112 protein-coding genes and 1 tRNA gene (1 of these 113 cut by a window edge) are annotated in these 112,358 nt (G+C 70.3%); 74 read left to right on the forward strand and 39 right to left on the reverse strand.

The features are described 5' to 3' along the window. The 3 genes from ACIRPT_RS18805 to ACIRPT_RS18815 all read left to right on the forward strand — a co-directional run. Window positions 1-193 (forward strand): hypothetical protein (locus ACIRPT_RS18805; protein ID WP_403828305.1); only part of this gene is annotated, 193 nt, incomplete at its 5' end. Window positions 194-199: 6 nt separating this feature from the next. Continuing rightward, on the forward strand, window positions 200-961 hold the full coding sequence (locus ACIRPT_RS18810) for a DUF5819 family protein (protein ID WP_403828307.1): 762 nt from the start codon (window positions 200-202) through the stop codon (window positions 959-961). Further along, entirely contained in the window at window positions 958-2,187 is a 1,230-nt protein-coding gene (locus tag ACIRPT_RS18815) for an HTTM domain-containing protein (protein WP_403828309.1), read from the forward strand. Before ACIRPT_RS18810 ends, ACIRPT_RS18815 begins: the two co-directional genes overlap by 4 nt. 25 nt (window positions 2,188-2,212) lie before the next feature. On the opposite strand, the gene ACIRPT_RS18820 is transcribed toward ACIRPT_RS18815, so the two are convergent. Then, a complete protein-coding gene (locus ACIRPT_RS18820; protein ID WP_403828310.1) occupies window positions 2,213-2,719 on the reverse strand; it encodes a hypothetical protein in 507 nt (168 codons plus the stop codon). A gap of 227 nt (window positions 2,720-2,946) precedes the next feature. Between ACIRPT_RS18820 and ACIRPT_RS18825 the strand changes: the two genes are divergently transcribed. From ACIRPT_RS18825 to ACIRPT_RS18840, 4 genes are all read left to right on the forward strand, one after another. Continuing rightward, the gene (locus ACIRPT_RS18825; RefSeq protein WP_403828311.1) at window positions 2,947-3,324 is read left to right on the forward strand and encodes a hypothetical protein; all 378 of its coding nucleotides are present in this window, start codon (window positions 2,947-2,949) and stop codon (window positions 3,322-3,324) included. Between the two features lie 979 nt (window positions 3,325-4,303). Next, complete coding sequence (locus tag ACIRPT_RS18830; protein ID WP_403828313.1) at window positions 4,304-4,750, forward strand: GntR family transcriptional regulator; 447 nt, start codon at window positions 4,304-4,306, stop codon at window positions 4,748-4,750. Between the two features lie 11 nt (window positions 4,751-4,761). Continuing rightward, window positions 4,762-5,313: an HD domain-containing protein gene (locus tag ACIRPT_RS18835; RefSeq protein ID WP_403828315.1), complete on the forward strand. Its 552-nt coding sequence runs from the start codon at window positions 4,762-4,764 to the stop codon at window positions 5,311-5,313. Window positions 5,314-5,810: 497 nt separating this feature from the next. Beyond that, window positions 5,811-6,224, forward strand: coding sequence for a DUF3052 domain-containing protein (locus tag ACIRPT_RS18840; RefSeq protein WP_403828317.1), 414 nt, complete (start codon window positions 5,811-5,813; stop codon window positions 6,222-6,224). A 61-nt stretch (window positions 6,225-6,285) separates the two neighbouring features. Here ACIRPT_RS18840 and ACIRPT_RS18845 read toward each other — a convergent pair whose 3' ends face one another. Beyond that, window positions 6,286-6,759, reverse strand: coding sequence for an NUDIX domain-containing protein (locus ACIRPT_RS18845; protein ID WP_403828319.1), 474 nt, complete (start codon window positions 6,757-6,759; stop codon window positions 6,286-6,288). Window positions 6,760-6,769: 10 nt separating this feature from the next. After that, entirely contained in the window at window positions 6,770-7,525 is a 756-nt protein-coding gene (locus ACIRPT_RS18850) for a helix-turn-helix domain-containing protein (protein WP_403828321.1), read from the reverse strand. Window positions 7,526-8,183: 658 nt separating this feature from the next. On the opposite strand from ACIRPT_RS18850, the gene ACIRPT_RS18855 reads away from it, so the two are divergent. The 15 genes from ACIRPT_RS18855 to ACIRPT_RS18925 all read left to right on the forward strand — a co-directional run bounded on the left by ACIRPT_RS18855 (window position 8,184) and on the right by ACIRPT_RS18925 (window position 18,665). Then, window positions 8,184-8,501, forward strand: a complete 318-nt coding sequence (locus tag ACIRPT_RS18855) for a hypothetical protein (RefSeq protein WP_403828323.1) — start codon at window positions 8,184-8,186, stop codon at window positions 8,499-8,501. After that, entirely contained in the window at window positions 8,498-8,824 is a 327-nt protein-coding gene (locus ACIRPT_RS18860; protein WP_403828325.1) for a hypothetical protein, read from the forward strand. Before ACIRPT_RS18855 ends, ACIRPT_RS18860 begins: the two co-directional genes overlap by 4 nt. Then, complete coding sequence (locus ACIRPT_RS18865; RefSeq protein ID WP_403828327.1) at window positions 8,821-9,468, forward strand: GGDEF domain-containing protein; 648 nt, start codon at window positions 8,821-8,823, stop codon at window positions 9,466-9,468. Before ACIRPT_RS18860 ends, ACIRPT_RS18865 begins: the two co-directional genes overlap by 4 nt. Then, window positions 9,468-10,574: a conjugal transfer protein gene (locus ACIRPT_RS18870; protein WP_403828329.1), complete on the forward strand. Its 1,107-nt coding sequence runs from the start codon at window positions 9,468-9,470 to the stop codon at window positions 10,572-10,574. The genes ACIRPT_RS18865 and ACIRPT_RS18870 overlap by 1 nt, the downstream gene beginning before the upstream one ends. Next, window positions 10,574-10,909 carry an RRQRL motif-containing zinc-binding protein gene (locus tag ACIRPT_RS18875; protein WP_403828331.1) on the forward strand — a complete coding sequence of 112 codons (336 nt, stop codon included), beginning with the start codon at window positions 10,574-10,576 and terminating at the stop codon, window positions 10,907-10,909. The genes ACIRPT_RS18870 and ACIRPT_RS18875 overlap by 1 nt, the downstream gene beginning before the upstream one ends. Window positions 10,910-10,943: 34 nt before the next feature. Next, on the forward strand, window positions 10,944-11,162 hold the full coding sequence (locus ACIRPT_RS18880) for a hypothetical protein (RefSeq protein ID WP_403828333.1): 219 nt from the start codon (window positions 10,944-10,946) through the stop codon (window positions 11,160-11,162). A gap of 93 nt (window positions 11,163-11,255) precedes the next feature. Next, a complete protein-coding gene (locus ACIRPT_RS18885) occupies window positions 11,256-13,457 on the forward strand; it encodes a cell division protein FtsK (protein ID WP_403828335.1) in 2,202 nt (733 codons plus the stop codon). Window positions 13,458-13,597: 140 nt separating this feature from the next. Beyond that, a complete protein-coding gene (locus ACIRPT_RS18890; protein WP_403828337.1) occupies window positions 13,598-13,849 on the forward strand; it encodes a hypothetical protein in 252 nt (83 codons plus the stop codon). A gap of 115 nt (window positions 13,850-13,964) precedes the next feature. Further along, window positions 13,965-14,153, forward strand: a complete 189-nt coding sequence (locus tag ACIRPT_RS18895) for a hypothetical protein (RefSeq protein WP_403828339.1) — start codon at window positions 13,965-13,967, stop codon at window positions 14,151-14,153. A gap of 10 nt (window positions 14,154-14,163) precedes the next feature. Further along, a complete protein-coding gene (locus ACIRPT_RS18900; protein ID WP_403828341.1) occupies window positions 14,164-14,634 on the forward strand; it encodes a hypothetical protein in 471 nt (156 codons plus the stop codon). Between the two features lie 14 nt (window positions 14,635-14,648). Next, a complete protein-coding gene (locus tag ACIRPT_RS18905) occupies window positions 14,649-14,816 on the forward strand; it encodes a hypothetical protein (RefSeq protein WP_403828343.1) in 168 nt (55 codons plus the stop codon). 87 nt (window positions 14,817-14,903) lie between these two features. Continuing rightward, window positions 14,904-15,848: a bifunctional DNA primase/polymerase gene (locus ACIRPT_RS18910; RefSeq protein ID WP_403828345.1), complete on the forward strand. Its 945-nt coding sequence runs from the start codon at window positions 14,904-14,906 to the stop codon at window positions 15,846-15,848. Beyond that, window positions 15,845-17,008 (forward strand): AAA family ATPase, encoded by a 1,164-nt coding sequence (locus ACIRPT_RS18915; protein WP_403828347.1) that lies wholly within the window; start codon window positions 15,845-15,847, stop codon window positions 17,006-17,008. The genes ACIRPT_RS18910 and ACIRPT_RS18915 overlap by 4 nt, the downstream gene beginning before the upstream one ends. 2 nt (window positions 17,009-17,010) lie before the next feature. After that, entirely contained in the window at window positions 17,011-17,199 is a 189-nt protein-coding gene (locus tag ACIRPT_RS18920; RefSeq protein ID WP_403828349.1) for a helix-turn-helix transcriptional regulator, read from the forward strand. Window positions 17,200-17,219: 20 nt separating this feature from the next. Next, entirely contained in the window at window positions 17,220-18,665 is a 1,446-nt protein-coding gene (locus tag ACIRPT_RS18925) for a tyrosine-type recombinase/integrase (RefSeq protein WP_403828351.1), read from the forward strand. A gap of 142 nt (window positions 18,666-18,807) precedes the next feature. Here the strand turns inward: ACIRPT_RS18925 and ACIRPT_RS18930 are convergent. Beyond that, window positions 18,808-18,879: transfer RNA gene (locus ACIRPT_RS18930), tRNA-Arg, on the reverse strand. A gap of 238 nt (window positions 18,880-19,117) precedes the next feature. On the opposite strand from ACIRPT_RS18930, the gene ACIRPT_RS18935 reads away from it, so the two are divergent. The 25 genes from ACIRPT_RS18935 (at window position 19,118) to ACIRPT_RS19055 (ending at window position 46,016) form a co-directional block, all read left to right on the forward strand. Next, window positions 19,118-19,705 (forward strand): response regulator, encoded by a 588-nt coding sequence (locus ACIRPT_RS18935; protein ID WP_403828353.1) that lies wholly within the window; start codon window positions 19,118-19,120, stop codon window positions 19,703-19,705. A gap of 108 nt (window positions 19,706-19,813) precedes the next feature. Then, window positions 19,814-20,818, forward strand: a complete 1,005-nt coding sequence (nrtL, locus tag ACIRPT_RS18940) for an ArgS-related anticodon-binding protein NrtL (protein ID WP_403828355.1) — start codon at window positions 19,814-19,816, stop codon at window positions 20,816-20,818. Window positions 20,819-20,852: 34 nt separating this feature from the next. Continuing rightward, entirely contained in the window at window positions 20,853-22,244 is a 1,392-nt protein-coding gene (lysA, locus tag ACIRPT_RS18945; RefSeq protein WP_403828357.1) for a diaminopimelate decarboxylase, read from the forward strand. A gap of 155 nt (window positions 22,245-22,399) precedes the next feature. After that, the gene (locus tag ACIRPT_RS18950; RefSeq protein WP_403501566.1) at window positions 22,400-23,692 is read left to right on the forward strand and encodes a homoserine dehydrogenase; all 1,293 of its coding nucleotides are present in this window, start codon (window positions 22,400-22,402) and stop codon (window positions 23,690-23,692) included. Between the two features lie 8 nt (window positions 23,693-23,700). Further along, entirely contained in the window at window positions 23,701-24,786 is a 1,086-nt protein-coding gene (gene thrC, locus ACIRPT_RS18955) for a threonine synthase (protein WP_403501568.1), read from the forward strand. Window positions 24,787-25,134: 348 nt separating this feature from the next. Next, window positions 25,135-26,052 carry a homoserine kinase gene (thrB, locus tag ACIRPT_RS18960; protein WP_403828359.1) on the forward strand — a complete coding sequence of 306 codons (918 nt, stop codon included), beginning with the start codon at window positions 25,135-25,137 and terminating at the stop codon, window positions 26,050-26,052. A gap of 377 nt (window positions 26,053-26,429) precedes the next feature. Beyond that, window positions 26,430-28,499 carry a transcription termination factor Rho gene (gene rho / locus ACIRPT_RS18965; RefSeq protein WP_403828361.1) on the forward strand — a complete coding sequence of 690 codons (2,070 nt, stop codon included), beginning with the start codon at window positions 26,430-26,432 and terminating at the stop codon, window positions 28,497-28,499. A 369-nt stretch (window positions 28,500-28,868) separates the two neighbouring features. Continuing rightward, on the forward strand, window positions 28,869-29,993 hold the full coding sequence (locus ACIRPT_RS18970) for an LCP family protein (protein ID WP_403828363.1): 1,125 nt from the start codon (window positions 28,869-28,871) through the stop codon (window positions 29,991-29,993). A 198-nt stretch (window positions 29,994-30,191) separates the two neighbouring features. Beyond that, window positions 30,192-30,413 (forward strand): 50S ribosomal protein L31, encoded by a 222-nt coding sequence (gene rpmE / locus ACIRPT_RS18975; RefSeq protein WP_403501578.1) that lies wholly within the window; start codon window positions 30,192-30,194, stop codon window positions 30,411-30,413. Between the two features lie 153 nt (window positions 30,414-30,566). After that, window positions 30,567-31,646: a peptide chain release factor 1 gene (gene prfA / locus ACIRPT_RS18980; protein WP_403501580.1), complete on the forward strand. Its 1,080-nt coding sequence runs from the start codon at window positions 30,567-30,569 to the stop codon at window positions 31,644-31,646. Between the two features lie 108 nt (window positions 31,647-31,754). Further along, window positions 31,755-32,594 carry a peptide chain release factor N(5)-glutamine methyltransferase gene (gene prmC / locus ACIRPT_RS18985; RefSeq protein WP_403502275.1) on the forward strand — a complete coding sequence of 280 codons (840 nt, stop codon included), beginning with the start codon at window positions 31,755-31,757 and terminating at the stop codon, window positions 32,592-32,594. Window positions 32,595-32,792: 198 nt separating this feature from the next. Then, window positions 32,793-33,440: an L-threonylcarbamoyladenylate synthase gene (locus ACIRPT_RS18990; protein ID WP_403501583.1), complete on the forward strand. Its 648-nt coding sequence runs from the start codon at window positions 32,793-32,795 to the stop codon at window positions 33,438-33,440. Then, window positions 33,437-34,114, forward strand: coding sequence for a protein-tyrosine-phosphatase (locus tag ACIRPT_RS18995; RefSeq protein ID WP_403501586.1), 678 nt, complete (start codon window positions 33,437-33,439; stop codon window positions 34,112-34,114). The genes ACIRPT_RS18990 and ACIRPT_RS18995 overlap by 4 nt, the downstream gene beginning before the upstream one ends. 342 nt (window positions 34,115-34,456) lie before the next feature. After that, a complete protein-coding gene (glyA, locus tag ACIRPT_RS19000; RefSeq protein ID WP_403828366.1) occupies window positions 34,457-35,797 on the forward strand; it encodes a serine hydroxymethyltransferase in 1,341 nt (446 codons plus the stop codon). Window positions 35,798-35,906: 109 nt separating this feature from the next. After that, a complete protein-coding gene (locus ACIRPT_RS19005; RefSeq protein ID WP_403828368.1) occupies window positions 35,907-37,244 on the forward strand; it encodes an MraY family glycosyltransferase in 1,338 nt (445 codons plus the stop codon). A 290-nt stretch (window positions 37,245-37,534) separates the two neighbouring features. Further along, window positions 37,535-37,972, forward strand: a complete 438-nt coding sequence (locus tag ACIRPT_RS19010; RefSeq protein WP_403501594.1) for a hypothetical protein — start codon at window positions 37,535-37,537, stop codon at window positions 37,970-37,972. A gap of 279 nt (window positions 37,973-38,251) precedes the next feature. Beyond that, on the forward strand, window positions 38,252-39,049 hold the full coding sequence (atpB, locus tag ACIRPT_RS19015; protein WP_403502278.1) for a F0F1 ATP synthase subunit A: 798 nt from the start codon (window positions 38,252-38,254) through the stop codon (window positions 39,047-39,049). Between the two features lie 78 nt (window positions 39,050-39,127). Further along, complete coding sequence (atpE, locus tag ACIRPT_RS19020) at window positions 39,128-39,373, forward strand: ATP synthase F0 subunit C (protein ID WP_030065540.1); 246 nt, start codon at window positions 39,128-39,130, stop codon at window positions 39,371-39,373. Between the two features lie 57 nt (window positions 39,374-39,430). After that, window positions 39,431-39,979, forward strand: a complete 549-nt coding sequence (locus ACIRPT_RS19025; protein WP_403502281.1) for a F0F1 ATP synthase subunit B — start codon at window positions 39,431-39,433, stop codon at window positions 39,977-39,979. Continuing rightward, window positions 39,976-40,791 carry a F0F1 ATP synthase subunit delta gene (locus ACIRPT_RS19030; protein WP_403501596.1) on the forward strand — a complete coding sequence of 272 codons (816 nt, stop codon included), beginning with the start codon at window positions 39,976-39,978 and terminating at the stop codon, window positions 40,789-40,791. The genes ACIRPT_RS19025 and ACIRPT_RS19030 overlap by 4 nt, the downstream gene beginning before the upstream one ends. A gap of 144 nt (window positions 40,792-40,935) precedes the next feature. Then, the gene (gene atpA / locus ACIRPT_RS19035) at window positions 40,936-42,528 is read left to right on the forward strand and encodes a F0F1 ATP synthase subunit alpha (RefSeq protein ID WP_403828371.1); all 1,593 of its coding nucleotides are present in this window, start codon (window positions 40,936-40,938) and stop codon (window positions 42,526-42,528) included. Between the two features lie 20 nt (window positions 42,529-42,548). Continuing rightward, on the forward strand, window positions 42,549-43,472 hold the full coding sequence (locus ACIRPT_RS19040) for a F0F1 ATP synthase subunit gamma (RefSeq protein ID WP_403828373.1): 924 nt from the start codon (window positions 42,549-42,551) through the stop codon (window positions 43,470-43,472). Between the two features lie 5 nt (window positions 43,473-43,477). Further along, on the forward strand, window positions 43,478-44,920 hold the full coding sequence (gene atpD, locus ACIRPT_RS19045) for a F0F1 ATP synthase subunit beta (protein WP_403501604.1): 1,443 nt from the start codon (window positions 43,478-43,480) through the stop codon (window positions 44,918-44,920). A 108-nt stretch (window positions 44,921-45,028) separates the two neighbouring features. Next, on the forward strand, window positions 45,029-45,412 hold the full coding sequence (locus ACIRPT_RS19050; protein ID WP_403501607.1) for a F0F1 ATP synthase subunit epsilon: 384 nt from the start codon (window positions 45,029-45,031) through the stop codon (window positions 45,410-45,412). 145 nt (window positions 45,413-45,557) lie between these two features. Then, on the forward strand, window positions 45,558-46,016 hold the full coding sequence (locus ACIRPT_RS19055) for a DUF2550 domain-containing protein (RefSeq protein WP_403501609.1): 459 nt from the start codon (window positions 45,558-45,560) through the stop codon (window positions 46,014-46,016). Between the two features lie 261 nt (window positions 46,017-46,277). On the opposite strand, the gene ACIRPT_RS19060 is transcribed toward ACIRPT_RS19055, so the two are convergent. Further along, entirely contained in the window at window positions 46,278-46,967 is a 690-nt protein-coding gene (locus tag ACIRPT_RS19060) for a response regulator (protein WP_403828376.1), read from the reverse strand. Then, complete coding sequence (locus tag ACIRPT_RS19065) at window positions 46,964-48,229, reverse strand: sensor histidine kinase (RefSeq protein WP_403828641.1); 1,266 nt, start codon at window positions 48,227-48,229, stop codon at window positions 46,964-46,966. Before ACIRPT_RS19065 ends, ACIRPT_RS19060 begins: the two co-directional genes overlap by 4 nt. Window positions 48,230-48,354: 125 nt before the next feature. Between ACIRPT_RS19065 and ACIRPT_RS19070 the strand changes: the two genes are divergently transcribed. Continuing rightward, on the forward strand, window positions 48,355-48,945 hold the full coding sequence (locus tag ACIRPT_RS19070; protein ID WP_403828378.1) for a hypothetical protein: 591 nt from the start codon (window positions 48,355-48,357) through the stop codon (window positions 48,943-48,945). Here the strand turns inward: ACIRPT_RS19070 and ACIRPT_RS19075 are convergent. From ACIRPT_RS19075 to ACIRPT_RS19085, 3 genes are read right to left on the reverse strand one after another with little or no spacing between them, the layout of a single operon-like run. Continuing rightward, complete coding sequence (locus ACIRPT_RS19075; protein ID WP_403828380.1) at window positions 48,942-49,514, reverse strand: cob(I)yrinic acid a,c-diamide adenosyltransferase; 573 nt, start codon at window positions 49,512-49,514, stop codon at window positions 48,942-48,944. The two genes, ACIRPT_RS19070 and ACIRPT_RS19075, sit on opposite strands and share 4 nt — an antisense overlap. 10 nt (window positions 49,515-49,524) lie before the next feature. Further along, window positions 49,525-50,289, reverse strand: coding sequence for an ABC transporter permease (locus ACIRPT_RS19080; protein WP_403828382.1), 765 nt, complete (start codon window positions 50,287-50,289; stop codon window positions 49,525-49,527). Window positions 50,290-50,319: 30 nt separating this feature from the next. Then, the gene (locus tag ACIRPT_RS19085) at window positions 50,320-51,105 is read right to left on the reverse strand and encodes an ABC transporter ATP-binding protein (RefSeq protein ID WP_403828384.1); all 786 of its coding nucleotides are present in this window, start codon (window positions 51,103-51,105) and stop codon (window positions 50,320-50,322) included. An 81-nt stretch (window positions 51,106-51,186) separates the two neighbouring features. On the opposite strand from ACIRPT_RS19085, the gene ACIRPT_RS19090 reads away from it, so the two are divergent. The 4 genes from ACIRPT_RS19090 (at window position 51,187) to ACIRPT_RS19105 (ending at window position 56,360) form a co-directional block, all read left to right on the forward strand. Beyond that, window positions 51,187-51,828 (forward strand): TetR/AcrR family transcriptional regulator, encoded by a 642-nt coding sequence (locus ACIRPT_RS19090; RefSeq protein WP_403501625.1) that lies wholly within the window; start codon window positions 51,187-51,189, stop codon window positions 51,826-51,828. Window positions 51,829-52,039: 211 nt separating this feature from the next. Further along, window positions 52,040-52,888 (forward strand): 3-hydroxyacyl-CoA dehydrogenase family protein, encoded by an 849-nt coding sequence (locus ACIRPT_RS19095; RefSeq protein WP_403501628.1) that lies wholly within the window; start codon window positions 52,040-52,042, stop codon window positions 52,886-52,888. A 172-nt stretch (window positions 52,889-53,060) separates the two neighbouring features. Then, window positions 53,061-53,384: an STAS domain-containing protein gene (locus tag ACIRPT_RS19100; protein WP_030065555.1), complete on the forward strand. Its 324-nt coding sequence runs from the start codon at window positions 53,061-53,063 to the stop codon at window positions 53,382-53,384. Window positions 53,385-53,738: 354 nt separating this feature from the next. Then, window positions 53,739-56,360, forward strand: a complete 2,622-nt coding sequence (locus tag ACIRPT_RS19105) for an ATP-binding protein (RefSeq protein WP_403828387.1) — start codon at window positions 53,739-53,741, stop codon at window positions 56,358-56,360. A 60-nt stretch (window positions 56,361-56,420) separates the two neighbouring features. Here ACIRPT_RS19105 and nucS read toward each other — a convergent pair whose 3' ends face one another. After that, on the reverse strand, window positions 56,421-57,083 hold the full coding sequence (gene nucS, locus ACIRPT_RS19110; protein ID WP_403501633.1) for an endonuclease NucS: 663 nt from the start codon (window positions 57,081-57,083) through the stop codon (window positions 56,421-56,423). A gap of 250 nt (window positions 57,084-57,333) precedes the next feature. Between nucS and ACIRPT_RS19115 the strand changes: the two genes are divergently transcribed. Then, on the forward strand, window positions 57,334-57,726 hold the full coding sequence (locus ACIRPT_RS19115; RefSeq protein ID WP_400068344.1) for an SCO5389 family protein: 393 nt from the start codon (window positions 57,334-57,336) through the stop codon (window positions 57,724-57,726). A 169-nt stretch (window positions 57,727-57,895) separates the two neighbouring features. On the opposite strand, the gene ACIRPT_RS19120 is transcribed toward ACIRPT_RS19115, so the two are convergent. After that, window positions 57,896-58,936: an LLM class flavin-dependent oxidoreductase gene (locus ACIRPT_RS19120; RefSeq protein WP_403501636.1), complete on the reverse strand. Its 1,041-nt coding sequence runs from the start codon at window positions 58,934-58,936 to the stop codon at window positions 57,896-57,898. A gap of 224 nt (window positions 58,937-59,160) precedes the next feature. Between ACIRPT_RS19120 and ACIRPT_RS19125 the strand changes: the two genes are divergently transcribed. Then, entirely contained in the window at window positions 59,161-59,478 is a 318-nt protein-coding gene (locus ACIRPT_RS19125) for an ATP/GTP-binding protein (RefSeq protein WP_403501638.1), read from the forward strand. A 12-nt stretch (window positions 59,479-59,490) separates the two neighbouring features. On the opposite strand, the gene ACIRPT_RS19130 is transcribed toward ACIRPT_RS19125, so the two are convergent. The 7 genes from ACIRPT_RS19130 to mce all read right to left on the reverse strand — a co-directional run bounded on the left by ACIRPT_RS19130 (window position 59,491) and on the right by mce (window position 69,975). Beyond that, entirely contained in the window at window positions 59,491-60,783 is a 1,293-nt protein-coding gene (locus ACIRPT_RS19130) for an ABC transporter permease subunit (RefSeq protein ID WP_403828390.1), read from the reverse strand. Further along, the gene (locus ACIRPT_RS19135; RefSeq protein ID WP_403828392.1) at window positions 60,780-61,979 is read right to left on the reverse strand and encodes an ABC transporter ATP-binding protein; all 1,200 of its coding nucleotides are present in this window, start codon (window positions 61,977-61,979) and stop codon (window positions 60,780-60,782) included. Before ACIRPT_RS19135 ends, ACIRPT_RS19130 begins: the two co-directional genes overlap by 4 nt. A 139-nt stretch (window positions 61,980-62,118) precedes the next feature. Next, window positions 62,119-62,892, reverse strand: a complete 774-nt coding sequence (locus ACIRPT_RS19140; protein WP_403828394.1) for an ABC transporter permease — start codon at window positions 62,890-62,892, stop codon at window positions 62,119-62,121. Beyond that, window positions 62,892-63,899 carry an ABC transporter ATP-binding protein gene (locus ACIRPT_RS19145; protein WP_403828396.1) on the reverse strand — a complete coding sequence of 336 codons (1,008 nt, stop codon included), beginning with the start codon at window positions 63,897-63,899 and terminating at the stop codon, window positions 62,892-62,894. Before ACIRPT_RS19145 ends, ACIRPT_RS19140 begins: the two co-directional genes overlap by 1 nt. A 127-nt stretch (window positions 63,900-64,026) precedes the next feature. Beyond that, on the reverse strand, window positions 64,027-64,965 hold the full coding sequence (locus ACIRPT_RS19150) for a cellulose-binding protein (RefSeq protein WP_403501652.1): 939 nt from the start codon (window positions 64,963-64,965) through the stop codon (window positions 64,027-64,029). A gap of 113 nt (window positions 64,966-65,078) precedes the next feature. Further along, entirely contained in the window at window positions 65,079-69,326 is a 4,248-nt protein-coding gene (gene scy / locus ACIRPT_RS19155) for a polarized growth protein Scy (RefSeq protein WP_403828398.1), read from the reverse strand. Window positions 69,327-69,534: 208 nt separating this feature from the next. After that, window positions 69,535-69,975: a methylmalonyl-CoA epimerase gene (mce, locus tag ACIRPT_RS19160; protein WP_403501657.1), complete on the reverse strand. Its 441-nt coding sequence runs from the start codon at window positions 69,973-69,975 to the stop codon at window positions 69,535-69,537. 173 nt (window positions 69,976-70,148) lie between these two features. Here mce and ACIRPT_RS19165 point away from each other — a divergent pair, with 173 nt between their 5' ends. Both ACIRPT_RS19165 and meaB read left to right on the forward strand, forming a co-directional pair. Beyond that, a complete protein-coding gene (locus ACIRPT_RS19165) occupies window positions 70,149-71,324 on the forward strand; it encodes an acetyl-CoA C-acetyltransferase (protein WP_403502286.1) in 1,176 nt (391 codons plus the stop codon). 36 nt (window positions 71,325-71,360) lie between these two features. Next, window positions 71,361-72,320, forward strand: a complete 960-nt coding sequence (gene meaB, locus ACIRPT_RS19170; RefSeq protein ID WP_403501660.1) for a methylmalonyl Co-A mutase-associated GTPase MeaB — start codon at window positions 71,361-71,363, stop codon at window positions 72,318-72,320. Between the two features lie 669 nt (window positions 72,321-72,989). On the opposite strand, the gene ACIRPT_RS19175 is transcribed toward meaB, so the two are convergent. Continuing rightward, a complete protein-coding gene (locus ACIRPT_RS19175) occupies window positions 72,990-73,643 on the reverse strand; it encodes a PepSY domain-containing protein (protein WP_403828401.1) in 654 nt (217 codons plus the stop codon). Window positions 73,644-73,750: 107 nt separating this feature from the next. Between ACIRPT_RS19175 and ACIRPT_RS19180 the strand changes: the two genes are divergently transcribed. Next, window positions 73,751-74,413: a response regulator transcription factor gene (locus ACIRPT_RS19180; protein WP_403828403.1), complete on the forward strand. Its 663-nt coding sequence runs from the start codon at window positions 73,751-73,753 to the stop codon at window positions 74,411-74,413. After that, window positions 74,406-75,818 carry an ATP-binding protein gene (locus ACIRPT_RS19185; RefSeq protein ID WP_403828405.1) on the forward strand — a complete coding sequence of 471 codons (1,413 nt, stop codon included), beginning with the start codon at window positions 74,406-74,408 and terminating at the stop codon, window positions 75,816-75,818. The genes ACIRPT_RS19180 and ACIRPT_RS19185 overlap by 8 nt, the downstream gene beginning before the upstream one ends. Window positions 75,819-75,855: 37 nt before the next feature. Here the strand turns inward: ACIRPT_RS19185 and ACIRPT_RS19190 are convergent, their stop codons facing one another. From ACIRPT_RS19190 to ACIRPT_RS19205, 4 genes are all read right to left on the reverse strand, one after another. Next, window positions 75,856-76,332: a MarR family winged helix-turn-helix transcriptional regulator gene (locus ACIRPT_RS19190; protein WP_403828407.1), complete on the reverse strand. Its 477-nt coding sequence runs from the start codon at window positions 76,330-76,332 to the stop codon at window positions 75,856-75,858. Between the two features lie 146 nt (window positions 76,333-76,478). Then, window positions 76,479-77,252 (reverse strand): AIM24 family protein, encoded by a 774-nt coding sequence (locus tag ACIRPT_RS19195; RefSeq protein WP_403501671.1) that lies wholly within the window; start codon window positions 77,250-77,252, stop codon window positions 76,479-76,481. After that, a complete protein-coding gene (locus tag ACIRPT_RS19200) occupies window positions 77,249-77,899 on the reverse strand; it encodes an AIM24 family protein (protein ID WP_403828409.1) in 651 nt (216 codons plus the stop codon). The genes ACIRPT_RS19195 and ACIRPT_RS19200 overlap by 4 nt, the downstream gene beginning before the upstream one ends. Further along, window positions 77,899-78,537 carry an AIM24 family protein gene (locus ACIRPT_RS19205; protein WP_403501677.1) on the reverse strand — a complete coding sequence of 213 codons (639 nt, stop codon included), beginning with the start codon at window positions 78,535-78,537 and terminating at the stop codon, window positions 77,899-77,901. The genes ACIRPT_RS19200 and ACIRPT_RS19205 overlap by 1 nt, the downstream gene beginning before the upstream one ends. A gap of 192 nt (window positions 78,538-78,729) precedes the next feature. Between ACIRPT_RS19205 and ACIRPT_RS19210 the strand changes: the two genes are divergently transcribed. Both ACIRPT_RS19210 and ACIRPT_RS19215 read left to right on the forward strand, forming a co-directional pair. Further along, window positions 78,730-79,080 (forward strand): DUF3817 domain-containing protein, encoded by a 351-nt coding sequence (locus ACIRPT_RS19210; protein ID WP_403828411.1) that lies wholly within the window; start codon window positions 78,730-78,732, stop codon window positions 79,078-79,080. Continuing rightward, entirely contained in the window at window positions 79,077-79,376 is a 300-nt protein-coding gene (locus ACIRPT_RS19215) for an MTH1187 family thiamine-binding protein (protein ID WP_403501683.1), read from the forward strand. The genes ACIRPT_RS19210 and ACIRPT_RS19215 overlap by 4 nt, the downstream gene beginning before the upstream one ends. 3 nt (window positions 79,377-79,379) lie before the next feature. Here the strand turns inward: ACIRPT_RS19215 and ACIRPT_RS19220 are convergent, their stop codons facing one another. Next, entirely contained in the window at window positions 79,380-80,360 is a 981-nt protein-coding gene (locus ACIRPT_RS19220; RefSeq protein ID WP_403501685.1) for a DUF5937 family protein, read from the reverse strand. An 80-nt stretch (window positions 80,361-80,440) separates the two neighbouring features. Between ACIRPT_RS19220 and ACIRPT_RS19225 the strand changes: the two genes are divergently transcribed. From ACIRPT_RS19225 to ACIRPT_RS19240, 4 genes are all read left to right on the forward strand, one after another. Then, window positions 80,441-81,787 (forward strand): MFS transporter, encoded by a 1,347-nt coding sequence (locus ACIRPT_RS19225; RefSeq protein ID WP_403828414.1) that lies wholly within the window; start codon window positions 80,441-80,443, stop codon window positions 81,785-81,787. Between the two features lie 43 nt (window positions 81,788-81,830). Beyond that, window positions 81,831-82,340: a MarR family winged helix-turn-helix transcriptional regulator gene (locus ACIRPT_RS19230; RefSeq protein WP_403828416.1), complete on the forward strand. Its 510-nt coding sequence runs from the start codon at window positions 81,831-81,833 to the stop codon at window positions 82,338-82,340. A 109-nt stretch (window positions 82,341-82,449) separates the two neighbouring features. After that, window positions 82,450-82,782, forward strand: coding sequence for a DUF3817 domain-containing protein (locus tag ACIRPT_RS19235; protein WP_403501694.1), 333 nt, complete (start codon window positions 82,450-82,452; stop codon window positions 82,780-82,782). Between the two features lie 148 nt (window positions 82,783-82,930). Then, complete coding sequence (locus tag ACIRPT_RS19240) at window positions 82,931-84,631, forward strand: methylmalonyl-CoA mutase (RefSeq protein ID WP_403828418.1); 1,701 nt, start codon at window positions 82,931-82,933, stop codon at window positions 84,629-84,631. Between the two features lie 61 nt (window positions 84,632-84,692). Here the strand turns inward: ACIRPT_RS19240 and ACIRPT_RS19245 are convergent, their stop codons facing one another. Next, window positions 84,693-85,295 carry a hypothetical protein gene (locus tag ACIRPT_RS19245; RefSeq protein ID WP_403828420.1) on the reverse strand — a complete coding sequence of 201 codons (603 nt, stop codon included), beginning with the start codon at window positions 85,293-85,295 and terminating at the stop codon, window positions 84,693-84,695. Between the two features lie 131 nt (window positions 85,296-85,426). On the opposite strand from ACIRPT_RS19245, the gene ACIRPT_RS19250 reads away from it, so the two are divergent. The 3 genes from ACIRPT_RS19250 (at window position 85,427) to ACIRPT_RS19260 (ending at window position 87,386) form a co-directional block, all read left to right on the forward strand. Then, window positions 85,427-85,765 (forward strand): hypothetical protein, encoded by a 339-nt coding sequence (locus ACIRPT_RS19250; protein ID WP_403828422.1) that lies wholly within the window; start codon window positions 85,427-85,429, stop codon window positions 85,763-85,765. An 80-nt stretch (window positions 85,766-85,845) separates the two neighbouring features. Further along, complete coding sequence (locus ACIRPT_RS19255) at window positions 85,846-87,003, forward strand: hypothetical protein (RefSeq protein WP_403828424.1); 1,158 nt, start codon at window positions 85,846-85,848, stop codon at window positions 87,001-87,003. 35 nt (window positions 87,004-87,038) lie between these two features. Beyond that, on the forward strand, window positions 87,039-87,386 hold the full coding sequence (locus ACIRPT_RS19260; protein ID WP_403828426.1) for a hypothetical protein: 348 nt from the start codon (window positions 87,039-87,041) through the stop codon (window positions 87,384-87,386). Between the two features lie 6 nt (window positions 87,387-87,392). Here ACIRPT_RS19260 and ACIRPT_RS19265 read toward each other — a convergent pair whose 3' ends face one another. Both ACIRPT_RS19265 and ACIRPT_RS19270 read right to left on the reverse strand, forming a co-directional pair. Further along, complete coding sequence (locus ACIRPT_RS19265) at window positions 87,393-88,796, reverse strand: sensor histidine kinase (protein ID WP_403828428.1); 1,404 nt, start codon at window positions 88,794-88,796, stop codon at window positions 87,393-87,395. Between the two features lie 150 nt (window positions 88,797-88,946). Further along, window positions 88,947-89,669 carry a response regulator transcription factor gene (locus ACIRPT_RS19270; RefSeq protein WP_403828430.1) on the reverse strand — a complete coding sequence of 241 codons (723 nt, stop codon included), beginning with the start codon at window positions 89,667-89,669 and terminating at the stop codon, window positions 88,947-88,949. A gap of 63 nt (window positions 89,670-89,732) precedes the next feature. Between ACIRPT_RS19270 and ACIRPT_RS19275 the strand changes: the two genes are divergently transcribed. Further along, the gene (locus ACIRPT_RS19275) at window positions 89,733-90,887 is read left to right on the forward strand and encodes a UDP-N-acetylglucosamine--N-acetylmuramyl-(pentapeptide) pyrophosphoryl-undecaprenol N-acetylglucosamine transferase (RefSeq protein WP_403828432.1); all 1,155 of its coding nucleotides are present in this window, start codon (window positions 89,733-89,735) and stop codon (window positions 90,885-90,887) included. Further along, window positions 90,884-91,909 (forward strand): GDP-mannose 4,6-dehydratase, encoded by a 1,026-nt coding sequence (locus tag ACIRPT_RS19280; protein ID WP_403828434.1) that lies wholly within the window; start codon window positions 90,884-90,886, stop codon window positions 91,907-91,909. The genes ACIRPT_RS19275 and ACIRPT_RS19280 overlap by 4 nt, the downstream gene beginning before the upstream one ends. An 18-nt stretch (window positions 91,910-91,927) precedes the next feature. Here the strand turns inward: ACIRPT_RS19280 and ACIRPT_RS19285 are convergent, their stop codons facing one another. Next, the gene (locus ACIRPT_RS19285; RefSeq protein WP_403501721.1) at window positions 91,928-92,575 is read right to left on the reverse strand and encodes a TetR/AcrR family transcriptional regulator; all 648 of its coding nucleotides are present in this window, start codon (window positions 92,573-92,575) and stop codon (window positions 91,928-91,930) included. A 409-nt stretch (window positions 92,576-92,984) separates the two neighbouring features. Here ACIRPT_RS19285 and ACIRPT_RS19290 point away from each other — a divergent pair, with 409 nt between their 5' ends. From ACIRPT_RS19290 to ACIRPT_RS19305, 4 genes are all read left to right on the forward strand, one after another. Continuing rightward, window positions 92,985-93,956: a tetratricopeptide repeat protein gene (locus ACIRPT_RS19290; RefSeq protein WP_403501723.1), complete on the forward strand. Its 972-nt coding sequence runs from the start codon at window positions 92,985-92,987 to the stop codon at window positions 93,954-93,956. A gap of 619 nt (window positions 93,957-94,575) precedes the next feature. Further along, entirely contained in the window at window positions 94,576-95,193 is a 618-nt protein-coding gene (locus tag ACIRPT_RS19295) for a DUF6230 family protein (RefSeq protein ID WP_403501726.1), read from the forward strand. Window positions 95,194-95,325: 132 nt separating this feature from the next. After that, window positions 95,326-95,895, forward strand: coding sequence for a DUF6114 domain-containing protein (locus ACIRPT_RS19300; RefSeq protein WP_403501729.1), 570 nt, complete (start codon window positions 95,326-95,328; stop codon window positions 95,893-95,895). An 85-nt stretch (window positions 95,896-95,980) separates the two neighbouring features. Then, window positions 95,981-97,183 (forward strand): hypothetical protein, encoded by a 1,203-nt coding sequence (locus ACIRPT_RS19305; protein ID WP_403828436.1) that lies wholly within the window; start codon window positions 95,981-95,983, stop codon window positions 97,181-97,183. Between the two features lie 100 nt (window positions 97,184-97,283). Here ACIRPT_RS19305 and pyk read toward each other — a convergent pair whose 3' ends face one another. The 3 genes from pyk to pta are packed head-to-tail and all read right to left on the reverse strand — an operon-like array spanning window position 97,284 to window position 102,118. Next, window positions 97,284-98,711 (reverse strand): pyruvate kinase, encoded by a 1,428-nt coding sequence (pyk, locus tag ACIRPT_RS19310; RefSeq protein ID WP_403828438.1) that lies wholly within the window; start codon window positions 98,709-98,711, stop codon window positions 97,284-97,286. A 60-nt stretch (window positions 98,712-98,771) separates the two neighbouring features. Further along, window positions 98,772-99,983: an acetate kinase gene (locus tag ACIRPT_RS19315; protein ID WP_403828440.1), complete on the reverse strand. Its 1,212-nt coding sequence runs from the start codon at window positions 99,981-99,983 to the stop codon at window positions 98,772-98,774. Window positions 99,984-100,021: 38 nt separating this feature from the next. Further along, complete coding sequence (pta, locus tag ACIRPT_RS19320; RefSeq protein WP_403828442.1) at window positions 100,022-102,118, reverse strand: phosphate acetyltransferase; 2,097 nt, start codon at window positions 102,116-102,118, stop codon at window positions 100,022-100,024. A gap of 251 nt (window positions 102,119-102,369) precedes the next feature. Between pta and ACIRPT_RS19325 the strand changes: the two genes are divergently transcribed. After that, on the forward strand, window positions 102,370-103,395 hold the full coding sequence (locus ACIRPT_RS19325; protein ID WP_403501743.1) for an ATP-dependent 6-phosphofructokinase: 1,026 nt from the start codon (window positions 102,370-102,372) through the stop codon (window positions 103,393-103,395). 93 nt (window positions 103,396-103,488) lie between these two features. Here ACIRPT_RS19325 and ACIRPT_RS19330 read toward each other — a convergent pair whose 3' ends face one another. The 8 genes from ACIRPT_RS19330 to ACIRPT_RS19365 all read right to left on the reverse strand — a co-directional run. Then, on the reverse strand, window positions 103,489-106,056 hold the full coding sequence (locus ACIRPT_RS19330) for an ABC transporter permease (protein WP_403828444.1): 2,568 nt from the start codon (window positions 106,054-106,056) through the stop codon (window positions 103,489-103,491). A gap of 98 nt (window positions 106,057-106,154) precedes the next feature. After that, window positions 106,155-106,937 (reverse strand): ABC transporter ATP-binding protein, encoded by a 783-nt coding sequence (locus ACIRPT_RS19335; protein ID WP_403828446.1) that lies wholly within the window; start codon window positions 106,935-106,937, stop codon window positions 106,155-106,157. 198 nt (window positions 106,938-107,135) lie between these two features. Continuing rightward, entirely contained in the window at window positions 107,136-107,831 is a 696-nt protein-coding gene (locus ACIRPT_RS19340; RefSeq protein WP_403828448.1) for a helix-turn-helix domain-containing protein, read from the reverse strand. A gap of 126 nt (window positions 107,832-107,957) precedes the next feature. Further along, entirely contained in the window at window positions 107,958-108,800 is an 843-nt protein-coding gene (locus ACIRPT_RS19345) for a carbohydrate ABC transporter permease (protein ID WP_403828450.1), read from the reverse strand. Further along, entirely contained in the window at window positions 108,797-109,720 is a 924-nt protein-coding gene (locus ACIRPT_RS19350; protein ID WP_403828452.1) for a carbohydrate ABC transporter permease, read from the reverse strand. The genes ACIRPT_RS19345 and ACIRPT_RS19350 overlap by 4 nt, the downstream gene beginning before the upstream one ends. Then, complete coding sequence (locus ACIRPT_RS19355) at window positions 109,717-111,081, reverse strand: extracellular solute-binding protein (protein WP_403828454.1); 1,365 nt, start codon at window positions 111,079-111,081, stop codon at window positions 109,717-109,719. The genes ACIRPT_RS19350 and ACIRPT_RS19355 overlap by 4 nt, the downstream gene beginning before the upstream one ends. A 61-nt stretch (window positions 111,082-111,142) precedes the next feature. After that, window positions 111,143-111,823: a response regulator gene (locus ACIRPT_RS19360; protein WP_403501763.1), complete on the reverse strand. Its 681-nt coding sequence runs from the start codon at window positions 111,821-111,823 to the stop codon at window positions 111,143-111,145. A 16-nt stretch (window positions 111,824-111,839) separates the two neighbouring features. Continuing rightward, window positions 111,840-112,358: the 3' end of an ATP-binding protein gene (locus tag ACIRPT_RS19365; protein ID WP_403828456.1), read on the reverse strand. 1,212 nt of this gene lie beyond the right edge of the window; 519 of the gene's 1,731 nt are visible here — the last part of the coding sequence; its start codon lies beyond the right edge, outside the window; its stop codon occupies window positions 111,840-111,842.

The following is a 112,358-nucleotide window of genomic DNA, read 5'->3' on the forward strand; positions in this document are numbered from 1 at the left end:
CAATGCTCAGAACAATGCTGGTGGAGCCGGTGCCGGTGGTCTCGGCAACGCGATCGGCAATGCTCAGAACAATGCTGGTGGAGCCGGTGCCGGTGGTCTCGGCAACGCGATCGGCAATGCTCAGAACAATGCTGGTGGAGCCGGTGCCGGTGGCCTCGGCAACGCCATTGGCAACGCCCAGAACAACCGCTAGTCAGCCATGGGGACCGAGAATGCCAAGAAGCCGCCTCATATAGGGGCGGCGGACGAGGCGCTTTCGGACGGGCCCGCGCCGACCGGAAAAGCTCCGGGCGGCGCGGGCCGCCGCGGATTCCCGCCGGATCCCGCCGGCGGGCCGAGGCGGATATCCGGCCTCTCGCCCGCATCGGTGACCATCGTCGTGCTCGCGGTGGTGGGCGTCGTGGTCGCGGCCGTCGTGCACCTGGCGATGGTCTTCCTCCACGCCGCTCCCACGAACTCCTTCTCCCAGCAGCACGTCACAGGCATCACCAACTACGTAACGCCCGACTTTGCGCAGGGTTGGAAGCTCTTCGCCCCCAACCCACAGGACGAGAATTCTCATGTGCAGGCACGCGCGCAGGTCCTGATGCCCGACGGAAGCCTCACCACCACCAGTTGGGTGGACTTGGGTGCGATGGACGAGGCGCGGATCGTGCACAACGCCTTTCCCAGCCAAACGCAGCAGAGCGAGCTTTTCACCGCCTGGAGCAACTTCGCCAATTCGCAAGATGGCCAGGGCCGCCCGCTCGGCGCGCTGGGAAATCTGACGCAGCAGTATCTGTTGCGCATCGTCGCCCAGCGATTTGGACCGCATCTCAACGGCGGCACCGTGGTCCGTATTCAGCTGCGCTCCGCTGTCACACCGGTGCAGACGCCGCCGTGGGTCCACAAGAAAATCGACGCCAGTACCAGCTATCAGCTTCTGCCGTGGTGGCCCGTCAAAACCGAGGACTTCAAGTGACCGCATACTCTCCGGCCACCTCCGGCCGCGAATCCGTGCCGTCTCCTTTCGCAGGACTTCGGCGCGGCACAGGTGCCGCGATCAGACGGGGCGTCGACCGCATTACCAGCGGCGCCATCGCGCCGTACCAGTCGGCCGCCATCCGGATCGGGCTCTCGCTCACCTGGCTCGCCTTTCTGCTCCGGGAGTGGGTGCACCGCAACGAGCTCTACGGAGTGGGCAGCCCATGGAGCTGGAGCATGGCCCATGAACTGATCTCCACGAACCATGCCTTCACCGTCCTCATGTGGTCCGACAGCCGGCTGTGGTTCGAGATCGTCTACGCGGCGGCGATGGCCGCGTCCGTGATGCTGCTCCTCGGGTGGCGAACCCGTACCACCTCCTTGCTTTTCATGATCGGTGTGCTGGCGCTACTGAACCGCAACCCCTACGTGGGGAACGCCGGCAACGACGTCATCCATGTTCTTGCGATCTACCTCGTGTTCACACGCTGCGGCCGGGTCTGGTCGCTGGACGCGCGGCGTGCCGCGAACGGCCGCGACGCCGGGGGCGGCGGCCGGGACGTCGTCGGGATCGTCATGTGGGTGTTCTGCACCGCCGTACTCGCCCTGGTCTCCGCGCTGGGCAAGGTGGACACGGGCTGGGCCTTGCTGCTCTGGGGCTTCGCCGTCGCGCATGCGGTGTGGTGGCTGGTGCGCCGCTATGCGCCCGGCGAGCCCCGCACCGTGATGGAGATGGTCGGCAACGTGGTGCACGCGGGCGCATTGCTCGTGATCGCGGTCCAGGTGTGCCTGATCTACTCGGCCTCCGGCTGGTACAAGATCCAGGGTTCCCTCTGGCAGGACGGCACGGCGCTCTACTATCCGTTGCACGTGGGCGTCTACACCCCGTGGCCCGCTCTGTCCCACGCCATCGCGAGCAGCAGCCTGATCATCCTGCTGCTGACCTACGGCACGGTGATGGTCGAAGTCGCCTTCCCCTTCACGCTTTTCAACAGGCGCTTGAGGACCGTGATGGTCGCGATCATGATGAGCCTGCACGCGGGCATCGGCATTCTGCTCGGCCTGCCCTTCTTCTCGATGGCGATGATCGCGGCGGATGCGCTCTTCCTCCCGACGTCCGTCCTGCGGTGGGTGGGCGACCGCCTGGTGCGCGCGGTGACGCGGACGCGGGCGGTGGTGCCCACACCACGGCCGGCCCAGAAAGAGACCGAGCCCGTCAACTAGGGCCTACGTCCATTCCTCTGTTCCTCTATTCCTCCATACGTTCCGCATCACCGGGGACCCAGGGGAAGGGGACCTCGGGCCAGCGAGCAGCGCCCCAAGCGGCCAGATCGACGGAGAGGACGGAGTCGAGGAAAACCCTGGGCGGCTGATATCCGTGCTCGGTGATGTAGTGGGTGATGAGGAAGGGGGCGGCGTAAGCGATCCCGGGTGGGCCCGGAATCCTGACTTCGCCATTCCCTTCCGGGGCCGCCGCCGGGGCACACAGGTCGCACACATGGAACCCCAGGCATTGGTTCATCCACTGGATTCTCTGGACGGCGCTCAGTTTCTCGGTGAACGCCGGAGGCACCGGGCCCGTCCGATAAGGCCTGCCGGCCTCCAGCCACCCGACGTTCAGGCGGGTATACGCGGGGCGATACCAGAGCGCATGGAAACCCGACTCCCTGTCCGTGAATGCGTCCTCGGCCAGGTACTCGTATGCGGTGAGATCTTCGTAGAACACCCGCGCATCATCACTGACCTGTTCTTTCACAGGCCACTCGATGCTCCGCCACGCCCCATCGGACACGGCCCGGTGACCGGCTGACGCCCGGCGGTCATCCGAATTACGGGTCAACTGATAAGCGTTGTGACGCCAGTTCGAGGCGGGCGTGCGATCCGGCGCGCCACAGAGTGGGTACTGGCATTTCGTATTAACCTCCATTAACTGTATGAAGCCGATCAATTACTGATCGCATCCATCCGATCTATGGAGATGACATGCGCAAGATTCGCGAGGCCGCCGTCGTGGTAGCCGTTCTCGGCAGCGTCGGCCTCCTCGGTGCCGGTGCCGGCACCGCCTACGCCGGCGGCGGGACGGACGTCAGAAGCTACAGCCGCGTCCAGCCGAACTACGAAAGCACCTACCGGCAGCAGTCGAGCGGCGGCCACCACCACCACGGCAGGTCGCACGGCCACAAGACCATCATCCGGCAGAACACCTCATGCCGGGCGTACGACAAGAACGTCGATGTATTCGGCGAGGTCGCGATCGGGAACGGCCTGCTGGGCCACGGGTACGGGCACAAGCACAGGCCTGGCGTGCAGTCCACCAGGATGGGCCTGTCCCTGGGATGCGACAACATCATCCGCCTGTAAAGCACCGAAAAGATCGAAAAGGCCGACCCGGCGGGGCAAGCCGGCCGACCCAAGGACGGCACTGCGCCCACCGGGCTGTCCAGCGTCGGCCCCGGCCCCTTCGCGCAGGACCGGGGGCCGCCGCTGGGGCAACGCCGGCCTCCGCCGTCCCCGGCGAACAAGGCCATTCGCCCCGGAGCGCAGCGCGGGGAACTCGAAGAGCCGGAACCGGCCCGAGAGTTGACCCATCCGCTCACGCCCGCAAGCTCGTGGACCCACGGCCGCGGCGAACACGTGCCGCTGCCGGCGGCGCCGCCGCGTCGTCGGTACGACCCTGGAACAAGCGGCGCACGCCGAGGATCTGACCGTGCCCCCGCGCACGCCCACCACCGGTACTGGCACGCGCAGGAGGGGCGGCGAAGGGGTGGGTTGAGGCGTGGCAGGAACCGCAAAGGCCCGGACTCAGCTGGGCTGAGTCCGGGCCTTCACCTTTGGCACTTGTGCAGATCGGCGGTGTGATCACGCTGTTCTCTGCGAAGTGCCCCCGGCAGGATTCGAACCTGCGCACACGGCTCCGGAGGGCATGATCAGCAAGGGGGTGACTATGACCCTGACCTGCGTGTATGTGGCTACAAGATCACGCCCGCCGGTCGCCCACACGTCCCTCACACGAATGTCGCCGTTGTGGCGATGCCGGAGCGCTTGCGAGCCGCGCTGTGGTGGGGAGTAAGAGGGAAGGCGCCACAGGCGCCTACGACCTTCAGGGGGTCGGCTGCGCCGACGGGCTGTAACACCCCGGGGTGTTACAGCCGTCTTGTACGCGGCAGGACAGGTGGGACAGGCCCGATTGGAGTCGTCCCACCTCTTTGTGCAGGTCAGACGGGGTGTCGAGACAGTGGGACAGTTGGGACACTGGGCCAAGATGGGGCCGGTACATGCGAAGCTGGATACGGTGAGCTGCCGCCGGTGGTCACCTATGGGGCGGATGGAAGGATGGAGCGTGCCGCAGGCCAGTCCGCGAGGTACGTACTTGCAGATCTCGGAGTCTCTACGTCGGAAGATCGCGGCGGGCGAGATCAGTGAAGGTCTGCCCTCCGAAGCGGAGCTGATGAGCACGTACGGCGTTGGCCGCAGCACCATCGGGCGAGCACTCAAGGCGCTCAAGACGGACGGGGTCATCGAGTCCGTGCAAGGGGCTGGCTGGTACGTGACCGGGACTGGCGACCGTCGTCCATTGGTGGAGCGAGTGACGGACCTTCTCCGCGTTGATGGGGTCCAGGTCGGAGACGCCTTCCCTTCCGAGAAGGAATTGTGCGAGCGGTTCGCAGTCTCACGTACCGCGGTGCGCTCAGCAATCGCTCAAATGGAGGGACGAGGCCTCATCGCGATGGGCACAAGCCGCCGGCGCGAAGTGCGCGCCCTCCCAATCACGGCGTCTGGCTCGTAGCCTTGGTCGCCATGGATCTCATCGAGCGGGCATATGGCCTTGCTGAATCGTTGCTGTCGGCCCCCTTGCCCCGGCGCTGGTCGCACTCTCTCGGAGTCGCGGAACGCGCTCGCTCACTCCAGTCGATCTTGGGGGGCGACGCCCATCTGATGGAAGCGGCGGCTGTCCTGCACGACATCGGATACTCACCACAGATCGCGTCAACCGGCTTTCACCCTCTCGATGGCGCCCGATTCCTTCGTGACCAGGAAGGTGTCGACGAGCGGGTTGTCCGCCTCGTTGCACACCACTCATGTGCTCTGCTGGAAGCCGAAGAACGTGGGCTCCGAGCAGAGCTGGCTGATGAATTCGAGTTGGAGCGGCCAGAGCTGGTCGATGCGCTGATCTTCTGTGACATGACGACAACTCCGGACGGGGCTCACACGACGTCGAGCGCTCGTGTCTCCGAGATCGTCAACCGATATGGCCCGGATACGATCGTGGGCCGTTTCATTCAGCGTGCTGCCCCCGAGATTCACGCATCTGTGCAGCGTGTCGAGAGCCGCCTCACAGCGGTGGGCTAGTGGTGCGCACCGGCCCCGGCGTGCGCGGCGCGGACCCGCTCCAGGTGCTCGTCCCGCATCGTTTCCAGAGTGTCGGCGGTGTCCTCATCATCGGGATCCGGGATGACGTTCACGGTGAACCGGATGATGCTGCGGGCGATGCCCGGCGCCGCCGTGGTGGGGGAGTCCCGCGCCCAATCCCCGCGCGCCCGGCGATGGCGGCCCCGCCGCCCAGCTGCAACGCCTGGACGTAGTCGAAGGCACGTTCCACCTCCTCGGGGGTCAGCGGCGTGCGGGGCGGCACCAGGTACGGCATACAGGTCTCCTCAACAGGTCAGGCGCCGTGCCGATCACGGCGACTGACCAGAAGGGTGCGGCCTTTGGCCTGTGGATACGGCGCCCGCACCAGGGCAACGTCGTGGGCTTGAATCCTTGAAGATCACCACACACGCCCTATGTATCTGGTTGACTACTTAAAGTAAGGGGGGAACCGGTATCTGAAGCGAAGGAGATCTGTGGTGACAACGACAGACGACGAGAGGACCAATCCTGCGGCCCGGCTCGGCTTCCAGCCCGGTCAGGTGGTCCAGGAAATCGGCTACGACGACGACGCCGACCAAGAGCTGCGAGAGGCAATCGAGGAAATTTCCGGTCAGGACCTGGTGGGTGAGGACTACGACGATGTCGCTGACGCCGTCCTTCTCTGGTTCCGAGACGATGACGGGAACTTGACCGACGCCTTGGTCGACGCGATCGGACTGCTCGAAGACGGCGGCATCATCTGGATGCTGACTCCGAAGACCGGGCGCGATGGCTACATTGAGCCCAGCGATATCAGCGAAGCTGCCCAGACCGCTGGCCTCTCTCAGACCAAGTCCGTGTCCGTGGCCAAGGATTGGGCCGGCGCCCGGCTTGTGGCGCCCAAGCGGTAGCCAAGCCTCTCAAGCATCAACGGTGGTGGTCATGCGACCCACCGGACACGCCCTAACCGACCTATCCGATGTACGGGGCCGTTCGTGTTCGGTCAAGGCCGTGCGTGATCCGAAGCCGCATTGACGGATGGATGTCTAGCTTGTCGAGGTCCGCTGGGGGAACCCAGCGGACCTCTTTGGACTCAGAACTGGTGCGCAGTGCGCCGCCAACTGGGCGCGCGTGAAAGCAAATGGAGAACTGTTGGCGTACTTCGCCGTCGTCGTACGCCATGACGTGCTGAGGGTCGGTGTAGAGCCCGACGATGTCCTCAACAACGACAGAAATCCCAGTTTCCTCTTCGACTTCACGCACGACGGTGTGTGAGACCTCCTCGCCGACATCATGCCCGCCACCCGGCAGCGCCCAGCGGTCGTTGTCCGTCTTGTGGATGAGCAGTAGGCGCCCGCTGTCGTCGCAGACCACGGCCGTCACGGACGGGACGACGGAGTTGGCCATCGGGGCGTTGGGATCGCGGTAGTAGTCGATTCGACTCATTCGTGGTGCCTCAGCAATCGGTAGGTGAGGAGATGGGGCGGGCTGAATCCCAGACCCTTTCGACGCTCTCGGCGTACGAGTCGAAGAGCTCCCCGCCTGGGATTCGTTGCAGGTGAAGTACAGGGGCCAAGTAGGCGCCGACACCATAGAGATGGCCGTTCGCCAACATCTCGTCGTCCGACCGGTAGATGGAGTTATAGAGGGTAGTTCCGTGAAGTCGGAATTCCACTCCGGGTAGACCAAAAAGGCCGCTGTAGTTGATAAGTGCATTGCGGATCTTCCCTGCCATTGCAGCGCCGATTCCCTCATCCCTGCCCCGCACGGCGACCGCTTCGCTCTCCGGGTCGCCAAGCATGAAGCGGATCGGGACGCCGGCGGCAGACTTCTCCTTCACCACCCTGAGGAATGCTGGATCTTCGGTCAACCAAAACCCGGAGTACACCAGCACATCGAAATGCTGCGTTGCCTGTGCGTAGAGGGTGGGCCAAAGACTCTGCATCACCACAGAGCGATGCGGATAGAGCTTGATGACTTCGGCGCTGCCCGACGCGGTGACTTGCGCGGACGTGCGTTCATCTGGCCACAGGTACGAGACCTCAACTTTGAGGAGCGAGGCGACTGCGTACTGGAATCGTCGATAGGGCTTGCGGTCAGGCTCATTGATCCAGCGCTCCACCGTCTTGGACGCGACCCCTAGGCGGTCGGCCACCTCGTCTAAGGACAGGCCTAGATCCACGATCGCGCCGCGCAACCGCTCATTCGCCACACCAACCTCCTGTGGGTCGGGACGACTTGGGACGACTTCACCGTATCGAGTCGTACCTGACTCGTACAGGTACGGAGTCGATCGTCTGGTGCCGGCGGAGCAATCTCTAACCAGTGCCGGTCGGAGCAGTCGTCACCGACCGGCACCCCGAAGGGCTTGACGGGCGAACGTTCGCCCGGCAAGGTGAGAGACATGTAATACATGCATCGCTTCGAGCGATGCGGTGCTCTCTCCGTTCAACGACAACTCCACAGCGTGATCCACCGCATCAGGACGGCCGTGAGTGCACCGGCCGAGGCGAGTGGAGACCCGTCGGCAGTAGTAGTCACCACGTGGCTATATCGGACGCCGCGCCACGATCTGCGGGGATTGCCTTGCAGGGAGCGCTAGTCGCAGGACTGGACCGACGTGAAAGAACGACGCGGCACCACTGCACCTTTTCGTCGCCACGACGTCCGGGAGGGGACTCCCCGGATCGAGCGCGGCCCGCGTCCATGCGAGACCCGCGGCCCTTGGCAGGGGCCATCCGAACCGCTTCTACCGCTCCGCAGTGCCCTCCGTGCGCTGAGCCACATTCCCGGCCGGGGCGATCGCCTCTCACCACAAGACGCGCGACCGCCCTGGCGCTCCATCCCTTCGACTCAGGAGACGTCACACCATGCGTTCGTACATCGATCATCAGGAGATCTACAGCCAGGCCGAGTTCGAGGAACTGGCCTTCGGCTTCGACGAGTTCCCCGTCGGCATCGACCGTGACCTGTTCTGCGGGCCGCTGGCTGTCGAGACCCCCCAGGAGCAGGCGGCGCGGCTGAACGTGGCCCGCGAGGTCATCGAGGAGCTGGCCATCCAGGGCGAGGGCGGGGACGAGATCGCCGCGTGGGACGCGCTGTACGCGGACGCGTTGACCCGCACGGTGCCGTTCCTTCGCGCCACCCGCACCACCGGCCGTTCCGCGGGGACGGAGGCAGCGGCATGACCTCCCTGACCATGAACGACCTGGCCGCACCGCTTGGGCTGCTGCGGCTGCTGGCCGTGGACTTCTCGGGCCTGCCGGCCATGAACGTGGACGTATCCACGATCTTCCCCAACACGCTGGAACTCATCAGCCACGACGACTTCGGCGCGTTCGAGGCGTGGCGCTCGGCACTGGGCATCGAGGCGGACTCGGTGTCGTATGCGGAGCAGAGCGGTGGGCGGACCAGGGTGCTGAAGGCCGAGACCAATCACACCGGCGTCCGCCTCTGCCTGGTCGCCTACACCCACAGCCACCAGCACTCCGAGGGCGAGTGGGCGGCATGAGCGAGACATTGATGGCTCTGGCCGCCGTGGTGCCGGTGGCGGCTGGATGGTCCCTGCACTCCGTGATGATGCGCCGCCGGATCGAGGCGGCCCGCCGTGACCCGCTGTCGGGGCTGTGGACGCGCGAGCCGTTCGAGGAGCGCGCACGCAAGACGCTGGGCTTGCGCCCGCGGGCGGTGATGGTCATGGACCTGGACGGTTTCAAGCAGATCAACGACACCTACGGCCATGCGGTCGGGGATGCGGTGATTGCCGTTACCGGCCGGCGCCTGGCGCGGTGGAGCACCTTCTACGGCGGTGTCGCCGGGCGTCTGGGCGGTGACGAGTTCGCTGCCTCTATCTGCTGCTACAGCCCGCAGGACCTGCGCCAGGCCATGGAGGACCTGGCGCAGGAGCTGCGCGCGCCGGTGGAGTTCGAGGGCCATGTGCTGTGGGTGGGCTTCTCCGCCGGGATCGTCCGTGCTCAGCGGGGCAGCCGCGCCGCGGAGTTGGCGCGGCTGATGCGGTGCGCGGATGAGGTCATGTACGCCGCCAAGCAGGCCGGGGGCGGCTGGAGGGCCGCCCCCGAAAACGCCACCCCCGCCTACCAGACGGTCAACGGCCGCAGGGATGGCCGTCGCGGAACCTCGAAGGAGGCGGCGTGATGACCCCGCGCGAACTGTCGCTTGCCCAGAAGGTCGTCCTGGGCGCCGCGTTTGTGCCCATGCTCGCTACTGGCATCGCCGGTGGCGTGGGGACGTACAGCAACATCAGCCGCGCCTTTGGATCCGGTACGGCCGTGGGCGCGGTGGCGGCAGGTGAGGGCGCCACCGCCGTACTTGCCTTGGTGCTGCTGGGGCTGACGATGCTGGGCCAGTCCTCGCCCTGGGTCATCCGGGCGGGGCTGTGGGCGCTGCCGGCCGCGGCTTCGGTCATGGCGGCTATGGCCGCCGACGGTCCGGGCCGGACCGTCATCTACGCCGTCACCCCGATGGGCATGTGCGCTGCGGCGGAAGGCATGGCGTTCCTGGCGCGCCGCATCGTGGTCCACACCGACGGCCGCGACGCTGAGGCCGAGGTGAGGGCGGCTGCTGTGGTCCAGGCGCTGGCGTATCACCGGGCGCGGGCTGCCAACCACCCCGATGGTCGGGTGAAGAAGAGGTCGGAGCGCAAATCGTGGAGGCTGGCGCGGAAGGTCGGTCGGGGGGATGCGTCCCTGGGCGTGCGGCTGCTGGACATCCAGCGCGAGCGCGTCACCGACGGCGCGGACGCAGCCCTTGGCGACATGTTCTCCGTTGCCGCCGCGGCCCCCGTGCGGGAGCTGCGCGGGCCGGATGAGGCAGCTTCCCTTCCCGCCCCGCATACGCCCGCACACCCGGCTCTCCCACCCGCCGACGCGTCCACCACCACCCCGGCCGACGGGGTGAGGAATGAGCCGTACGCACTGGTCAACGGCCGTGCGGGTGGTGTGCGGGAGGGAGAACCGCCCACCCCGTACTCGCCCCGCACAGACCCGGCCAAGGCGGCCTACGAGGCGCAGCAGCAGGCCGAGTACGAAGAGGCGGAGCGCGAGCGCCTGCGTCTGGATGCGCGCCGCACGTACGTCGAATCCGCACAGGCGGGCCGGGCGCTCAGTGCCCGTGCGCTGGGTGAGGCGTATGGCATGAGCGAGTCATGGGGACGAAAGCAGATCCTCGCCGTCCGCGATGAAGAGACCACCCGGCCCCACCTGCGGGCGCTGGAGGACAAGACGGACACGGCGGCTGCGTAATGGCCGCCCTCCCCGTCTACCGGTGGCGACTGGCCCCGGACGGGCTGGCCACCTACCGGCAGCTGCGCTCGCGCGGACTGCGGCCTGGCGGTCAGCCGGTCGTCGCCCAGCTGGAGCGTCCCCGCCGGCGGCGCGGCCCGCTGGTCGCCTACCTCTACCGCATCGACCTGGCCCGACCGGTCAGGCCGATGACCCCCGCGAAATGGGCGGCGCTGGCCAAGGCGAATGCCGCCCGGCGCCTGTGCCCGCAGTGCCGCCGGGATGCCGGATACGTCATCCCCACCTGCCTCGGCATGTGTGTGACCTGCGCCGATGCACCGGCGCTCGCTGCCTGACCAACCCCATCTGTTCCACACAAGGAGATCCGCTGTGACCAGCCAGAACACCCAGCAAGGTTCCCACCACTGGGTCATGACCCTGGAGCTTCCCGGCCGGGCGATGAACACGCTCTACGGCACCTGGACCCCGCCCGAGGGCGCGACCCGTCATGACGTCTTCATGGCCATCAAGAGCGACATCGGCCAGGAGGCCCCGGAGATGGCGCGCGCCAACGTCGTCTTCTTCTCCCTGGAGCCCAACCAGCTCTGACCCAAACCCACTTCGCTCAGCGGGGCCCGGACGTCTGCCGGCCAAAGCGCCGTCCGGGCCCCTTCCACCTCCCGTTTCCGGAAGGAATCAGCAGTGAATCACGACGACGACCGCGAACTGTTCAACCGGCTTGAAGCCGACATGGCCGCCGACGCCGCCTGCCAGGAGGGCGCAGAGGTCGTGGACCTGGGCAAGGTTCGCTCGGCCCGCGGGGCAGCCGACGAATCGCCCGCCACGGAGTCGACCGACCGCCCGGCCGAACCGGACCCGTCCGCCCGAGTGCTGGTGGACGGTCCCGACGTCAAGGGGCCCGGCTACCTGGGCAGGCTGATGGGTGCCAAGCGCCGGGCGATCGTCCCGGAGTGGCTGAAGTCCACCAACGAGCTGAAGGCCGCCGCCGCGTGGGTGGCCGGCCACTACGGCCACATGGCCGGTTACCACGCGCTGCGCTCGCCGGTCTACGCCGGGCGTCTGGCGCTTCAGGCGCCGCGCGGGGCCGCGAGGTTCCTGGGCGGCACGATGCGCTGGGCCTCCGACGCGGAAGGCGACCCGGTACGCCGCGCCATGGTGGCCAAGGAGGACGCGGCCACCTACCTCAAGCTCTCCCGGCAGCGCGACGGCCGCGTGCGGCTGCGCACGCTGGTGGTGATCCTGGCTTCCTTCATCGGGCTGGGGGCCGCGCTCGCCCTGTACGTGCTCGCCCCGGCCTGGCTCATGACCCTGTCCGTCAGCACGATCGTCCTGGCCCTCGGCTGGGCAGGGGACGCGGCCGACGACCCCGTCATCAACCGGGCCGTGGAACTCCCCAAGGCCCAGAAACTCACCTCGAACATCGTCCTGCGGGCCCTGGGCGCCCTGGGCATCCCGGCAATCAACCAGGCCCAGTCCAAGGGACGGGAGGGGTTCACCTTCACCGCCCCCATCACCCGCGACGGCCCCGGCTGGCGCGCCGAAGGCGACCTGCCCTACGGCGTAACGGTCACCGACGTCATCGAGCGCCGCGACAAGCTGGCCTCGGGGCTCCGCCGGCCGCTGGGCTGCGTGTGGCCCGAGGCCGTGCCCGACGCGCACACCGGCCGCCTGGTGCTGTGGGTCGGTGACCAGGACATGTCCAAGGCCAGCAAGCCTGCCTGGCCGCTGGCCAAGTCCGGGACGGTGGACCTGTTCAAGCCGGTGCCGTTCGGCACCGACCAGCGCGGACGCTGGGTCAACGTCACGCTGATGTACATCGCGGGCATCATCGGCGCCATCCCCCGCATGGGCAAGACCTTCCTGCTCCGTCTGCTGCTGCTCATCGCCGCCCTGGACCCGCGGGCCGAGCTGCACACCTACGACATGAAGGGCACCGGCGACCTGGACCCCGTCGGCGACCGCGTCTCCCACCGCCACGCCGCGGGCGATGACGATGAAGCCATCGAGTACGTCATCCGCGACTTCCGTGACCTGCGCAATGAGCTGCGGCGCCGCACCAAGATGATCCGCTCCCTGCCCCGCGACATCTGCCCGGAGTCGAAGGTGACCTCCGAGCTGGCCAGCAAGAAGGAACTGGGTCTGCACCCGATCGTGATCGGGGTGGATGAGTGCCAGGTCCTGTTCGAACACCCCAAGTACAAGGACGAGTTCGAGGAGATCGCCACCGACCTGGTCAAGCGCGGCCCCGCCACCGGGATCGTGCTGCTGCTGGCCACCCAGCGCCCGGACGCCAAGGCGCTGCCCACCGGCATCTCCGCCAACGCATCGGCCCGCTGGTGCCTGAAGGTCATGGGCCAGCTGGAGAACGACATGGTCCTGGGCACCTCCGCCTACAAGCGCGGGGTCCGCGCCACGATGTTCTCCTGGGCCGACAAGGGCATTCACTACTTCGTCGGTGAGGGCTCCGACGCCCGGATCGTCGGCTCCGTCTACGTCGATGGCGTCGGAGCCGACGTCATCTCCCTGCGGGCCCGGAAGGCCCGCGAGGACGCCGGCCTGCTCTCCGGGCATGCGCTCGGCGAAGAGCCGGAGATGGACGCCGCAGCCGCCTACGACCTGCTGCGGGACCTGCTCGGCGTGGTCCCGGCCGAGGAGGCCAAGGTCTGGAACGAAACCGTGGTCGCCCGTCTGGCCGAGCTGCGGCCCGAGGTCTACGGCGAGTGGGCCGCCGAACAGCTCACCGCGGCGCTCAAGCCCCACGGCATCGAGACCGTCCAGATCGGCCGGCGCATCAACGGCAAGGTCGTCAACCGGCGCGGCATCGAACGCGCCCACGTCACCGCCGCAGTAGCGGAGCGTGACGGAAAGCGCGACGCCGGATGAGACCCCGGGGCCGCTATCGCTAGCAGTGACCCTCGCTAACGTTAGCGGCCCCGCTAGCGCCCCGCACCACATCTGATCAGGCCGCTAGCGGATAGCGGCCCACCTGCGGAAACCCCAGAAAACCGCCCCGGAGGCCGTTCATGACCCCCACTTCCCTCGCTATCACCTTCCCACTCATAGTCACTCTCTGTTACGTAGCTCTGTGTGCGGTCAGCCCGTTCGGCAACTGCCGCAAGTGCAAGGGCTTCGGCTACGCGCTCAAGAAGGACCGCCGCGGACGCCTGCGCCCCGGCAAGACCTGCCGCCGCTGCCACGGCGACCGCAAGCGCATCCGCGTCGGCCGCCACCTGTTCAACGTCGCCGCCCGCCTCCACCGCGACGGCACCCGCTGATGCGCCTCGCACTGCGCGCCGCCCTCATCTGCGTCCTGCTCGGCCTGGCCGTCTCCGCCTGCCCGGCCCGCCACACCCCGGCACCCTCGCCCACCCCCTCGAAAGGAACCCCGGCATGGCCGTGACCCTCTCCCTCGTCGCCCTGCTCGGCCTCGTCCTGTTCTTCCTGCTCCGCTCCAAGACCCTCGGCTACGGCTCCGCCTTCATCGCCATCATGTTCGGCTTCTTCCTCGCCTCCACCGGCGCCTCCGACCCCATCAACCAGCTCACCCACGCCGTCCTCGACGCCGTCGGCAAGCTCTAGGGAGCCGAGCATGAACGAGCCCACCGCACCCCACAGCCGGACCGGGCACCAAGGGTCCGCAGTCGAGACCCATCACCCGACCCCGATCGCCCGCCCGCTCTCCGCACCTCTCGTGCCCGTTCAGCCGGACAACGTCCCCACTGTGGCCAGCGTGGTCCTGCCGGACGGCCGGATCGTGACCGGCTACGCCATCGAGGCCGCCAAGCCCGAACCGGCCGCCGCCAAGCCGGCCGTCTCGCGCACGGCGGTGAACATCGCCCTCGGGGGCATCGGGTTCGGCGCCGTCTGCGGCGGACTCGTCCTGCTGACCACGTTCATCGCCGCGCTTGCCGCGCTCATCCACCAGCTCATCGTCCTCGCCGCCGTCATCTTCGGCGGCTGGGTCGCCGTGCAGGTGTTCAGCGCCACCGGCCACCGCGCCGGTGCGACCACGGTCCACATCCGCAAGGCCGTCATCAAGCGCAACCACTTCCACCACTGACCAGGAGGAACCCCATGCCCGACGACTGCGACAACTACTGCGACGAGTGCGCCGACTACGGATGCCCCGGCCACCAGGTGTGTGACGAGTGCACCGGCGACATCTGCAACGAGTGCCAGGGCTGCGACTGCCCCGAGGCGCCCTGCCCCGGCTACATCGCCCACTACACCGGCACCGAGTAGATACGCCTGGGGCGGTCGCCTCTCACCACAAGACGCGCGACCGCCCCAGCTCCTTGTCCCTTCGACAGAAACAGGAGAACCCCCAGCATGACGCATGACCGCAACACCCATCTACTGCGCGCCGCGCTGGCAGCTGCCGAACGCGGATGGCACGTCTTCCCGCTCTGGCCGGGAGACAAGCGCCCCGCCCTCCACGGTGAGAAGTGCTGCCCGCGTACAGGCGACTGCGCGAACGGACACCTCAAGTGGGAACAGCGCGCGACGCTCGACCCAGATCGAATCGAACGCTGCTGGGCGCACGGCCCGTACAACGTCGGTATCGCGTGCGGGCCCTCCAACCTCGTTGTGGTGGACCTGGATATGCCCAAAAGCCCCGACGAAACCCCGCCGGAGGAATGGGCTCTTCCCGGCATCACCGACGGCGCCGGCGTACTGGCCACGCTGTGCGAACGACACGGGCAGCCCTACCCCGACGACACCCACACCGTGCGTTCATGGCGCAGCGGAACACACCTCTACTTCGCCGCCCCCGAAGGTGAGGCGCTGCGCAACACCGCAGGCGACAGCGGTAAAGGACTCGGCTGGAAGATCGACACCCGAGCCGCGGGAGGTCTCGTCGTCGCGGCGGGGAGCGTCTTCGGCGGACGCCCGTACGAGACCGTGCACCAAGCACCCGTAGCCTCCCTGCCGGGCTGGCTCGCCGCCCGGCTCCGCCCGGCACCGCTGCCCGAACAGCAGCCCGTCACGATCGCGCTCGCGGCCGATCGGCGCGGAAGGTGGCTCCAGGCGGCAGTCGACGGCGAACTGGCCCGCGTTACCGGCTCCGGTGGCGGCCAGCACAACAACGCGCTCTACATCGCCTCCGTTGCTCTCGGCCAGCTGGTCAAGGGCGGGGAACTGGCGGAGGCCGAAGTGACCGGTTGGCTGCTCTCCGCGGCCATCAACGTCGGTCAGGGGGAGCGGGAAGCGCTCCGTACCATCGCCTCCGGGCTCAAGGCCGGGGCAGCGCGTCCGAGGACGGTGGCCGCGTGAGCGCCAACCCGATTCCCCCGCTGCACCTGTACTCCGTCCCCCGTGAGCCGCAGGCCGCGCCCGAGGCACCGGCGGTCCGTGAGCGTCCGCGGACCGCGTGGACTGCCGATCAGCTCATGGCAGCGGAATTCCCCGAGCCGAAATGGGCCGTGCCCGGCATCCTCGCTGAAGGTGTCAGCCTGCTCGCCGGACCGCCCAAGGTCGGAAAGTCCTGGCTCTCCCTCGGCCTTGGCCTCTCGGTCGCGGCCGGCGGCAAGGCATTCGACTCCGTCCCGGTCAAAGGCGGCCCGGTCCTCTACCTCGCGCTGGAGGACACGCCACGTCGTCTTCAGACCCGCATGGGCAAGTTGCTCGGCGGCCAGAAGGCGCCGGCCGGTCTGACCCTGGTCACCGAATGCCCGCCCTTCCCGCAGGGCGGCAGCGACGCCATCGCCGGATGGCTGGACCGCAATCCCGATGCCCGCATGGTCGTCATCGACGTCTTCGCCAAGATGCGCGGACAGGCGCCCCAAGGCGTCTCGGCCTACGACGCGGACTACGTCGCCGTCGGCTACGCCAAGCGAATCGCGGACCACTACGGCATCGCCGTGGTCCTGGTCCACCACGTGCGCAAGATGGCCTCCGAGGACTTCCTCACCGAGGTCTCCGGCACCAACGGCATCGCGGGTGCCGCTGACGCCACGCTCGTACTCAAGCGCGCCCGCGGGCAGGCTGACGGGATCCTGCACGTCACCGGCCGCGACGTGAACGAAGCCGAATACGCGCTCTCCTTCCAGGAAGCCTCCGGCGCCTGGCACTTGCTCGACGGGCCGGCCTCTGACCACACCGTCGGCGACACCCGCGCCGCAATCCTCCGGCACGTCCGGGCTAACCCCGGGGCGCGCCCGAAGGACATCGCCGAGGCGCTGCCGCAGGCCGACGGCGCCAACGTCCGCCGCACCTGCGCCCGGATGGCGTCCGACGGCCAGCTGACGAAGGACGGCAGCGGCCGGTACTACCCGGATACCGAGACCCGAACGCAAGGCACGCCGGGGGTGTCCCAGCTGTCCCACTGTCCCGATACCCCACCTGGCCAGCGCGAACAGGTGGGACAGCCTGAATTGGAGCTGTCCCACCTGTCCGACCTGCCCACCGCTTCCAGTGAGCAAGGAAGGAACTGACCATGGCCCGAGAGGAATGGCTCACCATCCCTGAAGTCGTCCAGGAGCTGCACGACGTGTCCTTGTCGACCTTCTATCGCTGGCGGCAGCTTGGGAAAGGACCTAAGGCGATTAAGTTGCCGAATGGTGCGGTTCGTATTCGTCGCTCGGAGTTTCAGCGCTGGATCGCCACGTTGGAAGAGGCCGCATGACTCATCGGAAAGGAAAGCAGATGCCGGGCGACCGTAGCAGTGGTCGCCCGGCCGGGCCGGATGACCTCATACTTTCCACCGATGTGCGGGTCTGGAAGGTAAGCAAGATTGCCAGCAAAAAGGCTCCCTACCAACTGCGTTGGGTGGTTGCTGGGAAAGTCCGCCACGCTACCTTCCCTACGGTGGCGCTCGCCGAGAGTCGCCGTTCGGAACTTTGGCAGGCAATGCGTAGGGGCGAAGCATTCGACACTGAAACGGGCCTCCCGGAGTCTGAAATCCGTGCTGCCGCCGCGAAGAAGAACACCCGGCCGGACCCATCGTGGTGGAACTTCAGCCGTGAATACATGGCTACTCGCTGGCGTACCACGGCAGCAAAAACACGTGAAGGCCTCGCGGATAGTCTCGCCACGGTTGCGCTTGCCATGATGGGGGAAGGGGCCAAGGCGCCGTCGTTGGAAGATGTGCGGTTCGCGGTGCGGTGGGCCGTCATACCGGCACACAAGGATGAAGAGCCTCCGCCGGAGCTGCAATCCGCGTGTGCGTGGCTGTCCGCCCGCTCACTGACGCTATCGGCTCTTACGGAACCAATGGTCCTTCGAGATGTTCAGTACCGGCTTTCGTTCAAGCTGGACGACACCCCAGCGGCAAGAGAGACGTACAAGCGGCGCCGCCGTGGATTCAACACGGCGATGGAGTACGCGATTGAGATGGGATACCTCGATGAAAATCCGCTTGCCAAGGTAAAGCGGACAGCGGCAAAGGGCGATGATGCAGTGGACCCCCGGGTATTGGTAAATCAGGTGCAAGGTGCCCAACTCCTCACTGCCGTCTCGTACGTGGGATCCATTCACCGGAATCGCGGGCGCCGACTGGTCGGGTTCTTCGCCTGCCAGCTGTACGCAGCCATGCGGCCGGCGGAAGTGGTGGGCTTGCGTGAGGCGGATTGCCACCTCCCCGAGAAGGGGTGGGGCACCCTCACCCTGCGAGAGACGCGTCCCGTGTCAGGTAAGAAGTGGACTGACTCAGGAAAGCGCCACGACAAGCGGGGGCTGAAGGCGCGGGAGCCGGACGCGGACCGGCCAGTCCCGGCACCACCCTTGCTGGTTGCGCTCCTCCGGGCGCACATCAAGGAGTTCGGCACGGCCAAGGACGGCAGGATCTTCGCCAACGAGCGTGGCGACGTGTTGGGCACGTCCAGCTACTGGCGGGTGTGGCAGGAAGCCCGCCCGATCGGGTTGCCGCCGGACAAAGCGGCCTCCCCGCTAGGCCGTAGACCGTATGACCTGCGGCACACGTGCATCACGAACTGGCTGAACGCTGGAGTCCCGGTGGCTGAAGTCGCCCGTCGGGCGGGCAACTCCCCGGAGGTCATCCACCGCCGGTACGAGGGATGCATCGACGGTCACGAGGAACTGAACAATAAGAAGATCGAAAGGGCCATGGGGTGGGAGTCGGATGGCCAGTGATCGCCGCGAGAGTCCCACACGCTACTCACACGTGATCAGTGACAGAGAATGACAAAGAGCCGGACCCAGTGGGACTGGGTCCGGCTCTCGAAGTCTGGCACTTCAGCAGGTCAGCGGGTCGGTCACGCTGTCTCGACTGGAGTGCCCCCGGCAGGATTCGAACCTGCGCACACGGCTCCGGAGGCCGTTGCTCTATCCCCTGAGCTACGGGGGCGTTGCCGCCTGTGTTCTCCTGGCGACGGGTAGAACACTACCAGCTCTGATGGGGTGTTCAGGAACAGGGTTTTATGGGACGGGGGAGGGGGCGCCGAAGGGGGTACCGGAGGAGGCTCAGCAGGGGGCTTAGCGCATCCGGTGGGTGTGCCGGTGGTGGTCGGGGAAAGGTCCCCCGCATGGGGGCGGAAGTGGGCAAAACCGGGACGCAGTCGCAGGTGGGCCCCTAGTCTCATGGTGTGCCTGGCTTGTCCGGTCGGATCCTTGTGGTCGATGACAACAAGGTGATCCGGCAGTTGATCAGGGTCAATCTCGAGCTGGAGGGCTTCGAGGTCGTGACCGCGGCTGATGGTGCCGAATGTCTGGACGTCGTGCACCACGTCAGACCCGATGTCGTGACCCTCGATGTGGTGATGCCGCGGCTCAACGGTCTGCACACCGCGGCGCGCCTGCGGTCCGATCCCCGGACGTGGGACATCCCCATCGCCATCGTCAGCGCGTGCACCCAGGGCGAGGTGGACAACGGCGAGTGGATGGGCGTGGACGCCTTCCTGGCGAAGCCGTTCGAGCCGGCCGAGCTGGTACGGACCGTGGGGACGCTCGTCCGGGAAGGGCGGCAGCGGGAGCGTGGCGCCGAGGGCGAGGGCACGCGAAGGGCCTGTGCCGGGGGAGCGCACGGCGAGGCGGAGTCCGCGGGGGCGGTCCGCGGTGGCGGAGGGCCGGCGGATGCCGGTCCGGACGATCTGAGTGATCTGCGCGACGTGGATCTGGATGTCGATGTGGAAGCGGGCGGGGGGCCGGAGGCCGCGGCCCGGCCCGGGGGCTGAGCCGCGACGGGGATTCGCCGGCCGGGTGCCCGGCCCGCGGGCAGCGCGAGGTGTCCACAGGGCGAAACCGGTCGCATGTCAGGGGTGCCTCTCCCATACGCTTGTGGTGTGACCCCCGCTGAGCTCTCCCGTACCGTCCTGCGCTCCGTGCGTGGTGCCGTGGCGGAGAAGGAGCTCTCCGTGCCGGTGCCGGAGCGCATCGTGGTGCGTCCGCCGAAGCGGGCCGGGTGCGGGGACTACGCCTCGAACGTGGCGCTCCAGCTCGCCAAGGAAGCGGGCCGGCCGGCCCTCGAGATCGCCGAGATCCTGCGACAGCGGCTGGTGGGCAGCGCCGGAATCGCCCGGGTGGAGATCGCCGGGCCGGGGTTCTTGAACTTCACGCTGGGCGACGGTGCGCAGACCGCGCTCGTACGGCACGTTCTGGCGGACGGGGCGCGGTACGGCGAGCGGGAGCCGGAGGAACTGCCCGTCGACGGCCGGGTGCCCGGCGATGCGCGTGGCATCGTCGTCGCCGAGGCCCTGGCGCGGCTGACCAGGGCCGCCGGTGCGGGACGGCCGGAGCAGTCCCCGCCGGCGCCGGACGCCGCCGCGGAGCTCGCCGGCATCGTGGCCCGGCTGGGTGACGACGAGGCGCGCTGGGCGCTGCTGCGGCCCGCGGCGCGGGATGCCGTGCGGTTGCCCGCGCGGCCGGTGCAGCGGGCGGAAAATCCGCGGTTCCGGGTGCAGTATGCGTACGCGAGAACGCGCGCGCTGATGCGTAATGCGCGGGACCTCGGGTTCGTGAGCGAGCCCGGCGAGGTCGCCTCGGCCGGGCCGCGGTCCGATACGGCCACGCAGGCGTCGGCCACACAGGCCCTGGCCACCCTCCTGGCCACATACCCCGCCACCGTCGAGGCCGCCGCCCGGCACGCGGCGCCGGACCGGATGGTGCGGCATCTGGAGGCGACGGCCGACGCGTTCTTCCGGTGGTGCGAGGAGTGCCCGCCGCTGCCCGTCGGGGAGTGCAAACCCTTGGCCGTGCACCGCGCCAGGCTGGCCCTCGCCGAGGCCACCGGGACGGTGCTCGCCAACGGCCTGCGTCTGCTCGGCGTCTCCGCTCCTGAATACCTTTGACACGCTTTGAGAACTTGAGGGGATCCCCGCTGTCATGAGTCGTTCCGCGCATCCTGCCGGGCCCCGGCATGCCGACGTGCTGCCCGAGGGGCACTACGCCGGGCCGCCCGCCGACCTCAACACCCTTGATCCGCGTGTGTGGTCCCGTACCGTCCGGCGCGCCGCCGACGGTGCGGTGACCATCGGCGGACTGGACGTCCGTGCGCTCGCCGAGGAATTCGGCACGCCGGCGTTTTTCCTGGACGAGGACGACTTCCGGGCTCGCTGCCGGGCCTGGAAGGACGCCTTCGGGCCGGGGGCCGATGTGTTCTATGCCGGGAAGGCGTTCCTGTCCCGGGCCATCGTGCGGTGGCTGAACGAAGAAGGGCTCAATCTCGACGTTTGCTCGGGGGGAGAGCTCGCCACGGCGCTCGCGGCGGGGATGCCCGCGGAGCGGATCGCCCTGCACGGCAACAACAAGAGCACCGAGGAGATCACCCGGGCCGTGGAGGCCGGGGTCGGACGGATAGTGCTCGATTCGTTCCAGGAGATCGTGCGGGTCGCGCACATCGCGGAGCGGCTCGGCAAGCGGCAGCGGGTGCAGATCCGGGTCACGGTCGGTGTCGAGGCGCATACGCATGAGTTCATCGCGACCGCGCACGAGGACCAGAAGTTCGGCATCGCGCTGGCCGGCGGGGAGGCCGCCGAGGCCGTACGGCGGGTCCTGAAGCTGGACGGCCTGGAACTCATCGGGATCCACAGCCACATCGGATCGCAGATCTTCGACATGGCGGGATTCGAGGTGTCCGCCCGCCGGGTCGTGCAGCTGCTGACCGAGGTGCGCGACGAGCACGGCGTCGAGCTGCCGGAGATCGACCTCGGCGGCGGCCTCGGGATCGCGTACACCTCCGAGGACGACCCGCGCGAGCCGCACGAGATCGCCAAGGCGCTGGGCGAGATCGTCACCAAGGAGTGCGAGGCGGCCGGGCTGGCGGTGCCGCGGCTGTCCGTGGAGCCGGGGCGGGCGATCGTCGGGCCCACGGCGTTCACGCTGTACGAGGTCGGCACGGTCAAGGAGCTGGAAGGCCTGCGGACGTACGTGTCCGTGGACGGCGGCATGTCGGACAACATCCGCACCGCGCTGTACGACGCGGAGTACAGCGTGGCGCTGGTGTCCCGGACCTCGGACGCCGAGCCGATGCTCTCGCGGGTGGTCGGCAAGCACTGCGAGAGCGGCGACATCGTCGTACGGGACGCGTTCCTGCCGAGCGATGTGGCGCCGGGTGACCTGCTCGCGGTGCCCGCCACGGGTGCGTACTGCCGGTCCATGGCGAGCAACTACAACCATGCGCTGCGGCCCCCGGTGGTGGCGGTCAAGAATGGTGAGGCCAGGGTGATCGTCCGGCGGGAGACGGAGGAAGATCTCCTGCGGTTGGATGTCGGGTAGGGCCGGATCCACGGGGCCGGGCCCCTAATGAAATAAATGTCTCGGCATCTGGACGACGGACGGAATCTGCCGTCCGGTGCGTGAGACTTGTGCATGAGCACGCTGACTGCATGAGCAAGCTGAACAATCGCTGATCGATGAGAAGCAGGGGTCGAATGATGCGTACGCGTCCGCTGAAGGTGGCGCTGCTGGGCTGTGGTGTTGTCGGCTCAGAGGTGACGCGCATCATGACGACGCACGCCGACGACCTCGCCGCCCGCATCGGTGCGCCCGTGGAGCTCGCCGGGATCGCCGTCCGCCGCCCGGACAAGGTGCGCGAAGGCATCCCGGCCGAGCTCGTCACGACCGATGCGACCGCGCTCGTCAAACGCGGCGACATCGACGTGGTGGTGGAGGTCATCGGCGGTATCGAGCCCGCGCGGAGCCTGATCACCACGGCCTTCGAGCACGGCGCCAGCGTGGTTTCGGCCAACAAGGCGCTGGTGGCCGCTGACGGCGCCGCGCTGCATGCGGCGGCCGAGGCCAACGGCGCGGATCTCTACTACGAGGCGGCCGTCGCCGGGGCCATCCCGCTGGTGCGGCCGCTGCGCGAATCGCTGGCCGGCGACAAGGTCAACCGCGTCCTCGGCATCGTCAACGGCACCACCAACTTCATCCTCGACAAGATGGACTCGACGGGCGCCGGCTACAGCGAGGCGCTCGACGAGGCGACCGCGCTCGGATACGCCGAGGCCGACCCGACCGCCGATGTCGAGGGCTTCGACGCCGCCGCCAAGGCCGCGATCCTGGCCGGTATCGCCTTCCACACCCGCGTCACCATCGACGACGTGCACCGCGAGGGGCTGACCGAGGTCACCGCGGCCGACATCGCCTCCGCCAAGCGGATGGGCTGCACGGTCAAACTGCTCGCCATCTGCGAGCGGGCCGCGGACGGCGCGTCCGTCACCGCCCGGGTGCACCCCGCGATGATTCCGCTGACCCATCCGCTCGCCTCCGTACGCGAGGCCTACAACGCGGTCTTCGTCGAGGCCGACGCGGCGGGGCAGCTGATGTTCTACGGGCCCGGCGCGGGCGGTGCGCCGACCGCCTCCGCGGTCCTCGGCGACCTCGTCGCGGTCTGCCGCAACAAGGTCGCCGGCACCACCGGGCCGGGCGAGTCCGCGTACACGCGGCTGCCCGTCAGCCCCATGGGTGAAGTTGTCACGCGGTACCACATCAGCCTCGACGTGGCCGACAAGCCCGGCGTTCTTGCGCAGGTCGCGACGGTCTTCGCCGAGCACGGCGTATCGATCGATACGGTCCGTCAGTCGGGCAAGGACGGCGAGGCATCCCTCGTCGTCGTCACCCACCGAGCGGCGGACGCGGCCCTGTCGTCGACCGTCGGGGCACTGCGCGAGCTGGACACCGTCCGCGGTGTCGCCAGCATCATGCGGGTCGAAGGGGAGTAAAGGAACCCATGTCTGCCAATTCCACCGTGACCACCACAAGCCGTCAGTGGCGCGGAATCATCGAGGAATACCGTGACCGGCTGCCGGTCAGCGACACGACCGAGGTCGTCACCCTCCGGGAGGGCGGCACTCCCCTCGTACCGGCGCAGGTGCTCTCCGAGCGCACCGGCTGTGAGGTGCATCTCAAGGTCGAGGGCGCCAACCCCACCGGCTCCTTCAAGGACCGCGGGATGACGATGGCGATCACCCGCGCCAAGGAGGAGGGCGCCAAGGCCGTCATCTGCGCCTCCACGGGCAACACCTCCGCCTCGGCCGCCGCATACGCGGTGCGGGCCGGCATGGTCTGTGCCGTTCTCGTCCCGCAGGGCAAGATCGCGCTCGGCAAGATGGGCCAGGCGCTGGTCCACGGCGCGAAGATCCTGCAGATCGACGGGAATTTCGACGACTGCCTGACCCTGGCCCGAGGCCTGTCGGACAACTACCCCGTCGCACTCGTGAACTCCGTGAACCCGGTGCGCATCGAGGGCCAGAAGACCGCCGCCTTCGAAATCGTCGACATGCTCGACGACGCGCCCGACATCCACGTACTGCCCGTCGGCAATGCCGGAAACATCACGGCGTACTGGAAGGGCTACCAGGAGTACGCGGCCGACGGCATCGCCACCCGCACCCCGCGGATGTGGGGCTTCCAGGCCTCCGGCAGTGCGCCGATCGTGCGCGGCGAGGTCGTCAAGGACCCGCACACCATCGCCACCGCGATCCGCATCGGCAACCCCGCCTCCTGGGCGTTCGCCGAGCGCGCCCGGGACGAGTCCGGCGGCTTCATCGACGACGTGACCGACCGTCAGATCCTCGCGGCCTACCGCCTGTTGGCCTCCCAGGAGGGCGTCTTCGTCGAGCCCGCCTCGGCCGCGTCCGTCGCCGGTCTGCTCAAGGCCGCCGAAGAGGGCAAGGTCGACCCCGGCCAGAAGATCGTCTGCACGGTCACCGGCAACGGCCTCAAGGACCCCGACTGGGCGGTGGCCGGCGCGCCGCAGCCCGTGACGGTCCCGATCGACGCGGATGCCGCCGCCGAGCGGCTGGGCCTCGCCTGACCGCCCGGTGACCCGCGGTCCGTACGCGCAGGAGCTGCGCGTACGGCCCCGGGGTGCGGGGTGGCCACCGCCCCGCAACCCGCACACTGACCGGTGTGCAAAGGTGCAAAGCCCGCGGAAGAAGACGTCGAGGCACAGGAAGGCGCGCGACACGCATCGTGCGCCTCCTGTGCGCCCTATGTCGCCACTGAACCTTCCTTCGATAGGCTGGCACCCAACTCCCCTCCCCACGGCATAACGCAGTGGTGCGCAGGGCAAGTCAGAACAGACCCCATGAGCCGCCCGGGCGCTTCGGTGCCGGTGTTCTGGGGCAGTACCGCAGCATCAATCAAGGAGAGTCATCGAGCGATGGCCGGTCCCGCGTTCCGCGCCGCCGCCGTCCGGGTGCGCACCCCCGCTTCCAGCGCCAATCTCGGTCCCGGCTTCGACGCCCTCGGTCTGTCCCTGGGCCTTTATGACGATGTCGTGGTGCGCGTCGCCGACTCCGGTCTGCACGTCGACATCGCAGGTGAGGGCGCCGGCACCCTCCCGCGAGACGAGAACCACCTGCTCGTACGGTCGATGCGCGCCGCCTTCGACCGGCTCGGCGGACAGCCGCGAGGCCTGGAAATCGTCTGCGCCAACCGCATCCCGCACGGCCGTGGCCTGGGCTCCTCGTCCGCCGCCATCTGCGCCGGCATCGTCGCCGCCCGCGCCGTGACGATAGGCGGCGAGCAGAAGCTCGACGACACCGCGCTGCTGGAGCTGGCCACCGAGATCGAGGGCCACCCCGACAACGTCGCCGCATGCCTGATGGGTGGCTTCACGCTCGCCTGGATGGACAACGGAACCGCGCGGGCGATCCGGATGGATCCCGCCGATTCCATCGTTCCGGTGGTCTTCGTGCCCGGCAAGCCGGTGCTGACCGAGACCGCCCGTGGACTGCTGCCGCGTACCGTCCCGCATGTGGACGCGGCGGCCAACGCCGGTCGTGCCGCACTGCTCGTCGAGGCCCTGACCAGGCGCCCCGAGCTGCTGCTCGCCGCGACCGAGGACCGACTTCACCAGGAGTACCGCGCCCCCGCGATGCCGGAGAGTGTGGCCCTGGTGAACCAACTGCGCGCGGACGGCGTCCCCGCAGTTGTCTCCGGTGCGGGCCCGACCGTGCTCGCACTGGTTGAGGACGCGGCGGCCGACAAGGTTGCCGCGCTGGCGGGAGAGGGGTGGGCGGCCAATCGGCTGACCCTCGATGCGGCGGGCACCTGCGTGCTGCCGCTCGCCGGGTGATCACGCATGTGATCGACTGATTGCCGGTCTTGGAGAGGGGGAATGTTTGTTGGATCCGGTAGTGTTAACCTCAAGTCAGTACCCGACACCTATGCGGTGCGGTGCTTGGTGTCCCCAGTCGGGACCACTTTTCTTCCGGGAGCCTCCCAAACTGCTTGGAGCAATGGCCTGAGCAGAAGTGAGCACGCTCCGGAATCGGCGTGGCGTCATGAGTCACTCTGCATCTCTTCACGCCGGAACCATGAATTGATCTTTCCGCCATTTCCGGCGGGACCACCGCCCCGGCCCGGTCCGCAAGACCAGGGATATCGAGCCGGACAGCACAACCCGGTCGCCGAGCCAGACAGGCCGACGCCCGCTCCAGGGAAGGACCCTTCGTGAGCGACACCACCGATCTGATGGGCGTGCGCACCGATGGCAGTGCCACCGCGCCCGCCACGGACGCTCCCGCCGCGCCCGCAACCACGCGGCGCCGCCGTTCTGGCACCGGCCTTGACGGCATGGTCCTGGCAGAGCTGCAGCAGGTTGCCTCCGGCCTCGGCATCAAGGGCACCGCGCGGATGCGCAAGAGCCAGCTGATCGAGGTCATCAAGGAGAAGCAGGCCGGGGGCTCCGGTGCCGCGGCCAAGGCCGACGCGCCCGCCGCCACCGAGACCAAGCCGAAGCGCCGTACGACCTCCAAGGCCCGTACGGGCGAGGACGCGGCCGACAAGCCCGCCAAGGGCGCCAAGGCCGCCGAGCAGCCCGCGGCCGCCCAGCAGCAGATCGAGATCCCCGGCCAGCCCGTCAGCGACGAGCAGCCTGCCGGTGAGCGCCGCCGGCGCCGCGCCACCGCCGCCGCGGGCAGCCCGGAGACCGTCTCGGGCGACGTCAAGACCGACACCAAGGTCGAGGCGCGGACCGAGACGGCGACGGCCAAGGCCGAGACCGCGGTGGAGACCGCCGAGGGCCGCCCGGCCAAGGACCGCCAGGACCGCGGCGACCGTCAGGACCGCCAGCAGAAGGGCGACCGCGGTGACCGCGGCCAGCGCGGCCAGCGCGGCGACCGTCAGGACCGCGGCGACCGTCAGGACCGTGGGGACCGTCAGGACCGTGGGGACCGCCAGGACCGTGGGGACCGCCGCAAGGGCGACGCGGGCGATGGCGGAGGCCAGCGCGGCGACCGTCAGCGCGACCGCCGTCCCGACGACGAGGACGACTTCGAGGGCGGCCGCCGGGGCCGTCGCGGGCGCTACCGCGACCGCCGTGGCCGTCGTGGCGGCCGCGAGGACTTCGGCAACGAGCCGCAGGTCACCGAGGACGACGTCCTGATCCCCGTCGCGGGCATCCTCGACATCCTCGACAACTACGCGTTCATCCGGACCTCCGGCTACCTGCCCGGCCCGAACGACGTGTACGTCTCGCTCGCCCAGGTCCGTAAGAACGGCCTGCGCAAGGGTGACCACGTCACCGGCGCGGTCCGCCAGCCCAAGGACGGCGAGCGCCGCGAGAAGTTCAACGCGCTGGTGCGGCTCGACACCGTCAACAGCGTGGCGCCCGAACAGGGCCGCCAGCGGCCGGAGTTCGGCAAGCTGACGCCCCTTTACCCGCAGGAGCGGCTGCGCCTGGAGGGTGAGTCGGGCGGCCTGACGACCCGGATCATCGACCTGGTCACGCCGATCGGCAAGGGCCAGCGTGGTCTGATCGTGGCCCCGCCGAAGACCGGCAAGACCATGATCATGCAGGCGATCGCCAACTCGATCACCCGCAACAACCCCGAGTGCCACCTGATGGTCGTCCTGGTCGACGAGCGTCCGGAAGAGGTCACCGACATGCAGCGGTCGGTCAAGGGCGAGGTCATCTCCTCGACCTTCGACCGCCCGGCCGAGGACCACACCACCGTCGCCGAGCTGGCCATCGAGCGTGCCAAGCGGCTCGTGGAGCTGGGTCACGACGTGGTCGTCCTGCTGGACTCCATCACCCGTCTGGGCCGCGCGTACAACCTCGCCGCCCCCGCCTCCGGCCGCATTCTGTCCGGTGGTGTCGACTCGACCGCGCTCTACCCGCCGAAGCGCTTCTTCGGTGCCGCGCGCAACATCGAGGACGGCGGTTCGCTGACCATCCTGGCCACCGCGCTGGTCGAGACCGGTTCGCGAATGGACGAGGTGATCTTCGAGGAGTTCAAGGGCACCGGCAACCTCGAGCTCAAGCTCGACCGCAAGCTCTCGGACAAGCGGATCTTCCCGGCGGTGGACGTCGACGCGTCCAGCACCCGTAAGGAAGAGATCCTCATGGGCAGCGACGAGCTGTCCGTCGTCTGGAAGCTGCGCCGGGTGCTGCACGCCCTGGACCAGCAGCAGGCCATCGAGCTGCTGCTGGACAAGATGAAGCAGACGAAGTCCAACGCGGAGTTCCTGCTCCAGATCCAGAAGACGACGCCGGGCATGGGCGGCAACGGCAACGACTGACGCCCTGACGACGACGCTCACGGAGCCCTCCTCACCCCTGCGGGTGGGGAGGGCTCCGTGCTGTGCGCTCTCCGGTGTGATGCGTGCCGCCCCCGGCGGCGTCCCGGCCGGGCCCTCCTGAGACCTTCCGCACAGGATCGTGCGCCGTACAACTGTTCACGCGGGGTCGGAAAAGGCGTTGTCGGCCCAGGTGAGAAGGGTGCAAACCGGTGACCGCCGCGCGCGGGCCCGCCGCCTTTCTAAGAAAGGGCTCATACCGCGCTGTGCAACCCTTCCCGTCTACCTCCCGTCTGACCAGACACCACAGGCCGTGAAGTACGGAGCACGGTGCGGCGAGGGGTAGCCGAGAGACCAAGGACTGAGGAGCAGATGGCGGACAGCAACGGGACCGCGATGACGGCCGAAAGCCGTGCCCGCGGCATACGTGCCACGGGCCGCCGGCGCAGGGGCCCGACCCGGCGTCGCCGGGCACTGACGATCACCCTGTGCGCGCTGGTCAGCGCCGTACTGCTCGGCGGGGCCGGACTCGGGTACGTCTACTTCAAGCTGAACGGCAACCTCAAGGGCGTCGACATCAACGCGGCCCTCGGACACGACCGCCCCCAGAACGTCGACAACGGCTCGATGGACATCCTGGTGATGGGGTCGGACTCCCGGGCCGGCAAGAACGGCAAGTACGGCAAGGACGAGGGCGGCGCGCGCTCCGACACCGCGATGGTCGTGCACGTCTACAAGGGGCACAAGAAGGCGAGCGTCGTCAGCGTGCCCCGCGACACCATGATCAAGAGGCCGGACTGCACCAAGGACGGCCAGGCCGTCCCCGGCGCGCGGCGGGCGATGTTCAACACCGCCTACGAGGTCGGCGGCCCGGCCTGCGCCGTCAAGACCGTCGAGTCGATCAGCGGGATCCGGATGGACCACTTCCTCGAGGTGGATTTCACCGGCTTCAAGAAGCTCATCGACGCGCTGGGCGGCGTGGACATCACCACCACCAAGCCGATCGACGACAACGACAGCCACCTGCACCTGCGGCCCGGCAAGCACACGCTGAACGGCGAGGACGCGCTCGGCCTCGTGCGGACCCGGCACGGCGTGCCCGGCGGCGACGGCAGCGACCTGGGCCGTATCCAGCTCCAGCAGACGTTCATCAAGGCGCTGATGGACCAGGTCAAGAACGTCGGGGTGCTGACCAACCCCGCCAAGCTCTACGACATCGCGGACACCGCCACCAAGGCCGTCACCACCGACACCGACCTCAACTCGGTGAGCGAGCTGACCGGGCTGGCCAAGAGCCTGGGCGCCATCGGCTCGGACAACATCGACATGGTGACGCTGCCGGTGACGTACGACCCGACCAACCCGGACCGGGTGGTGCCGCTGGTCAAGCAGGGCAAGCAGGTCTGGGACGCGCTGCGGCAGGACCGGGCGATCCCGAAGACCGCGATCAAGGGCTCGGCCGGTGACACGGGCGGCACGGGACGGTACGTGAAGTAGCCCGCCGTACGCGGTGCCGGGGCCTTGCGCGCCCCGGCACCGGGCGGGATACAGCCCGTCGGCTGGGTGGGGAATAGCTGGGGACCTACCCCGGTTTTGGGAGATACGGCTAGTCCTGGCAGACTGGACCGTCGGCCCCGGTTCACGTGACGTAATCCGCGACACGACCCGGTGCACTCCCGAACCTAGGAGAATCCCTTGAAGCGCGACATCCACCCGGAGTACGTCGAGACCCAGGTCAGCTGCACCTGTGGCGCGTCGTTCACCACCCGTAGCACCGTTGCCGGTGGCAGCATCCGCTCCGACATCTGCTCCGAGTGCCACCCGTTCTACACGGGCAAGCAGAAGATCATGGACACCGGCGGCCGTGTGGCCCGCTTCGAGGCCCGCTTCGGCAAGGCCGCAGCCGCCAAGAAGTAGCGACCCGCAAGGCGCCGGTTTCCGGTCGCCCCTGGACAGGGGTGACCGGGCCGGCGTCTTTGTCGTCAGGCCTCCCCGCCGTCCGGCCGGGAGGCGCCCGGGCCCGTCGAGGGCAGCCGCGGCAAGTCCAGTCAGTCAGCAGAGGAACACACGATGTTCGAGGCGGTCGAGGAACTGGTCGGCGAGCACGCCGATCTCGAGAAGCGGCTGGCCGACCCCGCGGTCCATGGCGACCAGCGCGAGGCCATGCGGCTCAACAAGCGCTACTCCGAGCTGACCCCGATCATCACCACCTACCGCTCCTGGCGGCAGACCGGCGACGACATGGAGACCGCGCGCGAACTGGCCGCGGACGACCCGGACTTCGCCGACGAGGTCAAGGAGCTCGACGCCCGGCGCGAGGAGCTGACCGAGAAGCTGCGACTGCTGCTCGTGCCGCGGGACCCGAGCGACGACAAGGACGTCCTCCTGGAGATCAAGGCGGGCGCGGGCGGCGACGAGTCGGCCCTGTTCGCCGGCGACCTGCTGCGCATGTACCTGCGCTACGCCGAGCGGGTCGGCTGGAAGACCGAGATCATCGACTCCACCGAGTCCGAGCTCGGCGGCTACAAGGACGTCCAGGTCGCCGTGAAGACCAAGGGCGGCAACGGCGCGACCGAGCCCGGCCAGGGCGTCTGGGCGCGTCTGAAGTACGAGGGCGGGGTGCACCGCGTCCAGCGGGTGCCCGCGACCGAGTCGCAGGGCCGCATCCACACCTCCGCGGCCGGCGTCCTGGTGACCCCCGAGGCCGAAGAGGTCGACGTCGAGGTCAATATGAACGACCTCCGCATCGACGTGTACCGCTCGTCGGGCCCCGGCGGCCAGTCCGTCAACACCACCGACTCCGCGGTGCGCATCACGCACATCCCGACCGGTGTGGTCGCCTCCTGCCAGAACGAGAAGAGCCAGCTCCAGAACAAGGAGCAGGCCCTGCGCATCCTGCGCTCCCGGCTGCTGGCCGCCGCCCAGGAAGCCGCCGAGCAGGAGGCCGCCGACGCCCGCCGCAGCCAGGTGCGCACCGTCGACCGCTCCGAGAAGATCCGTACGTACAACTTCCCGGAAAACCGGATCTCGGACCACCGGGTCGGCTTCAAGGCGTACAACTTGGACCAGGTCCTCGACGGCGAGCTGGATCCGGTCATCCAGGCGTGCGTCGACGCCGACTCGGCGGCGAAGCTCGCCGCCGCGCAGTAAGCAAGTCCGCAAAACCCTGTACGTACCGGCTGGAGGACCCCAGTGCAGCAATCTCCCGGGGGGCACAGCGACCCCCAGCGGCCGCGCCGCGGGCCGGGCCCCCGGTCTCTGCTGCTCGCCGAGGTGGCCCAGGCCACCCAGCGACTGGCCGATGCCGGCGTGCCCTCACCGCGTTTCGACGCCGAGGAGCTCGCCGCGCATGTGCACGGCGTCAAGCGGAGCCAGCTGCACACGGTCCCCGACGCGGACTTCGACGCCCGCTACTGGGAGGCGATCGCCCGCCGCGAGGCGCGCGAACCGCTCCAGCACATCACCGGCCGCGCCTTCTTCCGCTACCTCGAACTTACCGTCGGGCCGGGGGTGTTCGTACCCCGCCCGGAGACCGAGTCGGTGGTCGGCTGGGCCATAGACGCCGTACGGGCCATGGACGTCGTCGAGCCGCTGATCGTCGACCTGTGCACGGGTTCCGGGGCCATCGCCCTGGCCCTCGCACAGGAGGTGCCGCGCTCGCGGGTGCACGCCGTGGAGCTGTCCGAAGAGGCCCTGGAGTACGCCCGCAAGAACGTCGAGGGGTCCCGCGTCGTTCTCCACCACGGCGACGCGCTGACCGCGCTTCCCGAACTGGACGGGCAGGTCGACCTGGTCGTCTCCAACCCGCCGTACATCCCGCTGACCGAGTGGGAGTACGTCGCACCCGAGGCCCGCGACCACGACCCGGAGCTGGCGCTGTTCTCGGGCCAGGACGGCCTGGACACCATCCGGGGCATCGAGCGGACCGCACACCGCCTGCTGCGGCCCGGCGGCGTGGTCGTCATCGAGCACGCCGACACCCAGGGCGGGCAGGTGCCATGGATCTTCACCGAGGAGAAGGGATGGGCGGACGCTGCCGACCACCCCGATCTCAACAACCGCCCGCGTTTCGCGACCGCCCGAAGGGCGATGCCGTGAACCGGGCCGAGGAGCGCGACGCCCCGTATACGAGGAGGTCCCTGAAGTGACTCCGCCCGACGGGCCGCTCGCCCGGCCACCGGAGCGGAATCACGACGGGCAGGCCCTGTCCGCTGCCTTGCGGCACGGGACAGATCGTAAGAGTGCGGTGACGTTCCGCATTATCGTATTGACGAAACGCAGCGTGAAGGAGACGCAATGGCACGGCGTTACGACTGCAACGACGCGACCGACCGCGCGACCGGTCTGCGCGAGGCCGCCTCGGCCATCCGCCGCGGCGAACTGGTCGTGCTGCCGACCGACACCGTCTACGGCATCGGCGCGGACGCCTTCAGCGCGGAGGCCGTCGGGGACCTGCTGGAGGCCAAGGGCCGCGGCCGCGGGATGCCCTCCCCGGTCCTCGTAGGGTCGCCCAACACCCTTCACGGGCTGGTCACCGACTTCTCCGAGCAGGCCTGGGAGCTGGTCGACGCCTTCTGGCCCGGCGCGCTGACCCTCGTCGCCAAGCACCAGCCGTCGCTGACCTGGGACCTGGGCGAGACCCGCGGCACGGTCGCGGTACGGATGCCGCTGCACCCCGTCGCGATCGAGCTGCTCACCGAATTCGGCCCGATGGCCGTCTCCAGCGCCAACCTCACCGGCCACCCCTCGCCGCAGGACTGCGACGCCGCCCAGGAGATGCTGGGCGACTCCGTCTCCGTCTACCTCGACGGCGGCCCCACCCCCGCCGCCGTACCGTCCTCGATCGTCGATGTCACGGGCAAGATCCCGGTGCTGCTGCGCGAGGGCGCAATCAGCGCGGAGGAGCTGCGCAAGGTGGTACCCGAGCTCGAGGTGGCCAATTGATGGCGCCCCTGGGGCGTGGCATAGCGGGACCGGACCACGACCTCCTGCTTCCCCCTGCCCGCCCCTTCCGGATCCTGCACGTCAGCACGGGCAACGTCTGCCGCTCGCCGATCACCGAGCGGCTGCACCGGCGTGCCCTGGAGCTGCGGCTCGGCGCGGACCGCAGCGGCGGGCTGCTGGTGGAGAGCGCCGGCACCTGGGGGCATGAAGGCGCCCCCATGGAGGCGCACGCCGCCACGGTGTGCAGCGACTACGGCGCGGACCCGGACGGCTTCCTCGGCCGCGAGCTGCTCGACGAGCACGTCATCCGCGCCGACCTGGTGCTCACCGCCACCCGTGACCACCGCGCCCAGGTCATCTCGATGGGCCACTCCGCGGGGCTGCGCACCTTCACGCTCAAGGAATTCAACCGGCTGGTGCGGGCCATAGACCCCGCCACGCTGCCCGACCCCGACCCCGACCAGCCGGACGGCGGGCTGGTCGAGCGGGCCCGGGCGCTGGTCGGCGCCGCCGCCGCGCTGCGCGGCTGGCTGCTGGCGCCCAACCCGGAGTCCGACGAGGTCTACGACCCCTACGGCGCCCCCATCACCTTCTTCCGCTCCATCGGGGACGAGATCAACCAGGCGCTGGACCCGGTCGTCACGGCGCTGACGGGAGTCCCGGCGCGCGCCTAGGGCCTGTCCGATGGGTCATGGCCGGGTCCGCGACGCCCGGCACGGCACTCCCCCAGCTAATGCTGGGGGCACCCCACGCGGCGTTGCCGAAACGCCCCAATAGCTCCGCTATCAGGCCGCCCCGGCGCCTTGCGATGCAGCTCGGCCTCCGAGGGCTGATGAAGAGCCGAGACGGAATGAGCGCAGCGAGTGCAGTGCACCAGACGTCGCGGCCTTTCCGACCCTGACCCATCGGACAGGCCCTAGCGGCGGCCCGCCGCCCGTGCGCCGCACACGCCGCGCCCGATCGCCCCACCGCGCCTACATTGGGACTACGTCCCCGTACGAGGCCCGGAGCCAGCGATGTCCGCCACCACCGCGTCAGCCCGCAGTGAGAGCAAGGCCGCCGAGGAACGGGCGCGGGCCTCCGCCCGCGACGGCACCGCCCGCCCGGCCGGCGCCCCCGACTTCGACGCGCTGCTGAGCCAGGACCCGGAGATCGCCGGGGTGCTGCTCGGCGAGAGCGCACGGCAGGCCGACGGCCTCCAGCTGATCGCCGCGGAGAACTACACCTCACCCGCCGTGCTCGCCGCCCTCGGCTCCCCGCTCGGCAACAAATACGCCGAGGGGTATCCGGGCGCCCGGCACCACGGCGGCTGCGAGATCGTCGACCTCGCCGAGCGGATCGCCGTGGAGCGCGCCAAGGCCCTGTTCGGCGCCGAACACGCCAACGTGCAGCCCCACAGCGGTTCTTCGGCCGTGCTGGCCGCCTACGCCGCCCTGCTGCGCCCGGGAGACACCGTCCTGGCCATGTCCCTCCCGCACGGCGGCCACCTCACCCACGGATCGCCCGCCAACTTCTCCGGCCGGTGGTTCGACTTCGCCGGGTACGGCCTCGACGAGGACAGCGGGCTGCTCGATTACGACGCGGTGCGCGCGCTGGCCCGCGACCGCCGTCCCAGGGCGATCGTGTGCGGTTCGATCTCGTACCCCCGGCACATCGACTACGCGGCCTTCCGCGACATCGCCGACGAGGTCGGCGCCTATCTGATCGCGGATGTGGCGCACCCCCTCGGGCTGATCGCCGGGGGCGCGGCGCCCAGCCCGGTCCCGTACGCCGATGTGGTGTGCGCCACCACCCACAAGGTGCTGCGCGGGCCGCGCGGCGGGATGGTGCTGTGCGGCGCGAAGCTGGCCGAGCGGATCGACCGGGCGGTCTTCCCCTTCACTCAGGGGGGTGCCCAGATGAACGCGGTCGCGGCCAAGGCCGTCGCCTTCGCGGAGGCCGCCACGCCCGCGTTCGGCGTGTACGCCCATCAGGTCGTCGCCAATGCCCGCACCCTCGCGCGGGCGCTGGCGGAGCAGGGGCTGGCGGTCGGCACCGGCGGTACGGACACCCATCTGATCACCGCGGACACCGCGCCCCTGGAGGTGGACGCGCGCACCGCCCGGGGCCGGCTGGCGGCCGCAGGGATCGTGCTGGACACCTGCGCGCTGCCGTGCACGGAGGCGGCCGAGCGGCGCGCGGCGCGGCGGTACGGCATCCGGCTGGGCACGGCAGCGGTGACGACCCAGGGGATGGGCGAGGCCGAGATGCGGGTGATCGCCGAGCTGATCGGGGCGGCGCTGCGCGAGGACACCGCGGCGCGCGCGGAGACCGTGGCATTGGTCCACCGCTTTCCGCCTTATCCCGATCGCGGCTGACGGCAGGGACCCCCGGGAACCGTCCGGGGGTGGCCCGCGTCTTCCCCTGTATTCACGGCCAGAGGGCGGACACGCATATGGTGTGTGGCTGTGATGGCCAGCTATACCAATGGGGCAGCCCGTGCGTGAATACCTGCTGACTCTGTGCGTCACGGCCGCGGTGACCTACCTGCTGACCGGCCCGGTGCGGAAATTCGCGATCGCGGCCGGTGCGATGCCGGAGATCCGCGCGCGTGACGTACACCGCGAACCGACGCCACGGCTCGGTGGTATCGCGATGTTCGGCGGGCTGTGCGCGGGGCTCCTGGTCGCCTCGCATCTGACGAACCTCAAGAGCGTCTTCGAGAGCTCCAACGAGCCGCGGGCGCTGCTGTCCGGCGCCGCGCTGATCTGGATCCTCGGCGTACTGGACGACAAGTGGGGCGTGGACGCGCTGGTCAAGCTCGGCGGTCAGATGATCGCCGCGGGAGTGATGGTCCTTCAGGGCCTGACGATCCTGTGGATCCCGATCCCCGGTATCGGCACGGTCTCGCTGACGCCGATGCAGGGCACACTGCTGACCGTCGCGCTGGTCGTGATCACCATCAACGCCGTCAACTTCGTCGACGGACTCGACGGCCTGGCCTCCGGCATGGTCTGCATCGCCGCCGCGGCGTTCTTCATGTACGCCTACCGGCTCTGGTACGGCTACGGCATCGAGGCGGCCGCGCCGGCCACCCTCTTCTCGGTCGTGCTGATGGGCATGTGCCTGGGCTTTCTGCCGCACAACATGCACCCGGCGCGGATCTTCATGGGCGACTCCGGCTCGATGCTGATCGGCCTGGTGATGGCGGCCGGCGCGGTCTCGATCACCGGCCAGGTCGACCCGGATCTGCTGGGCGAGAAGACCGGCGGTCTGCGCGAGGCCACCCACGCGATGGTGCCCGTCTACATCCCGCTGCTGCTGCCGCTGACGGTCATCGCGGTGCCGGTGGCCGACCTGATTCTGGCCATTGTGCGGCGTACGTGGAAGGGCCAGTCGCCGTTCGCCGCCGACCGCGGCCATCTGCACCACCGGCTGCTGGAGATCGGCCACTCGCACAGCCGCGCGGTGCTGATCATGTACTTCTGGTCGGCGCTGATCGCCTTCGGCGCGGTCGCGTACTCGGTGAACAACGCCAGCATGTGGATCGTGCTGGGCATCGTGCTGCTGAGCGCGGTGGGACTGGTGCTGCTGTTGCTCCCGCGCTTCACGCCGCGGGCGCCGCGCTGGGCGGAGTGGATGGTTCCGCCGAGGTACCGGCGGAGCCGACGCGGGCCGGCCGAGGGGGCCGCCGTGGCGGAGGGCGTGGCCCTGGCCGACCCGGAAGGGGAGCGCGAGCCGATCCCGGCGGGCATCAACGGCGCCACCGCGATCGGGGACCGGTCACGCTTCGTGGACCGCCGTAAAGCGGGAAGTAACCGCTGAGACGATGACCGCATCGCCCTCAGGGGGGTCGAAAACCGTCATCGTTTGACGCAATACCAGACATTTACCTGGCTGTCAGTGCACCAACGCGCAGGTTCACGCTCAGGTGTGACAGGGTCCACACGAACCAGGTAAAGACCTCATCAAATAGTTTGTGATACCGTTCACGAAACCCGGCGATAGAGCCGAAGGACCGTAGTGCGACGGCCCTTTGGCCTCAGGTTCCGCCTCAGGCCGGGTCTACGCTCGTCCTCGACGACACAACCCCCACCCTTTGCCGGAGCGCCGCCATGCAGTCGAATGACGCCCGACTACTCCTTCACGCCGTTGTGCCCACGCTCGCCATCGGCGCCATCGCCGCTGCCGTGAGCGCTGTGGTCGCGGGCGGGACGGCAGTGCTCGGCGCCGTCCTCGGCACCGCGCTGGTGGTGCTCGTGATGGGTGCCGGGCTCGTTGTCCTGCAGCAGACCGCCAGGAAGCTTCCGCAGCTGTTCCAGATGATGGGTCTGCTGCTGTACACCGTGCAGATCCTGCTCGTCGCGGTCTTCGTGATCGCGTTCAAGGACACAACGCTCTTTGACACAAAGGTATTTGCGTTCACGCTGCTCGGCGCCACCCTCGTATGGATCGCGGCACAAACCCGCGGTCATATGAAGGAGAAGATTCTGTACGTGAATCCCGACTCCGCGGAGACGAAGAACGCGGAGACGGCGGGGTCGCCGACGTGAGACGTAGGGCCGGGATAAATGCCCTCATGCGGGCCTGCTATCGTCCGGTGCCAACTGCGGCACAGATGGCGCAGGCGGCTGAGCTCCCAGATTCCCCGGGATCCCATGGGCAGTTCTCGCGGCCGATGCCTGTGATTCGGCCCGGCCCAGCGCCGGCCGGCCGCCCCCTAATCCGTAAGACCAGTCCAGTGCCGCTCCGTGGCTCAACGCCGCGCCGACACAACGAGGTTGCCGTACCCATGCGCCACGCTGAAGGAGCCCGCGGTGAGTGCTGAAACGATGCTCGCCTTCGACACGGAGTGCCACCTCTTTATTCCGGGGTGTGGCTTCGAGGCCCCGGGCCTTCATTCGTTCGTCTTCGAGCCGCTCTTCACTGTCGGTGGCTTCGAGTTCAACAAGCCGATGCTGCTCGCCCTGCTCGGCACCGTCGTGGTCGTGTGGTTCTTCTGGGCCGCATTCGGCAGGGCCAAGGTGGTCCCCGGCAAACTGCAGATGGTCGGCGAAGCGGGATACGACTTCGTGCGCCGCGGGCTCGTCTATGACGCGCTCGGCAAGAAGGAGGGCGAGAAGTACGTCCCCTTCATGGTCGCGCTGTTCTTCTTCGTATGGATCATGAACCTCTGGTCCATCGTTCCGCTCGCGCAGTTCCCGGTCACCTCGGTCATCTCCTTCCCCATCGGGCTCGCGCTGATCGTCTACATCATCTGGATGTCGGTGACGTTCAAGCGGCAGGGATTCGTCGGCGCCCTGAAGAACCTGTCGGGCTACGACAAGTCGCTCGGCTGGGTCCTCCCGCTGATCATGGTGCTCGAGCTGCTCCAGCACCTGATCATCCGGCCCTTCACCCACGCGGTCCGGCTCTTCGCGAACATGTTCGCGGGCCACATGCTGATCCTGATGTTCACGGTCGCCAGCTGGTACCTGCTGAACGGCGTCGGCATCGTCTACGCGGGCGCGTCGTTCCTGATGACCATCGTGATGACCGCCTTCGAGCTCTTCATCCAGGCCGTCCAGGCGTACATCTTCGTGCTCCTGGCCTGCAACTACATCCAGGGCGCGCTCGCCGAGAACCACTGAGCACCCCGGCTCCCGCAAACCATTCAGTCCTCCGGTGGCCAACCCCCACCGGTACGTGAAAGAGAAGGAAGTAACGGCATGTCCGCTGCTCTGGAGACTGTCAACCTCGCCGCCGGCCTCACCGGCAACATCGCCTCCGTCGGTTACGGCCTCGCGGCCATCGGCCCCGGCGTCGGCGTCGGCATCATCTTCGGTAACGGCACCCAGGCCCTCGCCCGTCAGCCCGAGGCGGCCGGCCTGATCCGCACCAACCAGATCATGGGTTTCGCCTTCTGTGAGGCGCTCGCCCTCATCGGCATCGTCATGGGCTACGCGTACAAGTAAGCGCATCGCTCGACGACGCCCATTTAGACGGAAGGCATTGTTGTGACCCTGGTCAACATGGCGGTGGAGGTTCCCGAGAACCCCCTGGTCCCGCCGATTCCAGAGCTGGTCATCGGTCTCGTCGCCTTCTTCATCGTCTTCGGCATCCTGGCCAAGAAGCTCCTCCCGAACATCAACAACGTTCTGGACGAGCGCAGGCTCAAGATCGAAGGCCAGATGGAGGAAGCCGAGGCCATGAAGGCCGAGGCCCAGCAGGTCCTTGAGGACTACCGGGCTCAGCTCGCTGACGCCCGCCACGAGGCCGCGCGTCTGCGCCAGGAGGCGCAGGAGCAGGGCGCGACGCTCATCGCCGAGATGCGGGCCGAGGGCCAGCGGCAGCGTGAGGAGATCATCGCTGCCGGTCACGCCCAGATCGAGGCGGACCGGAAGGCGGCCGCGCAGGCACTGCGTCAGGACGTTGGCACGCTCGCCACCGACCTGGCCGGCAAGCTCGTCGGCGAGTCCCTCGAGGACGTCGCCCGGCAGAGCCGGACCATCGACCGCTTCCTCGACGAGCTCGAGGCTCAGGCGGCGTCGGACGCGACGAAGGCTGAGGCCGGCCGATGAACGGAGCGAGCCGCGAGGCACTCGCCTCCGCACGCGAGCAGCTCGACGCGCTGACGGACGATGCTTCCGTCGACGCGGCGAAGCTCGCCGAGGAGCTGGCTGCCGTCACCGCTCTGCTCGATCGCGAGGTGTCGCTGCGTCGGGTCCTGACCGACCCGGCGCAGACCGGCGAGGCACGGGCCGAACTGGTCCGGCGGCTGCTCGGCAGCCAGCTCGGCGGCCACACCCTCGAGCTGGTTTCCGGCATGGTCCGCTCCCGCTGGTCGCGTTCGCGCGACCTGGTGGACGCGATCGAGGAGCTCGGCTACAGCGCCGACCTGGCCGCGGCCCAGCGCTCCGGCGCGCTCGACGAGGTCGAGGACGAGCTGTTCCGGTTCGGCCGGATCGTCGCCTCGGCCCCTCAGCTGCGCAGCGCGCTCACGGACAACACCGCACCGGCCTCGGCCAAGGCGGAGCTGCTGCACTCGCTGCTGGGCGGCCGGGCCAACCCGGTCACCGAGCGGCTGGTGGTCCGTCTCGTGGGCCAGCCGCGAGGCCGTAGCCTGGAAGCGGGACTCGATGCCCTCTCCAAGCTCGCCGCGCACCGCCGGGACCGCGTGGTCGCGGTGGTCACCTCCGCGGTGCCCCTCAGCGAAGGACAGCGGGAGCGCCTCGGCGCCGCGCTGACCACGGTGTACGGCCGGCAGATCCACCTGAACCTCGACGTGGACCCCGAGGTCCTCGGCGGCGTCCAGGTCCGGATCGGCGACGAGGTCATCAACGGGACCATCGCGGAGCGCCTCGACGAGGCGGCCCGGCGGATGGCCGGCTGACCCAGCCACCAACTCAACAGCTGCTACGCAGCACAAGCACGACGGCGGCCCGAGTTGGGCCGTAAGCGGAAACCCCCCGAGGGGACAAGCCCCTCGGAAACCCGCAAGTAACTTCGGGCCCAACAAGGAGAGCAGGGAACCCAGATGGCGGAGCTCACGATCCGGCCGGAGGAGATCCGGGACGCGCTGGAGAACTTCGTCCAGGCGTACAAGCCGGACGCGGCCTCGCGCGAAGAGGTCGGCACGGTCAGCGATGCCGGTGACGGCATCGCGCATGTCGAGGGCCTTCCCTCGGCGATGGCGAACGAACTGCTGAAGTTCGAGGACGGCACGCTCGGTCTTGCGCTGAACCTGGACGAGCGCGAGATCGGTGCAGTCGTCCTCGGTGAATTCAGCGGCATCGAGCAGGGCCAGCCGGTGCAGCGCACCGGTGAGGTGCTCTCGGTCGCCGTGGGCGAGGGCTACCTCGGCCGCGTCGTCGACCCGCTGGGCAACCCGATCGACGGCCTCGGCGAGATCGAGTCCGAGGGCCGCCGCGCCCTGGAGCTGCAGGCCCCGGGCGTCATGGTCCGTAAGTCGGTGCACGAGCCCATGGAGACCGGCTACAAGGCCGTCGACTCCATGGTGCCGATCGGCCGCGGCCAGCGTCAGCTGATCATTGGTGACCGCCAGACCGGCAAGACCGCCCTGGCCGTCGACACGATCATCAACCAGCGCGACAACTGGCGCTCGGGCGACCCGAAGAAGCAGGTCCGCTGCATCTACGTCGCCATCGGCCAGAAGGGCTCCACCATCGCGTCCGTGCGCGGTGCGCTGGAGGAGGCCGGCGCCCTGGAGTACACCACCATCGTCGCCGCCCCGGCGTCCGACCCGGCGGGCTTCAAGTACCTCGCGCCCTACACCGGCTCGGCCATCGGCCAGCACTGGATGTACCAGGGCAAGCACGTCCTGATCATCTTCGATGACCTTTCGAAGCAGGCCGACGCCTACCGCGCCGTGTCCCTGCTGCTGCGCCGTCCGCCGGGCCGCGAGGCCTACCCGGGCGACGTCTTCTACCTGCACTCGCGTCTGCTGGAGCGCTGCGCCAAGCTCTCCGACGACATGGGCGCCGGCTCGATGACCGGTCTCCCGATCGTCGAGACCAAGGCGAACGACGTGTCGGCGTTCATCCCGACCAACGTCATCTCCATCACCGACGGCCAGTGCTTCCTGGAGTCCGACCTGTTCAACGCGGGCCAGCGCCCGGCGCTGAACGTCGGTATCTCGGTCTCCCGTGTCGGTGGCTCCGCCCAGCACAAGGCCATGCGCCAGGTCTCCGGCCGGCTCCGCGTGGACCTCGCCCAGTACCGCGAGCTGGAGGCGTTCGCCGCCTTCGGTTCCGACCTGGACGCGGCCTCCAAGGCTCAGCTGGAGCGCGGTAAGCGCATGACCGAGCTGCTCAAGCAGGGTCAGTACGCCCCGTACGCCACCGAGGACCAGGTCGTCTCCATCTGGGCCGGCACCAACGGCAAGATGGACGACGTCCCGGTCGAGGACATCCGCCGCTTCGAGCGGGAGCTCCTTGACTTCCTTCGCCGGGAGAAGAAGGACCTGCTGACCAGCATCCGCGAGGGCGCCAAGATGTCCGACGACACCATCGGTGCGATCGCCGAGGCCGTCGACGGCTTCAAGCGGCAGTTCGAGACCTCGGACGGCAAGCTGCTCGGCGAGGACGCCCCGGCCGGCACCAGCAAGTGACGACGGAAGGGACCTGATCCATGGGAGCCAAGCTCCGGGTCTACAAGCGTCGCATCCGCTCCGTCACCGCGACCAAGAAGATCACCAGGGCGATGGAGATGATCGCCGCCTCGCGCGTCGTCAAGGCGCAGCGCAAGGTGGCGGCGTCGACGCCGTACGCGAGTGAACTGACCCGCGCGGTGACCGCGGTTGCCACGGGCTCGAACACCCAGCACCCGCTGACGACCGAGGTGGAGAACCCGACCCGGGCCGCGCTGCTGCTCATCACGAGCGACCGCGGCCTGGCCGGCGGCTACTCCGCCAACGTCATCAAGGCCTCGGAGCAGCTCACCGAGCGGCTCAAGGCCGAGGGTAAAGAGGTCGACGTCTACATCGTCGGGCGCAAGGGCGTGTCGTACTACAGCTTCCGCGAGCGCAAGATCGTGGAATCGTGGACCGGCTTCACCGACAGCCCGGCGTACGCCGACGCCAAGATGATCGCCGCACCGCTGATCGAGGCCGTCCAGAAGGACACCGCGGACGGCGGCGTGGACGAACTCCACATCGTCACCACCGAGTTCGTCTCGATGATGACGCAGACGGCGCTCGACGACCGCCTGCTGCCGCTCAGCCTGGACAAGGCGGCGGCGGAGTCGGAGGAGTCGGCCAAGGGCGGCGAGATCCTTCCGCTCTTCGACTTCGAGCCGTCGGCCGAGGACGTCCTGGACGCCCTGCTGCCGCGCTACGTCGAGTCGCGGATCTACAACGCGCTTCTGCAGGCCGCCGCCTCCAAGCACGCCGCCACGCGTCGTGCGATGAAGTCGGCGACCGACAACGCAGAAGAGCTCATCAAGTCGCTCTCGCGGCTTGCCAATGAGGCCCGACAGGCCGAAATCACCCAGGAAATCAGCGAGATCGTCGGTGGCGCCAGTGCTCTGGCCGACGCGACCGCGGGGAGTGACTGACCACTATGACCACCACTGTTGAAACGGCCACGGCTACGGGCCGCGTCGCGCGGGTCATCGGCCCGGTCGTCGACGTGGAGTTCCCCGTCGACGCGATGCCGGACATCTACAACGCGCTGACCGTCGAGGTCTCCGACCCGGCCGACGCCGGCAAGAAGAAGACCCTGACCCTCGAGGTCGCCCAGCACCTGGGCGAGGGCCTGGTCCGTGCGATTTCCATGCAGCCCACCGACGGTCTGGTCCGCCAGGCCACGGTGACCGACACCGGCACCGGGATCACCGTCCCCGTCGGCGACGTCACCAAGGGCAAGGTGTTCAACACCCTCGGTGAGATCCTGAACAAGCCCGAGGCGGCCTCCGAGGTCACCGAGCGCTGGGCGATCCACCGCAAGGCCCCGTCCTTCGACCAGCTCGAGTCCAAGACCGAGATGTTCGAGACCGGCATCAAGGTCATCGACCTGCTGACCCCGTACGTCAAGGGCGGCAAGATCGGTCTGTTCGGTGGTGCCGGTGTCGGCAAGACCGTTCTGATCCAGGAAATGATCTACCGCGTGGCCAACAACCACGACGGTGTGTCGGTGTTCGCCGGTGTCGGCGAGCGCACCCGTGAGGGCAACGACCTCATCGAGGAAATGACGGACTCCGGCGTCATCGACAAGACCGCGCTGGTCTTCGGTCAGATGGACGAGCCGCCGGGCACCCGTCTGCGCGTCGCCCTGGCCGGTCTGACCATGGCGGAGTACTTCCGCGATGTGCAGAAGCAGGACGTGCTGTTCTTCATCGACAACATCTTCCGGTACACCCAGGCCGGTTCCGAGGTGTCGACCCTGCTCGGCCGCATGCCCTCCGCGGTGGGTTACCAGCCGAACCTGGCCGACGAGATGGGCCTCCTCCAGGAGCGCATCACCTCGACCCGTGGACACTCGATCACCTCGATGCAGGCGATCTACGTCCCCGCGGACGACCTGACCGACCCGGCGCCGGCGACCACCTTCGCCCACCTGGACGCGACCACCGTTCTGTCGCGTCCGATCTCGGAGAAGGGCATCTACCCGGCGGTCGACCCGCTGGACTCGACGTCCCGGATCCTGGACCCGCGCTACATCGCGCAGGAGCACTACGACTGCGCGATGCGCGTGATCACCATCCTGCAGAAGTACAAGGACCTCCAGGACATCATCTCCATCCTGGGTATGGACGAGCTCGGCGAGGAGGACCGTCTCACGGTCTACCGCGCCCGTCGTATCGAGCGGTTCCTGTCGCAGAACACCCACGTGGCGAAGCAGTTCACCGGTGTCGACGGCTCGGACGTCTCGCTGGACGAGTCGATCACCGCGTTCAACGCGATCGCGGACGGCGACTACGACCACTTCCCCGAGCAGGCCTTCTTCATGTGCGGCGGCATCGAGGACCTGGAGAAGAACGCCAAGGAGCTGGGCGTCTCCTGACCCCGGCACCGGTCCCGGGGGCGGCCCTGGCCGCCCCCGGCCCGTACGACCACTAGTATTTGACCCAACACCTGCCATGCCAGGCAGGTGGAGACCCGAGGAGCCATCGTGGCTGAGCTGCACGTCGAGTTGGTCGCCGCGGACCGTCAGGTCTGGTCGGGCGAGGCCAGCCTGGTCGTCGCGCGCACCTCGTCGGGCGACATCGGCGTCATGCCCGGACATCAGCCGCTGCTCGGCGTGCTGCAGTCGGGCCCGGTGACGATTCGTACGACCGGCGAGAGCGGGGACGGCACCGTCGTCGCCGCGGTGCACGGCGGCTTCATCTCGTTCGCCGACAACAAGCTGTCTTTGCTCGCGGAGATTGCCGAGCTGTCGGACGAGATCGATGTCGAGCGCGCGGAGCGGGCGCTGGAGCGTGCGAAGTCGGAGGCCGACGCGGCCGCCGAGCGCCGTGCCGATGTCCGGCTGCGTGCGGGGACGGGCGTTCACTGAGCCCCGTCACCGACGAGATCGAACCTCAGCCGCGGGCCGCCCGGAATCCTCCGGAGCGGCCCGCGGCTGAGGCAATGCAGGTGCGTTTCCCTACCCCCGGTCTCCGTCCGGGGGGACCCCCACCGAGGCGAGGAGGTCGGTCGAGATGTTCCTCGCTCTGCTTGTGAGCGGCATCGTCGTGGTACTGGTGCTGCTGGGGCTGTTCGTCTTCGGGCTACGGCGACGGCTCATCCAGCGGTCCGGCGGCACTTTCGACTGCAGCCTGCGCTGGAACGTACCGGAGCACCCCGAGAAATCCGGCGACCCCAGCGGCAAGGGCTGGATCTACGGCGTCGCCCGCTACAACGGTGACCGCATCGAGTGGTTCCGGGTCTTCTCGTACGCCCCCCGGCCCCGCCGGATCCTCGAGCGCGCCTCCATCGAGGTCCTCGAGCGCCGCACCCCCCAGGGCGAGGAGGAACTCGCCCTGCTCTCCGACTCCATCGTCCTGGCCTGCGGCCACCGTGGCACCCGCCTGGAGCTGGCGATGAGCGAGGACGCCCTCACCGGCTTCCTGGCCTGGCTGGAAGCGGCACCTCCCGGGCAGAGGGTGAACGTCGCCTAGGCGGGCGGCGCCTCGGCTGTCCTCTTGTGCGTCGGTCGCGGGAGTCCCACCCACGCCGGTCAGTTTATGGGCCATGGAACGTCACCCACGCCGGTCACCTTGTGGGCCAGGGGAGTCCCCCCACGCCGGTCCCCTTGTGGGCCACGGGAGTCCCACCCACGCCGGTCCGCTTCCCCCGCCACGGGAATACCCCCTGAGCCCGCCACGTTGTGGCCCCGCAGGGGGCGCTCGTACCCCCTAGGGGATGCGTTCGGCCGCCCCCTAAGGCCCGTCGACCCCCAACTCCTGTGCCAGTACGGCCGCCTGAACCCGGCTGCGCAGGCCCAGCTTTCCCAGCAGCCGGCTGACATGCGTTTTGACGGTCGCCTCCGCCATCGCCAGCCGCAGCGCGATATCGGCGTTCGACAGCCCTCGCCCGAGACACCCCAGCACCTCCCGCTCGCGCGGCGTCAGCGCGTCCAGGACGGCGGGATCCGGGCCCGCGCCGTCCCGGGCCGGCCGCGCCGCCGTATGGGGGCGGGCGAACTCCGCGATCAGCCGCCGGGTCACGGCCGGCGCGATCAGCCCCTCGCCGGACGCCACCGTACGCACCGCCGCCAGCAGTGCGGGCGCTTCGCTGTCCTTGAGCAGAAAGCCCGCGGCCCCCGCCCGTAGCGCCCCGAAGACGTATTCGTCCAGGTCGAAGGTGGTCAGCACCAGCACATCCGCCAGCCGCTCGGCGACGATCCGCCGGGTGGCGGAGACCCCGTCGAGCCGGGGCATCTGGATGTCCATGAGGACGAGGGCGGGACGCAGCTCGCGGGCGAGCCGTATCGCCTCCTCGCCGTCCACCGCTTCCCCGACCACCTCGATGTCGGGGGCGGAGCGCAGGATGAGCACCAGTCCGGCCCGTACGGCGGACTGGTCCTCGGCGACCAGGACCCGGATCGGCTGTGCGGCGGCGCCCGTCATCGTCGTTGTTCCTCCTTGGAGGCGGGCAGCGCGGCCCGCACCAGCCAGACCTTGCCGGCCGGCCCGCTACGGGGGCCGGCCTCGAATTCCCCGCCCAGCAGGGCGATCCGCTCGCGCATCCCGACCAGCCCGGCACCGGAACCGGGCGCGCGGGGGCCCGGCCGGTCGGCGTAGGGGCTGCGGACGGTCACGGTGAGCGGCCCGTCGCCGTTCTGGGCGAGCCGGACCAGGACCTCGCCCGGCTCGGCGTGCTTGAGCGCGTTGGTCAGCGACTCCTGGACGATGCGGTACGCGGCGAGCTCGACCGGAGCCACCAGGCGGGGCGTGGCCCGCGGGGTGTCCAGGACGAAGGACAGCCCGCTGCGTGCGCCGTTCGTACGGGCCTGGGTGATCAGCGCCTCCAGGCCCTCCAGCGTGGGCGTCGCGGCCGGACCGTCGCCGCCGTCGGCCGCCTTCGCGTCCCGCAACAGGCCGATCAGGCGGCGCATTTCGGCCAGGCCCTGCACGCTGTTCTCGCGGATCACCCCCAGGGCTTCGCGGGTCGCCGCCGGGTCGTCGATGGTCTGCGCGGCGGTCGAGTGGATGGCGATCGCGGACAGATGGTTGGCGACCACGTCATGCAGCTCGCGCGCCATCCTCGCCCGCTCCCGGGCCACCGCCTGCACCCGGTCCATCTCGGCCAGCAGCGCGGTCTGCTCGGCGCGCAGCCGGGCGGCCTGGGCGGCGTCGCGGTGGTCACGGATGATGACGCCGGTCCAGGCCGGGGCGATGGTGCCCAGGGCGATGACGATGCTGACGATGACGACCTGCGGGTCGTGCCAGAGCGCGGCCAGCGTGATGGTGGCCAAGAACGTCAGCAGGACGCTGTAGAGGGGGATGCGGCGGGCCGCGGCCGGGCCGCCGTAGAGCACCGCCGCGTAGACCACATCGGTGAACATCAGGACCGTGGCGACCAGGGTCCCGCTGCAGATGTCCAGGGTCAGTGCCAGGCCGGCGACGGCCAGCGCGGCCATCGGAGCCGTACGGCGCATCAGCTCGGCCGCCGACATCGCGGCGAGCGCGACGAGGGTGAGCGAGGGGGGCAGCCCGAACAGCGGGGGACCGCCGTGCAGATGCAGCGTCCACAGCAGCAGCCCGCACAGCAGCCCACCGCCCGCGATGAGCGCATCGATGCGGTGCGGCCGGCGGGTCGCGGCGGGGGTGCGGTCGGTGTGGGCTGGCACTCCTCCATCCAACACGCCGCGGGGCCGGCGCCGCCTCATCCCTGCAGCCACCCCGCTACATCGAAAGTTGCAGTGCCGGATCATCGCCCGCGACGACGCACCGGCCGCCGGCCGCTGCGAGCCTGGAAGGGAACGAGGAACCGGAACGCAGAGAGGGCACCACCGTGGTCGTCACGCTGATCATCGTCTGCGAGGTCGGATTCTGGGTCCTGCTGGTCGCCGGCCTGGCGCTGCGCTATCTGGCGCGGATGCCCCGCGCCGGAGCGGCGGTGCTCCTGATGGAGCCGCTGCTGGAGCTGGCTCTGCTGACCGTCACCGCGATCGACCTGAAGAACGGCGCCCCGGCGGACTGGAAGCACGGCCTCGCCGCCGTCTACATCGGCTACACCGTCGCCTACGGCCACTACACGATCAACTGGATCGACGGCCACTTCTCGCACCGCTTCGCCGGCGGCCCGCCCCCGGTCAAGCCCCCGCGCTACGGCATCGCCCGCGCCCGGCACGAGGGAAAGCTGTGGCTGCGTACGGTGCTGATGGTGGCCGTCGCGGCGGCCCTGCTCCAGACAGCCATCTGGTACGTCGGCGACGACGGCGACAGCGCCTCCCTGCGCGACTGGCAGTTCACCGCGCTGCGGATCCTCGCCATCCACGGCGTCATCGCCGCCACGTACCTCATCTGGCAGAAGAAGGACCCGTCCGGGGCCACGGCGACCGCGGCCCCGGACGGGTCACGGGAGAGGACGCCGGCTCCCTAGCGCTCGCCGCCGGGCACCCACAGCACGTCCCCGACCTCCTTGTTGGCCGTGCGCGCCAGAATGAACAGGAGGTCGGAGAGCCGGTTGAGATAGGTGGCCGTCAGCGGATTCATCGTCTCGCCGTGCTCCTCGAACGCCGCCCAGGTGGAGCGCTCGGCGCGGCGTACCACCGTGCAGGCCTGGTGGAGCAGCGCGGCGCCGGCCGTGCCGCCGGGGAGGATGAAGCTGCGCAGCTTCTCCAGGTCGGCCAGGAAGCGGTCGCAGTCGGCCTCCAGCTTGTCGACATAGGCCTGTTCGACGCGCAGCGGCGGAAACTCCGGGTTCTCCACCACCGGCGTCGACAGGTCGGCACCGACATCGAAGAGGTCGTTCTGTACGCGCAGCAGCACCGTGGCGACCTCGCCCGGGAGGCCCCCGAGGGCGAGCGCCACCCCGATGGCGGCGTTGGCCTCGTTGGCGTCCGCGTAGGCCGAGATCCGCGAATCGGTCTTGGCGGTCCGGCTCATGTCGCCGAGGGCGGTGGTGCCCTTGTCGCCGGTGCGGGTGTAGATGCGCGTCAGATTCACCATGTGGGCGAGCCTACGCCGCGGCCCTGCGGAACGCCCGGCTGCCCACGGCCGTCGCCAGCGCCACGAAGGCGAGGGCGACGAGGACGCCGTAGAGCATGGCGGGGGAGGCGTACGCGCCGGTGAACGCCGCCCGGACCGCATCGACGAGGTAGCGGAACGGCATGAAGTGCGAGGCGACATCGAGCCACTTGGGCCCCAGCGTCATCGGCAGCATCAGCCCGGACAGCAGCATCGAGGGCAGCGTGACGGCATTGATGACCGGGCCGAATTCCTGCGGGGCGTTCACCTTCAGCGCCAGCGCGTACGACAGCGACGCCAGCGCCACGGTCAGTACGGCGACGAAGCCGAAGCCGATGAGGATGCCGCCCAGCGGCGCGCGCAGGCCCATGACCAGCGCCGCCAGCACCAGCAGCACGGCCTGGAAGACGAACAGGGCGGCATCGCGCAGCACCCGTCCCAGCAGCAGCGCCGACCGGCTCACCGGAGTCACCCGCATCCGCTCCACGACCCCGAGCTGTTTCTCCACGATGATGCCGAAGCCGCAGAACGCGGCCCCGAACAGCGAGAGCTGGAGCAGCAGTCCGGGCACCAGCACCTGCCACGAGCTGCCATGAACTCCGGACGGTGACAGCGGCAGACCGGTCAGCAGCGGGCCGAAGAAGAGCAGGTACAGCAGCGGCATGACGATGCCGAAGAGCATCTGGAGCCGGGAGCGCAGGGTCTGGCGGGCGTAGCGCCCGAAGACCAGCGCGGTGTCGGAGAGAAGAGCGGACACGAGGTGCTCCTGAGGTGCGAGGGGTTGGTGTCAGACGGACAGCGGGGCGGGCTGTTCGGCGGCCTTGGGGCCGCGCCCGGTGATGGCGAGGAAGGCGTCCTGGAGGGAGGCGTCGGGCGAGCCGGCGTGGGCGCGTTTGAGGGCGTCCGGGGTGCCCTCGGCGACGACCGCCCCCTTGTCGACGATCACCAGCCGGTCGGCCAGCGCATCGGCCTCGTCGAGGTAGTGGGTGGTCAGAAAGACGGTGGTGCCGTGCTCGGCGCGGATACGGCGGACCAGGTCCCACAGGTCGGCGCGGCTGCCGGGGTCGAGACCGGTGGTCGGTTCGTCGAGGAAGAGCACCAGGGGGCGGTGCGTGAGGCCCATCGCGAGGTCCAGCCGCCGGCGCTGGCCGCCGGAGAGCGTGGCGGTCTTGCGGTCCATCAGCTCGGTCAGGCCCAGGTCGGCGGCCAGTTCCTCGCTGCGGGCGTGCGCCTCGGGCTTGGTCAGGCGGTAGAGGCGGGCCTGGGTGACCAGCTCCTCGCGCACCGAGACCTGAGGGTCGACGCCGCCGGACTGGGCGACGTACCCGCAGGCGCGGCGCACGCCTGCGGGATCGCGGGCCAGGTCGCAGCCCGCGACGGTCGCGCTGCCGCCGGTGGGCGCCAGCAGCGTGGTGAGCATGCGCAGGGTGGTGGTCTTGCCCGCTCCGTTGGGGCCGAGGAAACCGAGGATCTCGCCGCGGCCGACGGTGAGGTCGATGCCGCGTACGGCCTCTACGGGGCCGCGTTTGGTGGTGAAGGTCCGGGCGAGTCCGGACGTGCTGATGACTGGCATGACGGACAGAGAAACAGAGTCTCCCCAAAATTGCAATGCCTCCAAAATTTCACCGAGCCCAGTGAAAGGTAGGGTGAGGGCATGGCAGAGGGGCTCAGGGAGCGCAAGAAGCGGCAGACGCGTCAGTACATCTCGGACGTGGCCACCGGCCTCTTCCTGGAACGCGGCTTCGACGCGGTGACCATCGCGGAGATCGCCGACGCGGCGAACGTCTCCGTCAACACCGTTTACAACTACTTCCCCGCCAAGGAAGACCTGTTCCTCGACCGGAGCACGGGGCTGATCGACCGGCTGTCACGGTTCGTCCGGGCCCGCAACGAGGGCGAGTCGGCCGCCGCCGCCGTACTGCGCGAACTGCGCGAAGAAGTGGTGAGCGTCTCGCCCAAGGTGGGGCTCATCGAGGGGTACGACCGCTTCATGAAGGTCGTTCACGGCTCCGCGAACCTTCAGGCCCGCATGTGGGACCTCCAGCGGGAGCAGCACGACAACCTCGAGGCCACCCTCCGCCAGGAGACCGGCGCCCCGGCCGATGACCCGATGCCCGGTCTGATGGCCGGCCAGATCAACTGGGTCCACCAGACCTTGATGACCGCCATCACCCGCGAGATGATCGCCGGCCGCAAGCCCGCGGCCGTCTCCCGCGAGGCCCTCGCCCTGCTCGACGAGGTGGAGGACATGCTGAGCGAAAAGGTCCTCAACTACGCCGTACGGGTGGCCGACTGACGTCTTGCGCGCCGTTGCGGGCTCCCGCCGGTGTGACGTCCGTCATGGAAAACGTGCGCTGCGGCGCGGAGTGCCTCGTTGAGGGGCGGTGGTCGGGTGACGGGCGGGCGTGACGCGCATCTCTAACGCACCAAAGGATCGCTCACGACCGCTAACGTCGCCTTGAGAGTGTCGTAGAGCCGTCAAGTGCACAGGGTGTTAGGGGACAGCAGTGGCAAGGAAGCTCGCCGTCATCGGGGCCGGACTCATGGGGTCCGGTATCGCGCAGGTCTCCGCCCAGGCGGGGTGGGACGTCGTCCTCCGCGATGTGACGGACGAGGCGCTGGCCCGCGGCAAGGGCGGCATCGAGGCCTCGTACGAGAAGTTCGTCACCAAGGGCAAGCTGGAGGCGGCGGCCGCCGAGCAGGCGCTGGCCCGGATCACCACCACGACCGACCTGGAAGCCGTCGCCGACGCCGATATCGTTGTCGAGGCGGTCTTCGAGAAGATCGAGGTCAAGCGGGAGATCTTCCAGTCCCTGGACAAGCTCGCCAAGGACGAGGCGGTGCTCGCCTCCAACACCTCCGCCATCCCGATCACCAAGATCGCCGCGGCCACCTCCCGCCCCGAGCGGGTCGTGGGGACGCACTTCTTCTCCCCGGTGCCGATGATGCAGCTGTGCGAGCTGGTGCGCGGCTACAAGACCAGCGACGAAACGCTCGCCACCGCACGGGAATTCGCCGAGTCGGTCGGCAAGACCTGCATCGTCGTCAACCGCGACGTCGCCGGCTTCGTCACCACCCGGCTGATCTCCGCGCTGGTCGTCGAGGCGGCCAAGCTGTACGAGTCCGGCGTGGCCACCGCCGAGGACATCGACATCGCCTGCAAGCTGGGCTTCGGCCACGCCATGGGACCGCTGGCCACCGCCGACCTGACGGGCGTCGACATCCTGATGCACGCCACCGACAACATCTACACCGAGTCCCAGGACGAGAAGTTCGCGCCGCCGGAGATCATGCGGCGCATGGTGGATGCGGGCGATATCGGCCGCAAGAGTGGGCAGGGCTTCTACGAGCACTGATACCGCTGAGCCCGCATCAGGGCCCTGGGCCCTGATGCGATCACCCTGCGGGGTGAATTCGGTATCGGTTCGCTTACAAGCGGCAACTTCGCCGCATGAGAGGCAGTCAGTTCTGTAGACGTCAAGGGAAGCAGGCCCATTGACCAACGGGCCCATCCATCGGGGAGCGCATATGCACATCAGGGGCGATCACGTCGAGCTGGTCGTCGGGGGCCGCCTCGACGTCCGCAGCGCGGCGGACGCCCGTACGGCCCTGCACACCGCCGTCGACTCCGGTCATGGCGATCTCGTACTGGATCTGACCGAGCTGGATTCCTGGGACGCCACCGGCCTCGGCGTGATCATGGGTGCGCACCGTCGCGCGGGCCGGGTCAACCGCCGGCTGGTGCTGCGCGGCGTGCCGCCCCAGATGCAGCGCCTTCTGGTCGCCACCCGCCTGCACCGCATCCTCGCCATCGAGGGCGGCATCGAAGCGGAATCGCTTCCTCGCGTGTGAGGTACGGATCGTGAGGTACCGCGTGTGAGGTACCGCGGTGCGGCCGCCGCGCGTGAAGGCGCCGGGTGCGAGGCCGCGCGGGAGAGGCCGCGGGGCAGGCGCCGCGACGGGGCAAAAGCCGTGAAGGCGGAGGGCCCGGCAGCAACGGAACGTTCGGCGCTTTCCGTGCAGTCTCCGGCCCCAGCGATACGCCGCTCCGCGCCCCGGGGCTAAGGTGCGGTTGCCCGTCGTATGCCTACATGGCGGTGGGCACCGGACCAGACCAGACGCCACGGCCAGGAGATCCCGGCCGCAGCCGGGGGGTGCGAACGGCCGGAAGAGCAGTCGGGCACGCCAGATCTGGGAGCTTGCAGCATGGACCCGAACACGAACCGGGGACCTGAGGAGTACGCCGAACAGGGCCACCCTGCCGAGGCGCCGACACCCCCGTTCGGCACCCCGCAGGACGGCTCCGGTGGCCAGGCCCGCGTCGTACGGCTCGTCTCAGGCGGCTACCTCGTCACCGTCAACCCCATTGACGGCAGCGAGATAGAGCCCTGCCCGCCCGGAGAGCGCCCGGCCGTCCCCGGCAAGCTCCGGCCCGAGGAACGCGCCGAGGCCGCCCGCGCCGCCGCGCCCCCGCTGCCCTCCGGCCCGCCCGCGTTCGCCGGGCACGAGGCCGTCCTCGAAGAGCGGTCCGAAGAGACCGAGCGCCTGGTACGGCTGCTCTCCCGCGGCCGCTCCGTACGCGTCACCGGCCCCTCCGGATCGGGCCGCACCCGGCTGCTGGACGCCGTCGCCGCCGCCTGCAAAGACCTCGCCCCCGACGGCGTCATCCGGCTCTCCGGCTACCGCCGCACCCCCACCGACGTGCTGTACGCGCTGTTCGGCGCCGTCTACCGCGCCCCGCAGCACCGCCCCGACCGCCCGGAACTGCTGCGCCGGCTCGGTGCCATCGGCGCGATCGTCGTCCTGGACGACCTGGAGTTCGGCGGCACCGCGCTCGACGAGCTGCTCGACGCCACCCCCGAGTGCGCCTTCCTGATCAGCGCCACCCCCGGCGTCCCGGCCCCCAGCGCCGGCTCCCCCCTCGAAGAGGTCTTCCTCGGCGGGGTCGGCCGCAGCGCCTGCGTGCGGATGCTGGAGCGCGCCGTCGACAGGACGCTCACCCCCGACGAGGAGGCCTGGGCCGCGGACCTGTGGTTCGAGTCCGAGGGGCTGCCGCTGCGGTTCGTCCAGGCCGCGGCGCTGCTGCGGCGGCGCGACCGGGTCCTTTCCGAGGCGGCGCCCACCGGCGCCGAAACCGACGGCCCGGACGCCGCCGACGCCACCCTTGACGAAACCGCCGACTCCGACGGGCACCCCGACGGCCCGCTGCCCACGCTCGGCGAGGCCGCCTCGCCGGTCCCGCTGCTGGCCGCCAGGCTCGGCGCCGCCGCCCAGGAGACGCTGCGCTTCGCTGTCGCGCTCGGCGGCGAGCTGCCGCACCAGGCGCATCTGCCCGCGCTCACCGAGGACACCCACGCGGACGCCGTCCTCGGCGATCTGCTGGGCAGCGGACTGATCTCCCCGGCCGGGTCGCACTACCGGCTGGCCGCGACCGTCCAGGACCAGCTGGCGGCCGTCGGCTACGCCGAGGACGCCGCCGCCCGCGCACACACCGCCGCCCAGCACTACTCCTGGTGGGCCGGCCACCCCTCGGTCTCCCCCGAGCGGGTCGCCGCGGAGGCGGATGCGGTGCTGGCCGCGATGGGCGTGCTGACCGCCAGCCGGGAGAGCGGCCACGCCAGCTCGGCCGTGCTGCTCGCCCGGACGGCCGCGCCCGCGTTCGCCGCGTCGCTGCACTGGAGCGCCTGGGAGCGCAGCCTGCGGCACGGCCAGGAGGCCGCGCGGCGGGCCGGTGAGGTCGCCGAGGAGGCCTACTTCCACCATGAGCTGGGCGTGCTGGCGCTGTGCACCGGCAGCCTGGACCGGGCGCGGGCCGAGCTGGAGGCGTCCATCGGGCTGCGCGGGGTGCTCTCCGACCGCCGGGGCGCGGTCGCCGGGCGACGTGCGCTGGCGCTGGTCAGCGACCGCTCGCGGGCCGATTCGGCGGCCGCCGACACGACCGTCCTCAAGCCCGTCGGGACCGCAGGAACCAAGGCCGCCGGAACGAGGCCCGGCGCGGCCGCGAAGGCCTCCGGCGTACGCGCCGAGGAGCCGGCCGCGCCGTCGCCCGATGCCGTATCGACGGCCAAGCTGCGCCTCCCGCGCGCCGAGGGGACCGCCGCCACGGTCGTCGCCCGGGGCGCGGCGAGCACCGAGGCCACCACCGCCCTGTCTGCCGCCGGCGGCGCCGGCAAGCGGACGACCCGGCGCAACCTCGTCGCCGCGGGAGCCGGCGCCCTGCTGGTGGCCGTGCTCGGCACCGTCGTCACGCTCGGGATGACCTCCGACGAGGATTCCAAGGGCGGCGACCACGTCACCTCGGAGCAGACCACCCCGGACGGCGAGAACCCGGAGCTGCCGACCGCGGACCCCGGCACGGGCTCGGACCTGCCGTCCTCCGGCCCCGGTACGTCCACGCCCGCCAACGCCGGCCACCCGGGCAGCCCGTCCGCGTCGGCGAGCGACCCCGCCACCAGCCAGGCACCCTCCGACCCCAGCACCCATCCGTCGGACGACCCCACCACCGGACCGACCCGGCCCACCGGCGGCCCCACCACGCCCACGGGCAGGCCGACCGCGCCGACCCACAAGCCCACCAACAAGCCGACCCCGACGCCGACCCAGGACCCCACCGACGAGCCGACGGAGCCGACGCCGACCCAGGACCCCACGGACAAGCCGACGACGCAGAGCCCCTCCGGGACCACCGGCTCGGGCACCAGCCCGTCGGGGACGAGCCCCGACTCGGCGTCCGCGTCCGCCGCGGGGCCGTCCGCCTCCGGCTCCGGTACGCCGGCAAGCCCGCAGAGCGGCAGCCCGTCGAACACCGAGAGCGCATCCACCGCCTGACGAGAGAAAGCCCGGGCCCCGGTAGGCCGGGTCCCGGGCTCTCCGTGGAGCGGCGGCGCGCTAGAACAGCCGCAGCTTGTCGTCCTCGATGCCGCGCAGGCCGTCGTAGTCCAGGACGACGCAGCCGATGCCGCGGTCGGTGGCCAGTACGCGTGCCTGGGGCTTGATTTCCTGGGCCGCGAAGATGCCCTTCACGGGAGCCAGGTGCGGGTCGCGGTTGAGGAGTTCGAGATAGCGCGTGAGCTGCTCGACACCGTCGATCTCGCCCCGCCGTTTGATCTCCACGGCAACGGTCTGGCCGTCCGCGTCGCGGCACAAGATATCCACGGGGCCAATGGCAGTGGGGTATTCACGCCGAATCAGGGAGTAGCCCTCACCAAGGGTCTCGATCCGGTCGGCGAGCAGCTCCTGAAGATGGGCCTCCACACCGTCCTTGATGAGGCCGGGGTCGACGCCGAGCTCGTGCGAGGAGTCGTGGAGGACCTCCTCCAGGGTGATGATGAGCTTCTCGCCACCCTTGTTCTCCACCGTCCATACATCGCCGTCACCCTCCTTGAGGGAGCAGGGCGGGGACATCCAGTTGAGGGGTTTGTAGGCCCGGTCGTCCGCGTGAATGGAGACGGAGCCGTCCGCTTTCACCAGGATGAGGCGGGGGGCCGAGGGGAGGTGGGCAGTGAGCCGGCCGGCGTAGTCCACGGAGCAGCGGGCGATGACGAGACGCATGGTGCGAAACGCTACTCGACCGGGGGCCGCCCGCGCGATTCGCCCTTGGGGCACGGTCCCTTTACGGGGGAAATCCCCGCACCCCCGGCGCTCGCCTTTGGCCGGTTGTATGTGCAATCTCCTGGTGCGGGCCTCTTGCGCGGCATACCGTTGAAGCGGGGGGTTGTGAGGCGAACACGCTCCGTCGCGGAACCCCTTGTCCCGTCCCTAGGCCCCGTCCGTCCCGGCGGGGCCGCGAGAGGAGAACCTCATGTCGCTCGACGTCTCACCGGCCCTCCTCGAACAGGCCGAGCGAGGCGAGGTCGACGAAGCCGCATTTGTCGACTGCGTCCGGAACTCCCTGCCCTATGCATGGGGGATGATCAGCTCACTGGTGGCCCAGCTGAAGGTGGACGGCGGTCAGTTCGCCGACAACCAGACGCCGCCGCCGGACGAGCAGGCGCGCGGCCAGCTGCTGCGCGCGCTGGCGAGTGACGCCATCCGCGGAGCGCTGGAGCGCCACTTCGGTGTGCGCCTGGCTTTTCAGAACTGCCACCGGGTCGCGGTCTTCCCGCTCGACCCGGCCGTGGACGACCGCCTGGCCAAGTTCACCTCGATCCGGGGTCAGCTGCTGAACCAGTCGCCGGAACTGCGCGACTGCTGATCGGAGTTGCTGCCGCTGCTCAGCACGTGGGGGGCGCGCACCGTGCCCATGCGCCAGCGGCAGCACCACCGAACGACGGCATGGCCTCCCCGGAAGTACGGCGCCTCGCATGACCACAGGACAGCACGCCGGGGGAAACCCGCGCGCCGCTCCGCCCCGTCCGGCGGAGTCACCCCAGCTGCGGAAGGACCTCCGCGCCGAGCCGGCGGACGTTTTCCTCGGTGGCGGCGAGATCGCCGGAGCCCTCGACGAGCAGCGCGAACCGCTTGATGCCCGTACGCTCCGCCGACGCCGCCAGCCGGTCCGCGCACAGCCGCGGCGGGCCGACCGGATGCAGCCCGCACAGCAGCTCCGTATACGCCAGCGGATCCCGCATGGCCCGGTAGCGGCCGTCGACCGTGACATGCGCGCCCAGCCCCTGCCGCAGCCAGCCGGGCATCGCCTTCGTCAGGGTCTCCTCGGCATCCCGCCGGGCATCGGCGATCTGCACCACACCCGCCGACACATGCTCGGCCGCGGCCACTTCGTCTCCGTCGCGCCCGGCCTCCCGCGCGGCCGACCGCCACAGCGCGACCATGTCCGCCTTCTCCTCGTCACCGCAGTGCATCCCGAGCAGCATCGGCAGCCCGCGCTCGGCGGCGAGACGTACGGAGGCGGGGGATGTGCAGGCGACGACCACGGGCGGCCCGGACGCGGTGCCGTCCGGATCGGTCAGCGCCTCGTCCGGCCGGGGGACCACAGCCACCTCCCGGAAGGCATAGCGCTCACCGGCCGCCCCGACGCGCGGCTCGCGCAGCCAGCGCAGCAGCAGATCGAGCGACTCCGGGAAGCCGTGGTCGTACGCGGCCAGTCCGGCGCCGAAGACCTCGAGATCCACCCAGGGGCCGCCCCGGCCGACGCCGAGCGTGAACCGCCCCTCGGAGGCGAGATGCAGCAGCGCCGCCTGCTCACCGAGCGCCACCGGATGCTGGGTCGGCAGCACACTCACCGCCGTGCCGACCCCGATCCGCTGGGTGCGGCCCAGCAGCAGCGCGGCCAGCGTCACCGCGTTCGGACAGACGCCGTACGGCACGAAGTGGTGTTCCGCCAGCCAGACATCGGCGAGCCCGGCCTCCTCCGCCACCTGTGCGGAGCGCACCGCGCGGTGCAGTGCTTCCCCCTGTCCCTGGCCCGGGAATTGAGCGGCCAGGATGAAAGCTCCAACGCGCATCGCTCTCTGCCTCCTCGCAGCCGACGCGGCTTCCCCCTTACAGGCAACAACGTCTGACACGTGCCAAGGGCACGGCCTGACGGGAAATTTCCCGATGATCGCAGAAACCTGACGGGCGGCGTTCGGGCCTGACCGGGCCGCGTACGCTGGTGACAACCTCCCCCCGCGCTCGACTCCGCTCGCCCGTGGGGACCCCCATCCCTGCAGATTGCCCGAGGTGCTCAGTGTCCCCGCGTCGAAACCGCCAGCGCGGCGGTGCGAAGCCCACCGACCGCACGGGCGGTGACCGCTACGGCCTGGAACAGACCGAGGAATGGCGCGGCGAGGACTGGACGGTGCGGCAGGTCGGGGGCGGTGGCGCGGCCAAGCACTACCGCTGTCCCGGCTGCGACCAGGAGATCCCGCCCGGCGTGCCGCATATCGTCGCCTGGCCGCAGCAGGGCGACGTCGACGACCGCCGGCACTGGCACAAGGCCTGCTGGAACGCACGGGACCGCCGGAGCGCGCGGCTCCAGCGGTCCCGTAATGCGCCGAGGTACTGAGTCCTCCAGGAACTACACGTCGCGCTTTTCCTGGACGACGAAGGCGGCGCCCAGCACGACGACGGTGACGCCGGCGAGGATCAGCAGCGGATTCCAGCCCTGCGGGCCGGAGCTTCCGAGGAACGGAATGCCGTACAGCGTCGCCAGGGAGTTGGGGACCGAGTAGTTGATCAGCGCCTCGGTGAGCCATTTGAGGCTGCTCGCGCCGAGCATGAACACCGCGAGCAGCATCGGCAGCAGGACCACGCCGAACATGGCGCTGATGGCACCGGCCGAATGCCGCAGCAGTGAGCCGACCGCAAGGGCCAGCAGGCCGAGCACCGATACGTAGAGGCCGGCGCCCACCGTGCAGCGCAGCCATTCGTCCGTCGTCGGCTGCCGCCCGTCCACCATCCCGGACATGACGAGCGTGACGACCGTGGTGGAGAGCGTGGTGATCACAAAGGAGAGCAGGAAGAAGACGATCACCTTGGCCGTGAGCACCCGGGCCCGGCTGGGGCAGGCGGTCATGGTCGTGCGGATCATCCCCGTCCCGTACTCGGAGGAGATCACCAGGACGCCGAGCGGAATGATGCACAGGGTGCCCAGCATGACGCTGAAGAACCCGAAGGAGACTCGGGGGTCGACGGAGTGGCCCGCCATGGCGAGGGCGGTGAGCAGGCCGATGCCGAGGATCAGCAGGACCATCACGCCCAGCGTCCAGATCGTCGAGCGCACCGAGCGGATCTTCGTCCACTCGGAGGCCAGGGCGTGGCCGAGGTGGGTGTTGTTCACCGGGATCGGGGAGACGTAACCGGGCTGGCCGCCCTGCCAGTTGGCGGCGGGCTGCGGCTGCGGCGGCTGCTGGGGGTGACCCTGCTGGGGGTGGCCCTGCGGGGGGACCGGCGGGTAGCCGGGCTGTGCCTGCGGCTGCGGCTGTGCCTGCGGCTGGGGAGCCGGGGCGGTCTGGGCCTGGAGCATCATCGTGCCCGCGTCCTTGCCGGGGCCGTGTGCCGCGAGGGGCTGGGGCTCCGGGTGCGCCTGGGGCAGCGGCTGCTGGGCCTGCAGCATCATCGTGCCCGCTTCCTTGGCGAGCGAGGGGCCGGGCGCGGGCTGCTGCTGCGGCGGCTGCTGCGCCTGGAGCATCATCGTGCCGGCCTCTTGCGCGGGCGGCGCCGGCGGCGCGGGAGGCGCGGGCGGGCCCGGCTGTGGGGCGGCGGCCGGCGGCATCGGCGGCGCCGCCGGTACCGGCTGCTCGTGCGAGCCGGTGTCGTGCGGTCCGCGCTCAGGCTGCGGCTGGGGCTGCGGCTGCTGAGGGCTGGTCATCGGGCGTCCTCGTTCTGCGGCGTGGGCATGGCGGTGGGGGCGGCCGGCGGCATGGGCGCGGCGGGCTGCGGCGGCTGCCCGTACGGGTGGGGTGCGCCGTACTGCTCGGGTGCGGGTGCCCCGTACGGGTGACTCGGAACCTGCCCCGGAGGCGGGTATCCGGGCCCCGGAGCGGCCGGCGGCTGCTGCGCGTACGGCGCCTGGCCGCCGTACGGCGGCGGCTGGACCTGGCCGGGCGCATATCCAGCCGGCATCTGCTGGAGGCCCGCCCGCGGATCGTGCGTCGAGCGGTAGTCCACGGCGCCCTGGGTGAGTCGCATGTACGCCTCCTCCAGCGAGGCCTGGTGCGGCGACAGCTCCCACAGCCGGACATCGGCCTCGTGCGCGAGATCGCTGATCCGGGGGAGCGGCAGCCCGGTCACCTTCAGCGCGCCGTCCGGCTCGGGCTCGACCCGGGCGCCCGCCTCATCGAGCGCCGACGTCAGCTTCTCGCGCTGCTCGGGCGCGGTGTCCGGGGTGCGTACCCGGGCGAAGTCGGCGGAGTTGGCCGAAATGAAGTCCTTGACGGGCATATCGGCGAGCAGCTGGCCACGGCCGATGACGATCAAGTGCTCGGCGGTGAGCGCCATTTCGCTCATCAGGTGGGAGGAGACGAAGACCGTACGGCCCTCGGCCGCCAGCTGCTTCATCAGATTGCGCACCCACAGGATGCCCTCGGGGTCGAGGCCGTTGACCGGCTCGTCGAAGAGCAGCACCTGCGGGTCGCCGAGCAGCGCCGCCGCGATGCCCAGCCGCTGGCCCATACCCAGCGAGAAGCCCTTGGAGCGCCGCGAGGCCACCTGCTGGAGGCCGACCACGCCCAGCACCTCGTCCACCCGGCGGGCCGGTATGCCGGAGAGCTGGGCCAGCGAAAGCAGATGCTGGCGCGCGCTGCGGCCGCCGTGCACGGCCTTCGCGTCCAGCAGCGCGCCCACCTGGCGGGGCGCGTTGGGGAGCTTGCGGAAGGGGCGACCGGAGATGGTGGCGTGCCCCGAGGTCGGTGTGTCCAGTCCCAGAATCATCCGCATCGTCGTCGACTTGCCGGAGCCGTTGGGCCCCAGGAAGCCGGTGACCGTTCCCGGCCGTACCTGGAAGGACAGGTTGTGCACGGCCGTCTTGGCGCCGTAGCGCTTCGTCAGGCCGACTGCCTCGATCATTCTCCGCCCCTTGCGTGGTGGTCGGGGCAGAGGCGCCCTCGTACCCCCGTGAGGGGTATGAGGCTATCGGGACGTTGACGGTTCCCGTCAATCTTGGTGGGCTGCGGCACTCTCCGGGCGGGCGCGGCCGTGAAGCGCGCTAGGCATCGCGTCTCTTGAGGAGGACGAAGCCGCCCGCGAGCGCCGCCAGCGTCCAGGCGATCATGATGCCGAGGCCGCCCCAGGGGCCGTACGGGAGGTCGTCGCCGGCTCGCGGGACGACCTGCATGATCTTCTGGCCGGCCTGGTCGGGGAGGTAGCGGCCGAGTTTCCGGGTGGCCGAGACATTGCCGAGGATGTTGGAGATCAGGAAGAAGAAGGGCATGAGGATGCCCAGCGAGAGCATGGGGCTGCGGAGCATCACGGCGACGCCCATGGAGAACAGCGCGATAAGGGTCATATAGAGGCCGCCGCCGATCACGGCGCGCAGCACCCCGGGATCGGTGAGCTGCGCCCGGTGCTCGCCCAGGGCGGCCTGGCCGGCGAAGAACGTCGCAAAGCTCGTCGCCAGGCCGACGACGAAGACCAGCGCGGTGGCCACCAGCAGCTTGCAGAAGAGGAAGGTGGTGCGCTGCGGTACGGCGGCGAGCGAGGCCCGGATCATGCCGGTGCTGTACTCGTTGGAGACCACCAGCACCCCGAAGACGATCATCGCGAGCTGGCCCAGGCCCATCCCGGCGAAGCTGATGTTGGTGGGGTCGAAGGTGACCCGGGCGCCGGCCGACATCGAGTGGAAGTCGTTCCTGGCGAGAATGCAGATCAGCACGCCCAGCGCGATGGTGACCACCACGGCGATGCCCAGCGTCCACACCGTCGAGCGTACCGATCTGATCTTGGTCCATTCCGAGCGCAGCACCTGCGTGACCGCCGCCATCAGCTTCCCTTCTTCTGCCCGCGTTTCTGCCAGTCCGCGCCCCAGCCCTCCGGCCGCACCGGCGACCCGTCCACGGGCCGCGGCCGCACCCCCGCCGGCCGGTCGTCGTGCGCGTGATACTCCACCGACTCGGCGGTGAGCTTCATGAAGGCCTCCTCCAGCGACGCCTGCTGGGGGCTCAGCTCATGCAGGACGAGCTGATGCCGGGCGGCCATCTCGCCCAGCCGGGCCGCCGGCACCCCGTCGATCTCCAGCGAGCCGTTGCCGACCTCCACCGCGTCGATGCCCTCGGCATGCAGCAGATCGAGGAGCTTTTGCTGCTCGGGGGAGCGCAGCCGGACGTAGGAGCGTGAGTTCTCCCGGATGAACTCGGCCATCGAGGTGTCCGCCATCAGACGGCCCTGGCCGATCACGATCAGATGGTCGGCCGTGAGCGCCATTTCGCTCATCAGGTGGGAGGAGACGAAGACCGTACGGCCCTGCGCCGCGAGGTTCTTCATGAGGTTGCGGATCCAGTGGATGCCCTCGGGGTCGAGACCGTTGACCGGCTCGTCGAACATCAGGATCTCGGGGTCGCCGAGCAGCGCCGCCGCGATCCCCAGCCGCTGGCCCATGCCGAGCGAGAAGCCCTTGGAGCGCTTCCCGGCGACCGAGGTCAACCCGACCGTGTCCAGCACCTCGGCGACCCGGCCGCGCGGAATGCCGTTGCTCTGCGCCAGGCAGAGCAGATGGTTGTACGCGCTCCGGCCGCCGTGCACCGCCTTGGCGTCCAGCAGCGCGCCGATGTACGTCAGCGGGTCCTTCAGCTGGCGGTAGTGCTTGCCGTCGATGCGGACCGTGCCCTCGGTCGGATTGTCCAGATCGAGCATCATCCGCATGGTCGTGGACTTGCCCGCGCCGTTGGGACCGAGGAAGCCGGTGACGATGCCGGGCCGCACCGTGCAGGTGAGGTGGTCCACCGCAAGCGTGTCGCCGTAGTGCTTGGTCAGCCCCTCGAGCTCGATCATGTACAGCACGCTAGGGGCGCCCCGGGGGCCTCGCCAGCGGACGCGGCGCCCCGTCACACGACCGCGCCCCCCTACCGCCGCAGTGGCGGTACGGGGGCGCGGGAAGCCGGGCAGGGCCTGCCGGGCGTCAGCGGGTCTGCTGGGCGGGGACGCCCCGGGAGATGGACTCCTCCTCGCCGGGGGCGCCGGCCGCGGCCACCGCCGCGCCGGTCAGCGTCGCCAGCATCTCGCGGACGTTGGTCAGCTGCGCGTTGATGGAGTCGCGACGGTTGGTCAGCGCCGCCAGCTCGCGCTCCGATTCGCTGCGGATGCGGTCCGCCTTGGCGTTGGCGTCCGCCACGATGTCCTCGGCCTGACGCTGGGCCGTCTCGACGGTCTGACGGGCGCGGCGCTCGGCGTCGGTGCGGAGCTTCTCGGCCTCCAGGCGGAGCTGCTCGGCGCGGTGCTCGATCTCCGCGAGCCGCTTCTCGGCCTTCGCCTGACGAGAGGCCAGGTCGCGCTCGGACTGCTCGCGGCGCTTGGCGAGGTTCGTCTCGAAGTCGGCGGCCGCCTGGGCGGCCTTGGCGCGGGTCTCCTCGAAGAGGGAGTCGGCTTCTTCGCGCTTGGACTGGGCGTCCTTCTGCGCCTCGGCCCGCAGCGTGGACGCCTCGCCCTTGGCCTTCTCGACGATCCGGGCGCCCTCGTCCTCCGCCTTCGCCTTGCGCTCGGCGGCGAACGACTCGGCGTCGTTACGGACCTGCTGGGCGGCCGACTCGGCCAGCTCGCGGTGCTGCTCGGCGGCCCGGCGGGCCTCCTCGCGCAGGTCCTTGGCCTCCTCCTCGGCGAGGCGGAGGATCTTCTCGACCCGCGCACCGAGACCTGCGTAGGACGGTTCGGCGTCGTTGACCTGAGCCTGGGCGTTCTGCGTCTCGAGGTGCAGCTCCTCGATCCGCTTTTCCAGCGACGTGATGCGGGCCAGCGCGCTGTCGCGGTCGGCGACGAGCTTGGTAATGCGGTCGTCCACCTGACCGCGGTCGTACCCACGCCGCACGAGCTCGAAGCCGAAGGGGGAGGATGTGTCGCTCATGGGGTTCCTGTCGAAAGAGACCGGTGAGGTGATAAGGGAATCCTAGGGGTCTTAACGGCGTGTCATCGAGTCATTGCGCGTTTGAAGTGGAGAATGACCCCTCATTTGAGTGGCTACCCTTCAGACTGCTTGCCACTCGAACGAGTTGCGCCCGCCGCCGCAGACGCCTTGACGCCCCCCTTGCCCTCCGCGCCGCCGGCGGGCGCCTCGAAGGACTCCAGCGCTACCAATACGTCCTGAACGCGGGAGATTTCGGCGTTGATGTCCTCCCGCCGGCGCACCAGAAGCTCCAGCTCTCGCTTGCCCTCGTCCACGATCCGGGTGGCCTCGGCCTCCGCCTCGGTGTGCATCCGCTCGGCGTTGCGCACCGCTTCGGCCTTTTTGTTCTCGGCCTCCTTGATCAGACCCTCGGCCTTCTTCACCGCCGAGATCCGCACCTTGCTCGCCTCGCTGTTCGCGTCCGACAGCAGCTGGTCGGCCTTGTCCTTGGCCTCCACCTGCTGCGCGGTGGCCTGCGCGATGAGCTTGTCGACCCGCTCGCCGGCGTTCTTCATCGCCTCCGCCGACTCCCGGCGCGCCCGGTCGTGCAGCTCCTCGACCTCGCCCTCGACCCGCACCCGCAGCTCCTCGGCGCGGTCCCGTATGGCGGTGGCGTCCCCGCGGGCCTCTTCCAGCAGGGTGTTGGCGTCCGTACGGGCCTTCTCCACCCGCGTATTGCCCTCGGCCGTCGCCTCCGTGACGAGCCGGTCGGCCTCCTTGCGGGCCGCCCCCACCATCGTGTCGGCCTGCTCCTCGGCGGCGGTGGCCGTCTTGAGGGCCTCCTCCTGGGCCTTGGCGATGAGCTGGTCGGCCTGCTCGGCGGCGTCCCCGCGGCGCTTGGCGGCGTCCTTGCGTGCCTCGTCCAGCAGCCGGTCCGACTCCGCCTGGGCCTCGGTCCGCAGCCGCTCCGCCTCGGCCTCGGCGTCCTCCTTGACCTTTGCGGATTCGTTACGGGTGCGATTGGCGTGCTCCTGCGCGGCGGTGACCGTCTCGGCCGCGTCCGCCCGCAGCCGGTCCGCCTCCGCGGTGGCCGCGGCGAGCATCCCCTCCGCCTGCTCGCGGGCCTCCGCCCGGGTACGGTCCGCGTCCCGCTCGGCGGTGGCCGTGGTCTCCGCCGCCTCGGCGCGCAGCCGCTCGGCCTCCGTACCGGCTTCCGAGATCAGCTCGTCGGCCTGCTGCGCGGCGTCCGACCGCGCCTTGTTGGCCGCCTTGCGCGCCTCGTCGCCGGTCTCCTCGGCGTCCGTCCGGGCCTTCTCCAGCACCTCGGCCGCCTCGGTCCGCAGCCGCTCCGCGGCCTCGGACGCCTCGGTGACCATGACGTGCGCCTGCTGCTCGCCCTCCGCGCGCAGCCGGTCGGCGGCCTGCTGGGCCTCCTGGACCATGCGGTGCGCGTCGTCCTGCGCCGAAGACGTCAGCTCGGTGGCCTCGGTGACGATCCGTTCGGCCTCCGTGCGCGCCTCGGTGATCAGCGCGTCGGCCTGCCCGGCGGCGTCCGACCGCATCCGGTTCGCGTCGTCCCGCGCCTCCGCACGGGCCCGCGCCGCGTCCTGCTCCGCGGATGCCAGTGCGTCCGACGCCTCGGTACGCAGCTGCTGCGCCTTCGTCGTGGCGTCGGCGACCAGCTTCTCGGCCTGCCCGGTCGCCTCCGCCAGCAGCCGGTCGGCCTGCTCCGCCGCCTCCGAACGCGCAGTGTTGGCGTCCCGGCGCGCCTCGTCGAGCACCCCGGCGGCCTCGGTACGCAGCCGCTCGGCCTCCTCGAAGGCCTCGGAGACCGTCCGCTCCGCGAGGGACTTCGCGGCCTCGGACGCCTCCTGCGCCTCGCGCCGCACCCGCGCCGCGTCCTCGGAGGCCCGCTCACGCTCTTCGTAGGCGTCCGTGCGGACCCGGTCCGCCTCTTCCTGCGCCTCGTTCTTGGTCCGCTCCGCGGCATGCTCGGCCGCCGACCGCAGCCCGGCGATCTCCTGCTCGGCCTGCTCGTGCAGATCCGCGACCGAGTCCCGCACCTGCTGCGCGGTCTGCTCGGCCGCCGCGACCAGCTCACCGGCGCGCCGGTCCGCCTCCTCGACCAGCCGCTCCGCCTCCGCCTGCGCCTCGCTCACCCGCGTACGGGCGGACGCCAGCAGCTCCTCGGACTGCTCCCGCGCCGCGGTGCGCTCCTGGTGGGCCTCCTCGCGGGCCTCGCCCAGCAGCTGCTCGGCCTCCCGGCGCCGCCGCGCGGCCTCCTCCTGCGCCTCGGCCAGCGCCTGCGCCGCCTCCGTACCCGTGCGCTCCGCGGCCGTCGCCGCCTCCGCGCGCACCCGGTCCGCGGTCTCCTGCGCCTCCGCCTTGAGCCGCTCCGCCTCGGCCGACGCCTCGGCGCGCAGCCGTACGGCCACCGCCTCGGCCTCGGAACGCGCCGTCGACGCGTCCGTGGCCGCCTCGGTGCGCAGCCGCTCGGCCTCCTCCTCGGCCTCCTGCTGGAGCGCGCGGCGGCGGTCGGCGGCCTCCGCCTTGAGCCGGGCCGCCTCCTCCTGCGTCTCCCGGCGCAGCCGCTCGGCCTCCGTGCGCGCCTCGCGCAGCGCGTCCTCGGCGGCGGTGACCCTGCCCTCGGCCTCGGTGTGCAGCCGGTCCAGCTCGGACTGCGCCTCGGCCCGCTTCTCCTCGGCGGCCCGCTCGGCCTCCGCGCGCAGCTCCTGGGCGCTCTCCTCGGCCGTCGTGGTCAGCGTCTCGGCGGCCTGGGTGCCCTCCAGCAGCAGCTGCTCGGCCTCCGAACGGGACCGCTCCAGCGCCTCTTCGGCCTGCCGGCGCAGCGCCGAGGCACGCTCGATGGCCTCGGTCCGTACCCGCTCGCTCTCCGCGACGGCACCCGAACGGGTCTCCTCCGCATCGCCCTTGGCCTTGGCCAGCAGCTCCTCGGCGGTACCGGCCGCCTCCTCGATCTGCGATACGGCCTCGCGGCGGGCCTCGCTGCGGATCCGCTCGCCCTCGGCGACCGCGTCCGCCCGCAGCTGCTCCGCCTCGCCGCGCAGCCGCCGCGCCTCCTCCTGGAGTTCGACGGTCTTGGCGCGGTAGTCCTTGGTGTCGTCCTTCGCCGCGCCCTTCAGCTGCGCCGCGGTGTCATGCGCCTCCTCGCGCAGCCGGTCCGCCTCGGACTCGGCCTCCCGGCGCAGCCGTTCGGCATCCTCGGCCGCGGCCTTGGTGGTGGCCTTGGCGTCCTCCGACGCCTTGGTCAGCACCTCCTCGGCGGTCCGCGCCGCCTTCGCCAGCTGCGCCGCGGAGTCCTCCGCCGCCTTCGACCGCGCGCTCTCCTGCGCCTCGGCGAGCAGCCGCTCGGCCTCCGTACGGGCATCCGCGCGCAGTTGCTCGGCCTCGGCCTTGAGCGCCTCGGCGTCCTTCGTCGCCTCGCCGACCAGCCGCGCGATCTCCGCCTTGGCCGTACGGGTGCGCTGTTCGTTCTCCGACTCGGCGGCCGACAGCCGCTTGCCGGCGGCCTGCTGGGCCTCCTCGACGAGCTTGTCGGCCTCGGCGCGCGCCTCGCGCAGCGCGGTGTCCGCCTCCTGGATCCGCGTCTCGGCGGTGCGGGTCAGCTCCGCGGCCGCCCGGCGCGCCTCCTCCGACTCAGTGCCGGCCGTCGTACGCAGCTGCTCGGCCTGATCGGTCGCTTCCTGGGCCTGGTTGGAGGCGGCGTTCAGCAGCCGTTCGGCGTCCGTGCGCGCCCGGCGCAGGATGGATTCCGCTTCGGCGCGGGCCTCCTCGGCCGAGGTGTCGAGGCGCTCGCGGGCCCGCTCCGCCAGCCGGTGGGCCTCGGCCCGCGCGGACGACAGGGCCTGCTCGGCCTCCGCCCGCGACTCCTCCATGAGGCGGCGGGCCTGCGACTCGGTGCGCGCCCGCAGCTGTTCGGCCCAGGCGACGTTCTCGTTGACATGCGATTCGACGGTCTGGCGGCGCTCGTTGAGCTCCTCGTCGAGGCGCTGCCGGCGGGTGACCGCCTCCGCGTGCAGCTCGGCCTCCAGCCGGGACTGCCGCTCGGCCTGCTCCTGGAGCAGCCGCTGGGTCTGCGACCGCGCCTCGCGCAGCTCGCGCTCGGCGTCCGTGCGCAGCTGGTCCGCCTGGATCTGCGCATTGCGCAGCAGCTGTTCGGCCTGGTGGCTGATGTTGTCGTAGGCAGGGCGGGCCGCGAGGTTGCGGCGCGCCTCGTGCAGCTTGGCGCGCAACACCTCGACCTGGTAGCCGAGGTCGTCGGCGTGCTGGACGGCCTTGTCCCGCTCGGTCTTCAGCCGCTCCATCTCGGCCTCGAACTGCGAGAGGTGGTCGTCAGCCTCGTAGCGGTCGTTGCCCCGCACTGCGCGGTCCCATCCGTCCCCTGGTCATGGTGGCGGCCGACTCCGTCCTGCGGTTGCTCGTCCCGTACACGTCACGTCGTACCGGACTCGCGCCCATCGGAGCTGACCCTTCCGAAGAAATGGTGTCAGATCATCGGCAGAGTATGGACCGAGCCCCACTCCCGTACCCCGGCCGAAGGTGCACTCTACCGGCCGGGGAACGTATAGGTCAGTGGTCCGCCGGGGAGGAGGGCGCGGCGGTGACGAGTTCGGTCAGCACACCATGGCAGTCCTTGGGGTGCAGAAAGGTGATCCGGGAGCCCATCGAGCCGGTCCTGGGCTCGTCGTAGAGGACCCGTACGCCCTTGTTGCGGATGTCCGCGGCGTCGCCGTCCACATCCGCCGTACCGAAGGCGATGTGGTGCACCCCTTCACCGTTCTTGGCGAGCCACTTGCCCACCGCAGAGTCCTCCCGGGTCGGCTCCAGAAGCTGGAGGTACGAGGCGCCGCCGTCGGACGTCTCGTTGATCTTCAGCATCGCTTCCCGGACGCCCTGCTCTTCGTTGACCTCGGAGTGGAACACCTCGAATCCGTACGTGGCACGGTAGAAGTCGACGGTCTTGTCGAGGTCGAAACAGGCGATCCCGATGTGGTCGATTCGCGTCAGCATGGCTCCAGTGCACCGCCCACACGGCTGGTTACGCAACGTGCGCGCGATCACACCCGCTTCCCGGTGACCCCGGGCGTACCGCTCAGTACATTGACGGGAACCCTCGTTAACTTCCCTGCAAAGGAAGGCCGCACCGCATGTCTGCAACGAACGGCACGAACGCAACCACCTCGGTGATCGTGGCGGGAGCGCGCACCCCCATGGGCCGCCTCCTGGGATCCCTGCGGACCTTCTCCGGCGCCGACCTCGGCGCGGTCGCCATCAAGGCGGCCCTGGACCGGGCGGGCATCGGCGGTGACCAGGTGCAGTACGTGATCATGGGCCAGGTCCTCCAGGCCGGCGCCGGGCAGATCCCCGCCCGGCAGGCCGCCGTCAAGGCCGGCATCCCCATGAACGTCCCCGCGCTGACCGTCAACAAGGTCTGCCTCTCCGGCCTCGACGCGATCGCGCTGGCCGACCAGCTGATCCGCGCGGGCGAGTTCGACGTCATCGTCGCGGGCGGCCAGGAATCCATGACCAACGCCCCGCACCTGCTGCCCAAGTCCCGCGAGGGTTACAAGTACGGCGCCGTCGAGATGCTCGACGCGATGGCCCACGACGGCCTCACCGACGCCTACGAGGGCGTCGCGATGGGCGAGTCGACCGAGAAGCACAACACCCGCCTGGGCATCGCCCGCCCCGAGCAGGACGAGATCGCCGCGCGCTCCCACCAGCGGGCCGCCGCCGCCCAGAAGAACGGGCTCTTCGAGGCCGAGATCACCCCCGTCGAGATCCCGCAGCGCAAGGGCGAGCCGGTCCTCTTCAGCAAGGACGAGGGCATCCGCGGCGACACCACCACCGAGTCGCTCGGCAAGCTGCGCCCGGCCTTCGCCAAGGACGGCACGATCACCGCCGGCACCTCCTCGCAGATCTCCGACGGCGCGGCCGCCGTGGTCGTGATGAGCAAGGCCAAGGCCGAGGAACTGGGCCTGGAATGGATCGCGGAGATCGGCGCGCACGGCAACGTCGCAGGACCCGACAACTCGCTCCAGTCGCAGCCCTCCAACGCCATCAACCACGCCCTGGGCAAGGAGGGCCTGGCCGTCGAAGATCTTGACCTGATCGAGATCAACGAGGCCTTCGCGGCCGTCGCCGTGCAGTCAATGAAGGACCTCGGGGTATCCCCGGAAAAGGTGAATGTCAACGGCGGTGCGATCGCGCTGGGGCACCCGATCGGCATGTCCGGCGCCCGCATCGTGCTGCACCTCGCGCTGGAGCTGCGCCGCCGGGGCGGTGGCGTGGGTGCCGCCGCGCTGTGCGGTGGCGGTGGTCAGGGCGACGCGCTGATCATCCGCGTACCGGGTAAGTAACCGCACAACGGACCGAGCCGAAGGAGACGCGCAGCGATGGTGGACGTCCCGCAGCTGGTGGAGCAGGCCCGGCAGGGCCGACCGAGGGCGGTGGCCCGGCTGATCTCCCTCGTCGAGGGGGCGGCGCCGGAGCTGCGCGAGGTCATGGCGACGCTCGCGCCGCTCACCGGCAACGCCTATGTGGTCGGGCTGACCGGCTCGCCGGGCGTCGGGAAGTCCACCACCACCTCCGCGCTGGTGACGGCCTACCGCAAGGCGGGCAAACGGGTCGGCGTGCTCGCCGTCGACCCGTCCTCGCCCTTCTCCGGCGGCGCGCTGCTGGGCGACCGCGTCCGGATGTCGGACCACGCCTCCGACCCCGGCGTCTACATCCGCTCCATGGCCACCCGCGGCCATCTGGGCGGCCTGGCCTGGGCCGCGCCGCAGGCCATCCGGGTCCTGGACGCGGCCGGCTGCGATGTCGTCCTCGTCGAGACGGTCGGCGTCGGCCAGTCCGAGGTGGAGATCGCCTCGCAGGCCGATACGAGCGTGGTGCTGCTGGCTCCCGGGATGGGCGACGGCATCCAGGCGGCCAAGGCCGGAATCCTGGAGATCGGCGACGTCTACGTCGTCAACAAGGCCGACCGGGACGGCGCCGACGCCACCGCCCGTGAGCTCAACCACATGCTGGGGCTGGGCGAAGCGCGGGCGCCGGGCGACTGGCGCCCGCCGATCGTCAAGACCGTCGCGGCGCGCAGCGAGGGCATCGACGAGGTCGTCGAGGCCCTCGAGAAGCACCGCGCCTGGATGGAGGAGCACGGGGTGCTCGCCCAGCGGCGCCGGGCGCGGGCGGCGCGGGAGGTCGAGACGATCGCGGTGACGGCGCTGCGGGAGCGGATCGGCGATCTCCGGGGAGACCGCCGGCTGGATGCCCTGGCCGAGCGGATCGTCGTCGGCGAGACGGACCCGTATCGGGCGGCGGACGAGCTGGTGGACGGGTTGACGAACGGGGGCTGAGGGCGCCGTTGTTCGCTGTGCGGCTGTGCGGCTGTGCGGCTGTGCCGGTGTGCCGGTGCGCCGCTGGGCCCGGTGGGGGTCGGCGTCCTCCGGGGCTGTCGGTGCCGCGGGGGGCCGGAGGGGACGCACGGGGGTCCGTCCTCGGGCCGGGCGCTTCTGGTCCATGGACTGGTCACCCCGGCGTTCGCTCCGGTCCCTGCGGGCGGCCCCCCGTACATCCCCTCCGGCCTACGTTTCCCGTCTGCGGCCCGGTGGCACCACCCGTCCACACATGGGGACCGGCTGCGCCATGTCGTGACCGTCCTCAGTGGTACGGCGGGACGGCCCACCAAGGGGGCCGCCGGGGTTGGTCTGCGTCCGGCAGTGCTGCCCGAGCCGGTCCCGTGCCCGTGCCGTGCCGGTCCCGTACCGCACCCGTGCCGCACCCGTACGTGCGGTGGAGACCGGCCCGACCGACCCGTTTTGTGACGATCATGAGTACGGCGGGATGGCCGCCCGCGTCGTTGGCCGGAGGGGATGTCCCGTAATCCGCCCGCAGGGACCGGAGCGGACGCCGGGGTTCCCTTGTCCGGGACCAGAAGCGCCCGGCCCGAGGACGGGTTGCGGGGCGTCCCCTCCGGCCCCCACCGACCGAGCGACGGCGAACCGGCCTCAGCCGCGAACCAGCGGTCAGTCGTCCGTACCGCCGTTGTCGTCATCGTCCGCGTCCCGCGCCGGAGCGACCGTCAGCTTCCCTGACTGGGGATCGACCAGCACCTTGTGCTCCTTGGCGTCCTTGGTAACCGTCTCGACCTCCCAGAGCGCCTTCGCCCGGTGGTCGTCGTCCAGGTCGACGGAGGTCACCGTGCCGTGCCCGGCGGCGATGCGGGCGGCGGCCGCGGCATCGACCTTCGCGCCCTTGGGGTTCGGGCCGTCGTCCTCGTGATCGATGTGCTGGTTGAGTACGCGGCCGTTGACGGCGTCCAGCGTGATCTCGTGCCACCTGCCGTCCTTGCCGAGGACGTCCGCGTCCCAGACCAGGCCGGGCCGGTCCCGGTCCAGGTCGAGGCCGGTCACGGTGCCGGGGACGGCCTTCAGCGCGGTCGCCGCGGCGGCCGGCGCGGCCACCTTGGCGGCGTGCGCCTCGCGGATGTCCTCCTGGCCGTGGTCGTCGTCGCGGTCGTCCCGGCCCTGGTCGTCGTGCGCCGCGAGCTGGGCGGTCGACCGGACGCCGGACCGGGCGCTGCCGGGCGCGTCAGCGCTGTTGACGGCGACCGCGGTGGCGGCGCCGCCCGCTATCAGGGCGGCCGCGGCGGCGGTGGCGATGACGATGTGGCGCTTCATGTGTTCTCCCCTTGATCGGCTGTGACATCACAGTCGCCGAACGAACCTGAAGGGGACCTGAAGCCGCCTGAAGCCGTCTTCAGGTTCGGGGTGACAGGGTTGTGCCCATGCGCCTGTTGATTGTCGAGGACGAGCGGCGGCTGGCCCTCTCGCTGGCCAAGGGCCTACGGGCCGAGGGGTACGCCGTCGATGTGGTGCACGACGGTCTGGAAGGGCTGCACCAGGCGGGTGAGGGCACGTACGACCTGATCGTCCTGGACATCATGCTGCCGGGCATGAACGGCTACCGCGTGTGCGGGGCGCTGCGGGCCGCAGGGCACGACGTACCGATCCTGATGCTGACCGCCAAGGACGGCGAGTACGACGAGGCCGAGGGGCTGGACACCGGCGCCGACGACTACCTGACCAAGCCGTTCTCGTACGTGGTGCTGGTGGCGCGGGTGAAGGCGCTGCTGCGGCGGCGCGGGCGGAGCGCGCAGCCGGTGCTGCGGGTGGGGGAGCTGGCCGTCGACCAGGGCGCGCGCAGGGTGGCGCTCGACGGGGCGGAGGTCGCGCTGACCGCCAAGGAGTTCGCCGTGCTGGAGCAGCTGGCGCTGCGGGCGGGCGATGTGGTGTCCAAGGCGGAGATCCTTGAGCACGTCTGGGACTTCGCGTACGAGGGCGACGTCAACATCATCGAGGTGTATGTGAGCGCGCTGCGGCGCAAGCTCGGCTCCGGGCGCATCGTGACGGTGCGCGGCGCCGGATACCGGCTGGTGCCCGGTGCGTAGGGCGCTGGGCTCGGTACGGGCCAGGGCGGCGGCCGGTGCGACGGTCGTGGTGGCGGTGGCACTGGTCGCGGCCGGTACGGCGGTCCTGCTGGTGCTGCGGAGCAACCTCCAGGACCAGGCGGGGCTGCAGGCCGAGGTCGCGGCGCGGGAGGTCGCCGCGCAGATCGCGACCGGCACGGCGTACGGGAAGCTGGATCTGCCGGACGGCGACGACCATCCGGTGGTGGTGCTGGACGACGACGGGCGGGTGCTGGCGGCCGGCGACGAGGTGCGGGCGGTGGACGGCCGGACGGTCGCGTCGCCCCCGAGAGGGACCGTGACGCCGCCCGACGACGACGGCGGCGACGACGATGACGATGCGAGCGGACCCCGCCCCGGCGAGGTCGACGACGACGCCCACTACCGGGACGGCACCGCGAACGTCGACGGCAAGGTGGCCGACTACCGCTTCGCGTCCCTCGAAGCCAAGGACACCAACGGCGCGAAGGCCACGGTGCGGGCCGGTTCGGCGCTGGCGCCCGAGCGCAGCACCGTCGGTACGGTGCGCACCGCGATGCTGATCGGGCTGCCGCTGCTGCTCCTGGTGGTGGCCGGGGTGACCTGGCTGGTGACCCGGCGGGCGCTGCGCCCCGTGGAGGGAATCCGCGGCGAGATGGCCGCGATCACCGCCAGTACGGATCTGAGCCGGCGGGTGCCGGTGCCCGCGGCGCAGGACGAGATCGGCCGGCTGGCCCGTACGACCAACGAGACGCTGGCGGCCCTGGAGAGCTCCGTCGAGCGCCAGCGGCGGTTCGTCGCGGACGCCTCGCACGAGCTGCGCAGTCCGATCGCTTCGCTGCGCACCCAGCTCGAAGTGGGCGTCGCGCACCCGGAGTTGCTGGACGTTCCGGGCGCGGTGGAGGACACCGTACGGCTCCAGCGGCTGGCCGCGGATCTGCTGCTGCTGGCGCGGCTGGACGCGGGGGAGCGGCCGGCGCCGGCCCGTGTCGATCTGGCCGCGCTGGTGCGGGAGGAGAGCTCGCAGCGGGCCGGGGACCGGGTTGCGGTGCGGGCCGGGGAGCTGGCGGGCGTGGAAGTGGCCGGGTCCCGTGGCCAGTTGGGGCGGGTGCTGGGCAATCTGCTGGACAACGCGCAGCGGCATGCGGCCTCGGTCGTACGGGTGGCCGTGGTGCGCGAGGGGGAGTGGGCGGTGCTGCGGGTCGACGACGACGGGCCCGGCGTGCCCGAGGGGGAGCGGGAGCGGATCTTCGAGCGGTTCGTACGGCTCGATGACGCGCGGGCGCGCGACGACGGCGGGGCCGGGCTGGGGCTGGCCATCGCGCGGGATGTGGCGGTGCGGCACGGCGGCTCGCTGGCCGTGCGGGAGGGCTCGGTGTTCGAGCTGAGGCTGCCGGTGGCCTCCTGAGCCGGAGCCGCGGCCTGGCGGGGCCGCGGCTTGCGGCTCAGGCGCCGCCGCGGTGTTCCCGCAGGTGCTCGGCCACCGGCGTGAGCGAGCTGCGCAGCGCTTCGAGGTCCTCGGGGGAGAACAGGTCGATGAAGTGCTTGCGCACCGAGGCGACGTGGTGCGGGGCGACGCGGCGCATGGTCTCCCAGCCCTCGTCGGTCAGTACGGCGTAGAGTCCGCGGCGGTCCGACTCGCAGCTCTCGCGGCGTACCAGGCCGGCGTTCTCCATCCGTGTGATCTGGTGGGAGAGACGGCTCTTGGACTGCAGGGTGCCTGCGGCCAGGTCGCTCATCCGCAGCCGGTGGTCCTCGGCCTCGGAGAGGTTGACCAGGATTTCGTAGTCGTTGTTCGTCAGGCCGAACGGCTGCAGATCGCGCTCCAGCTGGTGCATCAGCAGCCTGCTGACGTCCAGATGGGTGCGCCAGGCACGCTGCTCCTGGTCGGTCAGCCAGGGGGTGTCACTGTCGGTCGTCATGGAGGAATTCTACCCGTAAAAGTTGAATGATGAATTAAGTTGCTACCGCGACGGCCGGGACTCGTCCCCCGTGCCGATGCATTGGGTGTCATCGGGACCCCGTGCGGTTGGTCAGACGTTCGAGGTCACCGTCCGCAGACTACCGCTCACAGCCCGAAGCGACGCTGGAGCCCCCCGAGGCTCCCGGGCAACTGGGGCAGTTGTGAGCCACTTTGTGACGCGTGCCCGCCACCGCCCGGAACGCCCGCCTCGTCCGGCACCGCACCCGTCGCCAGCTCCGGCATCAGCACCTCCGTCGACTGGAGGAGGACCGTCCCCGCCCCCACGAACTCGAACTGGTGCTCCTCGCCGGAGGCCCCGCCGATCCCGGTGTGTGCCCGCAGCCCGCCGAGGAATCCCCGCAGGTACTGGTGGTCGTAGTGGTGGCACGGGGAGGGGCAGTCCGCCCAGCCGACCAGCGCCTGCGGGTCCACCCGGACCGGCGGCTCCATGAAGACCACCGGCCCGTTGGACGCGGCCACGAACTTGCCCGTACCGATCAGGGTGAGAAACCCCGGGATGATCGACTGTTTCAGCGACAGAGATGGCTGAAAGGCGAGCAGGTTGCCGGAGCGAATGGTGAGGTTGCCCTCGTCGAGGTCGAAGGAGTTCACATCGAAGGCGCGGTCGGCGAGCAGCATCTTGCCCTGCCCCTCGGCGACCACCCAGTCGGCGGCGTGCAGCGGGGAGTGGAAGCTCCCGGCGATCAGCCGGTCGAGGCCGCCGTGCCCGATCCCGTGGAAGTCGATCCGCCCGTAATAGGCGATCATCTTCCCCTTCTGGAGGAACCACTGGCCGTTCAGATCCACGCTGAAGGCGTACGGGTTGACGTTGTCGTCGGTCGGCAGCGTGCCGACATCGTGGACGACGGGACCGGTCACAGTTTCTCCTCCGACGCCTGTACGTAGACGGTGCCCTGGCCCGACAGCTCCAGCTGGAAGGCCTCCCCCGAGCCGCGGCCGACCATGTCGCGCCAGCCGAGCGCCGTGGACAGCTTGTTGCGGACGTCACCGCGGTGCGCGACATAGGCCTGCGGGTCGACGTGGACCGGGCGCTGCGGCGTGATCGACAGCTCGATGACCCCGCCGTGCGCCATCACCGCGGCCGAGCCCTGGCCCTTGAGGGTCGTGGTGAACAGGCCCTGCCCGGTGACCTGGCCGCGCACCATGCCCATCACCCCGCCCTGCGAGCCCATGAACATCGTGCCCTGCTGCAGCGAGCCGTCGAAGGCCAGCAGCCGGTCGGCCTCGACGTACAGCGTCTCGCCCGTCAGATCGACGACATGGACGTGATGGCCGCCGTGGCCGAACATCACCGTCCCGCTGCCCTCGACGGTCATCAGCGGCGTCGCCTCACCCGCGATCCGCCGCCCGATCATCGAGCCGATGCCGCCCTGTCCGCCCTGGATGTTCGGGGTGAAGGACACCTCGCCGCGGTAGGCGAGCATCGCCCCGCGCTGGCTGAACATCCGCTGGCCGGGCGTGATGCGGGCCTCCACCATGCGGGAGTTGAGCTCCGTGAACGGCATCAGACCTCACCGCCCACGGTGTTGCGCTCGCTGGGCTGTACGTACACCAGGCCCTCGCCCTCGAACCGGATCTGGAACGCCTCGCCGGAGCCCTCCCCTATGAACGTCCGGAAGTTCACGCCGGACTGGAAGTGCTGCTTGAGGTCGCCGGTGTGCGCGACATACGCCCCCGGGTCCACCTGGAGCGGATACTGCTTGGTCACCCGCAGCACCACCGCCGGCCCGTCCGAGGTGATCGCGGCCTGGCCGCTGCCCTCCACGGTCGTGGTGAACAGGCCGTTGCCCTGCGAGGCGCCGCGCAGCCCGGTGAAGGTCGTGCCGGTCCGCAGCGCCGCATCCGTGCACAGCAGATTGCTGGCCTCGACGTACAGCTTCTCGCCCCGCAACTGCACCAGATTGATCTCGCTGGCGCGGTCGGCGAAGAAGCATGTGCCGTGGCCCTTCACCTCCATCACGGCCATCTGCTCGCCGGTCAGCCGCCGGGTGACCATGCCGCGCAGACCCTCGCCGCCCCCGGTCATCTTCTTGAACGACATCTGGCCGTCGTACGCGACCATCGCACCGTTTTTCGCCTTGACGGCGTCGCCCGTCATATCGACGGCGAGCACCTTGCTCCCCTGGAGCCGAAACTGAGCCACGGACCCGACCGTAGTCGGCCGCGGCCGTCCGGGGCAGGCCCTTTTGGTCACGGTCTGCCCCGCGCTGGCCGCTATCCGGGCTTCGCGGCCCCCGGCGCGATGATCATTCGAGCGGCTGTCACAATGGGCCACAGCTTGTGAACTCTTGCACAAGCCATTGCTGGCTCCCTCCGCCGTACTGACGAGGTTCCCGTGGACATCAAGACCGCCGCTGCCCTGCACCGACTGCGCCTGGCATCGATTCCGGAGGCGCTCTCCTTCCCGGCGCTGCTGATCTTCGGCACCGGCTTCCGGCTGGCCTTCGACTACGACTCCCTGGTGATGCCGCTCGGCCTCATCCACGGCGTCCTGTTCATCACGTACGTGGTACTGCTGCTGGACGTGTGGAACCGCACCAAGTGGCCCTTCAAGCGGGTGGCGTTCTTCTTCGCCCTCGCGATCGTGCCGTTCGGCGGGCTCTACGGGGACCGGGTCCTGCGGCGCGAGGAAGAGGCCGGTGTGATCGCCGCCCGGGCCCGCAAGGAAGGGGTCCTCAACGCATGATCGTCGCCTTTTCGGTCAGCCCGCTGGGCGTCGGCGAGGACGTCGGCGCCTACGTCGCCGACGCGGTCCGGGTGGTCCGCGAGTCCGGGCTGCCCAACCGTACGGACGCCATGTTCACCTCCATCGAGGGCGAGTGGGATGAGGTCATGGACGTCGTCAAGCGCGCCGTCGCGGCCGTCGAGGCGCGCTGCGGACGCGTCTCGCTGGTGCTGAAGGCCGACATCCGGCCCGGCGTCACGGACGGCCTGACCTCCAAGGTCGAGACCGTGGAACGGCATCTCGCCGGGGACGCGTAAGCGTCAGCCGCCCGCCGCCAGGGCGATGCCCAGTGGCGTCCGCTCGTACAGCACCTGATGTCCGTGCCGGCGCGAGGCCAGCAGACCGGCGTCGCGCAGCACGGACAGATGCGCCGAGACGGACGAGGGCGCCAGGCCCAGGCGGTGTGCCAGGGCCGACGTGGTCGACGGGTCGTCCAGGGCGGTCAGTACGGCCGCCCGGTTCGCGCCCAGCAGCCGTACGAGCGCCGGGCCCGTCTCCGGCTCGCTCCACAGGCCGCCGATCCCGCGTGCCGGATAGATCACGGTGGGCTGCCAGGGCGGATCGAAGCCGCTCACCACGTCCGGCCAGACGAATGCGCTCGGCAGCAGCAGCACCCCGCGCCCGTCCAGATCCTGCATCTGCAGAAAGTCGCTCCGCGTACGGACCGTGAGCGTGTCCCCCGACCACGACAGCCGCGGATGCAGATCGGCGAGCAGCCGCCGCAGCCCGCCGGCGGCCAGCTGACGCGAGCGGTAGGCGATCTCCGCCTCCAGCAGGGCGCGCAGCCGGGGCCAGTCCGGGGCCAGCAGCGCCTCCCAGGCCCGCCGGGTGGTATCGGCCAGCTCCTGGACCGCCCGCGCGGGATCCGCCAGTGCCGCCCGCCCGCGCGCCGATCCGGCCGCCCCCGGCACACACGCCAGCGACTTGGCCATCTCGGCACGCGCGAGCCGCGGATCGGTGGCCCGCAGCAGCGCCAGCTCCTCCTCGAACCCGGCCAGCGGCACGGCCGGCGGCCGCCCCAGGAAGTCCGGGGTGTACCCGGGCGACGGCATGAACAGCCACAGCGGCGACAGATCCAGCCCCGCCACCGTCTCGCGCATCCGCCGCAGCCACGGCAGGTGGTAGTCGTGCCGGTCCGCGCGGCGCAGCATCCGTACCGCCTCATGCGTCTCGCACAGCGGCGAAATCGCGAAGCGGACCCGCAGAAAGTCATCGGCCCGGAAATGCAGATCCAGCGGCACCGGCGGCGCCTCCCCTCCCCAGGATTCGGCTCCGGCCGAAAGACTACGGTCCGGGGCCCCGTCCCCGGCACGCTGCCGCCATGCCCTCCGTCACCGGGCCCGCGCAGCCGGGCCGCGCCCCCGCACGCCCTGAAGCGGCCGAGCGGCCCGTTCCGGCCGGCTACCGCGCCGTCTTCGCCGTCCCCGAGTTCCGCGCCGTCTTCGCCGCCCACCTCCTCTCCTCCCTCGGCGTGGTCGTCTGCGAGATCGCCCTCTCCCTCCTGGTCTTCGACCTCACCGAATCGCCCCTGCTCAGCGCCCTGACCTTCGCCCTGGGCCTGCTGCCGTACGTTGTCGGCGGCACCTTGCTGTCGGCCGTCGCCGACCGCTATCCGGCCCGCGCCGTCCTGGTCGTCTGCGACGTCCTGTGTGCCCTAGCCGCGGCGGGAATGGTGGCCCCCAGGGCCCCGATCGCCCTCCTGCTGGTGCTGCGCTGTCTCACCGCCGCCATCGCCCCGGTCTTCGCCGGCACCCGGGCCGGCACGCTCGGCGACATCCTCGGGGAGGGCGAGCTGTTCGTGCTGGGCCGCTCCGTGATCCGCATCGTCAATCAGGGCGCCCAGCTGGCCGGCTTCGCGGCCGGCGGCCTGCTGCTGGCCGTGGTGCCGCCCAGGGCGGTGCTCGCCCTCACCGCCTGTACCTTCGTCGCCTCGGCGCTGCTGCTGCGCCTGGGTACCCGCGCCCGGCCGGCCCGTGCCACGGCCCGCGGCGCGCTGCTGGGCGCCTCCCTGGCCGGTACCCGACGCCTGCTGGCCGACCGCCGGATCCGCGCCCTCCTCCTGCTCGCCTGGCTGCCGCCCGCCTTCGTGGTGGTCCCCGAGGCGCTGCTGATCCCCTACGGCGATCTCCTGGGCACCGGCCCCGCCGGCCTGGGGCTGCTGCTGTGCTCCATGCCCATCGGCGCGATCGCCGCGGAATCGCTGGTCGGCGCGTTCCTCACGCCGCGCGCCCGCGCCCGCCTCACCTTCCCCATGGGTCTCTTCGCCGTACTCCCTTCCCTCGGCTTCGCGGCGGGCCCGTCCCTCGGCTGGGCGGTCGCTCTGCTCGTCCTGACCGGCACCGGGATCTCGTACAACTTCGGGGTGGACCGCTGGTTCGTGGCGGCGGTCCCCGAGGAGCTGCTGGGCCAGGCGATGACCGTGATGCAGGCGGGCCGGATGACGATCATGGGCCTGGCGATGGCCCTCGGCGGGGCGGCCGCCGCGTTCGCGCCGCTGCGGGTGGTGATGCCGGCGGCGGGCGTGGTCGGCGCGGTGTGCGTGCTGGCGGTGATCTTCGAGGCGCGGCGTACGGCGGGCGGCGCGCGGCGTACGGCGGCCGGGGGAGCCGTTCCGGCCCGAGGGCTCCCGGGCCGGAACGGAGGCCCGGCCTCCGGGACCGAAAGCTGAGACAGAGCTGACCACGATATGACCGGCGGGTAGGGTCGGAGATGTGCCGAAGCCGCTCAGCCTTGCTTTCGATCCCATCGCGCGTGCCGACGAGTTGTGGCAGCGGAGGTGGGGCGCCGTACCCTCGATGGCCGCGATCACCTCGATCATGCGGGCCCAGCAGATCCTGCTGGGCGAGGTGGACGCCGTGGTCAAGCCGTACGGGCTGACCTTCGCGCGCTATGAGGCGCTGGTACTGCTGACCTTCTCCAAGGCCGGTGAGCTGCCGATGTCCAAGATCGGCGAGCGGCTGATGGTGCACCCGACCTCGGTGACCAACACCGTCGACCGGCTGGTGAAGTCGGGCCTGGTGGCCAAGCGGCCGAACCCCAACGACGGCCGCGGCACCCTCGCCTCCATCACCGAGAAGGGGCGCCGGGTGTGCGACGCGGCCACCCAGGACCTGATGGCGATGGACTTCGGGCTAGGCGCGTACGACGCCGACGAGTGCAGCGAGATCTTCGCGATGCTGCGGCCGCTGCGGGTGGCGTCGGGGGATTTCGCCGAGGAGTAGCGAGCGGCAGCCCCCCGCCACGGGGCCCGTCACGCCGGGGGCGGCGGGCCCTGCCGTACACCGGGGGGCGGCGAAGATCGCCCCGGAACGGGCCGTTACGCTCTGGGGCATGAAGCGAAGCGTCCTGACCCGATACCGGGTGATGGCCTACATCACCGCCGTGATGCTGCTCGTGCTCTGCGCCTGCATGATCTTCAAGTACGGCTTCGGCATGGGCAAGGACCTCACCCTCGTCGTCTCGCAGGTCCACGGCGTGCTCTACATCATCTACCTGGTCTTCGCCTTCGACCTGGGCTCCAAGGCCAAGTGGCCGTTCGGCAAGCTGCTGTGGGTGCTGGTCGCCGGGACCATTCCGACGGCCGCCTTCTTCGTCGAGCGCAAGGTCGTCCGCGAGGTCGAGCCGCAGCTCACGGGGGATGTGCCGCAGCCGGTCAAGGTCTGAGACCCGGCTCCCGTTCCGTTCCTCGACGCGCCTGTCCCTCCCGGGGCGGGCGCGTTTGCGCTGTCCCGGCGCGTGCCGGAGGGGCTTATCTGACTCACCGGTCGCTTCCCATCGACAATTACTAGGACGTCCTAGTAAATTCGAAGGTATGGACGCTGACGCGATCGAAGAGGGCCGCCGCCGCTGGCAGGCCCGGTACGACTCCGCCCGGAAGCGGGACGCGGACTTCACCACGCTTTCCGGTGACCCGGTGGAGCCGGCGTACGGTCCCCGGCCCGGCGACAGCGTCGAGGGCTTCGAGCGGATCGGCTGGCCGGGTGAATACCCCTTCACCCGCGGCCTGTATCCGACCGGCTACCGCGGGCGTACGTGGACGATTCGCCAGTTCGCGGGCTTCGGCAACGCCGAGCAGACCAACGAGCGCTACAAGATGATCCTCAAGGCGGGCGGCGGCGGCCTCTCGGTCGCCTTCGACATGCCGACGCTGATGGGACGGGACTCCGACGACCCCCGCTCGCTCGGCGAGGTCGGCCACTGCGGCGTCGCCATCGACTCCGCGGCGGACATGGAGGTCCTCTTCAAGGACATCCCGCTGGGGGACGTCACGACGTCCATGACCATCAGCGGCCCGGCCGTCCCGGTCTTCTGCATGTACCTGGTGGCGGCGGAGCGGCAGGGCGTCGACCCCGGCGTCCTCAATGGCACGCTCCAGACCGACATCTTCAAGGAGTACATCGCCCAGAAGGAGTGGCTCTTCCAGCCCGAGCCGCATCTGCGCCTGATCGGCGACCTGATGGAGCACTGCGCCCGCGGCATTCCGGCGTACAAACCGCTCTCGGTCTCCGGCTACCACATCCGCGAGGCGGGCGCGACGGCCGCGCAGGAGCTGGCGTACACCCTCGCCGACGGCTTCGGCTACGTCGAGCTCGGCCTGAGCCGCGGCCTGGACGTCAACACCTTCGCCCCCGGCCTGTCCTTCTTCTTCGACGCCCATCTGGACTTCTTCGAGGAGATCGCCAAGTTCCGTGCGGCGCGCCGGATCTGGGCCCGCTGGATGCGCGATGTCTACGGCGCGACCAGCGAGAAGGCCCAGTGGCTGCGGTTCCACACCCAGACCGCCGGCGTCTCGCTGACCGCTCAGCAGCCGTACAACAACGTCGTACGCACGGCGGTGGAGGCGCTGGCGGCGGTGCTCGGCGGCACCAACTCCCTGCACACCAACGCGCTGGACGAGACCCTCGCGCTGCCCAGCGAGCAGGCCGCGGAGATCGCGCTGCGTACTCAGCAGGTGCTGATGGAGGAGACCGGCGTCGCCAACGTCGCGGACCCGCTGGGCGGTTCGTGGTTCATCGAGTCGCTGACCGACCGGATCGAGGCGGACGCCGAGAAGATCTTCGACCAGATCAAGGAGCGCGGCGCACGGGCGGTCCCCACCGGACGGCACCCGATCGGCCCGATCACCTCCGGGATTCTGCGCGGCATCGAGGACGGCTGGTTCACCGGCGAGATCGCCGAGTCCGCCTTCCGCTACCAGCAGTCCCTGGAGAAGGGCGACAAGCGGGTCGTCGGCGTCAACTGCCACCACGGCTCCGTCACCGGCGACCTGGAGATCCTGCGCGTCAGCCATGAGGTCGAGCGCGAGCAGGTAAGGGTCCTGGCGGCCCGTAAGGAGGCCCGCGACGACGCCCGGGTGAAGGCGTCGCTGGAGGCCATGCTCGCCGCGGCCCGCAACGGCGGCAACATGATCGAGCCGATGCTGGAGGCGGTCCGCGCGGAGGCGACGCTCGGCGAGATCTGCGGGGTGCTGCGGGACGAGTGGGGGATCTACACGGAGCCGGCCGGGTTCTGACGCCGCTCAACTTCTCCTGGGGGCGGGGTCGTCGTGCTGACGGCCCCGCCCTTCGTGCGTCTCAGCTGCCGGCGGTGAGGGCGAAGCCTAGGGCCGGGGCGACGACGATCATGCCGAAGAGGGCCGCCGCGGCGGTGCCGATCACGATCTTGCGGGTTCGGGTGCCGGCGATCGATCGCCATGCCTCCCGCGTTTTGAGACGCGGGCCGCCGGTTTCTTCCGTGCGCCAGGCGAAGATCATATAGGGGACGATGAGGAGAACGGCGAAGAAGGCGAGGGAGAAGTCCTCTATGACCTCCCCACGACTGGCGAGGGTGTAGGTCCCGGCGGACAGGATGCTGAGAACGGTGCTGCCGCTGTGCCCCTGGGTCGCGATTTTGACGCCCGGGTCGTACTCGTCGTCGAGGTTGCTCATGGACGCCTTGTTGTCCACTACCTTCCCGTCGTCCGAGCGGAAGGTGCCATCACACTCGTAATCATGGGAGGTCGTGGAGTGGCGACTTGTGCTCTGCCGGGAGCATTCCTTGACCGTGAAGGTTCCGTGCGTGCCGGTGAGGCCCGCTGCGGTCAGCCCTTTCAATGTCAAAACGACGAAGGCCACCAAGGCGACAAGGAACCCCGCAGCATAGGCCAATATGGCCTTAACAGACGTCTTGCCGGACATGCGGGGAGAGTTGGGCATGACGGTCATTCCCTTTCGTGGTCATCGGCCGGTGCTCCGGCAGGCGCGGGCGTCGGCTACCGTACGGCATAAGCTTTAGCGGATTCTTGATGCAGCCGAGAATAGGGGGACCCATGGCAGGCTCCGGATACGACGTGGATCCAGCCGTCCTCAAGTCGCAGGGCGGTGCGTTCAAGGACATTGGCTCCGATTTCAGCGATGCCGCCAAGAAGTTGGCGGACACGCTCAAAGAGGCCCAAGAGTGGGGCGACGACGATCTTCTCAAGATCTTCATGGATATCTACACGCCGGTGAGTGACGGCATAGCCGAGTCGATGCCCACCCTTGGTAAAGGAATTTCCAAGATCGGCGACAATCTCGAAGCGATGGGCGCGCACTACAGCAGCACCGAACAGGGTGAGCACGAGCAGCTCGCCAAATATGCGGCGAGTCGCCCCAAATTCGCGAACTGACGTTAATTCAACTCGGCGATATCGCCCGGCATACGCCCTATAGATCACCGAACATGCGCTTCCTGGGGGAGTGACTCACCATGGCCACCATCATGCTTCCTGGCGAGGTCGACTGGGTCCTCGATCTGCTGGGCTTCCAATGGCCCAATATCGACGAGGACAAGATGCGCCAGGCGGCCGAGGCCTGGAGCAGCTTCGCCGCCTCCGCGCGCTCGGCCCAGCAGCAGGGTGACAGTGCCACCCAGGCGGTGCACGGCGCCAACTCCGGCGAGGCGATCGAGGCATTCGACAACAAGTGGAAGAAGTTCTCCGGCGACGGGTATCTCGCCGAGGCCGCTGACGCAGCCGAGGCGCTCAGCTTTGTGCTCCAGGTGGTGGCCACGATCATCATGGTGATGAAGCTGGCGGTGATCGCCCAACTCATCGCGCTGGCCTTCGAGTTCGCCGCGGCCCAGGCTGCCGCACCCGTCACCCTGGGTGCCTCCGAGGCTGGGGCGGCCGCTGCTACGGCGACCACCAGGGTCATGGTTCGCGAGATCATCAGCAAGGCTAAGACGCAGATCATCCAGGCCATCAAGGACGCCCTCGCGCAGAAGGTGAAGCGGTCGTTCAAGGAGATGGCGCAGGACCTGATCAAGGAACTCGCCATCGACGCCGGCAAAAAGATGGCCGGGAACCTCGCCACGCAGGGGATCAAGAGCCACTTCGGGGCGCAGGACGAGTTCGACTGGACGGGGCTGGGTGCGGCCGCGGCGAAGCCCGCGGTCGACAAGGGGAAAGAGCTCTACGACGGGGTCGAGGGCCTGGGCCAAATGACCCAGGGCGTCGGCAAGGTCGCGACGGGTGATTTCGCCGAGGGCGGTAAGGAGATCTGGGAGGGGAACCAGAAGGCGGCCAAGGCCGCCAAGAGCATCTACGACATCGGCCACAAGGACAAGGAGCCGGCCGCCTCGGGTGACGGCACGTCGTCGGAGGGCGGCGGCGATGGCGACGGCGGCTCCTCCGAGGGCGGGTCCAGCTCGTCGTCTTCGTCGTCCTCGTCCGAAGGCGGCTCCAGCAGCTCTTCCGAGGGTGGCTCCGCCGACTCGTCCTCCTCCAGCAGCGGCTCCGACGGTTCGAACTCCGCGTCGGCCACCCCCGCGAGCGGAGGTGCGAGGCCGCGCACCACCGTCACCGACGCCAACACCGACAACAGCGGCCAGGACGAGGCCGCACGCGTCCGCAACGCCTTCGGCTGACGCAGACCCGTACCGTCCGACAGGAGCCCACCACCATGGCCAGCAGCAACAACGCCTTCACCAGCCCCGGCGACCGCGACTACCCCGTCGAGGAGAAGGACCTCTCCGAGGAGCAGAACGAGCACCTCACCTCCGCCCTGCGCGCCGTGCGCGGCAACCCCAATGCTCCCTCCGACCTCCAGGACCTCGCCCGCAAGATGCTCAGCGGCCGGTTGGAGCTCAAGGACGTGCTGGACGATCCGTCCGGGTACCGCGCGCTCACCGACGGCATCTCCGGGATGCGGGAGAGCTGGCGCTCGATGCCGCCGCAGGACCGGCAGGCTGTGCGGGCGGACGTCGAGGACAAGGCGGCGGAGGTGGAGGCTCGCGGCGACGTTCGTTGACCCGCTCTACGGGGACGCAGCCGGTACCCGCAGCCGGAACAGCGCTCCGCCGCCCGGTGCCTGTTCGGCCGTGAGCTCGGCGCCGTGGGCGCGGGCGATCTGGCGGGCCATGGCCAGGCCGAGGCCGGAGCCGGGCAGGGCGCGGGCCGCCTCGGCGCGGTAGAAGCGGTCGAAGACATGGGGGAGGTCGGCGGCGGCGATCCCGGGGCCGTGGTCGCGTACGGTCAGGTCCAACTGCCCTGAGGCGAGGGTGAGTTCGGTGTCGACGGGGCCGCCCGGCGGGGAGAACTTGGCGGCGTTGTCGAGGAGGTTGGACAGCAGCCGCGCCAGGCGGGCCGGTACGCCGGGGACGGTGACGGCGGCCGCGGCCGGGTCGATGCCGGCGGTGAAGGCGATCTCCGGCCAGTGTTCGCGGGCCGCGCCGACCGCATGCTCAAGGAGGGCCGCCGGGCGCACCTGTTCCACCAGGGGCTGCGGCTCCTCGTCGCGGGCCAGCTCGATCAGGTCGTTGACCAGGGTGGTCACCTCGCGCAGCTGACGGCCCAGGGCGGCGGCGGCGCGGTCGCGCTGGGCATCGGTCAGGCGACCCGCGCGGGCGAGGAGTTCGGCGTTCGTGCGGAGCGCGGTGAGCGGGGTCCGCAGCTCATGGGAGGCGTCGGCGACCAGGCGGCGCTGGGCGGTGACGGACTGCTCCAGTTCGCCGAGCATGATGTTGAAGCTGGTGGCGAGGCGGGTGACCTCGTCCTCGCCGGCGGCCGGGCCGGCTGGCAGCTCGATGCGGTGGCGGGCGTCGCGGGTCGCGGCGATGCGTTCGGCGGTGGCGGTGAGCCGGGCGACCGGGGCGAGGCCCGTACGGGAGACCCAGTAGCCGAGCGCGGCGGCCAGCAGCACCCCCGCCCCGCCGACCACGGACAGCGCCCAGGCGGCGTGCCGTACGCCCCGCTCGACGGTGTCGGAGCGCAGCGCCACCTGGAGCGCCTGGTCGCGGTGGGCCAGATGCGTGGTGAACATCCGGACCGGGTGTCCGGCGACCGTCAGATTCGTGTAGTAGGCGGTGTGGTGTCCGGCGGCGACCTGGCGGGTGGCTGCCGTCAGCGGCAGCTCATAGCGCTTGCGCGGGTCCTTGGCGGGATCGGACGGCACGATCTGGACGCACGGCACGGCCTGGTACCGGCAGGAGGTGTCGCCCGCGGTCGGGCCCCAGCCCCGGGTCTGCTGGGTGAGCTGGGTGGCCGTCTGCGCCAGGTTCAGGTCGAGCTGGCGGGTCATCTGGATGCGGATGATGACGAACGCGGCCGCGCAGACGCCGACGGCGACGAGCGCCACCGCCGCGGAGGCGGCCAGCGCCAGCCGGGTACGCAGCGGCCGCCGGCGCACCCAATGCCCGCCCAGCCCACGCCGCCCACTCATGCTGCCCCCTCGCTCCGCTCGGTCGCGCCTTCGCGCGGCACGCACCTTTTTCTGATTCGCTCGCGGGGCTCGTTCATGCTGCCCCCTCGCTCCGCTCGGTCGCGCCTTCGCGCGGCACGCACCTTTTTCTGATTCGCTCGCGGGGCTCGTTCATGCCGCCCCCTCCGGCGGGCCCAAGCGGTAGCCGATGCCGTGCACGGTGTGGACGATGCGGGGTTCGCCGCCCGCCTCCAGCTTGCGGCGCAGATAACCCACGTACACGGCGAGGGAGTTGGAGTCCGGGCCGAAGTCGCGGCCCCAGACCCGCTCCAGGATCACCTCGCGCGGCATCACCTGCCCCGGGTGCAGCAGAAGCAGTTCCAGCAGCGCCCATTCGGTGCGGCTGAACTCCAGCGGGCGGCCGGCCCGATGGCCGCCGCGGGTGCGCGGGTCGACCACCAGGTCGCCGAAGGCCAGGGTGTCGTCGTCGGCGACGGGGGCCGCGGCGCGGCGGAGCAGGGCCCGCAGCCGGGCGAGGAGTTCGTCCAGTGCGAAGGGTTTGACCAGGTAGTCGTCGGCGCCGGCATCCAGGCCGTCGACGCGTTCGCTGATCGAGTCCAGTGCGGTCAGGACCAGGATGGGGGTGCGGTCGTCCAGCGCGCGGAGGCGGCGGCAGACGGCCAGCCCGTCCAGGACCGGCATCATCACGTCCAGGACGAGGGCGTCCGGCTGCCAGGCGGCGACCTCGGAGAGCGCCTCCAGGCCGTCGGCGGCGCCGCGCACGTCGTAGCCCTCGACGGCGAGTCCGTCCTCGACGGCGGCGCGCACCTCCGGTTCGTCGTCGACGACGAGGATCTTGGGGGCGGCGGGCGGCTGCGGTGGCTGGTGCGGCATGTCCCTAGGCTCCCAAACGGCTCTCTTAGAAGCTTCTTACGGCGCTTGGCGAGCGTGGCGGCCATGCGCACACCACTCTCTGTCGTGATCGGTGCGGGCGGCACCGGCGGCCACATCTATCCGGGGCTCGCCCTCGCCGACGCGCTCCGCCGGGCGGTCCCGGACGCGGTCATCTCGTTCGTCGGGACCGAGCGCGGGCTGGAAACCCGGCTCATACCGCAGGCCGGATACCGGCTGCACACCGTGGACATGATCCCCTTCGACCCGTCCCTCGGCGCCCGGCGCTATCTGCTGCCGGCCGCACTCCTCAGATCGGGCGCCCAGTGCCGGGCCATCCTCAAGGAGCAGCGCGCCCAGGTGGCCGTCGGGATGGGCGGCTATCCGAGCGCGCCCGTCATCGTCGGGGCGCGGCTGGCCGGGCTGCCGAGCCTGGTGCACGAGTCCAACGCGGTGCCTGGCCGGGCCAACAGATTCGCGGCCCGGCTCACCCCGCATCTCGCGCTCGCCTTTGACCGCAGCCGGGCTCATCTGGCGGGCGGCGAGCGGGCGGAGACGGTGGGGATGCCGCTGGTCGGCCCGCTGGCGGGGCTGGACCGGGCGGCGCTGCGGGCCGCCGCGCGGCGGGAGCTGGGCGTCCCGGACGGCGCCCGGCTGCTGCTGGTCAACGGCGGGAGCCTGGGCGCGGCCCGGCTCACCGCGGCCGCGGTCGATCTCGCGGGCCGCCATCGCTCCCGTTCCGGTCTCCGGCTGCTGATCAAGACCGGTCCCGCAGCCCTGGAGGAGACCCGGGCCTTGCTGGCGGCGAACGGCGGGGCGGCGGTCGCCGAGGCGGTGCCGTATCTGGACCGGATGGATCTGGCCTACGCCGCCGCCGATCTGGTGGTGTGCCGGGCCGGTTCGGCGACCGTCGCGGAGCTGGCCACCATCGGGATGCCCGCCGTCCTCGTCCCGTATCCGCATGCGCCCGGAGACCACCAGACGCACAACGCGCGGGTGCTCTCCGACGCCGGGGCCGCCCTGCTGCTGCCGGATGCGCAGGTCACGGCCGAGCGGCTGGACGCGCTGGTCATCCCGCTGCTCGCCGATCCGGACCGGCTCGCCGCGATGGGCGCGGCCGCCGACCCGGGCACCCATTCCCACGCCGCCGAGCTGCTGGCCGCCAAGGCCCTGGAGCTGGCGGGCCACCCCCACCCCATGACGATCAAGGAGTCAGCATGAGCAACCACACGAGCAACGCCGTAGGCGACGGCGGCGCGATGACGCACTGGGCGGGCCGCAAGGTTCTGGTCACCGGAGCCGAGGGCTTCATCGGTTCCACCCTGGTCGACATGCTGGTCGAGGCCGGCGCCGAGGTGCGGGCCCTCGTCCACTACAAGCCGTACGCCGAGAAGGGCCATCTCGCGCACCGGATGCAGGACGTCGAGATGATGGCGGGCGACGTCCGGGACGCCGGCCGGGTGAGCGACGCCGTTGCCGGGTGCGACACCGTCTTCCATCTCGCCGCGCTGATCGGGATTCCGTACAGCTATGACTCGCCCGGCGCCTACGTCCAGACGAATGTCGTCGGCACCGAGAACGTCGCGGAGGCCTGCCGCCGGCACTCCGTCCGCCGCCTCGTCCACACCTCTACCAGCGAGGTGTACGGGACCGCGCTGACCGCCCCGATCGGCGAGGACCATCCGCTCCAGCCCCAGTCGCCGTACTCCGCCTCGAAGATCGGGGCCGACATGATGGCGCTGTCGCACTGGCACGCGTTCGAGCTGCCGGTGACGGTCGTGCGGCCGTTCAACACCTACGGCCCACGGCAGTCCGCGCGCGCCGTGATCCCCACGATCCTGGCGCAACTGCACTCCGGCGCCCGGCAGATCAGGCTGGGCTCGCTCACCCCGACCCGGGACTTCACCTATGTGACGGACACGGCGGCGGGCTTCCTGGCGATGGCGGACTGCGACCGGGCGCTGGGGCAGGTCGTCAACCTCGGTACCGGGCGGGAGATCACGATCGGGGCGCTCGCCGAGGCGCTGATCGCGGCCTCGGGCCGGGCGGCGGAGGTGGTGGTGGACAAGGCGCGGCTGCGGCCCTCGGGCAGTGAGGTCGAGCGGCTGCTGTCGGACAACTCCCGGGCGCGGGAGTGGGCCGCGTGGCGGCCGAGGGTGTCGCTGGAGGAGGGGCTGGAGCGGACCTCGCGGTGGGTGGCCGAGAACCTGCATCTGTTCGCGGCCGACCGCTACCAGGTCTGAGGCGCGGCCCCGGGCCCGTCAGCCCAGCCCGACCAGCCCGCTCAGCAGCACCGTCGAGAACCGGTGGGCCCAGGCGGGGTCCACCGGCTCGGAACTGACCAGGGTGCGGTGGACGATCGCGCCGGCGATGACGTCGAAGATCAGGCCGACGGTCTGCGCGGACGCCTGTGCGCCCTCGGGCCCGGGGCTGTCGGGCGGCAGCTCGCCGCGCTTCTGGGCACGTTCGCGGCCGAGGACGACCAGCCGTTTCTGGCGGTCGACGATCGCCGAGCGGATCCGCTCGCGCAGCGCGTTGTCGGTGGTGGACTCGGCGACCACGGCCATCAGCGCCGTCTTGGTCTCGGGCCGGGCGAGCAGCGCCCCGAACTGGAGCACCACACCCTCGATATCGGCCTTCAGACAGCCCCGGTCGGGGAGTTCGAGCTCGTCGAAGAGGACTGCCACGGCGTCCACGACGAGCTCGTTCTTGTTGGCCCAGCGGCGGTAGAGCGTGGTCTTGGCGACGCCGGCCCGCGCCGCGACGTCGCCCATGGTGAGTTTTCCCCAGCCCAGGTCGACGAGCGCGGCGCGGGTCGCGTCGAGGATCGCGCGGTCGGTCTCGGCGCTGCGCGGCCGGCCGGTGCGGCCTTTCCGGGGGCTGGTGGAGTCGTGCATGCGGGCGACCATACCGGCCAGTAGGCGGCCCGGCGGCGCGGCTCGTGAGGTAGATCACGTCGTGGCGGGCCGGGGCGGGGTGACGGGCGGGGGTCGCGGGCAGTTACGCTACAGGTCGTAGCGTAAGAGCTCGCAGGGTACGGGCTCGCGCGGCGACAACCACAGGCCGTGGGTGGGGACCCAGGGCCGAACGAAGCGGTCCTCCTCGGGACCACGGGCCGGTCCTCCTCGGGGCCGGCGGGGGCACCTTCCCGGACGTACGCCGGCATTCCGGCGGGGCGTGCGCGCGGGGGAGGTGCCCGGCAGAAGCGGTGACGGCGGTTCGGGGCGGCCGGTACGGGCGACAGGTATGACCGTGCCATCCCGCCGCAATTTCCGCATCGCTTTTCGGAACAAGGCGCCCAGGGGGGAGGATGGACTCATGCAGCCACGCAACATGTCCATGAGTGGAGTCGTCGACCTCGCAGCGGTGAAGGCGGCCGGGGAAGCGAAGCAGAAGGCCGAGCAGGCGCGCGCCGAGGCGGCCCGCACCGGCCAGGCACCCGCGGGCGGCGCCCGCCTGGTGTTCGACGTCGACGAGGCGGGGTTCCAGCAGGACGTCCTGCAGCGCTCCACCGAGGTCCCGGTCGTCATCGACTTCTGGGCCGAGTGGTGCGAGCCGTGCAAGCAGCTGGGTCCGCTGCTGGAGCGCCTCGCGACCGAGTACGCCGGCAAGTTCGTACTTGCCAAGATCGACGTCGACGCCAACCAGATGCTCTTCCAGCAGTTCGGGGTGCAGGGCATCCCGGCCGTCTTCGCGGTGATCGCCGGTCAGCCCGTCCCGCTGTTCCAGGGTGCGGCCCCCGAGGCGCAGATCCGGCAGGTGCTGGACCAGCTGGTGCAGGCCGCCGAGCAGCAGTTCGGCATCGTGGGCGCGCCGGTCGACGCCCAGGCCCAGGGCGAGCAGCCGGCGGCCGAGCAGCCCGTGCCCGCCGGTCCGTACGACGCGCTGCTGGAGGCGGCGAGCCAGGCGCTGGACTCCGGCGATCTGGGCGGCGCCATCCAGGCGTACAAGAACGTCCTCTCCGACGACCCGGCCAACCCGGAGGCCAAGCTGGGGCTGGCGCAGGCCGAGCTGCTGAGCCGGGTGCAGGACCTGGACGTGCAGTCGGTGCGCAAGGAGGCCGCGGAGAACCCGGCGAACGTCGAGGCGCAGATCCGCGCCGCGGACCTCGAACTGGTCGGCGGGCATGTCGAGGACGCCTTCGGGCGGCTGGTCGACGCGGTGAAGCGGACCTCCGGTGAGGACCGGGAGGCCGCGCGGCTGCGGCTGCTGGAGCTGTTCGAGGTGGTCGGTACGGATGACCCGCGGGTGACCGCCGGACGCACGGCCCTGGCCCGCGTGCTGTTCTGACCTTTCCTCGGTCGAGGCGGGCGGACCCCGTCTGACCTCCACACCTCTCCCGGGATGTCTCGCCAAACGGAACGGCGCCTACGTTTTACCAAATCTTGGTAATCGTAGGCGCTGTTACTTGGAGTAAGCCGGGCCGCCCATTTCGCGGCGCTGTGCCCGTAATTGACCGTTGTCCCGTCACGGTCAGCGCGACGGTGTGTGCCCGTTCGGTATCAGTGGGTCGCGGCTCGGTTATCGGTCCGTTACCCGCAAGTAACGAGCCCCTTGTGCGGCGGCTCCGAATGCACGACGATCGGCCACGCTCGGTCCCTTCCCGCAGCCCGGCATCCGGTCGGCGCAGCGGGGTACTTGGGTCCCCACCGAGTGGCCGGCGGCAGTGAGCGCCGGCCTTGGACAGGGGGGTCTCTGCCCCACCCGGCAGGGCCTGTCCAGTGCGGTTACGCGAGAGCGTGGCCAGTGGTTGTCGCTCGGGGGTGATCGCCGGTAATCGGAACGCACATGGCCTCCGAGGACGGGCGCTCTCCTTCCCGAGGACGTAGCACTTCTCCCATCCCAGGTGCGGCTGCTCTCAACTTCGAGGGCGGGCACCGGAGATGTACGTCCGAGAAGGAGGAAAGTCATGGAGTCCCTGGCTCGTGGCGGGACCAGATGGAAGCGGTTCGCCGTCGTCATGGTGCCGAGCGTTGCCGCGACGGCAGCGATCGGCGTAGCCCTCTCGCAGGGTGCGCTCGCGGCGTCGTTCAGCGTTTCCGGCCAGCAGTTCAAGGTCGCTACCGAACGTCTGGACGGCACCGGATTCGTTCAGTACGGAGCCATTGACGCCCAGAAGGGCGGCAAGAACGTCCCGGTGGCGGTCTCGGGGTTCTCGAGCGCCAAGATCAAGAACCTGTGCCAGTCCGTCGTCGTACCGGTCCCGGTGTTCGGCGATGTGTCGATGAAGCTGTCCGCCGGTGGCGGCGGCACGCCTGTCGAGGCGAAGAACCTCTACATCGACCTCGACCAGCTGGACGCGGACGCGACCTTCAACAACATCAACATCGGTGTTGCTGCGGGCTCGACGTCCAAGGGTCCCGGCATGCACAAGGGCGACAAGGCGGACCCGGGCTCTTTCGCCCAGGAAGCCGACTCGGCCGTGCTGACCAATGTCAAGCAGCGCGCCTGGGCCACCACGGCCGGCACGTTCAAGCTCAGCGGCCTCAAGATGAGCGTCAGCAAGGGCAAGAACGAGTGCTACTGACGCACTGAGCGTGCGGGCGCGGGGTGAGCTGTACGGCGACCAGAGCCGTGCCCCGTGCCCGTACGCCGGTTGCGCCACGTAGGCACTCCAGTTCAGTACCACCGATTTGCCAGTCCCGAGGAGCTGTACAACATGAGCGCCGACACGCGACCACGGCTGATCGAGACCCTCGGCCAAAAGCGCCTTTCGTTCCGGGAGTGGCGCGGCCGCCGCCCGTTCTGGGGCGGCATGCTGGCTCTGCTCGGCGGCGTCCCGATCATGTACTTCCCCTACGCGCACCTCTCGCTCGGCGGTATGACCCTCAGCATGGCGACCACCGCCGGCGCCGGCTCGCTGATCATCGGCGTACTGCTGGTCGTGCTCGGTCTCACCATGTGGTTCCAGCCCGTCTCGCGGGTGTTCGCCGGTGTGGCGGCCATCCTGCTGTCGCTGGTCTCCCTGGTCGTCTCGAACTTCGGCGGCTTCCTGGCCGGCTACCTGATGGGGATGATCGGCGGTGCGCTGGCGGTTGCCTGGGCGCCGGGTACGCCGGAGGGCAAGAGCGACGCCGGTGAACCGGCCCGCGAGGTGATCGCCGGACCGGTGGTCGCCACGAACCCCGCGCCGTCCACCGGCGGCGGTTCCGGGTTGGGCTTCGGACTGGACGACCTGTCAGGAACGAGCCCGACCAACGGAACGAACGGGAGGCACCGTGCCGGGTGATGAGCTGCACGAGAACGCAGCCGCCGGGCCGAGAACCGGACCGCGCCACGCGGCGCCGAGAAAGCCGCTGCTGACTCGGCTCCACGTGCCCGCGGGCAAGGCGATAGCCATCGCCGCGATGCCGTCCGCCGTGCTCATGGGTATGGGGCTCACGCCCCAGATGGCGATCGCCAAGCCTGCGCCCAAGAGCCCCTTCAAGGACGGCCCGTGCGTCACCGCCCCGGACAAGGTGGACGGGAAGGACGCGAAGGCCAAGGAGGACGCCAAGGCCAAGGAGGATGCGAAGGCCAAGGAGGACGCCAAGGCCAAGCAGGACGCCGCCAAGCCGTCCGCCGCGCCCTCCGCCTCCAGGGACGCGGACAAGACGCCCGAGCCCGCACCGTCCGCCTCTCAGAAGACCGACGAGCCCACCGGCTCCGCGACCCCGTCGCCGTCGGCTTCCGAGAAGACGGACGACGGGGGCCTGCTGGGCCTGGGTCTGGGTGAGAAGATCAAGGACTTCTTCACCCCGGACGAAAAGGAATCCGCCGAGCCGAGCCCCTCGCCGTCGGATTCCGCCACCAAGGACAGCGGGTCCACCGGCTCCGCGACCCCGTCGCCCTCGGCGTCGCCGTCGGAGTCCAAGGACTCCGCGGCCGGGACCGGGACCGACAAGGTCAAGGACACGGTCAACGGCCTCAAGGACGGCGCCACCAGGGCCCTCAAGGACCCGGCGCGCGCGGCCAACGACACCGTCCACGGTGCCGTCGGCACGGCGGACAACGTTCTGCCCGGTGGCGGACTCGACGGCAAGGACGCCAGCGGCAAGCAGGCGTTCCCCTGTGTCGTCAAGAACGCACAGAAGGGCAAGGACGAGCAGACGCCCGTCACCCTGCCCGACAGCCCCTGGCACCTGGAGTCCAGCGCGCTCACCCTGCGCGGTCTGAACTACGAGGGCGTCGTCAACGTCACCACGCAGAGCGGCCACACCAAGCAGGCGCTGAAGTTCACGGCCGACACCGTCGACATCGGCGATCTGCACCAGATCGTGGACGGCCCGATGGGGAAGAAGTACCACGTACAGGGCGCCCCGGGGTCCACGTCGACGATCCGCGGCGGCAAGGTGACGATGTACACCGAGCGGCTGCAGGGCAACCTTTTCGGGCTGATCCCGATCGTCTTCGATCCGGAGCACCCGCCGCCGATCAATGTCTCGTTCGCCTACTTCACCAAGGTGAAGATCGAGCAGGCGGGCCAGTTCGGCGGAAACCTCCACATCCCGGGTCTGCACCAGTCGATCACCGACTGAGCCGGCCGGGAAGGAATCCCAGGACCCGTCCGGGAGCCGCGGGAACGACTGTGGGCCGCCCCCCTCCAAGGGGGGCGGCCCACAGTCGTTCCGGCTTGCCTCAGGCGCTCTGGCCGCCCAGGTGGTGCACCCGCACCATGTTGGTGGTGCCGGGGACGCCGGGGGGCGAACCGGCGGTGATGAGCATCGTGTCGCCCTTGCTGTAGCGCTGGAGCTTGAGCAGCTCGGCGTCCACCAGGTCGACCATCGCGTCGGTGTTGTCCACGTACGGCACGACGAAGGGGTCCACGCCCCAGCTCAGCGCCAGCTGGTTACGGGTGGAGGCCTCCGTGGTGAAGGCCAGGATCGGCTGCGCGGCCCGGTAGCGGGACAGCCGGCGGGCGGTGTCGCCGGACTGGGTGAAGGCCACCAGCGCCTTGCCGTCGAGGAAGTCGGCCATCTCGCAGGCCGCACGGGCCACCGCACCGCCCTGCGTACGCGGCTTCTTGCCGGGGACCAGCGGCTGCAGGCCCTTCGACAGCAGCTCCTCCTCGGCCGCCTCGACGATCTTCGACATCGTCTTGACGGTCTCGATCGGGTAGGCGCCGACCGAGGACTCCGCGGAGAGCATGACCGCGTCCGCGCCGTCGAGGATGGCGTTGGCGACGTCGGACGCCTCGGCGCGGGTCGGCCGGGAGTTGGTGATCATCGACTCCATCATCTGGGTCGCGACGATCACCGGCTTGGCGTTCCGGCGGCACATCTCCACCAGGCGCTTCTGCACCATCGGGACCTTCTCCAGCGGGTACTCCACCGCCAGGTCACCACGGGCCACCATGACCGCGTCGAAGGCCATCACGACCTCCTGCATGTTGGCGACCGCCTGCGGCTTCTCGACCTTGGCGATGACCGGGACCCGGCGGCCGACCTCGTCCATGACGCGGTGCACGTCCTGGACGTCCTTGGCGTCCCGGACGAAGGAGAGCGCGACCATGTCGCAGCCCATGTTCAGGGCGAACTTCAGGTCGTCGATGTCCTTCTCGGACAGCGCCGGGACGTTCACCGCCGCGCCGGGAAGGTTGATGCCCTTGTGGTCGGAGATGACCCCGCCCTCGATGACGATGGTGCGCACCTTCGGGCCGTCGACCTCGACGACCTGGAGGGCGACATTGCCGTCGTTGATCAGGACCGGGTCGCCCTTGGAGACGTCGCCGGGCAGGCCCTTGTAGGTCGTACCGCAGATGGTCTTGTCGCCGGGCACGTCCTCGGTGGTGATGACGAACTCGTCGCCGCGCACCAGCTCCACCGGCCCGTCGGCGAAGGTCTCCAGGCGGATCTTGGGGCCCTGGAGGTCGGCCAGCACGCCGATGGCGCGGCCGGTCTCCTCCTGGGCCTTGCGGAGGCGGTGGTACCGCTCCTCGTGCTCCGAGTGGGTCCCGTGGCTCATGTTGAAACGGGCCACGTTCATACCGGCTTCGATCAGTGTCTTGAGCTGATCGAAAGAGTCAACGGCGGGGCCCAGGGTGCAGACGATTTTGGAACGGCGCATGGCGGAATCCTATCGGTTTGTTTCTGAGCGGAATATTCCGGTGGGCGGAAACACCAACGTCTAGGCGTTGACCAGGGCGTATGTCTGCTGGGCGATCTCCAGTTCCTCGTCGGTGGGCACCACGGCGACCGCGACCCGGGCGTACTCGGGCGAGATCAGCCGCGGCTCGTCGGACCGTACGGCGTTCAGCGCGGCGTCCACCGCCATGCCCATCTCCTCCAGGCCGGCGATGGCGGCCTCCCGCACCGGGGCGGCGTTCTCGCCCACGCCGGCGGTGAACGCCACCGCGTCGACCCGGCCGAGCACCGCGCTGTAGGCGCCGATGTACTTCTTCAGCCGGTGGATGTAGATGTCGAAGGCGAGCTCGGCGCGCTTGTCGCCCTCGTCGATGCGGCGCCGGATCTCGCGCATGTCGTTGTCGCCGCACAGCCCGATCAGGCCGCTCTTCTTGTTGAGCAGCGCGTCGACCTCGTCCTCGTCCATCCCCGCCACCCGCTTGAGGTGGAAGGTGACCGCCGGGTCGATGTCGCCGGAGCGGGTGCCCATGACCAGGCCCTCCAGCGGGGTCAGGCCCATGGACGTGTCTACGCACCGGCCGCCCTGGACGGCCGACGCGGAGGCGCCGTTGCCCAGGTGGAGGACGATCACATTGACCTCTTCCGGCGCCTTGCCCAGCAGCGCCGCGGCCTTGCGGGAGACGTAGGCGTGCGAGGTGCCGTGGAAGCCGTAGCGGCGGATGCGGTGCGCGTCGGCGGTGTCGACGTCGATGGCGTAGCGGGCCGCGTACTCCGGCATCGTGGTGTGGAAGGCGGTGTCGAAGACCGCGACCTGCGGCAGATCCGGGCGCAGCGCCCGGGCGGTCTTGATGCCGGTGATGTTCGCCGGGTTGTGCAGCGGCGCGACCGGCACCAGCCGCTCGATCTCCTCGAGCACCGCATCGTCGATCACGGTCGGGGCGGTGAACTTCAGCCCGCCGTGCACCACCCGGTGCCCGATCGCGACCAGTTCCGGGGAGTCCAGTCCGAGCCCGTCGGCGGCCAGCTCCTTGGCGACGGCCTTCAGCGCCGCCTCGTGGTCGGCTATCGGGCCCTCGGTCTCGCGCTTGTCGCCGCCGGTGGCCAGCGGTGTGTGCGCCAGGCGCGAGGTCTCTTCCCCGATCCGCTCCACCAGGCCGACGGCGAGCCGGCTGCCGTCGGTCATGTCGAGCAGCTGGTATTTCACCGACGAGGAGCCGGAGTTGAGGACGAGGACGCGGGTGGCGGTGGCAGTCATGTACGGCTTTCCGGTGAAGGGGGAGGGGGTGCGGGGACTCAGGCGGTGCGTCCGGCGCCGGGCGCAGCGCCCTGGGCCTGGATGGCGGTGATGGCGACGGTGTTGACGATGTCCTGGACCAGGGCGCCGCGCGAGAGGTCGTTGACCGGCTTGCGCAGACCCTGCAGGACCGGGCCGACCGCGACCGCGCCGGCCGAGCGCTGCACGGCCTTATAGGTGTTGTTGCCGGTGTTGAGGTCCGGGAAGATCAGCACGGTGGCCTTGCCGGCGACGTCGGAGCCGGGCAGCTTGGTCTTCGCGACCGCCGCGTCCACCGCCGCGTCGTACTGGATCGGGCCCTCGACCAGCAGGTCGGGCCGCAACTGACGGACGATCTCGGTGGCCTTGCGGACCTTGTCGACGTCCGCGCCGGAGCCGGAGGTGCCGGTGGAGTACGAGAGCATCGCGATGCGCGGCTCGACGCCGAACTGGGCGGCGGTGGCGGCCGACTGGATGGCGATGTCCGCCAGCTGCTCGGCGTTGGGGTCCGGGTTGACCGCGCAGTCGCCGTAGACGAGCACGCGGTCGGCCAGGCACATGAAGAAGACGGACGAGACGATCTGGGCGTCCGGCTTCGTCTTGATGATCTCGAAGGCGGGGCGGATGGTGGCGGCGGTGGAGTGCGCCGCGCCGGAGACCATGCCGTCGGCCAGCCCCTCCTGCACCATCAGCGTGCCGAAGTACGAGACATCGGCGACCACGTCGTAGGCCAGCTCGTATCCGACGCCCTTGTGGGCGCGCAGCTCGGCGTACCGCTCGGCGAAGCGTTCGCGCAGCTCGGAGGTCTGAGGGTCGATGATCTGGGCACCGGTCAGGTCGATGGCCAGGTCGGACGCGCGCTTGCGGATCCCCTCCTCCGCGCCCAGCAGGGTGAGGTCGCAGACGTCGCGGCGCAGCAGGACGTCGGCCGCGCGCAGCACCCGCTCCTCGGAGCCCTCGGGCAGGACGACGCGGCGGCGGCCGGAGCGGGAGCGCTCGATCAGCTCGTGTTCGAACATCATCGGGGTGACCCGGCTGGAGCGGGCGACGGAGATGCGGTTCGTCAGCTCGACGGTGTCCACATGCCGCTCGAACAGGCCCAGCGCGGTCTCCGCCTTGCGCGGCGAGGCGGCGTTCAGCTTGCCCTCGATGGCGAACAGCTCGCCCGCGGTCGGGAAGGATCCGCCGGGTACGGAGATGACGGGGGTGCCGGGGGCGAGCCGCCCGGCCAGCGCCATGATGTCGGGGCCGGGCCGCTCGTCGAGGGTGAGCACCACACCGGCGATCGGCGGGGCGCCGGCGCTGTGCGCGGCCAGCGAGCCGATGACCAGGTCGGCGCGGTCGCCGGGGGTGACCACCAGGCAGCCGGGGGTCAGTGCCTTGAGGAAGGTCGGCAGCATGGCGCCGCCGAAGACGAAGTCCCGCGCGTCCCGGGCCAGCCCGGAGTCGTCGCCGAGCAGCACCTCGGCGCCCAGGGTGTGCACGATCTGGCCGACGGTCGGCGCGGAGAGCGAGCCCTCCTCGGGGAGCGCGTAGCAGGGCACGGGCAGCCGCGCGGCGAGCCGTTCGACGACGGCGGTGCGCAGCTCGGGGGCGACGCGGTTGACGACCATGGCGACGACGTCGCAGCCCAGCGAGGTGTAGGCGCGGTAGGCGTTGCGGGCCTCGGCGCGGACCGAGTCCGCCTCCTGGCCCTGGCCGCCGACGACGGGCAGCACCGCGGCGCCGAATTCATTGGCGAGGCGGGCGTTGAGGGCCAGCTCGGCCGGCAGGTTGGTGGCGGCGTAGTCCGAGCCGAGGACGAGGACGTACTCATACTCCCTGGCCACCGCGTGAAAGCGGTCGACGAGCCGGGAGACCAGCTCGTCGGTGCCGCGTTCGGCCTGGAGGGCGGCGGCCTCCTCGTAACCGATGCCGTATACGGTGTCGGCGGACTGGGTGAGCCGGTAACGGGCCCGCAGCAGATCGAACAGCCGGTCGGGCCCGTCGTCGTGGACCAGCGGGCGGAAGACGCCCACCCGGTCGACATGGCGGGTCAGGAGCTCCATGACCCCCAGCTCGATGACCTGGCGGCCGTCGCCGCGGTCGATCCCGGTCACGTACACGCTGCGCGTCACGCGTGCTCTCCATCCTTCCGTTCTGCCCGCAAGCGATGCCCCCGCTCGCAAGGTCAAATTACCCGTTATGGTGGGCTTGCCCCTCTTGACAATACCTGCGCTGATGGCTAAGCCGCTCTCTCAGTTTCTCCTGAGCGGTCCGGTGAGGAGACAGTAGGGGTGGCCTCCGGGGTGAGGGCAGGCCCCGCGCGCTCATGAAACAATCGGACCGGCTCACAAGAACCAACAGCGAGCACAGGAGACACAGCACGATGCGTATCGGAGTCCTCACCGCAGGCGGCGACTGCCCCGGCCTGAATGCTGTGATCCGGTCTGTTGTCCACCGCGCCCTCACCGGTCACGGCGATGAGGTCATAGGCTTCGAAGACGGTTTCGCCGGCCTGCTCGACGGCCGCTTCCGCAAGCTCGACCTCGAGGCGGTCAGCGGCATCCTCGCCCGCGGCGGCACCATCCTCGGCTCCTCCCGGCTGGAGCGCGCCCGCCTCCGCGAGGCCTGCGAGGACGCCAAGGACCACTCCAAGGACTACGGCATCGACGTCCTGATCCCGATCGGCGGCGAGGGCACCCTCACCGCCGCCCGGATGCTCTCGGACGCCGGGCTGCCGGTCGTCGGCGTTCCGAAGACCATCGACAACGACATCTCCTCCACCGACCGCACCTTCGGCTTCGACACCGCCGTCGGCGTCGCGACCGAGGCCATCGACCGCCTCAAGACCACCGCGGAGTCGCATCAGCGCGTGATGGTCGTCGAGGTGATGGGGCGGCACGCGGGCTGGATCGCGCTGGAGTCCGGCATGGCCGGCGGCGCCCACGGCATCTGCCTCCCGGAGCGCGAGTTCGACGTCAACGACCTGGTCGAGATGGTCGAGGAGCGCTTCGCCCGCGGCAAGAAGTTCGCCGTGGTCTGCGTCGCCGAGGGCGCCCACCCGGCCCCTGGCACCATGGACTACAAGAAGGGCGCCATCGACCTCTACGGCCACGAGCGGTTCTCCGGCATCGGCAACGCCCTCGCCCATGAGCTGGAGAAGCGCCTCGGCAAGGAGGCCCGCCCGGTCATCCTCGGCCACGTCCAGCGCGGCGGCACCCCCACCGCCTACGACCGGGTGCTCGCCACCCGCTTCGGCTGGCACGCCGTCGAGGCCGCGCACCGCGGCGACTTCGGCAGGATGACGGCGCTGCGCGGCACGGACATCACGATGGTGCCGCTGGCGGAGGCGGTCACCGAGCTGAAGACCGTGCCCGCGAACCGCATGGACGAGGCCGAGTCGGTCTTCTGACCGGCCCGCACGACGCAGCACGACGCACGACCACGAAAGAGGCGGCGCGCCACCCGGCGCGCCGCCTCTTCGCTGTCGCTCACCCCGGCGGGGCTACTGCGCGCCGATGGCCTCCAGCATGTTCAGCCGGGCGGCGCGGCGGGCCGGCCACAGCGCGGCCAGCACCCCCACGACCAGCGCGATCAGCAGGAACAGCCCCAGCCGGCCCCAGGGCAGCACCATCTCGTACGTCGGGAAGGACGAGCCGACCATGCTGCCGCCCGCCCAGGCGAGGAAGATGCCCACGCCCATGCCGAGCACCGCGCCGAACAGCGAGATGACCACCGACTCCAGCCGGACCATCTGCTTGATCCCGCTGCGGGCCAGTCCGATCGCGCGCAGCATCCCGATCTCCCGGGTCCGCTCGAACACCGACATCGCCAGGGTGTTGACCACACCGACCACCGCGATGACGACGGCCATGCCCAGCAGCCCGTAGATCATGTTCAGTACGGTGTCGATCTGTCCGGCGGTCTCCTTGCGCAGATCGTCATGGTTCTGGATCTTCAGCAGCGGGCTGTCGCCGAGCGCGTGCCGGATCTCCTTGACGAGCTCGGGGGAACCGCCGTCGGCGGCCTTCACCAGCAGCTCGTCGTTCTTGACCGGCGTCAGGTGGGGATCGACCAGCGACAGGGCGCCGAAGGAGCCGCCGAGCGTCTCGTTGTCCTTGTAGACGCCGGCGATCTTCAGCTTCGTGGTCTTCTTCTCGTCGAACCGCACGCTCACCGTCTCGCCGGCCCGCCAGCCGTGCTCCTTGGCCTCGGTCTCCGAGACGGCTATGCCGCCGGCCCGGACACCCGCCAACGAGCCCTTCACGAAGGTGAGTTGGGTGACCTTGTCGATCTGGGAGAGATCCGTGCCGCGCAGGACGCCGAAGCCGCCGTCGGCTCCCCCGCCCGTGGAGAAGCCCGCCCCGCGCAGCGGCGCCATCGCCTCGACGCCCGGGACCTTCGCCACCTTCTTCGACAGCTCGGGGTCCAGCCCCACATAGGTCGTGGTCTTGATCTGGTAGTCGGCGGTCAGGCTGGTGGCCGCCATCTTGTCCATGCCCAGCTGCGCGGAGTGCCCGACGACCGTCATGCCGGTGATCAGGGTGAGGCCGATCATCAGCGCGGACGCGGTGGCGGCCGTACGGCGCGGATTGCGCAGCGCGTTCTCCTTGGCCAGCTTGCCGCCGATGCCGAACAGCCGGGTGGTGACCGCGCCGGCCAGCGAGACCAGCGGCCGGGACAGCAGCGGGGCCAGGATGATCACGCCGGTCAGCGTCAGCATCGAGCCCGCCATCGCGACCGGCAGATCGTCACCGGACGTCAGGGTGGACACCCAGAGCATCACGGCGACGCCGAGGCCGGTGATCACCGCGCCGATCACATTGCGTACGACCAGACTGCGCGGCGCGGGCGGCGCCTCGGCCGTGCTCAGCGCCTCCACCGGTGCGATCTTCGCGGCCTTGCGGGACGGCAGCCAGGCGGCAAGTACGGTCACCACGACGCCGACGGCCAGCGCGGCCGCCACCGTGGTCGGGCTGATGATGACCGGCCCGTCCGGGAAGCCCGCGCCGTTGGCGTCCAGCACCGCGCGCAGCCCCACCGCGATCCCCGCACCCAGCGCGAACCCGACGACGGAGGAGACCAGCCCCAGCAGCGCCGCCTCGGCCAGCACCGAGCGCACGACCTGCCGGCGTGAGGCGCCGACCGCGCGCAGCAGCGCGATCTCGCGGCTGCGCTGGGAGATCAGCATGGTGAAGGTGTTGGCGATGATGAACACCCCGACGAACAGGGCGATCCCGGCGAAGGTCAGCAGGGTCTGGCTCAGCGCGCTGTTCTGCTGGGCGATCATCTTGGCCTGCTGGGCGGCGAGTTCACTGCCGCTGGTCGCCTGGGCGCGCCCCTCGGGCAGCAGTTCACGCACCTTGGCGGTCAGCGCCCGCTGATCGGTGCCGGGCGTGGCCGCCACCACCAGCTCGTCGAACTGCCCCGGGTGCAGATACAGCCGCTGCGCGGTCGCGGTGTCGAACAGCGTCAGACTGCCGCCCGCGGTCACCTGAGGATCGTCGGTCGCGACGATCCCGACCAGCTTCTTCGTCAGCACCGGCCCGTCGGTCGCGAAGCGCACGGTGTCGCCGATGCGGTACCCGGCGGCCTTCGCCGTGCTCTCGGCCAGCGCCAGCTCGCCCGCGTTGCGCGGACCGCGGCCCTGGGCCATCGGGTAGCGGCCGTCCTTGCCGTCCTTGCCCGGCTGGAAGTTGACCGCGCGGTTCTGCCAGCCGTTGCCGACCGGCTGGTCGTCCCTGCCCGCGAGGGTCGCCTCGCCGGTGACATCGGACCGTACGGAGGCCACCCCGGGCAGCGCGCGGATCCGGTCCGCCAGCTTGTCGTCGAGGGCGCTGGTCCGCTTGCCGTCCTTCTGGTCGTCGGCGGCGTCGGGCTCCGCGTCGATGGCCTGGACGGAGACGGCGACGTCCTTGAGATTCCTGGCGGAGGCGTTCTTGACCGCCTCGCCGACGGTGTCGCTGAAGATCAGGGTGCCGGCGACGAAGGCGACGCCGAGCAGGACCGCGAGCGCGGTCATCATCAAACGGGCTTTGTGCGCAAGGACGTTGCGCAGGGCGGTTCGCAGCATGGTGGTGGGTTCAGTCCTGAGGTCAGGGGTCCGGTGCTCGGATACGGAGGGCGGCGCGCGGGTACGGCGCGCGGCGTACGGCGGCGGGGCGCGCCGGGTCAGCTCGTACGGCCCTTGGAGTCGAACAGCCGCATCCGGTCCAGGACGGCGCCGGCGGTCGGCTCGTGCAGTTCCTCGACGATCCGGCCGTCGGCGAGGAAGACCACGCGGTCGGCGTAGCCCGCCGCGACCGGGTCGTGGGTGACCATCACCACGGTCTGCCCCATCGCCTGTACCGACTCGCGCAGAAAGCCCAGCACCTCGGCGCCGGACCGGGAGTCGAGGTTGCCGGTCGGCTCGTCCGCGAAGATGATCTCCGGCTGGGCGGCCAGCGCCCTGGCCACCGCGACCCGCTGCTGCTGGCCGCCCGACAGCTGCGCCGGCCGGTGCGTCAGCCGCCCGGACAGGCCCACCGTCTCTATGACCCGGTTCAGCCACTCCCGGTCGGGGCGGCGGCCCGCGATGTCCATCGGCAGCGTGATGTTCTCCAGCGCGGTCAGCGTCGGCAGCAGATTGAACGCCTGGAAGATGAAGCCGATCTTGTCCCGGCGCAGCCGGGTCAGCTGCCGGTCGTTCAGCGACGCGAGTTCGGTGTCGCCGATCCGGGCGGAGCCGGCGGAGATGCCGTCCAGCCCCGCCATGCAGTGCATCAGCGTGGACTTGCCGGAGCCGGACGGTCCCATGATCGCGGTGAAGCGGGCCTTGCCGAATTCGACGGAGACGGAGTCCAGCGCGACCACGCGCGTCTCGCCCTCGCCGTAGACCTTGCTCAGGTCGGTGGCGCGGGCGGCGACGGCCGCGGTGGCGGTGGAAGTGGGGAATGCGGCGGCCGCATGGGACACGGGAACTCCTGAGAGGGGACGGTCGACTCGTTGTGGTGGGAGTCCCCATTCTCGAATCCGCAGGTCAGGTCGGTCGTCAGCCCAAAGGACCCAATGCCGGACCGGCCGCAAGTGCCACACCGGCCCCCGGCGTCCTCCCGTAGGAGGACCCGGATCCGGCCTCAGGACCGATGGGCGGCCGCGCGGAGTGTGCGGTCCCTACCGCCCGATCCGCTCCCAGAAGTCCGCCAGGATCCCGGCGAGGAACGCGCGCCCCGCCTTGCCGGACGCATCGGCGCCCTCCCCGCCGCCCCAGTTGAGCGTGCCGGCCATGCCCGACTGGTAGTCGCCGTGCAGCTCCTGGAGCACCTCCTGGATCCGCTCCTTGGGGAGCGGTACGAGCTTGCCGACCGGCCGCACATACGCCTGCCAGCGCGTGGTGACGGCGCTGGTCAGCAGCTCGGTGAGTTTCGCGTCCTGGCCGGTGAACCGGATCAGCGCGGGGAGCGGCAGCTCGAGCGCCTCGGCGAGCGCCGCGGCCTGCCTTTCATTGCCGGTCCACTTCCCGCCGTCCTCCAGCCGCTCGTACGCACGCCGCTCCATGCCGATCCGCAGTGCCACATCGTCCGCCGCGAGCCCGAGGGCCAGCCGGTACTCGCGCAGCGTGCCGGGCGCCCCCAGCAGTTCCCCGGGCGCGCACCACAGCGCACCCGCCAGTGCGGTCAGCTCCGTACTCGTGGGGGTGTCCTCGCCCCGCTCCCAGGAGGCGACCATGGCGGGCGAGATGCGTAGCCCGAAGGCGGCCGCCATGCCGTAGGCGACGTTTTCGGGGGTCATACCGAGGGCCTCGCGCAGCCGGCGCGCGGCCTCGGCGTTGAATGGGGGCCTGCGGGGCTCCCCGACGTGCGTGTTCACGGGGACACGGTAAGTGACGTGGCGCTTTTCCACCTATGGTGCAGATGAACAAGTTGTTAACTCGTAGATTCCTACGTCAGGAATGAGGTAGTGGGGCCCGCCGTACCGGATGGCCGGTATGCCGGGCTAGCCCTTCACCGCCCCGCCGAGCGCGAACCCGCCGCCCAGCCGCCTCGCGATCAGCACATACAGCAAGATCACCGGCGTGGAGTACAGGATGGAGAAGGCGGCCAGCTGCCCGAAGGCCACGCTGCCCTCGTTGCCGAAGAACGTGAAGACGCTGACGGAGGCGGGCAGCTGGTCGGGGGAGAGCAGCAGCATGAAGGGGACGAAGAAATTGCCCCACATCATGATGAACGTGTAGATCGTCACGACGGTCAGGCCGGGGCCCATCAGCGGCAGCACGATCCGCAGCAGGGTCTGCCGCCAGGAGGCGCCGTCCGTCCAGGCCGCCTCCTCCAGGACCGTCGGTACGCCGTCCATGAAGTTCTTCATCAGCCAGATGGCGAACGGGAGCTGCGCGGTGGCCAGGAACAGCGCGGTGCCGGACATCGTGTCGATCAGGTTGACCTGGACGAACAGGCCGTAGACCGGGACCATCACCGCGGTGATCGGCAGACAGGTCGAGAACAGGACGGTCAGCAGGTACGGACGGCTGAAGCGGGCCCGGAAACGGGAGAGCGGATAGGCGGCCAGCGCCGCGCAGACGACCGTGACCAGGGTGGCGCCGCCGCACAGCAGCAGGCTGTTGACCATCGGCGTGAACGTGATGTCGTCCGTCAGCACGGCCGAGAAGTTCCCCAGCGTGGGGGACTCCGGCAGCCGCACGCGCAGCGTCGCCTCGGGGTTCAGCGACGACAGCACCAGCCAGACCAGCGGAATCGCGAAGGCGACGGCGACGGCCAGCAGCGCCGCGTCGGCGGCGAGGCGGCGGGCGCGCCGCGCGCGGACCGCCCGGCCGCTCCTCACGTCTCCTCGCGCATCAGGCGCAGATAGACCGCCGAGAACAGCGCGCCCACCAGGAGCAGCAGCAGCGCCACCGCCGTGCCGTAGCCGATCAGGGACTTCAGGAACGCCTGGTCGTACATGAACACGGGGAGGGTCTGGCTGCGATTGCCCGGCCCGCCCCGCGTCATGGCCCAGATCAGGCCGAAGACGGACAGCGTCTGGAGGGTGTTGAGCATCAGATTGGTGCCGATGGAACGGCGGATCATCGGCAGCGTGATGTGCCACAGCCGCCGCGGCCCGCCCGCACCGTCGACCTGGGCGGACTCGGTGACCTCCTGGGGGATCGCGTCGAGCGCCGCGGAGTAGATGAGCATCGAGAAGGCGGTGCCGCGCCAGACGTTGGCGAAGGACACGGCCAGGATGGGGAGCGTGAACAGCCAGTTCTGGGTGGGCAGATGGAGCCACTCCAGGATGGCGTTGAGGGTGCCGCGCCGCTGGAAGAAGCTGTAGAGGAGGAAGCCGGCGACGATTTCCGGGATCACCCAGGCGGTGATCACGACCGCGCCGGCGAGGGACCGCAGCGGCCGCGAGGCGCGCCGCATCAGCCCCGCCAGCGCCAGCCCCAGGGTGTTCTGGCCGAGCACCGAGGAGAGCAGGGTGAACACCAGGGTCAGCACCACCGCGTTGACGAAGTTGCGGTCGGTGAGGGCGTGCCGGAAGTTGGCGAGGCCGACGAAGGACGCGGACTCCTGGCCGGTCAGCTGGGTGTCGGTGAAGGCGATGTAGACGCAGTAACCGATGGGGCCGGCGAGGAAGAGCAGGAGCAGGACGGTGGCGGGGGCGAGGGGGGACCAGCGCAGCAGGCCGCGGCGGACGGGGGACGTACGGGCCGGGCGCGCGGCCCCGGTGACGGCGCCGGCCTCGGTGACGGCGCCGGTCATGGCTTGGCGACGACCTGGCCGTCCACGACGGCCGACAGCTGCTCGTCGTAGTCCTTGGCGGCCTGGCCGGGCGAGGCGGAGTCGGCGGTGACGGCCTCCATCGCCTCACCGATGGCCGCGGAGACCTTGGGGTAGGCGGGCAGCGCGGGCCGGTACCGGCTGATCTTGACCAGCCCGGTGAAGAAGCCGATGCCGGGGACGGACTTCCGATAGCGCGGTTGTGCCGCGACGTCCTTGCGGACCGCGATCTGTGCGCCCCGTACACACCATTCCAGGGCGTTCTTCTTCGACTGGAAGGTCTGGATCAGCTTCCAGGCCAGAGCGGGCTGCCGGGACTTCTGCGGCACGGACCAGGTCCAGCCGCCGGCCAGGCTGACCTTGCCGGGTGCGGCGCCGTGCTGAGTGGGGAACGGCGCCTGGCCGAGCGTCGTCGACCACTCGGGCCAGGGGTTGCCGCCCCCGGTCTTCTGCCACTGCTGGCCGAGCCACGAGCCGTCCAGATCGATCGCGAGCTTCTCCTCGGGCAGCAGCTCGGCGGCCACGTTCGTCTGGATGTTGGGGCTCAGCGCGTCGGAGACGTCGGGCCCCAGCTTCTCCTTGTAGACCGTGTCGATGAAGTCCAGGCTGTCCCGGAAGCCCTTGCTGCCGGTGACCCACTTCTTCGCCGCCGGATCGTAGAGCGGCTGCTCGCCGGTGCCGTACAGCAGCATCTCGAAGCCCTGCATCACGGCGGCCTCGCCCGCGCCCTTGCCGGTGAAGACGTTCAGCGGGATGACACCGGGGACCTTGGCCTTGACGGTACGGGCGGCGTCCAGGACCTCGTCCCAGTTCCGGGGCCGCCAGTCGGCCGGCAGCCCCGCCCTCTTGAAGATCTTCTTGTTGAACCACAGCCCCCGGGTGTCCGTGCCGTCCGGGACGCCGTACGTCTTGCCGTCCTGAGCCCGCGCCGCGGCCTTCGCGCTCGCCTCGAACTGCCGCCAGTCGTCCCACTTGGCCAGATACGGATCCAGAGGCCGCAACAGCCCCGCCTTGATATCGGAGTTGACCAGAAACGTGTCCTCGTAGACCAGATCGGGCGCCGTCTTCGGGGAGCGCATCATCTGCTGGATCTTGGTGTAGTAGTCGTTCTCCGACGCCTGGATCGGGATGAGCTGGACCCTTTTCCCGGGGTTGGCCTTCTCGAATTCCCTCGCCACCAGGCTGATGTACTGGTCGCGGACCAGGACCTTGCCGTTGGTGTCCTTGATGAACGCGACTTTGACGGTGTTCCGGTCGCTCCCGGCCCCGCTGCCGCAGGCGGTGAGTGTGCCGGCGGCCAGGACGGCGGCGGTGAGCAGAATCAGCGGGGCGGTGGGGCGCACGGCGACCTCCAACTAACCTCGGTGGGTTGCCCGCCGAAAGTAAGTCACCGCTCACAGCCGGTCAATGCCCCGACCAGCGGTAGCGCAATTCCGGGCGGCCCACCTGGCCGTACTGCGGGGCGCGGGCGGCCCGGCCGCTGTCGACGAGATGCTCCAGATAGCGGCGGGCGGTGATCCGGGAGATCCCGACATCGGCGGCGGTCTGAGCCGCCGTCAGCCCGCCCTCGGCGGCCCGCAGCGCATCGGTCACCGCGCTCAGGGTCGCGGCGGTCAGCCCCTTGGGCAGCGCGGCCGGCCGCGGCGGGCGCAGCGCGGCGATCGCCCGGTCCACCTCGTCCTGGCCGCTGGCCTCGCCCGCGGTCGCCCGGAACGCGGCGTAACGGGTGAGCCGGTCGCGCAGGGTGGCGAAGGTGAAGGGCTTCAGCACGTACTGCACCACGCCCAGCGAGACGCCCTCGCGCACCATCGCCAGATCGCGGGCCGAGGTGACGGCGATGATGTCCGCGGTGTGCCCGGCCGCGCGCAGCGCCCGTACGAGGTGCAGGCCGTGGCCGTCGGGGAGATAGAGGTCGAGCAGGAGCAGGTCGACGGCGTGCTGGTCGAGGTGGCGGCGGGCGGCGGCCATGGAACGGACGGTGCCGGAGACGGTGAAGCCGGGCACCCGCCCCACGTACAGCGCGTGCGCGTCGGCGGCGACCGGATCGTCCTCGACGACCAGGACCCGGATGTCGGGGGCGCTCACCGGCCCCTCCTCTCGTTCACCGCGCGGTTCCTCTCGTGGCCGGCCCGCCGGCGGCGCCCAGCGGCAGCCGGACGGTGAACCGCGCGCCGCCCTCCGGCGCCCGGTCGAGGGTGATGCTGCCGCGGTTGCGGTGCACGGCCTGGCGGACCAGGGCGAGGCCCAGGCCGCGGCCCGGCCCGGCCTTGGTGGACCAGCCGCGCCGGAAGACCTCCTCGGTGGCGTCAGCGGCGACCCCCGGGCCGTTGTCGGCGACGACGAGCAGCAGCTCGCCGTCCCGCGTCGCCCGCGCGGTGACGCTTACGGCGGGGCGCCCCGCGGCGCGGTCGGCCGGGGCAGGGGCCGTTCGTGGTTCCGCCCTGAGGTCGGTGTCCGACCACACGACCACCGCCGCCTGGGGAGGGGCGGCCGCGTCGATGGCGTTGTCGATGAGGTTGCCCAGCACGGTGACCAGGTCGCGGGCGGGCAGACCCGGCGGCAGCAGCCCGTCGTCGATCCGGCTGTCGGGGGTCAGGGTCAGCTCGACGCCCCGCTCGTT

It is taken from the genome of Streptomyces sp. NPDC101227, from assembly GCF_044767545.1.
GTDB lineage: Bacteria > Actinomycetota > Actinomycetes > Streptomycetales > Streptomycetaceae > Streptomyces.

Excerpts from the sequence above, each read along its gene's own strand:
- ACIRPT_RS19025 (WP_403502281.1), top strand. The coding sequence starts at position 39,431 with ATGGCGGTGGAGGTTCCCGAGAACCCCCTGGTCCCGCCGATTCCAGAG.
- ACIRPT_RS19255 (WP_403828424.1), top strand. The coding sequence starts at position 85,846 with ATGGCCACCATCATGCTTCCTGGCGAGGTCGACTGGGTCCTCGATCTG.
- ACIRPT_RS19040 (WP_403828373.1), top strand. The coding sequence starts at position 42,549 with ATGGGAGCCAAGCTCCGGGTCTACAAGCGTCGCATCCGCTCCGTCACC.
- ACIRPT_RS19085 (WP_403828384.1), bottom strand. The coding sequence starts at position 51,105 with ATGCCAGTCATCAGCACGTCCGGACTCGCCCGGACCTTCACCACCAAA.
- ACIRPT_RS19265 (WP_403828428.1), bottom strand. The coding sequence starts at position 88,796 with ATGAGTGGGCGGCGTGGGCTGGGCGGGCATTGGGTGCGCCGGCGGCCG.
- atpA (WP_403828371.1), top strand. The coding sequence starts at position 40,936 with ATGGCGGAGCTCACGATCCGGCCGGAGGAGATCCGGGACGCGCTGGAG.
- ACIRPT_RS18900 (WP_403828341.1), top strand. The coding sequence starts at position 14,164 with ATGAACGAGCCCACCGCACCCCACAGCCGGACCGGGCACCAAGGGTCC.
- ACIRPT_RS19325 (WP_403501743.1), top strand. The coding sequence starts at position 102,370 with ATGCGTATCGGAGTCCTCACCGCAGGCGGCGACTGCCCCGGCCTGAAT.
- ACIRPT_RS18870 (WP_403828329.1), top strand. The coding sequence starts at position 9,468 with ATGACCCCGCGCGAACTGTCGCTTGCCCAGAAGGTCGTCCTGGGCGCC.
- ACIRPT_RS19330 (WP_403828444.1), bottom strand. The coding sequence starts at position 106,056 with ATGCTGCGAACCGCCCTGCGCAACGTCCTTGCGCACAAAGCCCGTTTG.
- ACIRPT_RS19190 (WP_403828407.1), bottom strand. The coding sequence starts at position 76,332 with ATGACGACCGACAGTGACACCCCCTGGCTGACCGACCAGGAGCAGCGT.
- ACIRPT_RS19090 (WP_403501625.1), top strand. The coding sequence starts at position 51,187 with ATGGCAGAGGGGCTCAGGGAGCGCAAGAAGCGGCAGACGCGTCAGTAC.
- ACIRPT_RS18910 (WP_403828345.1), top strand. The coding sequence starts at position 14,904 with ATGACGCATGACCGCAACACCCATCTACTGCGCGCCGCGCTGGCAGCT.
- ACIRPT_RS19280 (WP_403828434.1), top strand. The coding sequence starts at position 90,884 with ATGAGCAACCACACGAGCAACGCCGTAGGCGACGGCGGCGCGATGACG.
- ACIRPT_RS18905 (WP_403828343.1), top strand. The coding sequence starts at position 14,649 with ATGCCCGACGACTGCGACAACTACTGCGACGAGTGCGCCGACTACGGA.
- ACIRPT_RS18990 (WP_403501583.1), top strand. The coding sequence starts at position 32,793 with ATGGCACGGCGTTACGACTGCAACGACGCGACCGACCGCGCGACCGGT.
- ACIRPT_RS19055 (WP_403501609.1), top strand. The coding sequence starts at position 45,558 with ATGTTCCTCGCTCTGCTTGTGAGCGGCATCGTCGTGGTACTGGTGCTG.
- ACIRPT_RS19145 (WP_403828396.1), bottom strand. The coding sequence starts at position 63,899 with ATGATCGAGCTCGAGGGGCTGACCAAGCACTACGGCGACACGCTTGCG.
- ACIRPT_RS19065 (WP_403828641.1), bottom strand. The coding sequence starts at position 48,229 with ATGAGGCGGCGCCGGCCCCGCGGCGTGTTGGATGGAGGAGTGCCAGCC.
- ACIRPT_RS18970 (WP_403828363.1), top strand. The coding sequence starts at position 28,869 with ATGGCGGACAGCAACGGGACCGCGATGACGGCCGAAAGCCGTGCCCGC.
- atpB (WP_403502278.1), top strand. The coding sequence starts at position 38,252 with ATGCTCGCCTTCGACACGGAGTGCCACCTCTTTATTCCGGGGTGTGGC.
- ACIRPT_RS19120 (WP_403501636.1), bottom strand. The coding sequence starts at position 58,936 with ATGCGCGTTGGAGCTTTCATCCTGGCCGCTCAATTCCCGGGCCAGGGA.
- ACIRPT_RS19240 (WP_403828418.1), top strand. The coding sequence starts at position 82,931 with ATGGACGCTGACGCGATCGAAGAGGGCCGCCGCCGCTGGCAGGCCCGG.
- nucS (WP_403501633.1), bottom strand. The coding sequence starts at position 57,083 with ATGCGTCTCGTCATCGCCCGCTGCTCCGTGGACTACGCCGGCCGGCTC.
- ACIRPT_RS19235 (WP_403501694.1), top strand. The coding sequence starts at position 82,450 with ATGAAGCGAAGCGTCCTGACCCGATACCGGGTGATGGCCTACATCACC.
- ACIRPT_RS19175 (WP_403828401.1), bottom strand. The coding sequence starts at position 73,643 with ATGAAGCGCCACATCGTCATCGCCACCGCCGCCGCGGCCGCCCTGATA.
- ACIRPT_RS19115 (WP_400068344.1), top strand. The coding sequence starts at position 57,334 with ATGTCGCTCGACGTCTCACCGGCCCTCCTCGAACAGGCCGAGCGAGGC.
- ACIRPT_RS19200 (WP_403828409.1), bottom strand. The coding sequence starts at position 77,899 with ATGCCGTTCACGGAGCTCAACTCCCGCATGGTGGAGGCCCGCATCACG.
- ACIRPT_RS18925 (WP_403828351.1), top strand. The coding sequence starts at position 17,220 with ATGCCGGGCGACCGTAGCAGTGGTCGCCCGGCCGGGCCGGATGACCTC.
- ACIRPT_RS19275 (WP_403828432.1), top strand. The coding sequence starts at position 89,733 with ATGCGCACACCACTCTCTGTCGTGATCGGTGCGGGCGGCACCGGCGGC.
- ACIRPT_RS19005 (WP_403828368.1), top strand. The coding sequence starts at position 35,907 with ATGGGGCAGCCCGTGCGTGAATACCTGCTGACTCTGTGCGTCACGGCC.
- ACIRPT_RS19060 (WP_403828376.1), bottom strand. The coding sequence starts at position 46,967 with ATGACGGGCGCCGCCGCACAGCCGATCCGGGTCCTGGTCGCCGAGGAC.
- ACIRPT_RS19225 (WP_403828414.1), top strand. The coding sequence starts at position 80,441 with ATGCCCTCCGTCACCGGGCCCGCGCAGCCGGGCCGCGCCCCCGCACGC.
- ACIRPT_RS18865 (WP_403828327.1), top strand. The coding sequence starts at position 8,821 with ATGAGCGAGACATTGATGGCTCTGGCCGCCGTGGTGCCGGTGGCGGCT.
- ACIRPT_RS19270 (WP_403828430.1), bottom strand. The coding sequence starts at position 89,669 with ATGCCGCACCAGCCACCGCAGCCGCCCGCCGCCCCCAAGATCCTCGTC.
- ACIRPT_RS19350 (WP_403828452.1), bottom strand. The coding sequence starts at position 109,720 with ATGACCGGCGCCGTCACCGAGGCCGGCGCCGTCACCGGGGCCGCGCGC.
- ACIRPT_RS19315 (WP_403828440.1), bottom strand. The coding sequence starts at position 99,983 with ATGACTGCCACCGCCACCCGCGTCCTCGTCCTCAACTCCGGCTCCTCG.
- ACIRPT_RS18950 (WP_403501566.1), top strand. The coding sequence starts at position 22,400 with ATGATGCGTACGCGTCCGCTGAAGGTGGCGCTGCTGGGCTGTGGTGTT.
- prfA (WP_403501580.1), top strand. The coding sequence starts at position 30,567 with ATGTTCGAGGCGGTCGAGGAACTGGTCGGCGAGCACGCCGATCTCGAG.
- ACIRPT_RS18845 (WP_403828319.1), bottom strand. The coding sequence starts at position 6,759 with ATGAGTCGAATCGACTACTACCGCGATCCCAACGCCCCGATGGCCAAC.
- ACIRPT_RS19215 (WP_403501683.1), top strand. The coding sequence starts at position 79,077 with ATGATCGTCGCCTTTTCGGTCAGCCCGCTGGGCGTCGGCGAGGACGTC.
- ACIRPT_RS19010 (WP_403501594.1), top strand. The coding sequence starts at position 37,535 with ATGCAGTCGAATGACGCCCGACTACTCCTTCACGCCGTTGTGCCCACG.
- atpE (WP_030065540.1), top strand. The coding sequence starts at position 39,128 with ATGTCCGCTGCTCTGGAGACTGTCAACCTCGCCGCCGGCCTCACCGGC.
- atpD (WP_403501604.1), top strand. The coding sequence starts at position 43,478 with ATGACCACCACTGTTGAAACGGCCACGGCTACGGGCCGCGTCGCGCGG.
- ACIRPT_RS19135 (WP_403828392.1), bottom strand. The coding sequence starts at position 61,979 with ATGATCGAGGCAGTCGGCCTGACGAAGCGCTACGGCGCCAAGACGGCC.
- ACIRPT_RS18835 (WP_403828315.1), top strand. The coding sequence starts at position 4,762 with ATGGATCTCATCGAGCGGGCATATGGCCTTGCTGAATCGTTGCTGTCG.
- ACIRPT_RS19245 (WP_403828420.1), bottom strand. The coding sequence starts at position 85,295 with ATGTCCGGCAAGACGTCTGTTAAGGCCATATTGGCCTATGCTGCGGGG.
- thrB (WP_403828359.1), top strand. The coding sequence starts at position 25,135 with ATGGCCGGTCCCGCGTTCCGCGCCGCCGCCGTCCGGGTGCGCACCCCC.
- ACIRPT_RS19030 (WP_403501596.1), top strand. The coding sequence starts at position 39,976 with ATGAACGGAGCGAGCCGCGAGGCACTCGCCTCCGCACGCGAGCAGCTC.
- ACIRPT_RS18855 (WP_403828323.1), top strand. The coding sequence starts at position 8,184 with ATGCGTTCGTACATCGATCATCAGGAGATCTACAGCCAGGCCGAGTTC.
- ACIRPT_RS19285 (WP_403501721.1), bottom strand. The coding sequence starts at position 92,575 with ATGGTCGCCCGCATGCACGACTCCACCAGCCCCCGGAAAGGCCGCACC.
- ACIRPT_RS19290 (WP_403501723.1), top strand. The coding sequence starts at position 92,985 with ATGCAGCCACGCAACATGTCCATGAGTGGAGTCGTCGACCTCGCAGCG.
- ACIRPT_RS18825 (WP_403828311.1), top strand. The coding sequence starts at position 2,947 with ATGCGCAAGATTCGCGAGGCCGCCGTCGTGGTAGCCGTTCTCGGCAGC.
- ACIRPT_RS19130 (WP_403828390.1), bottom strand. The coding sequence starts at position 60,783 with ATGACCAGCCCTCAGCAGCCGCAGCCCCAGCCGCAGCCTGAGCGCGGA.
- thrC (WP_403501568.1), top strand. The coding sequence starts at position 23,701 with ATGTCTGCCAATTCCACCGTGACCACCACAAGCCGTCAGTGGCGCGGA.
- ACIRPT_RS18890 (WP_403828337.1), top strand. The coding sequence starts at position 13,598 with ATGACCCCCACTTCCCTCGCTATCACCTTCCCACTCATAGTCACTCTC.
- ACIRPT_RS19260 (WP_403828426.1), top strand. The coding sequence starts at position 87,039 with ATGGCCAGCAGCAACAACGCCTTCACCAGCCCCGGCGACCGCGACTAC.
- meaB (WP_403501660.1), top strand. The coding sequence starts at position 71,361 with ATGGTGGACGTCCCGCAGCTGGTGGAGCAGGCCCGGCAGGGCCGACCG.
- ACIRPT_RS18875 (WP_403828331.1), top strand. The coding sequence starts at position 10,574 with ATGGCCGCCCTCCCCGTCTACCGGTGGCGACTGGCCCCGGACGGGCTG.
- ACIRPT_RS18860 (WP_403828325.1), top strand. The coding sequence starts at position 8,498 with ATGACCTCCCTGACCATGAACGACCTGGCCGCACCGCTTGGGCTGCTG.
- ACIRPT_RS19075 (WP_403828380.1), bottom strand. The coding sequence starts at position 49,514 with ATGGTGAATCTGACGCGCATCTACACCCGCACCGGCGACAAGGGCACC.
- ACIRPT_RS18810 (WP_403828307.1), top strand. The coding sequence starts at position 200 with ATGGGGACCGAGAATGCCAAGAAGCCGCCTCATATAGGGGCGGCGGAC.
- mce (WP_403501657.1), bottom strand. The coding sequence starts at position 69,975 with ATGCTGACGCGAATCGACCACATCGGGATCGCCTGTTTCGACCTCGAC.
- ACIRPT_RS19250 (WP_403828422.1), top strand. The coding sequence starts at position 85,427 with ATGGCAGGCTCCGGATACGACGTGGATCCAGCCGTCCTCAAGTCGCAG.
- lysA (WP_403828357.1), top strand. The coding sequence starts at position 20,853 with ATGAGTCGTTCCGCGCATCCTGCCGGGCCCCGGCATGCCGACGTGCTG.
- ACIRPT_RS18920 (WP_403828349.1), top strand. The coding sequence starts at position 17,011 with ATGGCCCGAGAGGAATGGCTCACCATCCCTGAAGTCGTCCAGGAGCTG.
- ACIRPT_RS19295 (WP_403501726.1), top strand. The coding sequence starts at position 94,576 with ATGGAGTCCCTGGCTCGTGGCGGGACCAGATGGAAGCGGTTCGCCGTC.
- ACIRPT_RS19140 (WP_403828394.1), bottom strand. The coding sequence starts at position 62,892 with ATGGCGGCGGTCACGCAGGTGCTGCGCTCGGAATGGACCAAGATCAGA.
- glyA (WP_403828366.1), top strand. The coding sequence starts at position 34,457 with ATGTCCGCCACCACCGCGTCAGCCCGCAGTGAGAGCAAGGCCGCCGAG.
- ACIRPT_RS19300 (WP_403501729.1), top strand. The coding sequence starts at position 95,326 with ATGAGCGCCGACACGCGACCACGGCTGATCGAGACCCTCGGCCAAAAG.
- ACIRPT_RS18895 (WP_403828339.1), top strand. The coding sequence starts at position 13,965 with ATGGCCGTGACCCTCTCCCTCGTCGCCCTGCTCGGCCTCGTCCTGTTC.
- ACIRPT_RS19180 (WP_403828403.1), top strand. The coding sequence starts at position 73,751 with ATGCGCCTGTTGATTGTCGAGGACGAGCGGCGGCTGGCCCTCTCGCTG.
- ACIRPT_RS19100 (WP_030065555.1), top strand. The coding sequence starts at position 53,061 with ATGCACATCAGGGGCGATCACGTCGAGCTGGTCGTCGGGGGCCGCCTC.
- pyk (WP_403828438.1), bottom strand. The coding sequence starts at position 98,711 with ATGCGCCGTTCCAAAATCGTCTGCACCCTGGGCCCCGCCGTTGACTCT.
- ACIRPT_RS19105 (WP_403828387.1), top strand. The coding sequence starts at position 53,739 with ATGGACCCGAACACGAACCGGGGACCTGAGGAGTACGCCGAACAGGGC.
- ACIRPT_RS19150 (WP_403501652.1), bottom strand. The coding sequence starts at position 64,965 with ATGAGCGACACATCCTCCCCCTTCGGCTTCGAGCTCGTGCGGCGTGGG.